Consider the following 115,343-nt stretch of genomic DNA (forward strand, 5'->3'; position numbering starts at 1 on the left):
ATTCATAGCATCTTCAATGTCTTGAATGATAAGGCTTAGTCCAGACATACGAATAAACGAAACTGCTATTTCTATACTGGTCGCGTTTTTCAGGGCATCGCGAATTTCATGTAGAAGGTAGTGCTTGTTTCTACCGCTAACCAAATAATTTTTAGCAGTCATTACACCTTCACCACTTCAACCGTAACCCACTTAACATCATCACGGTTTAAACCATCCTCACTCGGAACCGAGTTTAAATTGCGTGCTGTTAGGCCGTTGATTTGTGCTAATGCCGCCAGTTCCTCATAACTGACAGGGTGCATGGGTCTTGCTTCATCGTTTGGGCCGAACCGAAGGCTTATGTACATAACGCCATTTTCTGAAAGCAATGCGGCCAAACGTTTTAACGCGGGTGGCCTTTCATCTTTAGGCAAGTGCATCCATACCGCAGAAAGCAATATTAGGTCGAAAGTTTTTGGGGTTTGGGGTAGGGCGGTAAGTGCAGGTAGGCTGGCATTACACCATGTAACACTGTTATGCGAATGGGCTTTTGCTAGGTTGCGCAGTTCATCGGCGGGTTCTGCGGCTACTACCTTCCAGCCGTGTTTGGCTAACCAGTTGGCGTCACGGCCACTGCCTGCACCTACGTCTAGTGCAGCACCTGTTTTAGCTTGCTGTAAAAATGCTTTCCAATCGGTGTGAACACTTTCTGCACTAACCGAATTATATAAATCGAAATAGTGTTGTGCTTTTGCACTGTAATGCTTAATAGTGATGCTCAACGTAACGTTACCTCCCTGTTAACCGCCATACATTATCGCATACTGTTGTCTGCCGCCAACTTATATAAATATCGATATTATCGTGTCAATTTTGAAGGTATTCCTTCATGCGTTCTTCAAACTCAAGAATTTCATTTTTGTAGGGTGACTGCGTTAAAAACGCCTTTGCTTGTTGTGGATTTGTATCTTTCAAGCTTCCGTAAATAATGCTTGAGAGGCGCTGCTGTTGTGCTTCACTGTCAAGATAGTGCATATATTTAACAGCAAATTTGGGGTTCATATAGGCGATATTATTGATAAATTCACCAAATGTGTTTTGGTTATACACCGCGATGGGTTGCTTAGCGAACCATTGCATTGCCGCCTCAGGGTTCTCCCACCCCCAATTGCGTAAGTGGTTCACTACTTTTTTATTAATTTGTTCGGGCGCCGTGTTTTCCACAAGCCAGTTTCCACTTTTTTCTTTGTCATGGTTAGCCCAGGCTCGTACAAAGCTATCCTTTAGCTGGTCAGCGCGGTCGCCCGTATAACTTTCAACAAGCCACGCACCAGCTTCTTCGGGGTTTTTCTTGGCCCACTTATTAATAATACCTTCAGCAACAGCATTGTTGTCTATGGTTTCGGTGAGTGTAAGTAAGTCAACGAAATCTTGTTTCGAAGCCAGGTTTTCAGTAAGTCCCCATACGGACATTTCTACTTTGTACCCCAGCTCACTAAGCTCGCTTAACTTGTCGATAGCCAACGCCATATCTTGCTTCGCTAGGGCTGAAAATGTATCGGACAAACTGCCTTGTAGCATTTGTTGACGAATACCACCATTGCTTTGATGTGTGCCAGCTATACTTAAAAACTGATTGTAAGCCGCTAGCGGGTTTTGTTTACCTAAATTGGATAAACTTAACGCCACAAAAGAGTTTCTAAGCTCACTGCCCTCCATTTCACTCTTTGCATATTCAAGGGCTGCTGTCGGGTTTATTTCGGAATAACGCCTAAAAAGGAGAGACAATGTAGCGGTGTTTTCTTTGATGTTGGTACTGGTTAGTGTTTCAACTAAAGCCCGTAATTCCCCCTCTGATAAACTACCAACGAAGCCATATAAGCGCGCCAAACCCGAAAATGTTAGCGAAGCGGGGTCGTCACCGGTAATGGCTTTTAATTGTTGAGCAAGCGCTTTGATTGTAGGCGTTTTTTCGGTGAATTTGTTCTCTGATGCGTTGTTAAATGGCGTTTGTTCAGTGGTGTTGAAAAAGGATGCAGGTTGGTTGTTAATAGCTTCGACACCTTCAATCTCAACATCTTTAGCCTGTTCATCTGCAAGCGGCTTCTTTGAAGAATAGGAACTGGTAAAATAGCCTGCTGAAAACGCAAGTAAAATAGCGATACACCAACCGAGATTTTTCATTTAATTAAGCACCTTACCAAGTCCATTTTAGCGTTTTCACATTACCACCTTCTATTTCACAGCACAATTCAGGTGTTTTACTCAGCTATTTTGTTGCTTTCAGTACGTCCATATAGCGGGTGTTTTGCGTCTATCAACGTGAATGTAGCGTTTATTACCTTTTTGGTGCACACCAATGCCTACATAACCACGGTTTAAGAAAAACGTAAGTAGCTGTATTGCGTCTTCGCCGCTTACGCCAAAGTCGCATGCTGCTGTAGCGTGGGCACCAGGCGTTGCTTTTTTGCGTTCTATCGCATGCATTTTGCAGCGATAAGCGCTATTTACAGGCAGGGGTTTTTCACTTGCGGTGCGAAAGGCCTGTGCGTCATCCATAAGCTTACTGAACTGTTCACTAGGGGAAAACTTGCCGCAGCAGCTGCACGCCAGTTCTTTGTCGCTGAAGTTCGGCCATCGTGCTTTCCTTTCTTGTGCTGTCATGGCACTGGGGCTTTTTACGTGTTCGGCGTTATCCATAACTTTTCCTCACATAGTTGATTCACATAGTTAAACACTATAGCTGTTTAAATAACAGGCAGAAGCGTTGTGTTATCAAAAATAAATTATGTTAATGCGAATTGTTATTATTTGTGTTTAAATGTTTGGGTTTGTTGAACACACTTAATTACTTAAAGGCTTATTGTGAAATACTCTACGTTAATTCCTGTTTTGTTCGCGCTGTCACCTATTGCTGTTGCGGTATCGGCCCATGCGCAAACCTCTGAAACTTCAGCTAAACAAGTTAGAGAAAGCGAAGTTGAAAAAATTCGTATTGTTGGCGTTCGTCAAAACCGTGTAAGTCGCGGCGCAACGGGCTTAACCATGGAAATTAGCGAAACGCCCCAGTCTATTAGCATTGTTTCTGAAGACCTGATGCAGTCGTTTGGAGCGTTCAATATTAACGATGCGCTAAAGCTAGCGCCGGGTATTAATGTAGAGGAGTGGGAAACCAACCGTACTAACTATACTGCCCGTGGTTTTGAAATTAAGAACACCCAAATTGATGGGGTAGGCTTGCCGAATGATTGGGGCATTGTTACTGGTGCAGTAGAAGCTTACGGCTATGAAGAAATTGAAGTTATTCGTGGTGCCAACGGCCTGTTAACGGGTGTGGGTAACGCGTCGGGTACCATTAACTATGTGCGCAAGCGCCCCACCAATGAAGAGGGCGGTGAAATTGGCGCAAGCATTGGCTCGTACAACTTTAAGCGTGTACAGGGCGACTACTCAATGCTGCTTACCGAAGATGGCAGCTGGGCAGCGCGCGTGGTAGCCAGTGTTGAAGATAAAGAGTCGCACCTTGATGGCCTACAGAACGATCGCAGCTTTGTTTACGGTGTTATCGACGGCCAGTTAACCGATAACGCTACTGTAACCTTTGGGTTGTCGTACCAAGATGCCAATACCGACGGCAACACCTGGGGTGGGCTTGTGTTTAACTACACCGATGGTACCCAAGCCGAGTGGGACATTAGCGATACTACTTCCCAGGAATGGACGAAATGGGATACCGAAACTACCAACGCGTTTGTCGAGCTAGACTACGTGTTCGACAACGATTGGCAGCTGCTGCTTAGCTATAACTACCGCGATTTTGAAGATCAAAGCAAGCTGTTTTACGCCTATGGCACCATTGATAAAGACACAGGCTTAGGCCTTGTTGGCTGGCCGGGTCGTTACGACTCTGAGCGTGATTCACACCTTATTGAAGGCCGTGTATTTGGAGATTTCGAGCTATTTGGTCGCCATCATGAAGTGAATATTGGAGTAAGCCATGCTACCAGCGATGACGTGTCTTTTGTTCACGCATTTGATTATGCCACTACGCCAGCCTACGGCCCAACGCCTGCGTATCCGTATGCGCTAGATGCTATTGCTGAGCCTGATTGGCTTGCCGCCTCAGAGTATTCCAACATTGAACAAACCCTAACCCGTTACTTTGGCTCTGCCCGTTTTATTGTCACCGATGCTATGCATGTTATCGCTGGTTTTAACGCTATTGATTTTGAGCGTAAAGGGCAAAATGCAGGCGCGGTTATCGATAACTCAGAAAGCGAGGCTAGCCCCTACATTGGTGCTACTTACGCCGTAACCGACGATGTCAACGCGTATGTAAGTTATTCAGATGTGTACCAGCCGCAAGAACAGTACGACATTAACGGCCAGTACCTAGCCCCAACAAAGGGTAAAAACTTCGAGGCCGGCGTTAAAGCGCAGTGGTTCGACAACCGTTTATTAACGACATTTGCTTACTTCACCGCACAGCAAGACAACCTTGCCGCCTACGCTGGCACTAACCCAGAAACCCTGCAGTTCTACTATAAGGGCGTGTCGGTAGAGTCTGATGGTTTTGAAATTGAAATAGCCGGCCAGGTAACCGATGCACTGCGTGTTAATGCGTCTTATACCAAGCTTGATGTAGAAGACGAACAAGGCAATGATGCCAACTTATGGGCGCCGCGTGATGTCGCAACGTTCCAGCTTGCGTACACAGTGCCACAAGCGCCAGAAGTAGAGCTAGGCTTTGGCGGTCGCTGGCAGTCTGAGATAAGTAATGTGGATTACAACGTTGAACAAGGCGCGTATTTCTTAGGTAATGTGTATGCATCTAAAGCGTTTTCAGACAAGCTCACAATGCGGGTTAATGTGAATAATATTTTTGATAAGAAATACATTAATAGCCTTCATACCATTGGGTTTTATGGCGCCGGTATTAACGCGCAGCTAAGTGCGTCGTATACGTTTTAATAGTACTTTTTAACGGTACTTTTCTATGTAGATTAGAATGAACATGCAAGGCTGGTATATGAACTAACGCCCCACCTTGCTTAATTATTGACCCACTGTGTTTGCAATGTTACTACTGAATAACGTTTTGCATTGCGGGCATGGTGGGTTACGTGCACGTATTTCTACTTACACCAACAGGGAAGTGCACGTTATGTTTCACGCCACGTTTTATGCGCTCGCGCTATTTTCTTTTATGGTTAGCTTTCACGCAGTAGCGGCTGAACCACATTCCACAACACGTAAACCGGCTACAAATAAAAACGCCGACGCTTGTTACCCGTCAGATTCAGTGTTTTATAACGGTGTTATTTATACTGCAAACGATGCTCAGTGGCAGGCCGAAGCTGTTGCCGTGAACAACGGGCGAGTAGTGTTCGTTGGTAGCGCTGAACAGGCTGCGCCTTGGCTTTGTGGCACCAAAGCACGTATTGATTTGAAAGGCAGTACGCTTTTTCCCGGCTTTACAGATAGTCATCAGCATTTAGAAGGTATTGGAAAACGTACCCGAACATTAAGCTTGTTTGGCATTTCGTCGTTAAAAGACACCGTTGCCGCCATAAAAGCGTTTGCGGCCAATGTACCTGACGGTCAATGGGTGTTAGGCAGAGGGTGGATAGAACGCGAGTGGCAAGATGAACAACGGTTTTTAACCGCTGCCGATTTGGATACCTTTACACAAACTAAGCCGTTATTTATGCCCCGTGCCGACGGCGTTTCCGCCGTGGTAAATTCAAAAGCGCTGGCGCTTGCTGGTGTTACGAAAGATACTCCCGACCCTGAAGGTGGAAAATTTGAGCGTTACGAAGACGGTACGCCTACCGGTTATGTACTTGCCACCGCAATGGATTTTTTTCGCAATATTTTACCGCCAGAGTCCGACCAATATATAAAAGAAAACTTGCAGCGCGGTATGCAGGTGAATGTGTCGCAAGGATGGACAGCCACACATGATGCGGGCATGAAATGGCGAGAAGTACAGCAGCTTAAAGCGTTAGCAAACAGTGATGAAATGCTACATCGCGTATATATAGCAGTGCCAATAAACGAAGCAAATGCTTTGTTTAAAAACGGTGCGCAGAAGCTTGCTAACGAGCTGTTTTACTTAAACGGAATAAAGGTGTTTATCGACGGTACATTAGGCTCGCGTGGAGCGGCGTTACTTGCGCCATACAGTGATGCCGATCACAGTGGGTTTATGGATCGCACCACCAAAGAAGAGTTAATGCCCGTGTTAGCGCAAGCCTTAAAACAAGGCTTTCAAGTGATGACACACGTTATTGGTGACCGCGCGCTTTATTCAACCCTTAACTGGTATGAAGAAGCGTGGGCAGACCTGCCAGAACAACAGTGGCACAGTACTGATTTACGCTGGCGCCTAGAGCATGCACAAATTATCCCGCCAGATCAGCAAGCGCGGTTGGCGGCGTTGAACATTATTGCGTCAATGCAGCCTAGTCATGCCATTGGTGATTTAAATTTTGCGCCAAGTCGCTTGGGCCCAAGCCGTTTAGAATATGCATATCCTTGGAAACCGCTGGTGGAAAAAGGCGTAAAAGTAATAGGGGGCTCAGATGCGCCTGTTGAGATAGGCGACCCTCGCATTGAGTTCTACGCTGCTATCACGCGAAATAGGCTAAATGGCACGTCAGGTGAAGGTTGGCATTTAGAGTTTGCGTTACCAAGGGCCGACGCGCTTAAAATGTTCACCTTATGGCCTGCTTATGCGTCGTTTCAAGAGGCGCATTTGGGCTCTATTGAAGTAGGTAAATATGCTGACTTTTCGGTGTTCGATACCAACTTCATGACAGCGCCGCCCAAGGATATTTTATCGTCAAGCGTAGTAATGACGGTTGTTAACGGGCAAATAGTGTACGCGCAATAAGCTATCTACCGAAGGCCGAAATGGGCGCTCGCCCATTTCTTTACTTTTTCTTAACCTTTCTTAATTGATTAATGTTTTGGCGTTACCCATGCTTCAACGCTGCCCCTGTGCACGCACTTCTTTTTATATGCACTTCGTTTAATGTTGAGTTTTATCCTAAAGAATAATATTTTTATTACTTAAGTGGTGATATTCCTTTCGTTTGTACTATCTTTTTGAAAGAGATATTTCCATATGTCGTATTTTGCAACGTTGCTATCACCCTCTTTTCGATACGCACAGCTTATACCGACATCACGCCAATAATAAAAATCATAAAACATTTTAGACACAACAAGTCTCACAGGAGAAACACCTTGGATAATAGTAATTTCCCTAAAGGTAAAAAACTTAATCGAATAACCTCTGCAATAATTGCTAGTTCGCTTCCGCTTTTTGCCGCTATGACAGCGCCCACATTTGCGCAGGAAGCAGAAGAAAAAGCGGAAGATTTTGAGAACATAATTGTAACTGGTACGCGGATGAGCAATCGTTCTGCGGCCGACTCCCCTGTACCTGTTGACGTGATCACGGGTGAAGAATTCCGCCAAAACTCGTCGTCTGATGTACAAGACATGCTGCGTACAAATGTACCGTCGTTTGATGTAAATACGCAGCCCATTAGTGATGCGGCTACTATTGTGCGCCCAGCAAACATGCGCGGTCTGTCGCCAGACAACGTGTTGGTATTGGTAAACGGCAAGCGTCGCCATCGCGGCTCGATTATTTCCTTCTTAGGCGGGGGTATTTCAGACGGTGCACAGGGTGTAGATATATCAGCCATACCTTCACTTGCGCTAAAGCAAGTTGAAGTACTGCGCGACGGTGCGTCATCGCAATACGGATCAGACGCCATCGCTGGTGTGCTTAACTTCTTACTTCGCGATAACGACGAAGGGTTTGAGTTCCGTGCAAACTACGGTTCTACCTATGAAGGTGACGGCGACAACTACACCATTTCAGCAAACGCTGGTTTCTCACTTGGTGCAGACGGTTTTGTGAATATTACCGGTGAAATTCGTGACGTTGAAGGTACCGTGCGCTCTGTTGTACGTAATGACGTTCAAGGTATGGTAGACGCAGGGTATTTAACCCAGTCAGATTTCTCAACTATTAACACGTATACCAACGAAGTGCCGCAGTATTGGGGCCAGCCAGACGTAGAAGACGATTATAAGGTTTTCATTAACTCGGCTTACGAGCTAAACGACAAAGCAGAGCTTTACCTATTTGGTAACTACGGTAAGCGTACCGTAACAGGTGGTTTCTTCTACCGTAACCCGGTAACGGAAGGTAGCCAGCGCGGCGGTGTATACCGTGGCCCACTTGTTGATCCTCTTACAGGTTTAGCCGACCCAGACGGTGTGCACTCAGTACTTGTTGGTGACCTAGACGGTGTGGGCGTAGGTGGTAGCTGTATTGACGGTATTCCAATTGGCGGTGAAGGTAACGTATTCCCAGATCCAACGTTTTTGGCGCAAGTACAGGCCGACGATAACTGTTTCTCATTTATTGAAACTATCCCAACGGGCTTTGTACCTCGCTTCGGTGGTGATAACGAAGACATGGCGTTTACTGTAGGTGTGCGCGGCGACTTAGATGTGGGTAACGGCTTAGGTTACGACTTCAGTGCACAGCGTGGCTCAAACCGTACTGACTTCTTTATTAAAAACACCATTAACGCGTCATTAGGCCCAGATACGCCACGTGACTTTGTGCCTGGCGGCCAAGAGCAAACCGAAACACTGGTTAATCTTAATTTTGTATATGGTGTTGATGTTGGCCTAGCGTCTGACTTGAACGTTGCATTTGGCGCTGAGTACCGCAAAGAAGAATTCGACTTGTTTGCTGGTGATGAAGCGTCTTACGCGTTAGGTCCGTTGGCTAGCCAAGGCTTCTCGTCAAGTTCGAACGGGTTTGGCGGCTTCCCGCGCGACACTAGCGCGTCGCAAGACAGTACCGCGTTTTATATCGACCTAGAGGCAGACGTTACAGAGCAACTAACCCTGCAAGCTGCGGTACGTCGTGAAGACTTCAGTGAATTTGGCGACACTACCGACTTTAAAATTGCCGGTATATTCCACGTTACTGACGATTTCCGCTTACGCGGTGCCTATTCAACGGGTTTCCACGCGCCTACGGCGGGTCAGGCTAGTATCACTAACGTAACCACGCAAAACGTAAACGGTGTATTGATTGACCAAGGTACGCTGCCGCTGTCGTCAGCTGCGGGTCAACTAGCGGCCGACTTTATTGAAAGCCAAGGTAACGGTCGCCCCGACCTAGGTCCTGAGGAAGCGGTTAACTTCTCGTTTGGTGCTTCAATTGATATTGCAGACATGAGCTGGACTATCGATTTTTACAATATCGAAATGGAAGATCGCGTAGCGCTAGGTGCCAATGTAAACTTCCTAGATGCACTTAACTTTGCGGGTGGCGGCACAAACTACGCCACTGTGTCTGAGGCGCTTACCGAACTTGACGCATCAGGTATTATCGACCGTCAAAACTTTATTGGCTTAGACGACCTGTCGCAGTTCCGCTTCTTCTCGAACAGCTTCGACACCACTACACGCGGTATTGATATTGTAGGTAACTACAGCTTCGATTTGTGGGAAGGTAATTCACGCATAACGCTAGCGGCAAACTACAACGAAACTGAAGTAGACGATGTAGGTACGCTAAACCCTATTGGTGATGGTCGCGTTGCTGCTATTGAAGACTTGCTGCCTAACTTGCGCGGTAATATTTCATGGACACACACCCAAGGCGCATTGCGTACGCTTGTTCGTGCAAACTACTACGGTGGTTGGGACGATACCGGCAATGGCGTGAATGGCATTGATGCCGCTGTGCTTATTGATGTTGAAGCGAAATATTCGTACAGCGAAAACCTAGATCTGGTTATTGGTGTGAACAACCTGTTCGACGAGTACCCGGAAGAAAACCCAAGTGCGGGCAGTTTAGGTCAGCTTTACTCTGAAGCAAGTCCGTTCGGCTTTAACGGCGGTATGTGGTACGTGCAAGCGCGTTATACTTACTAAGCTTTAAAGCAATAAAAAATGCCGTTTCATTGAAACGGCATTTTTGTTTCTGGCCCTAAATTAGGCGTCCTATAAGTAGGTTTCTATCAAGCTTGCCTTGTTGTTAAATGCCTTTACCGAAACCTTATTGGTATTTTTTAAGTTCTAATCTAGACACCATACCCTTGTGTACCTCGTCTGGGCCGTCTGCAAGCCGAAGGGCACGCGCGCCCGCGGCAAAACGCGCTAGCGGGAAGTCGCTACACATGCCCGCACCACCATGAATTTGCAGGGCCATATCCACTACGCTTTGTAACATGTTTGGTACCACTACTTTTATCGCTGATATTTCGGTCATGGCATGCTTTACACCCAGGTTGTCTATTTTCCATGCGGCGTGCAAGGTAAGTAAGCGCGCTTGTTCGATGGCCATGCGGGCGTCGGCTACGCGTTCTAAATTGCCACCTAAGCGAATAATAGGTTTGCCAAATGCCACCCGCTCATGACCGCGTTTTAACGCAAGTTCAAGGGCTTTTTCGGCCATACCGATAGCGCGCATACAGTGGTGAATACGACCTGGGCCTAAGCGGCCTTGCGCAATAGCGAAACCTTTACCTAACCCCATAACAAGGTGGTCTTTACTTACCCTTACGTTATCAAAGTGCATTTCACCATGGCCATATGGTGCATCGTAGTCGCCGTATGCATCTAGCATACGTTTAATGGTAATTCCTGGTGTGTCTAGCGGTACTATCACCATACTGTGGCGGCTGTGTTTGTCATTTTCTGGGTTTGATAAACCCATGAATATTGTAAATGCAGCATTGGGGTGGCCTAAGCCGGTAGACCACCACTTCTTGCCGTTAATAACTACATCGTCACCGTCTTCAATGATGGTAGCAGCCATATTGGTGGCGTCAGATGACGCAACGTCTGGCTCGGTCATGCCAAATACCGAACGTATTTCACCTGCCAATAAAGGCTTTAGCCATTTCTCTTTTTGTGCGTCGCTGCCGAAATGATAAAGCACTTCCATGTTACCGGTGTCAGGCGCATTACAATTGAAAATTTCAGGGGCGAACAAGTATTTGCCCATGCGTTCTGCCATTGGGGCATATTCAAGCGTAGTAAGACCTTGGCCTAGCTCAGCATCGGGTAAGAATAAGTTGGCCAAACCTGCCTCACGTGCTTTTGCTTTAAGTGCTTCAGTGCCTGGATGTAGTTTCCAGTTTTTCCAGTCACCGTGGTTATTCTCTTTATGGTGAAAATCATAAACTTCATTTTCGATAGGGGCGATGTGCTCGGCAATGAAGTTATCTAGTTTTTCAAGCAGCGCTTTTGTTTTATCGTTATGTGAGAAATCCATAGGGTACCTTTTATTCTGTTAGGCTCTGAGTAATGGTGGCGCATGTAGCTACCTACAAACGCACAGCAACATACTTCAGTCGCACGGTTTTAATTCGATAACTCTATAATAGACAGCATTTTTAAATGAATGAAATGAAATATAATCCTTGATGTGTGTGAATTAAATTCATACCTTATGGTTGGTTAACGCACGATTAGTAGGTATCTATAAGTAGGTATTTAATAACAAGGCAATGGGCATGTTAGAACACCGTCAATTTGAAAAACTCGACTTGAACTTGCTAAAAGTGTTTGAGGCGCTTTGGCTGCACAGAAACATGACGCGAGTGGCCGAGAGTTTGAATATTACGCCGTCGGCGGTAAGCCATGCCATGCGACGGTTTCGCGATGTGCTTAACGACCCTTTATTTGTAAAAGAAAAGCAAGCTATGCTGCCAACAGCTGCGTGCGAACGCCTTGCGCCTTCAATTTTGCAGGCGTTGGCTGATATACGAAAAGCTTTAGGCGCGTTTAACGAGTTTAACCCATTGTACAGTCATCAGCGTTTTGTCATTGCTATGCAAGAGTCGCTAGAGCTTGGCGTATTGCCCACGCTATTATCAACGTTACAAAATAAAGCGCCCAATGTGGAAATTGTCAGTACACGCCTACACCGTGATACTATGTTGGCCGATTTGAGCAGCCGCAATTTACATCTTGTTATTGATATAGGCAGAGCAGTGGCTGCGCCAATAGCGCATTCACTATTGCGCCGTGACAACTACTGCGTGTTAATGAGCAAACACAATCCGTTGGCACAAGGTTTAGATAAAAAGAAGTATCTGGCCGCTAAACACATAACCGTGTCAAACAGGGTAAAGGGGGCGTCCGTTGAGGAGATTGCGCTTCAGCAGCTCGGCGTAAGCCGCCCATCTCATTGGCGTTGCCAAAACTATCGCGCTGCTGCCGATGTTGTGGCATGCAGCAACGCGCTGCTTACTTTGCCCGGCTCCGTTGCCGACGCGGTGGCCGATAATAATCTGATAAGCGCTAAGCTTCCTTATGGCTTGCCGGCGTTAGAAACACACCTATACTGGCACTCTCAGCATGAAGGCGAGCCAGGGCTAATATGGCTTAGGGACTTAATGTTACACTTGTTCGCTGAATCTGGTCATACCAGATAGTCTTTGGTACCATACTTATCAATAACCGTATCAAAACGTTCAGTTTAGGTAACACCAACGGCATGAAAATTCATACTTTGTCTGGCTATATACAGCATATCTACCTTGTTGAAGATACTTCGGGTATTTTACTTCTCGACGGCTGTAGCCGTGCCGATGTCGATGAAGTGTGCCGATACATTACGCAAACACTAGGGCGTCCGCTTAGCCATTTAAAACTGATCACTGTTACACATATGCATCCCGACCATGCGGGTGGGGCAATGCTGCTACGGCAAAGAAGTGGCGCACAGGTAGCATCTCACCCTAAGGCAAGCCAGTGGTATCGCGGTGTTATGGGGCGCATAGCGCACAGTATTGATATTCTGTTAACTTGGTATGTGGCAGGGCGTATAGGCAAGCCCAGAAAGCCGGTATGGTATAACCCTGTATTGGCCCCCGATATTTTATTGAAAGGTAAACAACGCCTGCCGGGCTTCGCCGACTGGCAGGTACTATACACGCCAGGTCATACCGATCATGATTTGTCTTTGGTGCACACGCCTACGCAACAGGCATACATTGCCGATGTGTTGGTGCAGGTTAAAGGTGAATTAGTACCGCCTTATCCACTCTGTCACCCTAACCAATACCGGCAAACGCTAAACATGCTGGCAAATTCACAAATTGATACATTCTTTTGTGCGCACGTACCGCCAACAAAAAAAGACGATATTGATTTTGCGCATGTTGTCGAAAACGCCCCCCGAAAGCCTAAGAATCACTGGCATTCCAGCAAAAACCGTATAAAGAAAAAGCTATTTGGCTTAACAAAAGAGCACTAAAAAATCTTCGCCGGAGGGCGGTTTTTTGGCGAGTGTTTTGCATTTACGCTTGTATTTGCGGTCTTAACATCCACATATTAATGTAAAGAATGTGTGGTTTAAGCGGCATTGTCGTTATGGCGTGTGTGTTAAACAGCGTCTAGCGTGACCTATCAACACAGCCATAATGCGCAAAACGTCAAACAATAAACAGGAGCTGCAGCCGCGATATGCAAAAAAACATCGCTTCGCTTTTTGATAAAACCCTTGCTATGGCGTCGCTAACTGGCGACAAGTTAGCCGACGTATTTAGCAAAGAAACCCATCGCTTTACTATTACCGGGTTAAGTAGAAGCGGCAAGTCGATGTTGTTCACCAGTTTAATTACTATGCTGAAAAGCCGTAGTGAAGAGGGCTACGCATGTTTACCGCTGCTGCGATATTTACCGCCGTCACAAGTGCTCGACATGCAGGTTCTGCCACTTGAGGGCTATAAGGTGTTTCCCCATATCGACAACCTTGCAGCACTAGAGGCAGGTTGCTGGCCTGATGCCACAGAAGAGGCCTATGGCTTTAAGCTTGTTGTGCGCTTAAAGCAAACGTCGTCGCTTAAACGTCATGTGCTACCTCATACCGATGTTGTGTTTGAATTTATCGATTATCCGGGTGAATGGATAACCGATATCCCTATGCTGGGAAAAACATACGCGCATTGGTCCGATTCGGCGTGGGCGCAGTTAAGTAGCGGCCCACAGCAATATTTTGCTGCTAGCTGGAAGGCGTTTGTCAATGGTTTTGATTTTGAACAAACCCCTACGCCTTCGCTAATTGAGCAGTTGGTAAGTGCTTACAGAAGCTATCTTGTTGAAGCGAAAGCCAACGGAATTTCGTTGCTTCAGCCGGGCAGCTTTTTGCTTGATTCAAGCGATTTTAATTGGCACGAATACGGTTTTACTCCGCTTCCATCAAGCATAACAAGCGATGTTTCACACCCTTGGTTTAGAGCATTTAATAAGCACTATGGCACGTTTCAAAGCAGATGGTTAACGCCGCTTAAGCAGTCTATCTTCAAAGAAACCGATAAGCAGATTATTTTGGTAGATTTATTCGAGGGGCTAAATCATAGTCGCCAGCATTTGTATCAGCTAAAAGAAACGTTAAGTCATTTAGCGGATACGTTTGTTTACGGGCAAAGCAGCTGGTTTTCAAGAAAAGTCCTGAAAAAAGAGCAGATTGGTAAAGTTGCGTTTGTTGCAACTAAATCTGATCTTATTCCGGTTAGTCAGCGAGACAACCTACTCAGTTTGCTGATGCAAATTACCGAAGGTGCGCGTGCAAGGTTTACCGATAAGCCAATTGAGTTTGAACATTTTTTGGTGTCGGCAATGCAGGTTACCGACGATGGCGCACACAGCGATGCAATTCGTTATAAAGACAATAGCGGTCGCTACGTTGAATCCACATTCGAGCCCATACCCAGTGCGCTGAAAGAAATGGAAGAGGGGGCGCACTTTCCGGTGCCGCAGGTGCGCGTACCTACCGATTACAAAGCGCGCATTTTAGCGGGTAAAGGCATAGACAGATTGCTCCAGTTTTTATTGGGCAAGGGAGAATAATATGAGTGAAAAGCCCTACAAATATGTTGCGGAGCCAGATGAAAAAGAGTTTCGTATGCCCGAATATATCCCTGAGCAATCTGAGAATACGTCTCAAGATAGTGATTCGAACAATGATACTCGACAGGACCAAAGCCCTAGCGCAACGGCACCTTCGGCTCAGCAACCCACCAAACCAAAGTATAAGGCAAAAGTTAAAACGCAAGCGTTAGATATAACCCAGCCAGAGACGCCGTTGCCTGCTCATGTTTCTGAGGATGCCTGGCATGTAGAAGCGAATAAAGACGGCCTGTCGTTAGGTGCTACAACGTTAGGGCTAGGGGTATTTTCACTTATTGGCTTTTTTGTGTTTGAAGCATACACCACGCTATCGGCTAATATCAGTGAACACCCTATAGGAACAAGTGTGCTTGGCACATTGCTAATTGGCTTCGTAAGCTGTTTAAGCTTTTTAAGTTTTCGCGAGTGGCGAGGGTACAAGCAAGTTAATACCGCCATGAACGACGCCGCTATTTTACGAGAGCTATTGGCAACAAAAGGTGCCGACACGGCGTTCGATACAGCAAACCGCATTGTGTTGCAACACGGCAAGCGCTTTTCTAAAGGGTCGTACGCTGCGCATTGCTTTGCGCGATATCAGCAGCAGTTACAAAGCGATATGAATGTAAAAGAGCGTTTGGGGCTGTACGAAGATACCGTACTTAAGCCCGTGCAACAGAAAGCACACAGCGTGTTAAGTAAAGAGTCGGTTACGGCGGGTAGTTTGGCATTTATCAGCCCAAATAACCTTATTCAAACGTTTGCCGTTGTGTGGATCAGCTTTCGAACCATTCGCCGTATGGCGCGGGTATATGGCCTAAGGCCAAGTACTGCGGGTAACTGGAAGTTACTTAAGGTATTGGCGCAGAATATTGCCGCTCAGGGCGTATTCGATTTGGCTACTGATGAAGTAGCCAATCAAATTGGTGGAAGCCTGTCTGCAAAATTTATGGAGAACTCTGCTGAGGCTATTGCGGCGGGGGCGCTGAATGCTCGCCTAGGCCGAGCCCTCATTAAATTGCTTAAATAAGGCGCTGTTATAGCGCCTTTTTAGTGGGTACTGACCCATCCTAAATAGCGTTGACACTTTTCAAACTTATTTTGGAGAGTGTAATGAAATCAAATAGCAGAAGAACTCAACGTGATTATTCCCTCGCTTTTAAATTGGCTGTTGTAGACCAAGTTGAAAAAGGCGAGTTCACCTACAGGCAGGCTCAAGATCACTACGGAATACAAGGTTGCTCAACTGTTTTAGTTTGGCTTCGTAAGCACGGTCGTTTAGATTGGACGGATGGAACACCGAAGTTTCTAACGCGAGGCCACGTCGTGGATAAACCCAAAGCAGAACTCACCCCCGAACAGCGAATTAAAGCGCTAGAGAAAGAGCTTGCTGATACAAAAATGAAAGCTGATTTCTTTGAAGCCGTTGTAAATGTCCTTGAAAGTGACTATGGAGTAAGCGTTGTAAAAAAGCGCAAAAGAAAGTCATCCAAGAAAAAGTGATAGGCGGAGTGTCCGTTGCCAAAGCCTGTCGTTACCTGAAGATTTCTCGTCAGGCTTACTACCAATACTGCGCTCGCTCACTCAAGCGCGAAGCGCTTGAAGGTCAAGTCATTCAGTTCGTCCGTCAGGAGCGAATGATGCAACCTCGCATCGGCACTCGGAAACTACAGTATCTGCTTGCGCTCGAAAAAATGGATATCGGGAGAGACCATCTCTTTAATTTACTGAGAGAAAAGCGGCTATTGGTGCCGACAAAGCGCGCGTATCACAAAACAACCAACAGCCATCATCGGTTCCGTCGTCACCCTAATCTCATTAAAGCGGGTTTCAAAGCAGAGAAGCCCAATCAGCTTTGGGTAGCGGATATCACGTACTTACCGACGCGAAGTGGAGAGAGTTATGTAAGTCTCATTACAGATGCTTATTCGCGGAAGATTGTGGGCTATCAGGTTGACGATAACATGCGAACGCAGTCAGTAAAGCAAGCATTTACTCGAGCGCTTAAACAAAAAAGTACAAAAGAAAAGCTCGTGCATCACTCAGACAGAGGTATACAGTATTGTTCAGAAGAGTATCAAAAACTCCATAGAAAACATGATGTACAGTGCTCGATGACAGATGGCTACGACTGCTATCAAAACGCCCTTGCAGAGCGAATAAACGGTATTCTTAAAAATGAATACTTACTCCATAAGCCACGAGATTTAGAAGAAGCGAGAAAGATGGTTGCAGAGTCAATAGCAATCTATAATGGTAGGCGGCCACATCAGGCCCTTAAATACAAAACGCCCGATGAAATACATCGGGCGTTTTAACCGAAATAAGTGTCAACCTATTTCAGGACTAGTCAGACCACCACGTTAGCGAAAATAAGCCCTGCCAGAAGCGACATAAAAATAAGAAACACCTCTTGGCCTAAGTGATCTGCTTTAACGAAGTCTTGGCCTGTCATAAATGAGTTAAGCCCAATATACGTTTTGGAGCCGGGTACCAATACAATTAAACCGTGCATAGCAACGATGGTAGCGGGTTGATTCGCAATGCGGGTAAACGCGTTTGCAAAAATACCTAAGGCAAATGCACCCACGAATGCGCCTAGGCCCGGGCTCATGTAGTCTGAACTCCATGCCGTTGCACTGTAGGCAATAAATGCCGCCGCTAGCGCCCAAGGTATGTGTTTTAAGCGCGTGCGAAAAATGGCAACCAAGGCAATACACAGTAAAAATACCGCTAGCCACGTAGCCCAATACGGCAACGATTCCGCTGGAGTATACACGTTTTCGCCAAAAGCACTAAAGCCAACCGAGACACCGAGAAACGCACCAAAATATAGCTTGAATAACTGCATAATGGCGTCCATTGTGCGCGCCGTACCCGACACCATATTGCGCGATGAAAGCTCTGCCAGACCCATGGTAAGGGCCAAACCTGGCACAAACACAATAACTGACGACAACACCACTAACGGTATATTTATACCGGGGTCGATGTAGCTTCCAATTGCACATGCGAGAATGCCACCCACAAAAGCCGTTACTGGCTCAAGCATCAAGTTTACACGCTTAGACTGCTGGGCCCATAAGGTCCATATATAGGCCACAATACCTAACGCCCCCGACCAGCCAATTTCGCTCCAGCTTGCGCCCATCAGCATCGCGAAAGCGCCGGTAGCCATGGCAAACGCTACGCCGGTGGTAAACTTTCCGTACGGGCTGCCCATTGCATCTATTTCATTGAGACGTTTATCGGCCTCTGTTAAAGACAGCTTTCCACTAAGCAACTCACTTGCTAGCTCGTCGGTGAGCGATAGCGCGTTCATGTCTAAATCACCGGGTAATAACCGCGCTGCATGATTGTATTCATCTTCGTGGCGGTCGCTCCAAATAACGAATGTCAGTGACGTAGGTGTGCTAATAAACGAGGCGTGTACGCCTAAATAAGTAGCCACTTCACCTAAATAGGCTTCTAACCTAAACGCAGGTGTACCGTACTTGTGCAGCATTTTTCCAAGCTTCACGATAAATTTTCGAATTTGAATAAATTCAGCGGTATCCAACGCAGGTTCCTCGGCTATAGATAAATTTAATATGGGATAAATCGGATAAAAAAGCCAGACGGTTAGTGAGTGGTCTGGCTAAAAATTGCGCGGATTGTACGGGGGTGAAATGGCGAAAGCAAAACAAATTTTCTTTTATTTTGCATTAGAAAAACTAGGGCGTTAATACAACGCGCTTGCACATAGGCAATCGAACGCTATTTAGTCTTTACTGTTATTCACAGGCCATATTTGGCACATTCTTAAACATCATCCAATCTTTCCATACGGGCTCTAAGCCTTGCGCTCGTATTGCGCGTACCACGGCCTCTACGGGGCGATTATCGTCAATATCAAACTGATTGAGCGCTTGCGTAGGTTCACTGTAACCGCCGGGCTGAGTTTGCGATGCTGCGCTCATAGACGTTACCCCAAGCGACATTGCACCGTCGCGAAAAGCGCTAGACTCGCGGGTTGACAAAGACAGCTCTGCATAAGGGTTAAAAATGCGATGCGCACAAATAAGCTGAAGTAAATCCCGTTCATTGGGCAGTTTGTTATTCATTAATGCATTACCCCCTGTTGTATTGCCCTCGCAACTGCGAAGACGAGGAAATGCAATAGACACCCGACTTTTCCAGTAATGCTGTTGAAGCAGTTTACCGTGCAGCGCCGTCATCGCGCTGTCAACGCGCCAGTCACCCAAACCGAGTAGCGCACCAATACCTATTTTATCAATACCCGCCTGTCCGAGGCGATCAGAGGCTTCAAGACGCCATAAAAAATCCTGTTTCTTGCCACGTGTGTGGAAGTTCGCATAATGCTTTGGACAATAGGTTTCCTGATACACCAGCACAGCATCTAAGCCCAAGGTTTTTAGCTTTGCATATTCGTTTTGTTTCAGTGGCTGTACTTCCATCATGAGGTAGCTGACCTTATCGCGAATGGCGGCAAGGGTTTTTTCAAAGTACGCCATACCCACTTTGCTTTCATGTTCGCCGGTTACCAGTAGCACTTGTGAAAACCCCATTGCGTTAATGGCGGCTATTTCACTTAAAACCTGCGGTGTGCTTAATGTGGTGCGCTTAATTTTGTTGCTCATGGTAAAGCCGCAGTAAGTACATTCGTTTGCGCATAAATTTGATAAATACAAAGGTACAAACAGCTGCATGGTGTTGCCAAAACGGTGGCGCGCAAGGGCAAACGCGCGCTGTGCCATATCTTCTAAGTAGGGCTTGGCCGCAGGAGAAATTAGCGCCATAAAATCATCGAGCGTTAGCACTGTACTCTTTAGGGCATGTTCTACGTCATGGGCGTTTTTACTGTTGATTGACAGCGACAAATGGGAGAGATCTTGCTGCAACAACGCGTTGGCTACTTTCATGTAGTAGACTCCAAAAATGCAGTCAGCGGGCTTGAAGCGTGAGCAGTACGATGTGTAGCGCCAAGCCCTGCTTCGAAGGCTTGACGGCCCGTTTCTACCGCACTGGCAAACGCCTGTGCCATGGCGACAGGATTTCGCGCCGTTGCAATGGCGGTATTTACTAATACTGCGTCTACACCAAGCTCCATGGCTGCCATTGCTTCACTGGGTTTACCAATGCCTGCATCTACAATAACCGGAATGCGCGCTTGCTCTACAATAATTTCTAAAAACGGTTTGGTCTGCAGCCCTTGGTTGCTGCCAATGGGGGCACCTAAGGGCATAACAGCAGCGCAGCCAACATCTTCCAAGCGTTTGCACAACACGGGGTCGGCGCCGCAATAGGGCAAAACCTTAAACCCTTTTTTTACCAGCATGCTGGCGGCTTTTAATGTTTCGATGGGGTCGGGTAATAAATAGCGTTGATCGGGATGAATTTCTAATTTAATCCAGTGACTCCCTATGGCCTCATAAGCCAATTCAGCGGCGAACACGGCCTCTTCAGCGGTTTTTGCACCAGAGGTGTTAGGGAGTAAGGTAACGCCAAGTGCTTTAAGCGCTTTTAATGTGCTGTCTTGCTGGCTTTCTGCTGCTACCCGCTTCATTGCCAAGGTGACGATCGCGCTTTGTGAGGCCTCTACTGCCTGGCGCATGGTGGCAACATTACTGAATTTGCCTGTGCCCGTCAGCAGACGAGAGGAAAAGGTTTGGTCGGCTAAAGTGAGCATATTATCCCCCTGCTACTAATGTAAAAACATCTAGGCTGTCGTTGTCTTTTAAATAGGTTGTAGCCCATTCTTGCTTGCTGATAATGGTGTTATTGCAGGCAATGGCGGTTCCTTCGCTACCTAACTGATTAAGCGCAACAAGTTCAGCAATTGATATGGGCGATATAGCGTTAATGGCTTGGTTATTAACGTGTAGTCGAATTTGTGTCATTGGCATACCTCGCAGTTGGCAGAGGGGGGAAGAAAAAATGATTGCATTTTGCCCTGAGCGGCATCGGCATGAATGTAGTGTCCCCACTTAATGTTCGCGTGAGCTTTTTTCGCTAAGTACAGTAAAACTTGTGTGGCCTGATGACATGCCGCCATGCCCACAACAGGCCCCAAAATACCTTGGCTTACACAGTTTTCATTCACTTGAATATGACTGACTAAGCAGTGGTAACAGCCGCTTTCATTGAGCGCGTTGTTAATATTTATCGCTTGCCAGGTAAGGCCACTGGCCGACGCAATAAACAGTGGAACCTTAGCACTAACGCACGCCTTGTTAATCGCTTTGCGCACCGTGACATTGTCAGTGCAGTCTAAAACGCAGGTGGCATTTTGAATAATGGTATGTAAGTTCTTACTATCAGCAAATCGACTTTTAAGTTCGATGCTTGCATAGGGGTTCACTTTTTGTAATTCGCTTTTTAGCGCATTAGTTTTTAGTTCGCCTAAATGCATTTCGTTGTAGCTTGTTTGCCGCTGAAGATTGCTTACATCAACAGTGTCACCGTCTACCAGGGTAAGCTTTCCTTCACAGGGAGGCGCTGTTGCACGGGCTTTGCACTGAGCGGCCACACCTGCGCCTATAAGATATCGGGCCGCAACACTGCCAAGCCCGCCCAGCCCGATAATAACCACGTGTGCGTTAGCGATGTTACGCTGGCCTTCCTCGTCTATGTCATCGAGTAATAATTGTCGGCTATACCGCTTTATCTCTTGATGCGTTAGCAAGGTGTGCCTCCTGCCTCACTATTAAAGCCGGCTTCACTAGCCAGTTCGTGATATGCCGCAATGGGGTCGCCAGCACGAGTGATTGCAGTTACAACTGCAATACTGTCTACCCCAGTGTTCGCCACTGCTTTTATGCGTTGCTGATTGATACCACCAATAGCGACAGTGGGAATATTCCCGCACAATGCTACGTATTTGGCTAATCGTTCAACGCCTTGTGGTTGTGACGGCATGTCTTTCGTTGTCGTGGGAAATATATGCCCTAATGCAATGTACGAGGGGTTCAGGCGCTTAATGCGCTGTATTTCAGCAAAACCATGTGTAGACACGCCTAGTCGAAGGCCGGCATTTTGAATGGCGTTAAGGTCGGCACTGTAAATATCTTCTTGGCCCAGATGTACGCCAAATGCACCAAGCTCTATTGCAAGGGCCCAGTGGTCGTTGATAAAAAGCTGGCAGTCTGTGTTTTCAGTCAGCAGCACAGCCTGTCGAATTTGTTCACGAATTTCAGACTCTGACCCATGCTTTACCCGTAGCTGAATTATCTTCACCCCGGTTGGAATAAGCTTGGCAAGCCAATCTATACTGTCTACTACCGGATAAATGCCAAGCTTTGTATGCACAAGTGGCGCGAATGCGTTTTGGTTTTCATTTGCTTTGTGATGGCACAGCGTGCTGGCGCACTCACAGTTTTCACGCTCAAAAGAAACGCTTGGAAAAAGGTTAGCGTTACTGGGAAAGCCGTTAATTCTAGCAAAAGCAACGGGGTTATTATGCATTGATGAACGCGTTTGCCCTTGCAGCGTTTTATGGCGTACTTCACTAACATAAGCATTAGCCAGTGTTAGTGCGTCTTCTATATCGTAGCCATTAACAACAAACGCCGTGATAGCGCTTGCCAGCATGCAGCCTGTACCACGGAGTTTGCCGGTATTCACGCGCGGCTGCATAAAATTTAACGTGTGCGAGGCGCTGATAAAGGTATCGCAAACGTTTTGCTGCCAGCGGGCGTGACCGCCTTTGATGTATAGCGCATGGGCTCCTTTATCCATAAGGTGTCCGGCAGCTGTAAATAGCGTGTTATGGTCGCTAACCTGTGTTGCTGTAAGCCATTGTAGTTCTTGTATGTTTGGTGTAACTAAATCAACGGTACGTAACAACGCCTCAATCGCCCCGTCGCTCAAATCGCTGAGCTTTCCCCCCGACGATGTCCTTAACACTGGGTCCCATACAACAAAGGGTTTAGGCGTAGGCAGTGATTGTATTCGTGCGCATAGCAATAGGGCCTGTTCATCGTTGGCAATGGCGCCTATTTTGATAGCTTGTGCTGGCGTGCTTTGGGCGAGTACTTGCCATTGTTGATTAAGTGCCGATGCACTGGCGCTTTCTTTTGAAAGCATGAGTGTATTTGATTGCACGGTAAGCTGCGTGGTTAAAATACAGGCATGTACGCCTAAATCGGCAAACGTAATGGCGTCGCGGGTCACGCCCGCGCCACCACTAGAATCTACACCACCTATACACCATACAACCGGCTGCTGTGAGGCGGTGAATTGCTCAACCTGCTCTGTCATGGCATTCCAACCTTGCTATCAGCAGCGTGGTACAGTTCAGCGCCCGTTTTATTGAAGGCCGATGCCATTTCTTGCATACCCTTATCTTTCTCGGTTTGTTTGGCAACGTCGCGAACCTCTTGAGAAATTTTCATGCTGCAGAATTTCGGGCCGCACATAGAGCAAAAGTGGGCCACTTTGCCAGACGCCTGCGGCAAGGTTTCATCGTGATAAGCCCTGGCAGTATGAGGGTCGAGCGCTAAGTTAAACTGGTCTTCCCATCTAAATTCAAAGCGTGCCTTCGACATGGCGTTGTCGCGAATTTGAGCGCCGGGATGGCCTTTTGCTAAGTCGGCTGCGTGAGCCGCAATTTTGTAAGTAATTAAGCCTTGTTTAACGTCTTCTTTATTCGGCAGGCCTAAATGCTCTTTTGGCGTTACGTAGCACAGCATGGCACAGCCATACCAGCCAATCATTGCTGCACCAATGCCTGAAGTGAAATGATCATAACCCGGTGCAATGTCAGTGGTAAGTGGCCCAAGGGTATAAAACGGCGCTTCGTGGCAGTGTTTAAGCTGCTCTTCCATGTTTGCTTTTATCATGTGCATTGGCACATGACCTGGGCCTTCAATCATTACTTGAACATCGTATTCCCATGCAATTTTGGTTAGCTCACCAAGAGTGCGTAACTCGGAGAACTGCGCATCGTCGTTAGCATCAGCTACGCTGCCCGGGCGCAGGCCGTCACCTAATGACAGCGCCACATCGTACTTTGCGCAAATCTCACAAATATCGTGAAAGTGTTCGTACAAAAAGCTTTGCTGGTGGTGACTTAAGCACCACTTTGCCATTATCGAGCCTCCGCGAGACACAATACCAGTAACCCGCTTCGCGGTAAGGTGTACGTATTCCAATAGCACGCCAGCGTGAATAGTGAAGTAGTCTACCCCCTGCTCGGCTTGCTCAATTAGGGTGTCTTTAAACATCTCCCACGTTAAATCTTCCGCCACGCCATTCACTTTTTCCAGTGCCTGATAAATGGGTACGGTGCCAAGAGGAACCGGGCTGTTGCGCAGCAGCCATTCACGGGTTTCGTGAATGTTTCTGCCGGTAGATAAATCCATAATTGTGTCGGCGCCCCAGCGCGTTGACCACACAAGCTTTTCTACCTCCTCCTCAATAGACGAGGTTACCGCCGAATTACCGATATTGGCGTTAATCTTCACCAAGAAATTGCGGCCAATAATCATGGGTTCTAACTCGGGATGATTGATATTACACGGAATAATGGCACGTCCAGCGGCGACTTCTTGGCGAACAAATTCAGGCGTGATGGTGTCTGGTAGGTTAGCGCCAAAGTGCTCCCCTTTGTGCTGCTGGGTTAGTTCTGCCTCTTTAATGGCCTGTCGACCCATATTTTCTCTAATGGCAATGTATTCCATTTCTGGGGTAACAATGCCCTGTCTTGCATAGTGAAGCTGGGTAACGTTTTTACCCGCTTTGGCTTTTAGTGGTTTGCGGCTGCGAATAAAGCGGAAATCTTCGGTAAAAATGTCGTTTTCACGCTCTTTGGCAAAGCTCGATGACACGCCTGCTAGTTCTACAGTATCGCTGCGCTCCTCAATCCATTTTTGGCGAAGCGGTGCTAAACCTTTGTGTACATCAATGTTTTCCTGCGGATCGCCATAGGGCCCAGAGGTATCGTACACTGGAATAGGCGGGTTTGGCTCTAGAATGGGGTTTTCTTCGGTGCCACCGACTAAGCTGTCGTGCTGGTGTATAAGGCGCATAGCCACACGAATATCGTCTCGGCTACCACACTCATAATGGCGTGTTGAATTGGGGTAAGCTTCGCCCGCTAGTTCATTAATGAATTGCTGCGCTTGTTGGCGTTGTTCGCGTCTGTTAGACATAGCATTTTACCTTGTAGATTTAGGTTCAAAAAATGCTTGTCAGGAGTGAAGGAGAATACAACGTGTAAGTGTAGACGGCGATAAACCCGTTACTTTAGCGATATTGTTCGTAAAGGGCTGTGGTGAGAACGGCCTTAACAACGTGAATGCTTATCTAGCATTATTCGTACGTTGCCTACCTGTGGTGTCTAATAGCACCTCAAGACATTATGGCAATCACCAACAGTAAAACAATTTCGCTTCACAACGCCAAACGACCGCTTAACGTTGTGCACACTGCATTTTCTTGTTCCCTTCGCAGGTATTAGCCTGATCAGGTTCTACGGATCCCACTTTCGCGGTCTCAGCTTACTGGATTACCAGTTAAGCACTCCGACAAGTTGTTACTTTGATTCGTGTTAATTACACAACACAAATCAACAATTCCTTTTTACTATATCGTCAATGCCGAAAAGATTACAAGTGCTGAAGAGTAGGGAAATGCTAAAAGTCGCACTATGGGCGAAGCAAAATCATATGTAATAAATCGCACATATCTTTAACGTCACCTTCGAAGTCGGTTGTTAGTGACATGGCAGTAATCGAATAGCCTTCTACAAAGGGTATGAATAACGCTACAGCTTTTGAGGCGTTGTCTGGTGTTGCAGCTACAGGGCTGAAAATAGCATTAAGCACCTGTGCAGATGATTGGTAATAGGCTTTTAAATACTGTTCAATGGCAGCATTTCTAGTGGAAATTGCCCAATATTCGCGAAATATACGACACATTTCTGACAGTTCAAGTCCGTGGCATAAAAACGCTTTTACTAAGGATGTCAGGTCTTCATGTAGGGTAGCTTCAGACGTAAGTTTGGGCATTTCGCGCATTTCAGACAGGCACGATTGAAAGTAACGGTCGGCAAGAGCAACAAGCAAGTTATCTTTGTTTTTGAAGTAATACTGCACGTTGCTTAATGTCATATTTGCACCAGCAGCAACTTGCCTCATGGTTACACCATAGTCACCCTCATTTTTTAGCAAAGTTAATGCGACGTCTAATATTTTCTCTGATTTTTCGCTCTTTTTCATGCTGCCTTTGCTTATCAATTTTTTCTTCACTTAGAGTAATTTACCTAAAGCGCGGTGATTTTTCCAAAATAACGGCTTGATATTTTAGGTCGGATGACCTAATGTTTCAAGGGTTAGGTCGCATGACCTAATTTGTGGTGTTGTAGCCGAGTTTATGAGGATGTGTGATGATTAAAGCGTTAAGAACCCCCGATGACAGATTTAAAAATCTCGTTGATTACCCTTTTGAGCCCAACTATGTAGATGATCTTGAAGGGTATGAAGGCTTGCGTGGCCACTATATTGATGAAGGTAGCAAAGGCGCAGAGAATGTATTTCTTTGTCTTCATGGTGAGCCCGCTTGGAGTTATTTATACAGAAAAATGATTCCAGAGTTTGTTAAAGCGGGTGGTCGTGTCGTTGCGCCCGATTTATTAGGTTTTGGTAAATCAGATAAACCTATCGGTGAAGATACTTACACCTTCGAGTTTCACCGCAATTATTTAATACAGCTTATTGAACGCCTAGACCTTAAAAACATTACATTGGTATGCCAAGACTGGGGTGGTTTACTTGGGCTTACATTGCCTATGGATATGCAGCGCCGGTTTAAACGTTTAATCATTATGAATACGGGACTGTTGGTGGAGCCTGTTATTGCGCCAGCGTTTATTGAATGGCATGACGATATTGTAAAAGCTAATCCGCTGTCGCTGTCGCACTTCTTTAAGCAATATGCACCTACTATCAATGAAGACGAAGCTAACGCTTACGCTGCACCATTCCCTGACAGCAGTTACTTATCAGGGGTATTGAAGTTTCCCAAAATTGTCGCAAACCCCGATCAAGTGTGTATTGAAACTTCTACTAGAGCCTTCTCTTTTTGGAAGAATGATTGGGATGGGGAAACCTTCATGGCTATTGGTATGAAAGATAAAATGTTGGGGCCAGATGTTATGCATTTCATGCAGGGTGTTATTAGAGGGTGCCCAGAGCCAATGGAAGTGCCAGAGGCCGGACATTTCGTTCAAGAGTTCGGAGATACAGTTGCATCTGCCGCACTAAAACAGTTTGGTCTTATTTAAGAGGGCGTTATGAAGATTTTACACTTGGTATTCCACCCCAACTTAGCAACATCCAGAGTGAATAATACTTGGCAAAAGCAAATTATTGCATCTGGAAAAGTGAGCACGAGCCGCGATATGTACAACGAGTATCCCGACTTTCAAATTGACAAAGACAAGGAGCAAAAGCTGCTTTTAGAGCACGATCGTATTGTTATTCAATTCCCTATTTATTGGTGGTCGATGACACCGTTACTTAAAAAGTGGCTGGATGATGTGCTTGAATATCAATTTGCTTATGGCAGCAAAGGTGACAAGCTGAAAGGTAAAGATCTCATGCTTATTTGTTCTGCCGGCGGGCAGGCGAAGAATTATAGCGGGTTTGACATGTTTGCCACCGTACCGGAAATACTAAAACCCTTCCAACTTACGGCAAACTTAGCACAGATGAACTACGCACAGCCGCTGTACATGTTTAACGCAGATGCATGCAGTGACGATGAAGTAGAGAGATACGGTAAATCTTGGGTTCGCGTTATTGATGATGAAAAACGTGGAAACGGGTTGAGTTTCGCCAATGCAAAAATTCGTGACGAGCTAGACGAGGTATATGAGCAGCTAGGCATGGCTTAGCGATTTTATCTTCAAAACAAAAAAGCCACCAGCAGTTGAGACGTCAACTACTGGGGGCTTTTCAGTTTATTCGCCACCGTGGTTAGCTTGGCGACACCAAGTGGCTAAACTGCGAGGTGCTGACCTTCCTTGTAAAGCTGAAGCGCGGTAGCAGTGTCATGCTTGCGTTCGCTAATTGCAGCTAGCAGTAATAAGTCCTCTTTGCGCGGCTTCATCTTAGTGGCTTTAAGTAGGGCTTTTTCTGCTAGCATATCGTCACCCGAATTAAACGCCACCTGGCCAAGTGTGGAATACAGTGAAACGTTCTCGTCATCTTGTTTTATCCAGCTTTCAAGCAGGCGTAATGACGGCGACGCATCAGGAATATTCAACTGCGAGAAAAGCGGGAACAGGGTGCTATTTAGCCCGCGCTTTTGCCATTCAACTAATAAGCTTTGAGCATCGGCATGCATGCCCTGGTCAAGCAACTGCTGAACGTATGCAGCGCGGTAAGCATCGTCGTGACGAAGCTTACGAGGTAGGGTGTCCCAATACGATTTAAGCTCGACTGCACCTTGCTTACTGGCAATTTCTGCAAACTTACCTTTGGCAATTCGCTGGCTCCACATCGTATAATCAGCTTTGGGCAATGATTTACGCCAGCCTGATAAATTCTCCTCAAGCACTTGCCATTTACCTAGCTTGGCAAGAATTTGTGCTTTTAACTGCACAACTTGCTTGTTCTCGCGCTCTTGCTCGTCAAGCTCGTTAAGTTTTTCTAGCGCCGCATCGTATTTATCTTCAGCAATGTCAATGCGCGCGTGCATGACGGTTGCGGCTACTTTTGCTTTTGGAAAGTCAGTTGCCTGAACAAGGAAGTAGCGGGCTTTGGCTAAATCGCCGTTGGCAAATGCAATTTGCGCAGACGCCAAATAGTTAACGCCTTCAAAATCGCCGTTAGTTGTTTTTCCCAACGCTTTTTGTGCTGCATCGAAATCACCTGCGGCCATGGCATGCAGGCCATCGTAAAATGCGCGCTTGCGCTTGCGCTCACCAAAGGTACCAAACCACTTATGTGAGCCTGTCACCAGGCTTAGCGCCCACAGTACAAGTCGCGACAGTACATACCAGGCGATAACGGCACCAATCACTAAAATACAAAAGCTGATCACTGTCATTTCAATGGCAGTATTACCAAGTGAAATCAGTACATAGCCTTTGTCGCCAAGCAACATGGGCCCAACAATTAACGCAATAACAAATGCGGCTAATACCGCAAGGGCAATAGCTAACCATTTCATAATGCGCTTGCTCCTTGTCCGAACACTTGCTTAACGCGGCTGTCTAATAAGCGCTCTAGAGGTTTCTGCGAAACCAATTCACTAGGAATGGGGCGAGATACATCTGTCTCAAGTAAGTTTTGTAAGGCATTCACGAAGCCTGATACTTGGCTTGCATCGATATCAAATTTTTCTATTAGCAAGGTTTGTGCGTATTGTAGTGATTGATTGTACAACCCCGCGTCGCCTTGCAAAGCCGCAGTTTGTGCGTGCATTAACTGTAGGCGAAGCTGTTCTTTAACAAGAAATTGCGCCTCCAACGTCATTACTGGCTCTATAGGACCTTCAAGACTTTTCACCGTTAAAAAGTCGTCGACCAGAGAGCGCCACACTTTTCCGAGATTCTCTTGCCAGTCGTCGGTCGATTCAGATAATGCGTTGTCTTGTGCGTTTACATCCACTGGCTTTTCAAACGTATCAAGGGGAAGCTTATCGATTTGTGCAATCATGCCGGTAAGGGCGAGTGCAACAGAACTTTGCGATACTTGGTTCAGCTGCTGAAGCGTTTGAATATCTTCAGCAAGGCTTGCGCGTACGGGCAATACAGACGGGTCTGCAAGTGATTTTAAACGCTTGTCGGCGTTAACTAAAAGTAAGATTGCCGTTCTTACGTCGTATTCCAACCATAGTTTTCTTCCCGCCATACGTACCAGGTAATCGGCCTCAGCAATAAGCCAATCTGCTGGTCGGCGGCCTTCCATATTCTTAATTTGCTCTAGTGTGGATTCTGACTGAAGCGTTAACATTTCGTTCTGTGCTTTTAACTCAGCAACCATGCTTTCGAGCTTTTCGTTTGTTTCAGTAACGCGTTCAAGCGACGTACTTATTTCTGCACGCTCACGCTCAATAGTGTTGATTTGGCTGATTGCACTCTCTTGCGCCGCTGCTGCAGATTTACTTGCGCTCTGCTGCTGCATGTAATACCAGTAACCTGCGCCACCCATTCCTAAAATAAGAACAAACAATACAAAAACCACAAACCACAGCAAGCCATTTCCAGATGCTTTTTTCTGTTGGGTTTTGTTTGAAGATTCAGAAGGTGATGCAGTTGCGTCTTGTTCAGCTTTCACGCTTACGAGTTCCTCTTTTTGTGGGGTGTTATCATTGTTATTGGCCATTCATGACTCCCAGTTGTCCTTTACCCAGGCAATAAGCGCCTGATCGGTGGCTCGCTGACAAACAGATACGCGAGTAACCCCTAATGTTTTGAGTGTTGTAGCAATACGTTCACTTACTGTAAGCCATGGCTGCGATAATAGGGCATTTCCATAGTGTGATAACAGCTGTGTTGCCATTGCTTCGCTTGTGGCGATAATGCCGCTAACGTCGCGCAATTTCCACCGTTTTGTGCAAATTGGGTCAGTAAGTTGCTCCCTTTTATATACGCAAAAGCTATTTACTAACATTCCCTTTTTGTCTAAGCCTTTGGCTATGGCGTCTCGCCCACCTTCGCCCTTAATAATAATCGCGTGATGGCAATTTGCCTCATTGAGTTGATGCATTGCCAATATACCCTCAGAAGTATGTTGCCGAGGCGTTGAGATAGAAAGCGACGACATGTGGCCTAATGCTGCGCGAAGCGCCGTCGCTGTTGCGTCACCCACAGCAATTAACACGGGCATTTTGTTCAGCTTGCTTTGTAGTTTGCTGAACGCTTTGATAACAGGCGCCGTAGCGTATACGCTGGTAACGATAATCGCACTCGCGAGTTGGCTGGATGAAAGATGGGTTGTTAAAAACGCTGTTGCTGCTTCACTTTGTAACTCAATATCAACGATATCTGACGTTGCTACGCCCACGGCATCAATGTTTGCTTGCTCAAAAGCGTGAGCACTTGTTGCTAACTTGGGCAGTGGTCGTGTGAAAAGCAGCATGCGATAGCTTAGTTATACAACGCTTTTAAAATGTCGCCAGCACCTTGTTGAAGTAGATTTTCAGCTACCTCTATGCCAATTTCTGTTGCATTGTCGCGCGATGCGGTAGCAGAAGCGAAAAGTAACGTCGAACCGTCCGGTTTGCCAACCATGCCGGTAAGGGTAAGTACATTGTTATCAAGCGTTGCAAAGCTTCCAATGGGTACCTGACACCCTCCCTCAAGGCGCTCATTCATGGCGCGCTCTGCCATTACGCGACAGTGGGTATCTGCATGGTTTAATGCTTGAAGCAGCTGAATTAATTCTGCATCGTCATTTCGACACTCAATACCTACCGCCCCTTGTCCTACTGCAGGTAACGATATGTCTGCAGGCAATGGCATACGGATGCGTGTTTCCATGTTCAAACGGATAAGGCCCGCAGAGGCCAAAATAATAGCGTCGTATTCTCCCGCATCTAATTTAGCTAACCGCGTATTTACATTTCCGCGTAAGTCTTTTATCACTAAATCGGGACGATATTTGCGAATTTGACATTGGCGTCGCAGGCTTGATGTTCCGACAACTGCACCGTGAGGCAGTGCGTCTAATGTGTCGAATTTATTAGAAACAAACGCATCAAAAGGGTTCTCGCGCTCACAAATGGCGTGAAGACCAAAGCCTTCAGGAAATTCCACGGGCACATCCTTCATGGAATGCACTGCAATGTCAGCGCGGCCCTCTAGCATGGCAATTTCCAGTTCTTTGATAAATAACCCTTTGCCACCAATTTTAGCCAAGGGTGTGTCTAGAATCTTGTCACCTTGCGTACTCATTGGCACTAACTCTACAACCATAGAAGGATAGTGTTCCAATAATTTTGCCTTCACATACTCTGCTTGCCATAGCGCCAACGCGCTTTTTCTCGTGGCAATTCTAACGGTGCGTGTTGTGTTAAGGTGGCTCATGATTAATCCAAACAAAATAAGTGTTAACAGTGTAAGCTGGTTAAAAACTCAGCCTTAAAGACCTTGATAGTATACGCATTTTCTAGACTAATGTATGAAATTCGAGGGAGTTTTCTGTGTGGAGATAACCTTGAAAGGCGTCTATGCTATTGTGGTCATCTATTCGGGGGAAAGCTGTAGTATGGACAACTCGTCGGTACGTAATTTGTTACGCAGTGCTCAACAAGACGAAGCTGAAGCAAAGAGAAGGCGTCTTACGCTCTATTTCATCTCTTATGTGGGCGGCACCATTATGGCCTTCATGGCATGGCTTAATTTTGGCGGTGGAGACACTTTATTGGTGAGCGTACTAGCGACATCTGCCGCTGTTATTTATGGCAACGTCGCGCTGTCGCACAAGTTTCCTGACAGTGATGTATTTTACTATGCCGCAGGTTTTATCGTTTTATTCACGATTAACGGCCTGGTTTATACGGGGGGTTTTAACAACACGGGGTTGTACTTTATTTTTCCCCTGTTGTTTATTCAAATAATTGTCGTCCGTTTTAAACCCGCCATGTTTTATGTTTCGCTCACCTTGGGTATTGCCATTTTTATGCTTTACAACCAAGAAAGAATACCGGCGCAGTACCCCCAAGAGCATATTTCACGCTTTTTAATATCCACGTTCTGTTTTGTTTGTGTTGCGTTTATCGGCGAGAATTTTTGGCACCAAAGCCGCAAAGAAATGCTTAAAGAAAACCTAGAGCGTATGCGACAAGCCAACACTGACCCACTAACAAAACTGCCAAATAGACGTTTTCTCGAGGCCGTGTTTTTTGAAAAAGCCATGCAAGATCCCGCTGCTTATTTTCCACTTAGTGCGGTGGTTGTTGATATTGACCATTTTAAAAAAATCAATGATACCTATGGGCATGATATAGGCGACAGCGTGCTTATCCATATCACTACAGTGATGAAAGAAGCCGTGCGAAGTTCAGACGTTGTAGCAAGAACCGGTGGCGAAGAGTTTTTGGTGCTATTCCCACATGCAACGCTAAGCCAGGCGGTTAAGCTGGCTGAAAAAATGAGGCAGCACATAGAAAGCAAACCCTTTATTGAGGGTGATATAAACCACCCATTAACGGCAAGTTTTGGTGTGGCAACCGCACTCACCGACAATAACCTTCACGCGTGTTTGAAGTTAGCAGACGACAACTTATATAAGGCGAAAAACAGCGGTAGAAATAAAGTTGTCGAATCGTAATAGCGTTAGCTGAGTACTTTTTGTAACCAAGCGCTGATATCGGTTAACTCTTGCATACACACATTATGCTGCATCTGGTAGGTTTGCCATGTGGCGTTGAAGTTATTGTCTGTCAATGTTTTGTATGCCGCGCTACCCATAGCAACAGGGACAACATCATCTAATTCACCGTGCGCCATCATAACCGGGGTATTTCGGTTTGCCTCTACCGCTTCATCTGCTAGTAACGCGGGTTCGCACATATACGTTGATAACGCCAAAATACCCGCTAACTTGTGTTTGAAACGCGGTGCAAGATGCAATGACACTACGCCACCTTGTGAAAATCCCGCTAATACTATTTTGTTCGCAGGTATACCTTGTTCTATTTGTGCGTTAATTAATTGCTCTATTTTAATGGCAGACGCTTTTACACCCGCAAGATCGGCACGGCGGTCAAAGGCCATTGATTTGATGTCGTACCATGCGCGCATGCGCATACCATTGTTAATGGTAACGGGAATTTCTGGGGCGTGAGGAAAGATAAATTTTACCGCCATAGACTCTGGCAGTTTAAGTTCTGGCACAATTGGCGCAAAGCCATGGCCTGAATCACCGAGCCCGTGAAGCCAAATTACGCAGGCTTTTGGAGCAGACGAAGGGTTAATTTCTACGCACGGCAGAAGTTGCTGAGTCATTCTTTTTTTCCTTCAAAGAGCTTAATACAATCGCCACTACGGCATAACGCTGTTGTATGCTATCATTGCTACTTGAAATAACCACATCTTGAATAGAATTTTAATACCCCATGGCTTCATTACTTGGCAATCTGTTTATCCTCGCTGCTCCTTCTGGTGCAGGAAAATCAAGCCTTATCAAGGCATTAATGGAAAAGTATGACGGTAACGCTGCAATGCCTATGCAGGTGTCTGTATCACATACTACGCGTTCACCAAGACCGGGTGAAGTTGATGGTGTGCATTACCATTTTGTGAGTCGCGAGCAGTTTGAAGCGCTTATCGAACAGGGGGTGTTTTTTGAGTACGCCGAGGTGTTTGGTAATTATTACGGTACGTCACGCGTGACTATCGAACAAACCCTTCATCAGGGTATCGATGTATTCTTAGATATCGACTGGCAGGGCGCTCGCCAAGTAAAGGCGCTTATGCCAGATACATGCGGTATTTTTATTCTACCGCCTTCTCTTGAAGTGCTTGAACAGCGTCTCAACAGTAGAGGTCAAGATAGCGAAGAGGTGATTGCGGCTCGCATGGCAGAAGCAGTGGGTGAGATGTCTCACTTTAATGAGTTCGACTACGTCATTGTTAATGACGATTTTGCTACTGCGCTTGACGAACTTGTTGCGATAGTAACGTCGCAACGACTGAGAACCAGTAAACAGCAAATGCGCCATCAACCGTTATTGGACGAATTGCTCGGCAGCGCGTAAGCTAAATATAGAGTGAAACACGTTTACAACTTACCACGTGTTAATGAAGCGATCAAAACGATCGCGCTGCTTTAATTTCACACAAAACGCTAGGATCGCGAGTTACAACCATGTATACTACGCGGCCGTTTTTTGAATAACTTGCTCAACCTAATTGTCGGAGAAATACATGGCTCGCGTAACTGTAGAAGATGCCGTAGATAAAATTGGTAACCGCTTTGATTTAGTGCTTGTTGCTGCACGTCGTGCACGTCAAATTGCCACTGAAGGCAAAGATCCTATGGTTGACGTGCAAAATGATAAGCCAACGGTAACCGCACTGCGCGAAATTGAAGAAGGTTTAGTGACCGCTGCTACGCTTGAACAAGCAGAGCTTCAAGCGCAAGAACAGCAAGAACACGCTGAATTCGCGTCAGTAGCTAATATTCTATCTGACCAATAAAACCTATTTTTAGCGGTTTTATTCGTAATTGTGCGCCAGTGCTTTGAAAAAAGCACTGGCGCTTTACTTTTGGTCTATTGGCATATTGCACATTTAAACGTATTCTTAAGGTGTCTCGAGTTATTAAGGTTAACGCTTCACTGTGTATTTGTTTGAAGGTTTAAAGCAGAAAGTAGTAGAGTACTTACCAGCCGATCGCGTTCAGCTGGTGCAGGATTCTTTTGTGCTGGCGCAGGAAGCACATGATGGGCAAATGCGCTCAAGTGGCGATCCTTACATTACACACCCGGTTGCCGTAGCCGGTATTCTCGCCGATATGCACCTTGATCATGAAACGATCATGGCTGCATTACTTCACGACGTCATTGAAGATACGCATTACAGCAAAGAAGATCTTGCCGAAGCTTTTGGCGATACCGTTGCTGAACTTGTTGAAGGTGTTAGCAAACTCGATAAACTGGCATTTAGCACAAAGCAAGAAGCGCAAGCGGAAAACTTCCGAAAAATGATGATGGCCATGGTGCAGGACATCAGGGTTATTCTGATTAAGCTTGCTGACCGCACCCACAACATGCGTACGCTTGGTTCCTTGCGCCCCGATAAACGCCGTCGTATCGCCCTCGAAACCCTCGAAATATATTCTCCTATTGCACATCGTTTAGGTATCCACGATATAAAAAACGAATTAGAAGACTTAGGTTTTCAGGCAATGTATCCCATGCGTCATCGCGCGCTGAAGTCTGCGGTTCGTCAGGCGCGAGGCAACCGAAAAGAAATCATTGAGAACATTCGAGAAGAGCTAGAAACCCGATTGGGTGCCTATGAAATTGAATCGAGTGTGCTGGGCCGCGAAAAACACCTGTATTCCATATACCGAAAAATGAAGAACAAAGAACTGATGTTCAACGAGGTGATGGATATTTATGCGTTTAGAATTGTGGTGCAGTCAGTTGATAACTGCTATCGCGCACTTGGTGCAATGCATGGCCTGTATAAACCTATCGAAAATCGCTTTAAAGACTACATTGCCATCCCAAGAACAAATGGCTATCAATCTCTTCATACTTCGTTGATAGGGCCACACGGTATTCCCGTTGAAATTCAAATTCGTACCCAAGAGATGGACCAAATGGCCGACAAAGGGGTGGCGGCGCATTGGTTGTACAAAGAACCCGGTGATAACGGCACCACTGCGCAACTTCGTGCCCGCAAATGGATGCAGAGCCTGCTTGAGCTTCAGCAGTCGGCCAGTTCGTCCTTTGAGTTCATTGAATCGGTGAAAACCGATTTGTTTCCAGAAGAAATTTATGTATTTACGCCAGATGGCCGCATTATTGAGTTGCCTATGGGAGCGACCGCGGTTGATTTTGCCTACGCGGTACATTCTGACGTCGGAAATACTTGTGTAGGTGTTCGCGTAGAGCGCAGAAACTACAGCCTGAGCAAGCCACTTGAAAATGGCCAAACCGTTGAGATTATTACCTCGCCGAAAGCTAAGCCGAATGCAAACTGGCTAAACTTTGTGGTAAGCGCGCGAGCACGCACGCGTATTCGCCAGTATTTGCGCAAACAGCACTCTCAAGAAGCTGTGAACATGGGTAACCGTCTTTTGCGTCACGCGCTTGGTGCGGTAAAACTTGACGACATATCGCAAGACGATATTGACCGCGTTGTTGCCGAGACTAAGCATAATAGTTTTGACGACCTACTTGTAGATATTGGCTTAGGCAACGAACTAAGTGCCATTGTCGCGCGTCGCCTGCTTGGAGAAAGCACGACTGATTTATCGGACAAAAAAGGCAACGTTGCTATTCGTGGTACCGAAGGATTATTGGTGCACTATTCTCGTTGCTGTCACCCTATACCCGGTGATGAGATAGTGGCAGTATTAAGCCCTGGGCGCGGGATGACGATTCACCAGACCGGCTGTAATAATATTCGCAAGCTTTCTCGTGAAGAACCACAGCGTGTACTGCCTATGCAGTGGGATGATGAACCGCAAGGAGAGTTCAAGGCTTCTCTTCGTATTGAGCTTGTGAACCATCAGGGAACGCTGGCAACATTAACAAACACAATTTCAGGATGTGATTCGAACGTCATCGGTCTGCAAACCGAAGAAAAAGAGAGTAACATCTACTTTATTGACCTAGAACTTACCACGCATAACCGCGTGCATCTGGCCAGAGTAATGAAGAAAATTCGTACCATGCCGGAAGTTCAAAAAGTGTCTCGTCATAGTCAATCTCGACACTAATTTACATTTTTAGGAATTCTTATGTCTAAGTCTATTATTCAGACCGATAAGGCACCTGCAGCTATTGGAACTTACAGCCAAGCAGCGAAAGCGGGTACCACGGTATACCTATCGGGCCAAATCCCTCTTGTACCTGAAACGATGGAAATGGTTTCAGAAGATTTCGAAGCGCAAGCAGTACAGGTTTTTGAGAACATAAAAGCGGTTTGTGCAGCAGCCGGTGGCACAACCAACGATTTAGTGAAAGTGAACATTTTTCTCATCGACCTTGGCCATTTCGCGAAAGTGAATGAAATTATGAGTCGTTACTTCACGCAGCCTTATCCAGCGCGTGCAGCAGTTCAGGTGTCAGCGTTGCCTAAAGGCGCACAAATTGAAATCGACGGCATAATGGAACTGCCGGAGTAAGTCATGCAACCTGAGCGATATCAGCGCATTCGAGACGTGCTGGAAAAAAGGCAGACCGACTTAACGGTATGCTTAGAAAATGTGCACAAACCACATAATGTGTCGGCGATCGTGCGAACATGCGATGCAGTTGGCATTCATCGCGTGCACACCGTGTGGGAGAAAAAATACCAGTTTCGCCGAGGCACGGCTGTGGGAAGTCAGCAATGGGTACGACAGACAAACCATGACACTATTGGCGAAGCAATGGCTGCGTTGAAAGGTCAGGGCATGCAGGTGCTGGTAACGCACTTGTCTGACACGGCGGTCGACTTTCGGGACATCGATTACACCAAGCCTACCGCCGTATTGTTTGGGCAGGAAAAATATGGTGCAACAGATGAAGCCAAGGCGATGGCTGATCACGATATAGTAATTCCTATGATGGGAATGGTGCAGTCGCTGAATGTGTCTGTAGCTGCTGCGCTTGTGCTGTATGAGGCACAACGCCAGCGTACCATTGCGGGCATGTATAATACCCAACAGTTGCCAGAACAAGAGTGTCAGGCGCTGGCGTTTCAAAATGGCTACCCACGTTTATTTAAGCTTTGTCAGCGCAAGGGACTGGCGCTTCCACCTATTAATTCACATGGCGAAATAGCGGCAGACGATGATTGGTGGCAAGCCATGCAAATTACGCAAGCCGAGGCAAACGCCTTAGAGAGCAACTAGCTTACGCCAAATGCGAGATTTTGCTTTGGGCTAGACTAAAAAACTGGCCTAAAGCGTACTCGCCAACCACGTCACAATCCTTTACACTTCTTTTCTACATGTTAGGGCTAACAACGCTCGATTTATCATATGTTTAAAAGAAGGATGTAGCTTAATGCAAGCACTCGCCACTACACCGATCACTGCGCTTAAAGGCGTAGGCGCAAAGGTGGCAGAAAAGCTTAATAAAATAGGCTTATTTACCCTTCAAGATATTCTTTTTCATCTTCCCCATCGTTACGAAGATAGAACCCGTATTTATAGCGTAGCCGAATGCCGCCCGTTTACACATGTAAGCGTACAAGGTGAAGTAATGAGCGCTGACATTCAATACGGCAAAAAGCGCATGTTAGTGGTGAAACTTAGCGATGGTACAGGAACCATCACCCTTCGCTTTTTTCATTTTGGCGCTGTGCAGCGTTCGATAATGACGCCGGGGAATACGGTACGCTGCTTTGGCGAGGTGCGCACCGGCAAATGGGGGATCGAGATGATGCACCCCGAATTTAAACTTGTTGATGAAGATGCACCGATAACCGAAGAATCGCTAACACCGGTCTACCCTACCACTGATGGCGTAAAGCAGTTAACGCTTAGAAATTTGACCGAACAAGCTTTGCAACTGCTCGATAAAGGCGCGCTGGCTGATCTGCTGCCAGACGGTATTTATGATGATCAGATTAGCCTTAATGAAGCGCTGCATATGGTGCACAGACCGCCGCCAGATGTAGATGTGCATGAAATGGAAGAAGGACTTCACCCGGCACAATACCGTTTAATTCTTGAAGAACTGCTGTCGCACCATTTAAGTGTATTAAAAGTGCGTAAACTGTCAGATGCACAGCCCGGTATACCCATAGGTGTGAACAAAGCGCTCATCGATAAAATGCTGGCACAGCTGCCTTTCTCTCCCACGGGAGCACAAGCCCGTGTTGTGCAAGATATCCAAAAAGATATGCAGCACGCGCGCCCTATGATGCGTTTGGTACAAGGGGATGTGGGGTCAGGTAAAACCCTTGTTGCAGCGCTTGCGGCACTGTCAGCCATAGGAGCAGGTTATCAAGTAGCGCTAATGGCACCCACAGAGCTTTTGGCCGAACAGCATGCGAATAACTTTCGAGGCTGGTTAGAACCTTTGGGTATTGAAGTAGGCTGGCTTGCTGGAAAGCTTAAAGGCAAAGCCCGTAATGAAGTTTTAGCGCGCTTAGAAGCTGGTGATATTCAAATGTTGGTAGGTACCCACGCTATCTTTCAAGAAAGTGTGACTTATCAACAGTTAGCTTTAGTTATTGTTGATGAGCAACACCGATTTGGTGTACACCAGCGCCTTGCGTTGAGAGATAAAGGCGAACAGCAAGGGCGCTATCCTCATCAGCTTATTATGACCGCTACACCTATTCCGCGCACACTGGCGATGACGGCATACGCAGATTTAGATACCTCTGTCATTGATGAGCTTCCGCCTGGTCGAACGCCTGTTCAAACTGTTGTGTTGCCCGATACTCGTCGTGCCGATGTAATCGCGCGCGTGCGTCAAGCCTGCAAAGAAAATGGCCGCCAAGCTTACTGGGTGTGTACGCTTATCGATGAGTCGGAAGTGCTTGAATGCCAAGCCGCGGAAGATGCTGCGGTAACATTGCGTACTGCGTTACCTGACTTGCAAGTGGGCCTGGTGCACGGACGATTAAAACCAGCAGAAAAAGCGCAAGTAATGGCAGATTTTAAAGACGGACACCTTGATTTGTTAGTCGCTACTACTGTTATAGAAGTAGGCGTTGACGTACCTAATGCCAGTATAATGATTATAGAAAACCCAGAGCGTTTGGGACTCGCGCAACTGCATCAACTTCGCGGTCGGGTAGGGCGAGGTGCTGTTGAAAGTCAGTGTGTGCTGATGTACCAAAGCCCGCTATCTAAAACCGCAACACAGCGTCTTGGCGTATTACGCGAGTCGAATGACGGCTTTTACATTGCGCAGCGTGACTTGGAAATTCGCGGTCCAGGAGAATTTATGGGCACTAAACAGACCGGCATGGCCGAGCTTAAAATAGCCGATTTAGTAAGAGACGCAGCACTCATACCTAAAGTGCAGGAAATCGCGTATACCCTGTGGGAAAATTACCCTTCCCATGCGCAGGCAATTATTAATCGCTGGATAGGCCATAAGGAGCAATATGGTCATGCTTAGTTGTTTACCCGTCGTTGTGAAAAATCCTAGTGATACCGCAGATAGTGCGCTGGCCAGCAGTATTAGCGATAAGTGGGCATTTCCAATCATTGATGAAGATAACATTCCCGGTGAGGGCTTTTATCTGCAAATTGAACATAATGTTCTTGGCCTTGCTGATGCTGGTGACAAAAAAGTGTTGCCGATAGAGGTTGATTTTGCATCACCGGCGAGTCTGTACCGGAAGCAACATGGTGGCGGGCGCAAAGAGCCGATTGTTAAAGCCATTGGTATTAAAGGCAACACACAATGGCACGTAGTAGACGCTACGCCAGGGCTAGGGAGAGATGCATTTGTATTGGTAAGCGTTGGATGCAAGGTAACCTTAATTGAACGTTCGCCTATTGTGGCGGCACTTTTGGAGGATGGCATTCGCAGATTAGCGCATACATACCCTGAACTTGCAGCAAGAATGACACTTCAACATGGAAATAGTGCCGAGGTAATGCAATACTTTGACGGTGGAAGCGTGGATGCTATTTATTTAGATCCTATGTTCCCACACAAAAAGAAGTCAGCCTTGGTGAAAAAGGAAATGCGGCTGTTTCAGCAACTGCTTGGGCACGACCCAGACGCAGATGCGCTGTTACCGCCAGCACTGAAGCTAGCCACGCACCGGGTAGTGGTGAAACGCCCTAATAGTGCAGACGTGCTGGCCGGAGTAAAGGCATCAATGGCTATAGAAAGTAAAAAACATAGATTTGATGTGTATTTGTGTCAACAAAACCTAGGAGAGTAGCATGATACAAGTTGGTGGCACCTTACCTGAGGTAGATTTTAGCCTGTTAGTAGACGGTGAAATGACTAACCCGGGAACCAATGAACTTTTTTCGGATAAACGCGTTGTGTTGTTTGCAGTACCAGGTGCGTTCACGCCAACCTGTTCTCAAGCTCATTTACCAGGCTATGTAGCGCTGGCAGACAAAATTAAGGCAAAAGGTATTGATAGCATTATATGCCTTAGCGTTAATGACGCATTTGTAATGGACGCGTGGGGCAAAGCTAATAATGCTGAAAACATTATTATGCTAGCAGATGGTAACGGTTTCTTTACTAAGCAAATTGGCTTAGATATGGGTACCGGCAATTTCGGTGGCATGCGTTCGTTGCGTTACTCAATGTTGATTGAAGATGGCGAAGTAAAAAAACTGAATCTTGAAGATCCGGGTCGCTTTGACGTGAGTGATGCACAAACCATGTTAGACAGCTTGTAAATCAGCGGCGTAGTTGTCTTTAAAAGCTCGCATTTTTGCGAGTTTTTTTGTGCCTAAAAAAAGCCCATATACTTTGCGTTTGATTTCATTAAAATGACATAAAACTATGATCTGGAACCTCATTAAAACCGTTAAATATCAGACTTTTTGAGATTATAACAACGCTAATTCGACGGGAAAAACAGGTGCCATAAGAAAGCTATTCAAAAAGGCGTATGGCAGGCAGACTCGGTTAGTTACCTTTACTTGCTTAATGATAATAAGTATCATTTTCGCGAAAAGATAAGCTTTTAGGACTAAATATGACAGCAACACTAAAAAAACTAAGCGCAATGATGTTAGCTTCAAGCGTTACCTTTGCATTATTTTCGGGTAATGTTTTTGCAAACGGTGCTATTGGCGATCATGTAAACAATCTTCACGCACATATTGGCGAATATACTGAAGAAGTTGAATGGTTAGAACATAAGTTTGGTGGTGTTGTTGATGCCTACAAAGCGAAAGACGAGTCGCTAGACACCGATGCGTTAATCGAGTTCTGGGAAGAAGTTGAATTTCATTCAGCAATAGAAACGCAGTTTGTGCCGATTTACGCATCAATCTGGCAAGGTATTTACGGCGTTAAAATGGCTATTGACGAAGGAAAGCCGTTAAAACACGTACGCGAAGAACAAGAGAAGCTGAATCATGCCTTGTGGCAAGCGTTAGGCGCAGTTAAACTTGCCGCCCAATATCAAAAGAAAGGCTTAGTGGATAAGGTACAAACCACAGAGAAAGAACCTACTACAGGGCCTGAAGTTATTGATGACATTAAAACGCGACTTGACCGCGTTGTTGCAAAATATGCAGAACAATTGCATGAGGTGGCAACAACACTGGTTCATGATACTTACCTTCAACGTTTTGAAGGCGTGGAAGGCGACTTAATTGCAAAAGATGCGGATCTTGTTGAAGCACTAGAAAAAGACTTTAACGTAACGCTTCCACAAGCCATCGCCAAAGACAAAGGGGTAGATGCGGTTCGCAATGTTGTTGAGTCGATGCATACTAAACTCGACCGCGCACGTACTTTGTTAGTTGAGGCACAAAAGAGTCGTCAAGACGTTTTTTAAAGGAAGCTTATGCAGCGTAGAACATTTTTACAAGGTTTAGCCGCCGCCGGCGCTTTAGGCAGTCTGCCGTTTGGCTTCGCCAGCGCAATGACTCAGAGCACCAGTGTGTCGGTTGAAACGTTGCCTAAATTACAAGGTGATCTCACCTTATACTTGGGGCGTGGTGAAGGCGGCCTGTACGAAAATGTTTTAAAAGCCATTGAAAAGCGCAACCCCAAACTGAATTTGAAGGTTCGACGCGGCGGCTCGGCAGCACTGGCAAATACCATTGTTGCCGAAACAAAAGCGGGGGTTAAACGCGCTGATTTGTTTTGGGCCGTAGATACGGGCTCTATTGGTGTGGTTACTGATGCAGGCGCTGCTAAAGCATTGCCTGATGATTTGCGCTCGCAGCTTCGCGAAGATTTTCAGTACCCTAGCTGGTCTCCGGTAACAGGTCGCGTTCGTACACTGCCTTACAACACCGAGCGCGTTAAGCCCGAACAAATTCCAGAAAGCGTAATGGCGTTAGCCGACAGCGATTTGAAAATTGGCTGGGCGCCGGCTTATTCGTCGTTCCAGTCTTTTGTTACCGCTATGCGTGTTTTGGAAGGCGACAAAGCGACCAAAGCGTGGCTTAAAGGCATTAATAAGCACGCAAAAAAGTATGCTGGCGAACTCGGTGTAGTGATGGGCGTTGAACGTGGCGAAGTAGATATTGGCTTTGCTAATCACTACTACACGCTTCGCCTTAAATCGGGTAAACCTAACGCCAATGTGGCCCTTGCTTACAGCAAAGGCGATGCGGGCTGTCTAGTAAATGCGTCGGGCATTGTAGCTTTGAGCGACGGTGACTTACCGGTTAATTTTATTCGATACCTTCTTTCGCATGAAGTGCAGTCTTATCTTGCACGCGAAGCATACGAAATTCCGTTGGTTCAAGGGGTTGAGCCACCGCAAGGCTTAGCGGATTTAAGTACGCTTTCGCCACCTGAAATGGACCTTCGTAAACTGGCTGATTTACGCCCAACACTTAACCTGATGAGGGAAGTTGGCGTACTGTGACAAACTGGCCAAAGTCGTATCCACTGGCACTACTTATTGCGCTGATGGCTTTATTGCCCGTCGGCGTTTTGTTTTCTTTAGCTCAAGATAGTGCGCAGCTTTTCGATACCCATAACCTTCGCGTTTTAGGTAACACAATTTCGCTTGTTGTACTAACTATCATTGGCTCGGTGCTTATTGGTGTACCGCTTGCCTTTTTAACCGCCTATGTGCAAATGCCGTTTAAGCGGTTCTGGCTTATTTTGCTTGCTGCGCCATTGGCATTACCCAGCTACATTGGTGCGTTCGCCATGTATTTTTCATTTGGTACTGGCGGAGAAATAGAGAACGTTTTAGGTATTAGCACGCCGCCAATTAGCGGTTTGTGGGGCTCGGCTCTGGTGATGAGCCTGTACACTTACCCCTTTGTCATGATGACAACCCGTTCAAGCCTGTTGAGTTTAGATGCAAGCTTGGTTAACGCGGCGCGTACGTTAGGTCTGTCGTTAGGTGCTAGCTTATGGCGTGTGGTACTACCGCGCGTTGTAAATAGCGTTGCTGCGGGGGCACTCCTTGCTGCACTTTACGCGTTATCTGATTTTGGTACGCCTGCAATAATGGGCTTCGACACCTTTACCCGCGTTATCTTTGTTGAATATAACGCCTTTGGTTTAAGCCAGGCGGCCATGCTAAGCCTTCAGCTTATGGTGATTGTTGGGCTCATTCTATTTATAGAAAGCCGTATCGGTGGCGCACAAGAGCGCCCAGGAAAGCACTTATCGTTATTTCCCGCACGCTGGCAGCGCAACCTCATGTTACTTGCGACCATGCCCGTGGTCTTCATGGCCATTGTACTTCCCCTTGCTATTTTTACGCTGTGGTTAGTACGGGAAGGAACTGGCGGCTTTGAATTAAGCTATGCATGGAATTCAGCCCATGCGTCATTTATTGCCGCGATTGTGGCCGTGCTACTTGCCATTCCCGTTGCTCACGCGGCTATTGCGGGTAAAGCTGGGCGATTTATGGAGCGCATTACCTATTTCGGCTTTGGTGTACCAGGTATTGTTATGGGAACGGCACTGGTTTACGTGGGGCTTAAGTACTTGCCTGCGCTGTATCAAACCTTAAGTTTATTGGTTATGGCCTATGTACTGCGTTTTATTCCTCTTGCGGTAGGCAGCGTCAGAAGTACCGCTGAGAATATAGATTCGGGGCTAGTTAAAGCGGCTCGCGTACTTGGCGCTAGCCCAAGAGAGGCCTTTATACGAGTTACGCTGCCCTTAACCCTTCGTGGTATGATTGCAGGGGCTGCATTAGTATTTTTGGAAGCCATGCGGGAGTTGCCCGCTACATTAATGTTAGGGCCTACAGGTTTTGAAACCTTAGCCACTTACATGTGGCGTGTATATGAGGCGGGTTACTTTGGACGTGCTGCCGTACCTGGGCTTCTGCTAGTTTTATTGTCTGGCGTGGGCTTGGTTCTCATGCTGTCGGGCGAGAGAAAAGCCCAGTTTACTGTTACCGAGGATGATCGTTCGTAATGCTTAGTGTTAGTAATTTGTCAGTGAATTATGGGTCTACCCGCGTTGTCGACAAGTTAAATCTTGAGCTGGGACAAGACGAAATTCTCATGTTGGTGGGGCCAACTGGCTGCGGTAAAACGACTATTTTGCAAGCATTGGCTGGGCTTATTCCTATTTCAGAAGGGTCTATGAGCCTGGGTAATTGGAAAAGTACAGCAAACAAACACGTGCCGCCTGAAAAGCGTAACGTGGGCATGGTGTTCCAAGATTTTGCACTATTTCCACACCTTACCGTTCAACAAAACGTGTGCTTTCGATTAAAAGACACTAAGCTTGCCGATCATTGGCTAAATTTATTAGGGTTAGATAACTTCCGCGATGCAAAACCTGCACGTCTTTCTGGCGGTCAGAAGCAGCGCGTTGCGCTAGCGCGAACTCTTGCGCACGAACCTTCTTTCGTACTGCTAGACGAGCCCCTTTCAAACCTAGATGCTGCGCTAAAAGACAGCTTGCGTTGGGAAATTCGCGATGCCTTAAAAAAAGCAGGTGTGCCTGCTATTTGGGTAACCCACGATCAGGAAGAAGCATTAAGTGTTGGTGATAGAGTGGGCATATTAAATAAAGGTGTGCTAGAGCAATTAGACACCCCTGAAGCCTGTTACTCGTCGCCGGCAAGCCGGTTTGTGGCGCGTTTTATGGGCGAGGCGAGCTTTTTAAGTGCCACCTTTGACGGTAGCGCAGCAAATACAGACAACACTGTGGTTACTGAAATTGGAAACGTACCCGGCACACCGCTTCAAGGTGCTAATGGCAACGTAGACTTGCTCGTACGCCCTGACGATTTAAGCTTAGATGCGACACTTAGCGAAACGAACTGTACGGTAGAGTGGGTACGCTACGAAGGCGAGAGTCGACTGTACGCCGTTCTGCTTGATAGCGGTGATGAACTGAAAGTGCGTGTCAGTCATGAAAACGCTATTAAGCCAAATACTCGTGCGTTTGTTCAGTTAATTACTACGCATCCTTTGGCAGTGTTCCCTAGAGGTTAATTGTGTTTAAACGCGACGTTATAGTAATTGGTGCAGGTGCAGCAGGGCTGTTCTGCGCGGCACAGGCAGGCGCGCGCGGGCGCAGCGTTGAAGTGCTCGATCATGCCAAAAAAGTCGGCCGCAAGATCCTTATGTCAGGGGGCGGGCGCTGCAATTTCACCAATATGTACGCGGGCCCTGAAAATTTTCTTTCACAAAACCCTCACTTTTGTAAGTCGGCACTAAGCCGTTATACCCAATGGGACTTCATTGGCTTGGTCGCCGAGCATGGTATTGCCTATCACGAAAAAACCTTGGGCCAATTGTTTTGTGATGACAGCGCCAAAGATATCGTCGACTTATTACTTAACGAGTGTAAAAAAGCAGGCGTTACCATTACTACTCGCTGTGAAATTACAAGCGTGGAAAAAGTTGAAGGTGGGTACTTACTAACTACCTCGAACGGCGAATATAGCTGTGAGTCTTTAGTTATCGCAACCGGTGGCTTAAGCATGCCAAAGCTGGGGGCGACGCCATTTGGCTATAAAATTGCCGAGCAATTTGGCCTTAACGTGTTACCCACACGCGCAGCGCTTGTTCCCTTTACCTTACACGATAAAGACAAAGACACACTGGCAGAGCTTAGCGGTATAGCCGTGGATGTATACGCTAGTTGTAACGACACCACGTTTAAAGAAGCGATGCTCTTCACTCACCGTGGTTTGAGCGGCCCGGCTATGCTGCAAATTTCAAGTTATTGGGAGGCGGGTGACAGTTTAAGCATTAACACGCTGCCCAATGACGACGCCACGGCGCTTTTGCAAACAGCGCGCACTGAAACTCCCGATGCCTTACTTGCTACAAGTTTAAACAAGGTATTTCCAAAGCGTATGGTGCAAAGCTTTATCGAATATCATAACTGGCGCAATGTTCCGGTAAAACAGCTTTCCCACGGCGAATGCGATGCTATTGCTGACACCCTAGAAAATTGGCAAATAAAGCCAAACGGCACTGAAGGCTATCGCACCGCCGAGGTTACCATAGGCGGTGTAGATACCAATGACCTATCATCAAAAACCATGATGGCGAAAAACGTCGAAGGCCTTTACTTTATAGGCGAAGTGGTCGACGTTACTGGTTGGCTCGGTGGCTTTAACTTCCAATGGGCGTGGAGCAGCGGCTGGGCAGCTGGGCAGGTGGTGTAGTCAGCCTCACTTGAACAATGCTTACAAGCGCTGCAATCCCCATTAACAAGGTAAATCATTTACTATAACAACGTTGATAAGCTGCTTAGTAGCTAAACAGCATGTAGGCCCAATACCCTTTTCCTTGTTCCTTTGAGTCGGCGTAAACCGTTGGTGTTTTCAGTTCGCTTAGCCCAGCAACTGCGCCATTAACCAGTTCCATGTAGATAAACACCGCAGCTGACTGATCGCTACCTTCAAGGGTTAATTCACAGCGCCCTTGGATACACACAACGTTTAAAACACGGGTGTGTGGGTCAAGTGTACTGTTTTGAACATGTGCTATTATCGCTTGTTCTTTTTGAAAACGAGTGGCCAAATCTTCTTCGATTGGACGGTCTGCTATCGGGCTGTTCAAAAAGGTGTTGTCTTTGCTGACTTGCTGAAGCATAAACTGCGCGCTGTCTTCACCTAACTTTTCAATCATGCTGCGCTCTAATTCTGACTTATGTCCAGTAATCCACTGGTCAAGCTCTATTTGCGCAGTGGGAAACGACGTTGTTTCATCATTATTTATGTCAGTGTCAGTTACCTTGGCCGTTGTTGACAATAGAGATTCGTCGTTAGCAGCTTTATCTGAGTCGTTCGAAGAAGTCTTATCGCTATCTGTAGAGGGGGTTAGTGAAGGGTTGCTTGTAACTTGTTGTACTGCGGTATTTTGATTTTTTTCATTAACAGCAGTGCCGTTTTTTACTACAACGTCCGCTTGTTGTTGTGAAGGCTCTGCGTTTGCTTTTTCAGAGGAAAGTACGTTAGCCGTTATAAAGCCAGCTATAAATCCAATTGCTATACCTAAAACGATATGTCCGTATTTCATATGTCTTCCTTGATAATTGTTATGTATTTACCCTATCAGGCTTACTGAATCTTTAAAATAGCGAATAAGGGATCAGGTTTATATGTTGTTCGTTTCGATATTTATATTTTAAAACGACATACCAATTGCTAATCCAGCAACAACCGCACTTTTATGATTGCGGTGATAGTCATAATGAAGTTGAGGTGAAATGGTGAAACCAGACATTTCGAATTCGTATAAAAGCCCAACTCTGCCTACTTCCATTTTATGGTTGCCGTGAAATTCAACGCCCGGGCCAACTTGAACGATGAAGCTGTTGGTAACGTGAAGGTCGGCGACTATTAGATAGGTATAGGCATCCATGTCTTCAAACGCATATTCGGCAACGAAACCTACGCCTAAAAAGTCGTTTACTCTGTATTCATAGTCAACACCTACCGTAAATGCATTGCCACATTCTTTGGTATAGGTAGTGCCAATAAGTGCCGACAGATGATGAGGCGTTTCTTGCCAGTGGTGGTGAGCGTCTTCCTTTGACAATGCGTTAGCAGCAAATGGAAGAATAATGATGAAAGCAACAAGCTTTACGACAATGTTATGGCTATTCATATTTGAACTCGCTCTTGCAACAAAGTGACAACCAAAAGCGATAATGCAGATCACGCTTTCGCACTTTTTAAAGGTAGAGTAAAAGCCAAAAAGCTGCGTATTGAGAACCTATGTACTTTAGTTTAAGCACGACGAATAGCCGCAGTAGTGAAATGAAAAGCAAACCCTTAATGGTAGAAACGTGAACCATGCATGGTTGGTATTAGAGGCCACAGTTTTAAAGGATTGTCGCTTGTGCTGTGGATATTTTTCGTTTTAAAAACTGTTTTATTCGTTTTTTCTTCTAGACTAATTATATGCAAATAAATATACCCATGTATTGGTTTGCATAACAATGCTAGCGCGTATTGTTGAGTTTCCTTTGCTGTAAATCGACTGTTTTTGCATAGAAGCATGCTGCGCATATCTATCGACAATACACCTTAGTGCCCGAGTTAGATGGACTTTTTTGCTACATGGAGTTAGCAGTTGTACCAGTAGGAAGGCAAATCTATGGCATGCAAAGTAATTCGTCGTTTGTTTCGTTTTTTGATGTGGTTTGTAGTTGTTGCAGCGAGCTTTCACTCGTTGGCTAAATGCGACATAGAACCAAGGCAACTCAATACATCTGCGCAACCTTACCTTTTAGAACAAGGGCTGCAACGAATACGTTTGACCTGCGAAAATGTAGCGCCTCAAGTATTCTATTTTAGCCGTAACTATATCTCTTATAATCAGCTTTTCGATAAGAAAATGCAGCGTGTCTCCACATTACCTGGCGCGTACGAATTGTATCTCTTACCGGAGGGAAATAGTGTCTTTTACTTAGATGTTAATTCTCAAATTGCTCAGCCTTTTTTACCTAGTATAAAAAGCTTAAGTGAGTATCAACGCACGGCAATTACTCACACGTTTACCCTGAGTTTATTTATCGGTTTCTGTTTAGCGCTCACCCTTTACGTGGGTATTTTAGGCAACAGCATGCGAAACTACGGATTCTATTCCTATAGCTTTTATGTGCTAAGTGCGGCCATTTTTTTCTTGTTACAAGAAGGGCTACTTTATATAGCGCTTCCTTATTCAACGCTTTTTAGCAACTTCAAGCTGCACCTAATGTTTGCGGGAATAACTGTTTTTGCTGCAGTGCGCTTTTTAGACCAGTTACTTGATTTCAAAGCGTTATTAAAAAAGTGGCAACGACAGATGTTATTAGGGCTAGCCTTTTCCGCTTTATTTGTTGCACTTGTGCAGCTCATATTACCCATTGAGCAAGGCCTAAGATTGAACACGTTATTGAGCATTATCACATTAATTACTATGGCAGGTACCATCTCCGGCTGCGTATACGCATGCATTAAGAAAGTCCACTGTTCTTTGCTCGTTATGCTAGGTATTGCAACTATGGCATTTACTATGTTGTTTCGCTTAGTGTTTGAAGAGCTATCGCCCTTTATGTTTCGTTATGGATTAGTAGTAGGTATTACGATTGAAGCATTTATTTTCGCTATAGCGACATCTAGAAAAGTGAAAAAGCTAGACCAAGACAGGCTAGCAGCGTTCAAGCGTGCTTCCATTGATCCGCTTTGCAAAGTACTTAATCGCAGTGGCTGGGAAAGTTTAGCGAGTAATTTAGTGCGTAATTTTAAATGTGAAGGGGGCTATCTCACCGTATTATTTATCGATGTTGATGATTTTAAGGAAATCAACGATCAGTACGGTCACAGTGCGGGGGACAAAATTTTACAGATCATCGCTAAAGTATTGGTAAATCAGTGCCGAGACGAAGATGCCGTAGGGCGAATAGGGGGAGATGAATTTGTGATAATGAGCCATTGCTACAGTAAAGGTCAATCGGAAAGACTTGTTGAGCGCGTTGCTGCGAGTTTAGCAGCAAGGGATATTCGAACAGAAAACTTTGTTATCCCGGTAACGGCTAGTGTGGGGGCGAATATTACGCAAGAAAGAAGTACAAATTTAGACGCTTTGCTCAATCAAGCTGATGCAGAAATGTATAGTGTTAAAGCACGACGCAAAGCTAGCAGCACTGTTTTAACGTAGCTGAAGTTTCGCTACGCGGCGTACGGCTTTTGTCAGGTCCTCTAGCGCTGCTGATTCAAGCGTTGTCCAATGCCAGAAAAGTGGTACACCCAACGTTTTTTCTGGAAAAAGTGGAACAAGATCACCTTCTTGTACTTCTTGCACAACTTGCAATGTAGGTAACAAAGCCCAAGCGACACCATCTAACGCCATTTTTACAAAGCCATGAGACGACGGATACCAATGACATGTAGTGAACGTAGGCGCAATTTTCAAGCATTCCCTTTGATAGTCAGTAAGCAACGTAACATCGTGTTCATCATAAAGTAAGCCTGGTGTGAACATCACACTTTCTGGCGATACTTCTTTGTGAAGGTATCGCGCAATAAAACGTGGTGACGCGTATAATTGATAGCGCATGGTGCCGAGCCTTACTGACTGGCCGCCGGTAACGGGGGTGCCTGTTTGACTAATACATGCCATAACTCGGCCCTGCTGAAGAATGTCTCTGGTTTGTGTCTGGTCAGCATTAACGATGTGCACGGGGTTGGCCCGTTTATCGCTAAACACGGCCAAAACTTGCGAAAACCAAGTGGCGAGCACATCGTTATTCACGGCTACGCTGATAGGAGCTGCCGAAGCTTCTAAGCCACTTTTAATATTAAGGGCTTCTTCTAGTACGCTAACTTTTTGAATATGCGCCAGCAGTTCTTTTCCAAGTGGGGTTGCTCGAAGAGGCTTCGTTCGCACCATAACGGGCCCGCCCACGCTTTGTTCAAGTCGCTTAATTTTTTGCGAAACCGCAGACTGGGTGAGGTTTAGTGCCTGTGCACCTTTTTCGAAACCGCCATAGCGTAATACTTCATGAAAGCATCTAAGCGCGTCGTAATCTAACATTTTTGAAGCCTGTGAAATGAACGTTAAAATTATTAATTTTGCTTATTTAATACAAGTATCATTAATTTAATTAAGTATGGCAAGGTGTATAAAATAGCGGCAGTTCGAAATTTTGCTTGGATACTCATACCCGGTGTTAAGCGGCAAAGGGCAGTTATAAAAACCAGGCAAAAAGCACGCACGCTATTTATTTAATTATTTATTCTAAGAGGCATTTATCATGTTGGCGGCAGCAACTAGTGGTTTCGTGATGGGCGGTACCCTTATCATCGCAGTAGGGGCGCAAAACAGCTTTCTAATCGAGCAGTCGATGAAACGACAGTGGACCTCTCTATTTGTTTTGCTGTTTATTTTAAGCGATGCCATTTCTATTAGCTTAGGGGCTATGGGATTCGGCTTGTTGTTGCAAGAGTATCCAATGCTAGTCACCGTTACTAAGTGGGCTGGCGTAGCCTTTTTGTTGTGGATAGCGTTTAACAAAATAAAGTCTTCTTTAGCTAACGATGCGCTTGTTCTAGAGATGGCAAAAAAGCAACTGTCTTTCAAAAAGGCTTTGCTTATTGCGCTGGCGGTAACCTGGTTAAATCCTCATTTCTATTTAGATACTTTGTTACTTATGGGGAACTTGGCGAGCCAGTGGCAGGAAAATAAATGGTGGTTCGTTGGTGGTGCGATTGGCGCATCTGTTGTGTGGTTCATAGGTTTAAGTACCCTTACGGCGCGTTTTGCTCATCATATGCAGCGCCCTAAGTTTTGGCGCTGGTTCAACCGTTTAAACGCTGCGGTACTAGGAATGGTGAGCATTCAGTTGGCAAGCCTTTAGTGACAAACGCTGAATTGCAACATGCTAAGATGCATTGAATATCATCTTAAAACCTTGCAGGTATACTTTACCGATAAGCCAAAACAAGTAACGTTAAGGATGTACAAGTGAGCTGGATTTATTTAATTGTTGCGGGCTTACTAGAGATTGGTTGGCCCGTGGGACTTAAACTGTCGCAAGAAGTGGAAACTCGCGTTATGGGAATTCTACTTGCAATAGGATTTATGGCTGCCAGCGGTTTTTGCCTTTGGATGGCACAAAAACAAATACCCATAGGTACAGCGTACGCTGTATGGACAGGAATAGGTGCCGCGGGCACGTTTTTAGTGGGCGTTATGTTTTACGGCGACCCATCGTCGTTAGCTCGTTATTTTGGCGTTGCGCTTATTGTGGCAGGCGTAGTGGTTCTTAAATTAGCTCACTAGCAATAGGGAAAGGCTTTGATTTAGAGGGCGCTAAATTTTATTACGGCTTTACACCTTAACGAAGTCAAAGCATTAAAAAGCCCGTTAGTGAATCACTAGCGGGCTTTCGCTTATATTTTTTCAAGTTGAGCTTACTGGTAACCTAGCTGGCTTCTTAGCTCGGCCATGAAGGTTTCAATGCGTTCAGCATTTTTGCCTAAGTCACTTTTACCTACTCGCGACTTACTGCGAATATCAACAAGCGTATCGTCACTTTTGGCCGTTAGGCGAATGACCACATCGTCCTTAAAACCGAACCATGTTGTTGTATCTGTGGCTTCTAGCGTGTTGGGCAGTGCGCCTTCGCTTACTCGTTCCCAGCCTAGTGCTTCTATGGCTTTCTCAGCGGCCATATAGACCTGATTTATAGGTTGAGGAAGCAGCTGCGTTTTAATTTCAGGATACGCGTCAAGCTGTTGTTTCGTTACGTCCCCGCCTTCATAGACAATAGAATTCGGTGCGGCTTCTCTAAGCGGTGCAATGGCAACAAATTCAGGTGGGTTTGTTACGTCGGTAGTAATATCGTGAATTGGCGGAACGGCGCTAGCTTTGCTCATCATGCTAACGGGCATGCCAACGGCTACTAAAGCAAGAACGGCGCATACAAATGTACTACCCCAACTCACGTTCTTACGATTCACTAATACCTGTAAAATTATCAGTATTAACGCAGCACCACCAACGTATACGCCAAAACGAAGTGACGTAAATGCGGTACCTAAACTGACGCCGGCATATTGATAAAGTGGCCCAGGTAGTACCACCATCAGAAAACCAACAATACTGGTAAGGGCAATGAGTGCTTTCAAAGGAGCTCCAAGGTTATTCTTTTTAATTTGACCAACCTACTTTAACAGTGAAAGCGGTAATTTGGTTTACTTTCGTCAAGAAAAATTCAACTAGGCCCGCGCGTAACATATTTGTACACTCTTAGTACCATCTTTTATTGGCATTAAATTAAAGGTAACAGGTTTTGTATAAACAGCCGAACGCCAGCCATACGTACGTAATGCAAGCTGAACTTCTTGTTGATATTTTATCAACACACAAACGCCAGTTTATCAATGGTATCAGTGAATATGCGCTTATTGAGATATTGAAAAAGCCTCCCTATCAGGTTTTCGATGAAGATGCTTTGCGAGACCCGCTGATGCTTTTTAAAACGCACTTTATTCTGTTTCATGCACTGTATCAGTTGAGGCAGTGTTGGATAGAACAGAACGAAGGCGTGTTAGACATACATGCTCTTAGTATAAAGCTGAACCTGTTTAGTGATAGTTGTTTAACGCAAAGCAATGAAGAGGCAAGTGTGACGGCTTTAGACAATCCTGATCCACTTGCTGAGTATTACCTCGATTGGGGTAATTTTGAAGAAGCTGATCGTGATACAGTCGATACGCTGTTAAACGCCTTCTGGCAAAAAATGTTGAGAGCAGACTCTGGCAGTCATGGGCAAGATGAAATTAAAAAAGCGCATGATGTACTTGGTTTATCTCAAAACGAGCCTGTCACGCTTGTATCGCTAAAGCGTGTTTACAAACGCACGCTGCAATCAGCGCATCCAGACAAAGGCGGAACACAGCAAGAAGCACAGGCGGTCATCCATGCCTACCAAGTCCTTACCCACTTTTATTCGTTTAAGTAGAACGTGCCTGGCTTTATAACTTCGCATTATCCGCACAATGCATACAAAAGCGGTAACTGACCGATAACATCGGTAACTTCAGCTTCATTGGCTTTTCTTGTTAGTGATTAATGCGCACAATATGACCTATAAGAGCGTAGGCGCGTACAAATACATGCTTAACTATGCCAAGTCATTTCCGGCAGTTTACCGCAAAAGCGGTGGTAAGTTGCTCGGCGCATCGAAAGCAATAAGCTTTAAATAAATTACAGTTTGGTTATACAGAGCAAAGGCCGTGCTCTGTAGATATACGTTATTGGGAAATAGAAAATTTATGAGTCGCATCTTTTATGTCGCTGCTGCATTACTTGTTGTTACAGGTGTTGTTGGCTGTTCAAAAGAGAATGAGCAAACGCAGTCGGGGGGGCAGCAAAGCATGCCGGCCCCGTCGGTATCTGTGATAACGCTAAAACAGCAACCTGTTGTTCACGAAATGATTTTACCAGGTCGTGTTAGTGCGTCTCGGCAGTCACAAGTGAGGCCTCAAGTTGATGGTGTGATTACAGAACGACTGTTCGAAGAGGGAGCGCAGGTAGAAAAAGGGCAGCAGCTTTACCAAATCGACGAAGACCGTTACCTGGCACAGTTGAACAGCGCAAAAGCTGATTTGAAAAGCGTGCATGCAAACTTGAAAACACTGGAGGCGAAAGCACGTAGATATGATGATCTCATTGCAAAAAATGCCGTCAGTAGGCAGGAATACGACGATGTAATTGCGCAAAAAGAGCAGGCTGAAGCAGCCATCAGCGTTGCAGAGGCGGCGGTCGATGTTGCCAAAGTCAATATGGAGTATACCAAGGTGTATGCGCCTATAAGCGGCCGTATTAGTCGCTCATACGTTACCGAAGGTACATTGGTGACCACTAACCAAGCGCAACAACTGGCAACAATTACGCAACTAGACCCTGTGTTTATTGATATGCAAGAGTCTGGGGCCTCGATTATTACGCTGCGTCAGTCTATGCGTAAACAAGGGTCTATGGATGTTGAATTGACGGTAGACGAGGTAACGGGTAAGCGTTATGAACAAGTGGGAAGCGTTAAATTTTCTGAGGTGACGGTAGATGAAACGACCGGCTCAGTAACATTAAGGGCTGAAATGCCAAATCCAGAGGGCGTGTTGCTACCAGGGTTATTTGTTAAAGGTCATGTCATTACAGGGCGCGAAAATGCTTTACTGGTTCCTCAGCGTGCTACAACTCGCCAGCCCGACGGTTCGCTGTCTGTGTATGTCGTAAATAATAACGGTGAAGTAGAGGGGCGCACCATCGAGGTGGGCAAGACTTATCGCGATCAGTACGTTGTGCTTAACGGCGTGACAGAGGGTGAAAAAGTGATTGTAACTGGGTATCAAAAAGTGAAACCCGGTGCCAAAGTAAATGCCTCTGAGTGGCAGCCTTCGTCACGTGGTTCTCGATAGCATACAAGGGGTATAACGTATTATGGCACGTTTTTTCATAGACAGGCCCGTGTTTGCATGGGTGCTGGCAATAATTACTATGATGGCTGGTGTACTTGCCATCACTTCACTACCGATTGAACAATACCCTAAAGTGGCGCCTCCGTCGGTGACCATTTCTGCCACTTACCCTGGTGCATCTGCGGAAACCGTAGAAAATTCGGTTACCCAAGTTATTGAACAAAGTTTAACGGGGATTGATAACTTACGGTATTTTTCTGCCAGTAGCTCAAATAGCAGCATGTCTATTACGCTGACGTTTGAACCCGGCGCAGATCCTGACATTGCTCAGGTTCAAACACAAAATAAAGTGCAGGGAGCGCTACCTTTGCTGCCAACGCAAGTACAGCAGCAAGGTGTCACTGTAACCAAAGCTAACAGTGCTTTTGCTCTGGCCGTGGGGTTTTATTCTGAAGACAATTCAATGTCGCAGTATGATTTAAGCGACCTGTTAGTATCGCAGTTTCAAGATCCTATTTCTCGGGTTAATGGTGTAGGTAACGTGCGCGTATTCGGCGCGCAGCGTTCTATGCGAATCTGGTTAGATCCAGATAAACTATATAGTTATAACCTTACACCAAACGACGTACAGGGCGCGGTGCAAGTTCAAAACACCGATGTTTCAGCAGGTCAGTTAGGTGGCCTTCCTGCTATTGAGAACCAACAAATTAATGCAACAATCCAAGCGCAAAGTCGTCTGCAAACGGTAGAGGATTTTGAAAACATTGTTCTTCGTGTAAACACCGATGGCTCCCAAGTGCGAGTGCGTGATGTGGCGAGGGTAGAGCTTGGTGCACAAAGCTATGATGTTATTGTTAGGTATGATCGTAATCCTGCATCGGGAATGGCGATAAGTCTTGCCTCGGGTGCCAATGCGCTCGACACCATTAAAGCAGTAAAAGCGCGGGTAGAGGAACTTCGAGCTAACTTGCCCGATACAGTTAAAGTTGTGTATCCGGTGGATAGTTCGCCTTTTATCGAATTGTCTATTGAATCGGTGGTACACACTCTGATTGAGGCAGTCGTGCTTGTATTTTTAGTTATGCTGCTGTTTTTGCAGAACTGGCGCGCCACACTCATTCCTACCATTGCCGTTCCGGTTGTACTGCTTGGCACCTTTTCTGTGCTTTTGGCGTTTGGCTTTAGCATTAATGTATTGACCATGTTCGCGATGGTGTTAGCAATAGGTTTATTAGTCGATGATGCCATTGTGGTTGTCGAAAACGTAGAGCGCATCATGGAGGAAGAAGGCTTATCACCTGCCGAGGCCACCAAAAAATCTATGTCGCAGATCACCGGCGCATTGGTGGGTATTGCTGCGGTATTGTCTACCGTCTTTATTCCAATGGCGTTTTTCAGCGGCTCAGCAGGTGCCATTTATCGACAGTTTTCCGTCACCATCGTATCTGCAATGGCGTTTTCAGTGCTCGTTGCCATTGTGTTGTCTCCTTCACTTTGCGCAACGCTGCTCAAAAAGCACCCAGAAGGTCACGATAAGAACAAGGGATTCTTTGGTTGGTTTAACCGTACCTTTAATAAGGGGCGCGACCGCTATCAGAAAACCACTACCCATATGGCGAAACGGGTAAAGCGCTATTTTGTAGTATACGGCCTACTGGTAGGCGGTATGGCCTTTATATTCAGCCAGCTACCTGGCGCGTTTTTACCTGATGAAGACCAGGGGCGCATGATGGTGCTAGTCAGTACGCCTCCTGGTGCAACGGCAGGCCGTACTTTAGAATCTATCAAGCAAGTAGAAGACTATATACTGAACGAAGAGCAAGAAGCCGTTAATGGTATGTTTGCCGTAGTGGGCTTTAGCTTTGCTGGGCAAGCGCAAAATGCGGGTATGGCATTTTTGAATTTTAACGATTGGAGTGTTCGCGATGAGAGCAATTCCGCCTTTGCGGTAATGGGGCGGGCTTTTGGCGCATTCAGTCAAATCCAAGACGCATCTGCGTTCCCAATTGTTCCACCTCCGATCATGGAGCTAGGTAATGCCACTGGTTTTGATATGCAGCTGGTGGATAGAGGCGGCAACGGCCACGAAGCGTTGATGAATGCGCGGAATCAATTGCTTGGCATGGCGGCACAGAATCCGAAGCTAGCGGGTGTTCGCCCTAATGGTCTTAGCGATGTTCCACAGTTTAAAATCAATATAGACAGCGAGAAGGCCTCTGCGCTTGGGCTCAACTTGAGCGAAATAAACAGTGCGCTGCAAATTGCGTGGGGCTCGAGCTACGTAAACGACTTTATCGACAAAGGGCGGATAAAGCGAGTTTACATGCAGGCCGATTTACCGCACCGCATGACGCCAGAAGATTTGGACAAATGGTTTGTGCGCAACAGCGACGGCGAAATGGTGGCATTTAATACTTTTTCGACTACCGAATGGGTATACGGTTCTCCAAAGCTAGAGCGCTTCAACGGTATTTCATCGGTCAATATTCAAGGTAGTGCGGCCGAGGGAGTGTCATCGGGCGAAGCAATGGCTGAAATGCAAAAACTGGTAGAGCAGTTGCCGCCAGGGTTTGCCATTGAATGGTCGGGACTATCTTTTGAAGAGCAAGAGGCGGGATCGCAGGCACCTATGCTTTACGCAATTTCGATACTTGTTGTCTTTTTGTGTTTGGCCGCCCTTTATGAAAGTTGGTCGGTGCCGTTTGCCGTTATGCTAGTAGTACCTTTGGGTATTCTGGGGTCGGTAACCGCGGCCTTCATTTTCAACCTTCCTAACGACGTCTATTTGCAAGTTGCATTTTTAACAACGGTTGGTTTAGCAGCAAAGAACGCCATTCTTATTGTTGAATTTGCAAAAGAGCAATATGAAAACGGCGAAGATCTAATGGTGGCTGTATCAAACGCGGCGTCACAACGTTTCCGTCCCATACTTATGACGTCAATGGCGTTCATTTTAGGCGTAACACCACTGGCGCTGGCAAGCGGCGCTGGTGCAGCAAGTCAAAACGCAATTGGTATTGCGGTAATGGGAGGCATGTTTGCGGCAACGTTCTTGGCTATTTTCTTTGTGCCGATGTTTTACGTTATGGTTGAAAAGCTCTTTCACAAGGAACGCAAGTAGCTACGCGCATTTGAAATACCAATTTATAGCGCGTTTCCAAAAGCGCAGCGATCATCTAGGGCTTTGTGGTTGGTAATATTAAGACCATTCGCCTATATGTTTTGCTGCGTTTTATAGGGAAAAATCTTTTATTTATGGCATGATTATCTTAAAGCGTGCTGTTCTTTTTTGTACTAATTTGGTTCTAGAACAGCTCGCTCTGGTTGCTACGCTTAAGGAGCAAAAAAGATATGACTTCCACGTTACCGCAAGCGCCAAACTGGCAATCGTTGATCAAGTCGGGATGTCGCGTATTTGTTGGCGGCAATGCCTCTGTTCCGTACGCATTAGTTCAGCACCTTATTGAACACAGCGAAGGTTTGAGTGATATCGAGTTAGTGCATATGCTAGCGCTTGGCGATACGCGATGGGTAAAAGAAGAATACAAAAACCTTTTTAAAGCGAATACGTTTTTTATTGGTGGCGAAACCATGCGTAAGGCAGTGGACGAGGGAAGAGCAGATTACACTCCGGTATTCTTATCGGAAATCTCTAGCTTGTTCAGCGACGGTACGCTATCGCTTGATGCCGCACTGGTGAACGTAAGCCCTCCCGACAAATTCGGCTATTGTTCACTAGGTGCCGCTGTTGATATTGCAATGTCAGCTATTCGGCAAGCTAAAAAGGTGATTGCACAGATTAACCCCAGCGTGCCAAGAACGGCAGGGCATTCGTATATTCATATTAGTGAAATAACCGCATGTATTGAGGCAAATGAACCGTTAGTTGAAGTATTGCCCCCGCCAATGGACTCGGTTGCCGAACGAATAGGGCAGTACGTTTCAATGCTGGTGGATGATGGCGCAACACTTCAATTTGGCATTGGGAAAATTCCTAGCGCTACGCTTAAATATTTGTGCAATCACAAAGATCTCGGCATTCATAGCGAAATGCTTACTGATAGCATAATTGCGCTTTTAGAATCGGGTGCTGTTACCAACAAAAAGAAAACTTTTCACCCCGGAAAAGTGGTCACGAGTTTTGCGATAGGTTCACGCAAACTCTATGACTTAATTGATAATAATCCTCACATTGAATTCTATCCAAGTAGCTACGTTAACAAGCCTACCAATATTGCGAAAAACGATAACATGGTGGCTATCAACAGTGCGTTAGAAGTAGATTTGACAGGGCAGGTGGTTGCCGACTCCTTGGGGTATGATTTTTATAGTGGGATCGGTGGGCAAGTTGACTTCGTAACCGGCGCCTCAATAAGCAAAGGCGGTAAAGCAATCATTGCACTACCGTCTACAGCCAAAGGTGAATCGGTATCGCGCATTACACCAAGGATCAGTGAGGGCGCAGGGGTTGTTACATCCAGAGGAAATGTACAGTATGTCGTTACCGAATATGGTATTGCATCGCTAAAAGGTAAGAGTATTCGAGAGCGCGCGTTAGAGTTGATTCGGGTGGCACACCCGAAGTTTAGGGCATCGCTACTTCAGGAAGTAAGGCAGCATTATTGGGTGCCTCATTATCAAGAGAAATACCCCACCGACATACCTGAGCTAGGCGCAATTCAGCTTAAAAAGCTTCTTATTCAAGGCGAAACTTTTTACATGCGCCCGCTCAACCCTGCCGATGAGCGAAGACTGCAAGAATTCTTCTATTCACACACAAAAGAAACACTCAGGCTTCGTTACAATTATGACCCCAAACAGATGTCGCGGGAAAAGTCGTGTAATTTAGTGTCAGTCGACCAAAGTACCGATGCTGCGCTTTGCATTGTAAGACAGGAAGGATCGAGGATTACCATACACGCTGTGGGGCGTTTTTATTATAACCCGTCTGATAATACCTGCGAGGCAGCGTTCGTGACGCGAGAAACTCAACAAGGTAAAGGCATGGCAAGTCGGCTCTTGAATGAACTTATTGAAGTTGCAAAAGGACGTAAGATAAGCAAGATGATGGCGTATGTGCGCGGCGACAATAAGCCTATGATTGCCATATTTGAACAGGCGCATTTCAAAAGAAAGTTCACTGGAGATCCAAGCGACGTTGAGCTTGTGCTTGATGTGGCATCACTACTATGACACTGAGAATTTACCGTGGAAAACATGGAACCAAACACGATATAGGCAGTGAGCACCCAGAATCGCCAGATAGGCTTTTTGCTATTGATGACCAGCTTTTAGCTTCTGGGCTGGATATGGTGTGTGAGCATGTAGATGCTAAGCCCATTGCACAAGCTTATCTCTCCTTGGCTCATGATCCCTATTATGTCAAAAGCGTTTTTGAAAGTGCCGCCCAAGTAGACTACAGCGATAATGAAAAAACGCTTTATGCCGAGCAAAAAAACGCTACGGTATGGCTAGACGAAGATACGGGGCTTATGCGTCATAGTTTAACTGCTGCGTTAGAGTCTGCTGGCGCCGGATGTGAAGCTGTCGATTGGGTATTAGAAGGCAGTGACCGCCAGGCATTTTGTGCAACTCGGCCGCCCGGGCATCACGCGACTTATGATAGTGCCATGGGCTTTTGTATTTTTAATAACATTGTTATAGCTGCACGTTACGCACTGCAAAATTATCATCTAAAACGCGTGGCAATTGTAGACTTCGATGTCCACCATGGTAATGGAACAGAGCAAATTGTAGCGGGTGATCAGCGCATCATGCTGTGTTCGAGCTTTCAACATCCATTCTATCCGCATTCTGGCTCTCCTGTTTTAGCGAGCAATATTTTATCGGTTCCGCTTGAAGCTGGCACCACAGGTGAGGTTTTCAGACATAAGGTGCAGTACTGGTTTGATGCACTGCGAAACTTCCAACCTGAGTTAATTTTGATATCAGCGGGTTTTGATGCCCATGCACAAGACCCCATGGCGCACTTGCGCTTAGTTGAAGACGATTATTTTTGGTTAAGCCAGCAGCTGAAACAGGTGGCCAATGTGTGCTGTAACGGAAGAATTGTTAGTATGCTAGAGGGGGGGTACGACTTAAGTGCGCTGGGGCGCAGTGCTGTTGCCCACTTAAAAGGGCTAGGCAGCACCTAGCGTAGTTGTTACTTTAGTCAATTATTTAAGCAGCATATAAACGCCAGCGGCCAGCATGCCTATGTTTTCAGATAGTGAAATAAAACCAAGCGGTAACGACGAGTTCCCGCCTACGCACGCACATTTCAGCTCTCTTTTTTCAATATAGACCGCTTTTATTACAGAAACTGCACCTATACCTCCAATCGTCATTGAAACGGGGGATACACAGTAAGCAGGCAGCGACGCTAGCATTCCCAAACCGGCAAACGCTTCTGCAAAAGGGTAAATATAAGCGTATCTTACTTGCTTCATTGCCAGTAAGTCGTACGTTATGAATTGATTTGAGAAAGCAACAATATCTTGAAGTTTTTGTAATGCAAGCAGCACCATTGTTACACCGACAAAGCTCATTACGACATTTTCAATACTAAACACTAAGGCGCCGCGAAACATAAGTGCAGTCACCATTAGCATTGAAAGCGCGAAAGTAACGATAATGGGCGTGTAGCGCGAGCCAAACTCGCTCTCTTGTTTCATACCAAAAAAATCGCGAAGCGCGTCGTACCCGCCAACTCGCTTTTCCGCTATAAACGTTTGTGGTGTGGTCTCAACATTGTACTTCTGTTTGAATGCATCGGTGTCTGAACGGTTGGTTAGATGCCTGTCGTCAACTTTAAAGCCCTTTCTTTCAAGCAAATCTTTCGACTTCAATCCGAATGGGCATATATGTTCCGAAGTAACCATTCGATAAAGGGTGGCTTGCTTTTGCATAAAACACTCCTGTAATTATTTCAGACAAAATCAGCGCTCTTGGTAAATGTTAACCAACCTGACTTTGCAAGGGCTCGATAGGAGTGGTGTTACATTTTTCATGCCACCTTAGGTACAAAAACACCCAGTAGCATCGGCGTTTACGACGGCACCGTTATATGGACTTTGCTGCGTGTAACTTACGATTGTGTCAACCAAGTTTTTACCTGTAAAGCACCCATATCCTGTTGCATAAGGCCCGATATAACGAAGTTGAAAAGCATCATCTAACACAATGAGGGCAGGCGTTGAAGGTATAAAGTTTTTAAGAGAAGGCTGCGTTTCTATGGTGGTAGAAATAAGTTTGTATGACGGGTTAAGGCGGCTAAGTAACTGCCGTTGATGAGGTTCAGTTAAACGTTCACAGTAACAATCTTGCGTACTGCCAATGTGCACAATGCTGCCAGCCTGAATATCCATTTTTCTTAATTGCTCGACAACATCATGATCAAAGCTTGCCGCTGTAGAGTGATGTAATAAAACCGCGTTAGGGTCGAATTCTGAAAGCTGCTTTTGTCCGTAAACAAGAAGCGCAGCGAGTATACTCGCTGCCCATAATGCCAAAAAAGCCCATGCCATATGACCGCGCATACTAACGCTGTCGAGTTAAAGCTTGAATTGATCTATTGCGCCACGCATTTTTTTCGAAATCTGGGTAAGCACTTGAACTTCGGACGCTAACGATTCAGCTGTTGCGAGTTCTTGAGAGGTAAACTCGCTGATCCTCGCAGTGCTTTGTGCAATAGATGACGATGCTGTTTCTTGCTCAACGGCAGACGTCGCGATTTCAGTCATACTCTCACTTGCTTCACGAATTTGCTGCATAATTTCAGACATCGCAGACGTTGCATTTTCACTTGATAAAACGGCTTCATCAACAAGTTTAATGCACGTCTGCATTTGGTCAACAGAGCTTGCTGTTTGCGCCACAAGTTGTTCAGTTATGCTCGTAATTTGGTCAGCACTTTCTTTTGAGCGTATCGCCAACGTTCGCACCTCGTCAGCAACAACCGCAAAACCTCTTCCGTGTTCCCCCGCTCTAGCTGACTCAATAGCGGCGTTAAGTGCTAACAAATTTGTTTGTTCGGCTACAGCCGTAATAGAGCGCATTGCCTCAGAAATATGAGAACACTGTTCGTTTAACGCTGAGTTTGTCTTTGCGGCGTCGTTAAGCGTAGTGCGCAGCGAGTCAATGGTTTTGCTTGTGTTAGAAATAGAGTCTCGTGTGCTCTGCGATGAGCCTTCGGCTGCTGAGGCCTTATCGCTGGCCAGCGTGGTCTGTTCTGTCGAAATCTGCATTGTTTGCGCAATTTCTTCAGATGAAGCAGATACCATGGCAATCTCTTGATCAGTATTACGGCTTATCTCGAACATATTATTGGCAGCTAATTCCATTTTTCCGCATCCGCGCACAACGTCTTCCGTTAAGCTAGAAGCAAGTTCAACTAATGCTTTTACTTGGTCTATTAAATCAGCGAAAGGTCTTACCGTTTTGTGTCTTCTGTCTATTTCTATGCTCAGGTCAAGCTTACCATCGCTTTGCTGCATATTTTCTATCGTCATTCGCAAAACTGCTGCGCCAGCACCTTCAGCATGGGCTTGTTTTGCAATGTACATAAGTACGCCACCTTCCGACAATGCGAACGCAGCGTGCATGAGCAAGATAGGGAAGGTAACGTGTCCTTCTTCGAAGATAAACAGCGGTGCGCCACCAGATTGGAGCAAGAAAAAACTGATATGGTGGACAGCTACTACTGCTGTTCCGGTGGCCACCACTTTCCAGTCGCGAAATACGGATAAAAATGCCAGCAAAACAAATATTTCAAAATGTACTTCGATCAAGCCAAATGATTGATGGATATGGAGTGCTGTGAGAAGCTGTACGCCTATAGCCATAGCATGACGGCTTATAGCAGAGTACGGGTTTTGAACGCTTAGCACCAACGGTACTGCCGCAATGGGAAGACCGAGGACAATTGCTGGTAATATATTGCCCGTGTACAGACCGATTGCAACAGCAATGACTAACTGAACCGCAATAACAACGCGAAAAATCTTATGACCATCTAAAAGCCAAGGATACTGCATTCCAATCTCCAACGGGGGTTTGGGTAAAGTGTAGGTTAAAAAATAGCGCTATGCTACCTTGACCATATAGTACGTTTCATGTCGCGTTCAGACCATTTAACTTTGGTATAAAACGTCATTAAGAAAACTTATTTTTGTTTATATTACAGTATGATAGTGAGGGGCTAATATGCCATCAGTCGCGTTTTTATCTACAGATAATTTGGAAGGTTTTTTTGTCTATGACGAGTTGCTAATTCCTTTTTTTAACGATAAAGGTTGGGAAGTTTCTACTGTGTCATGGCGCAATGCGAACGTAGATTGGGGAAAGTTCGACTATGTTATTGTGAGAAGTACTTGGGATTATCAACAAAACGCGGCAGCTTTTCTGCAATGCTTAGCACGCATAGAGCGCTCTACAGCAACATTGCTGAACGACTTATCACTGATAAAGTGGAATATTGAGAAGTATTATTTAAAAGACCTTGCCGCTGCAGGTGTACCAGTAATAGATACCGTCTGGAGTGAAGCGTACGATAACAGTGTTATAGTTAAGGCGTTTAAACAGTTAGGTAGTGATAAGCTGGTGATAAAGCCGGTGCTTAGTGCTAACGCAGATGATACTTTTACGCTGGATGCAGATAACTGGCAAGAAGCTGAAACTAAACTTAAGAAAATCTTCAATCAGCGACCGCACATGCTCCAACCATTTATGCAAAGTATTGTTGATGAGGGTGAGTTTTCGCTATTTTATTTCGCCGGAGCGTTTAGCCACGCTATTAAGAAGGTTCCCCAAAAAGGCGATTTTCGCGTGCAAGAAGAGCATGGTGGCAGTCTACATATTGTTGATGTGCCGACTGCGCTAAAACTCGTGGCGGAAAAAGCAATGCAAGTCATGCCGTGTGAAGCACTTTACGCTCGAGTAGATCTTGTTCGCATGCAAAAACACTGGGCTGTAATGGAGTTAGAACTGATTGAACCTTCCCTATATTTTAACCTCGACAACGATTCTCCATTACGCTTTGTTCAAGCGGTGATGAACTATCACGACCAGCGCTCTTTTTGCTAGCGTGACTGGTATGACAGGCCATTTGTTCCGCTTCATTCGTTTAGATGACTAAGTCACATTCGGCACGTTTTTAATAGAAAGGGGCGCCGTCATTGCCAACGTGCGCCCACATTGCCTAGCGCTACTAAGCCCTACTTTGAAAACGAACGCTCTTTGACGACCCGCTCAACGCGCTTCCGTTCTACCTTAGAACGTTCAGCTCGCTGGCGCTCGGGCGCTTTAACTCGCTGGCGCTCGATAGTAGATTTATCGGCGCGTTGCTGCGAGTAACGCTTAACCTGTTTTTCAGGGCGGGTTGACCGTATCTGCGGTTTATCCATACGGTCATGTCGCGCTGCCTGTTGAGGTTTTGTCTTTTCCACTTTCGCTTGTACACGCTTTCTGTCGTCTGTTGTGCGCGCAACACTTCGATTCTGCGAAGAAATACTCAATTGTGCGCGTTTGTTCTGTTTGAGGGTTTTAAGCGCTTGCTCCCGATCAGGCCGTTGAATGTTAGCTTTTTCTCGCGCTTTTTCTTTTCGGTTGACGTCGTTATACCGGCTTGCCACCTGTGTTGACGTGTGTTTTGACGGTGTATTTCCACGAGAGGTTTTTAATGTTGTAGTCCGATATTTCTCGTTGTTTCTTATAACCGCTGTGCGCGCATAGCGCGATGGAGCGCTACTGACAACTTTTTGTGAGTAACGCGCCCTTCTATGGTCAATGCGATGTTCCCAGCGACGATACTCTTTACTTACAACTCTTTTTCTTGGGCTACCATAATAATAATTGCGTACACGCTCCCGGTGAATGACAACATGTCGGTTTGTCCAGTGCACTCCGCCAAAATAAAATGACGCAGATAGGCGAATTCGCGGTGCCCAATATACATTGTGATGATGATGATAACTTATTCTGTGCCGCCAAAAGATAGGCGTAATAGTGTGCCACCAATGGCCATATACAATGTAGGGGTCGTAGTAAGGTATATACAAAACTTCTCGTTGGCGAGGCTCTATGTAAATAATGTTGCGGTCTTGCTGAAATGATCTTTCCACTTCTACATAGTCATTGGTAACTAGGTTACCCGTATTGTGCGCATGTTGTCGTAACACTTGCACACGCTCGAGCACGCGCTCTTGGCTTATCAGAACATTATCACCAAGCCGCTGTAGCCAATCTAAATCTTCGGCCATGGTTTGAATAAGATCGGTGAAAGGAGTAAGTGCTTTAACGCTAGGATCCCACGTCACCGTCTCTAGCACATTTTCCACTTGCTCTGGCGTTAGATGTTGATTGCTCTGACGCCACCTATCAGCAGCTACAACGTCTAGAGGGTATGTGGCAGCGATAAGAATATGCGTCAATAAGGTATCTGGGTATAGTGCAATGGGCGCGAGCATACTGTCTAGTTCGGCATCAGAGTAATATTGCTCTTGAACAGAAATGCCAACATTGTCTATGGCGTTCGATTGAGAAAACGCCGGTAATGAGACGGCCGATGAAAGCGCGACTATGGCAGTTAAGGCTATGTTTTTCATACATTCTCCTTACATTGCTTTGCCTTTTTAACAAGATAATTAGGCGCAATGTGGTAAGTCTGTATTTGTTATAACCGGTTGTTCATTAACTGAAGCTGAATAAAAACGCCCGCTGAAAAGCGGGCGATTTGAAAGCGATATTTTATTTTTATTGTCTTTACTTGAAAACGTGAGGGTCAAACGCATGACCAAGCTTTTCTGTTTTCGTTTTTAAATAGTGTTTGTTGTCTTTTGTGATACCGTGGTCAATAGGTTTTCTTGCAACAACGTCAATACCCAATGCCTTTAAAGCCGCCAGCTTTTTGGGGTTATTTGTCATCAACTCTACGTGCTTAACATTTAACGTATCTAGCATTAACTTACAAATATCATAGCTGCGTAGATCGGCGTCAAAACCGAGATGTTCATTAGCTTCTACGGTGTCCATGCCGCTATCTTGAAGGTTGTAGGCTCGTATCTTGTTTAGCAAGCCTATGCCTCTTCCTTCTTGACGAAGGTATAACAACACACCGTGACCATTATCGACAATATTTTGCATGGCCTTTTCTAGCTGGAAGCCACAGTCGCAGCGGGTACTAAAAAGCGAGTCTCCAGTGAGACATTCAGAGTGAATACGAATAGGTACAACATCGTTGTCTTGCCAGCTTCCATAGGAAAGCGCTACGTGCTCTTGACCACTGGCTTCTACAAAACCATGAATTTTGAAATCACCAAGACGCGTTGGCAATTTCGCTGTGCTGATATATTCGTATTTTGGCTGTTTGCTGCTCATGTTACTTCTACGCTTTGTACAGTATGCAGTAAGTGGGGATGACTTTACGTTTTGCAAGCCACTCAATGCTTATTTACCTAATGGCTATCCTAGTATCCTTTATCGCGAATGGACCAGAAAAATGAGGTTCTCTCATTATTATACGCGGTATAGGCGCGTTTAGGGTGATAGAAATATCACTCTTTTTTATTTACCTTGACCCATCCTAAATAGCGTTGACACTTTTCAAACTTATTTTGGAGAGTGTAATGAAATCAAATAGCAGAAGAACTCAACGTGATTATTCCCTCGCTTTTAAATTGGCTGTTGTAGACCAAGTTGAAAAAGGCGAGTTCACCTACAGGCAGGCTCAAGATCACTACGGAATACAAGGTTGCTCAACTGTTTTAGTTTGGCTTCGTAAGCACGGTCGTTTAGATTGGACGGATGGAACACCGAAGTTTCTAACGCGAGGCCACGTCGTGGATAAACCCAAAGCAGAACTCACCCCCGAACAGCGAATTAAAGCGCTAGAGAAAGAGCTTGCTGATACAAAAATGAAAGCTGATTTCTTTGAAGCCGTTGTAAATGTCCTTGAAAGTGACTATGGAGTAAGCGTTGTAAAAAAGCGCAAAAGAAAGTCATCCAAGAAAAAGTGATAGGCGGAGTGTCCGTTGCCAAAGCCTGTCGTTACCTGAAGATTTCTCGTCAGGCTTACTACCAATACTGCGCTCGCTCACTCAAGCGCGAAGCGCTTGAAGGTCAAGTCATTCAGTTCGTCCGTCAGGAGCGAATGATGCAACCTCGCATCGGCACTCGGAAACTACAGTATCTGCTTGCGCTCGAAAAAATGGATATCGGGAGAGACCATCTCTTTAATTTACTGAGAGAAAAGCGGCTATTGGTGCCGACAAAGCGCGCGTATCACAAAACAACCAACAGCCATCATCGGTTCCGTCGTCACCCTAATCTCATTAAAGCGGGTTTCAAAGCAGAGAAGCCCAATCAGCTTTGGGTAGCGGATATCACGTACTTACCGACGCGAAGTGGAGAGAGTTATGTAAGTCTCATTACAGATGCTTATTCGCGGAAGATTGTGGGCTATCAGGTTGACGATAACATGCGAACGCAGTCAGTAAAGCAAGCATTTACTCGAGCGCTTAAACAAAAAAGTACAAAAGAAAAGCTCGTGCATCACTCAGACAGAGGTATACAGTATTGTTCAGAAGAGTATCAAAAACTCCATAGAAAACATGATGTACAGTGCTCGATGACAGATGGCTACGACTGCTATCAAAACGCCCTTGCAGAGCGAATAAACGGTATTCTTAAAAATGAATACTTACTCCATAAGCCACGAGATTTAGAAGAAGCGAGAAAGATGGTTGCAGAGTCAATAGCAATCTATAATGGTAGGCGGCCACATCAGGCCCTTAAATACAAAACGCCCGATGAAATACATCGGGCGTTTTAACCGAAATAAGTGTCAACCTATTTCAGGACTAGTCACCTAACGAAAAAAAATGATAAATGTGCTGATTACAATGGTTTGAACTCTGCCAATGGAGCCGGTTTAGCAACGCCATATCCCTGTGCGAAGTCGATGCCCATTTTGCCGAGTTGCGCCATAATAGCGTCGTTTTCGACGAATTCACCGACTGTTTGCATGCCCATCGCTTTGGCCACGTCATTAATAGACGCCACCATCGCGGTATCAACACTGTCATTTAACATGTCTTTAATAAACATACCGTCAATTTTGACTTGGCTAACTGGCAGACTTTTTAAATAGTTGTACGAAGAGAATCCGCTGCCAAAGTCATCTAATGAAAAAGTACAGCCTAGTCGGTTGAATTTGCGCATAAATGCTAGCGTGTGTTCAAGTTTAATTATGGCGACTGATTCAATGACCTCGAAGCAAATCTTTTCGTAGGGAATAGCATAAGTTTCGAAGGCGTTTAGTACAAATAACGTAAAGTCCCTGTCGGCTAACGAGTGACAATTCAAATTAATGCTGCAGCGTTTGAGTTCTGCTAAATGTTCGGGGTTTTCTGATAACCATTTAAACGTATTGGTTACTACCCACTTATCCACGCTCACGTTCATCTCAAAACGTTCTGCGGTTGGCAAGAAGTTGGCAGGCTCTACAATAGTGCCATCTGACTCTCGCAACCTGAGCAGTACCTCGTAATAATGGCCGTCGCTACTTTTCGTTAGTGGACGTAAAGATTGGTAATACAGTTCGAAGCGTTCTTCTTCTAACGCGCTGTTGATAGAGGAAACCCAATCAAGCTCGCGTTGATAACGCTGCATACCTTCATCTAGTTTATTGTATCTGTGAACTTGATTTCGGCCTTGCTCTTTAGCGAAATAGCACGCCGCATCAGCCATGCTAAGATATTGCCCGGCGCTTACGGTATTGTCATCGCAAACAACCATGCCAATACTGACCCCAAGGTTGAAGATACGGTTATCCCACATAAAGCGATAACTCTGCACTGAATTAAGGATTTTTACTGCATTGATATATACCGCATCGCAATCAGTGTCTGTGTAAATAACGCCAAACTCGTCGCCGCCGAGCCTTGCGAGCAGCGTGTTTTCCGTTAATGTGTTTTCAATTAGTCTAGCAATATCTTTAATTAAGACGTCGCCTGCCTTATGGCCGCAAGTGTCATTAACGATCTTGAATCGGTCGAGGTCTAGAAACAAAAGGCATACCGGTTCTGCGCCAGCCTTCGTAATTTCCTCTTTAAAGTTGGTTTCAAATTCTCTTCTATTGTAAACGCCCGTTAAAGGGTCGTGAGTGGCAAGATAGTGTAAGCTTAAGTCAGATTGTTTTTTTTCTGTTATGTCGATTATTGAACCGTATAAATATTTTCCCGCGTCATTATTTCTAATTTGGCATGATAACGAAAACCAAAATTCGGTCCCGTCTTTTCTTTTCCCTTTGATCTCTCTACCTGTCACATGCGAATTTTGAGAAATCTCACCTAGCAAGACTTGCCTATCTTCGGTTGATGCATAAAAAACCTTTGTGCTAGCGCATTCGCTTAGCATTTCCTCTTCATCGCTGTAGCCAAAAAGTTTGCACATGGCAGGATTAACGGAGAGTAGTTCCCCATCCCATGTAGACGTGTAATGTCCTTCAGCGGAATTCCTGAATAAGTCATAAAAATGATTTAAATTTTCAATTGTTTCAGCTTGATTATTGAGTTTGCGTAAGTTGAGACTTTGCTCTCGCATAACGACAGCAAACCCAAAACAAAGAAAGCCCAGGGTCAAGAAGATGAGCATCAAAATAGCGTTGTCGACGGTATATATCAGGTCGCCGTATAGGTTTTGTATTACCAGAGCGTAAAAGGCGAAAAAGCACAACCAGGCTGAACAGTAGGTTGTACTGACTTGTGTGCTATCTGCGTCTTTGAATGTAATGGCAAGAACCACATTAAATAAACCCATTACTGCCATCGCAATGACCAACGTCAGCGTCACAATAAATGCATTTGTAGAAAGACAATAAATTAATACTGCAGCAGGGGCTAAGTAATTAATAATGCGGATAAAAGCGGGGACACGCAAAAAAAGGTGATGGGTAACCTTGGCGATACAAAACAGCAGCAAGCAAAGAAGTACTGCGTAAAATTGCTCGCTAGTGTTGGTTAGGCTTGGCCACAGCGCTAAACCTCCCTGGGTTAAAAAGAGCAGAGAAAGCAACACCAGCGAAGACATAGTGAGCCAAAATCGTGTCGGAATTCGTTGATGCACATATGAAAACAGGAAGTAACTCGCTATGAGAAAAAGTACACCAAGTACCCCGCCTAAAAGCGTGAGCATATTTGTGTCGTGCTGGATTAAAGCCTCTTTATGCCACAGGGTTATGGGAAAATAGGTCAATCCTTGGTCTTTCACTGCAATTAATAATCGTGCTTTTTGATAAGGCTGAAGCGTAAAAGCTAGCCGAATATTAGGCAGAGGTTGTCGAAGGGAATAATCACCCTTTCCCGCTTGGTATCGGTACGACTTAATAATGCGCTGGCTGTCATCTAGCAGATAAATTTGTAGGTCATCAATATTAAGACGATCAATATTGATCAAAAGTGGGATAGGACTATAGCCCGTGTGCGCTAAATTAGTTGAATACCAAACACGCTTGTTTTCGGCAGTAATACTGTTGTTGCCAAATGTGTTGTTGATGACGTCAAAGTAGGTAGCACTGGAGGGAGCGAGAGTGACGGCGGCATGTTCGCCAATAATGGTATACTCGAAAGACTCATCAACCGCTAAAGTATTTTTTGAAAAGGCATAGCTAACCAAAACGGCCCAGCTGAGTAGCGCAGTCATCAAATACTGTAATAGCCGTTTTATTTGCACTGATTGTATCCTTTTAGCGCACAGTGAATTTTGTATCACTTTATACCAGTCCGCATAGATAATCACCTACTCAGCGAGAGTTAAAATTTTCGCAATAGCGGCGTGTTAGCACGGGTATAGTCGTTCTGCATCAAGGTCACATTACAAAGCGTGTGGATATTTCAAGCGCGCCCTTTCGGGCTGGTTTGGCATTTATCAATGCAGATTGATGTTGATAATCATACTAGACGATATTCTTTACAAAAAACATGGTAGCTTTGTCTATTGTCCCATCTTGTAAAACACTGAAAACCTTTACTTTTGAACAAAGTAGTTAAACAAATGCCGAGGACTTTGCTGTGCACCGATGGGCTCAAGCCATATTGCATCGCATAACCATTCTATACATAAAATGCATTGAATCGAGGGCGCAGTAGAGATACTGGTCAGCGTTGCTTGGTATCGGTCAGCGCCCCAGTCAGCTTGAGACAATGAAAAATCGAATGCTGCGGCAAAGTGGGCTGCCCACTGCTGTGTTTTTAACGGGGTTTGTGGTAGCGGTAAGCATACTTCTACGCTTTGTTCGCCAAGAAATAGGTGATGCTTTAATTGCTCTTTCGATAACGGTGACATAGGGGTTCCGGTCAATTATAGATACATAGAAACAGTTTGAATTTGTAATTGCGCTACGTTTTAGTAAACCTGCATAGTGCAAAATATGTATAAAGACTGTTATTGAATAAACAATCCGTGCAATGGTGACATACAATGTGGTTGTCGGAAATATTCAGTCGCAAGCTCAAACAATAAAAATAATGGTTAAAAGGGTTAGGAAGGATAGGGTATGTTAACACTTCATCATTTAAATAATTCGCGCTCTCAGCGGATCCTATGGCTACTTGAAGAGCTGGGAGTTGAATATAAGATTGAATTCTACCAGAGAGATAGCGTAACTAATCTTGCCCCAGCGTCTTTACGTGCGTTACACCCTCTTGGACGTTCTCCCGTGCTGTCAACGCCAGATGGTGTTATTGCCGAGTCTGGAGCAATTATTGAATACTTGGTTAAGTATCATGCAACACGCAGTTTTACCGCACCTGAAAGTGGTGAAGCACTTCAACAATATTGGTTTTGGCTTCATTTTGCGGAAGGCTCGTTGGTGCCCCCATTAGTGGCAAATCTGGTGCTAGAAAAAGCACGTCAAAAGGGTTCAAAGCCTTTTTTCATTAAACCTATCACTGACAAATTAGTTGATGGGATCATTAACGCCTATTATGGTCCTAACTTGGCGCAAAGTTTACGCTATACAGAAGCCTATTTGTCTGAGCACACATGGTTTGCCGGTGATGCGCCGACAGGGGCAGATGTGCAAATGATCTTCCCGCTTGAGTCGTTAGTGGCAAGTGGGCGAGCAGGAGATTTTCCTGCAATTCAAAGCTATGTTAAGCGAATTCACGCCCGTGACGCCTACAAAGCTGCATTGGAAAAAGGCGGTGAGTACGCCTACGCATAACAGCATAGTCACTCAAAGCGGCAGTCTCCGGCTGGTGAAATTCTACTGCACTAGCAAACCGCAACGGCTAGCATGCTCTAGTCTTCGCGCGTGATGTAATCGTTGATTAACTGCATAAAGGCCTCACCATAGCGTTCCAGCTTGGTTTGGCCTACACCACTTACATCCAATAACGTGGTGCGGGTAGTTGGAAGCTTACACGCCATGTCTACCAAAGTGGCGTCACTAAAGACTACATACGGTGGCACTTCATTTTCTTCTGCCAACACTTTACGTAAATGCTTAAGCCGTGTGAACAACGTCCTGTCGTAGTTTGCTGGCGCTTGTTTAGCCTTTTTCTTATCGGGCTTAAATTCGAGCCGCGGCACGGCCAGTTGCACTGCTACCTCGCCTTTAAGCACAGGTCTAGCAGCCTCGGTTAACCTCAGTGCAGCATGTGCAGTTATATCAACGCGCACAAGACCTTTGTGAATAAGTTGATTAATAATGTTATGCCAGTAGCTATCTGATTTATCTTTACCTATACCATACGTTGTAAGCTTATGATGACCGACTTCCTGAAGACGCCTTAGTTGCTTGCCTCGCAACACATCAATTACATACTGGCTTGAGGCTTGTTGCGACAGGCGAAGTACACACGACAGCACTTTTTGTGCAATCACTAAACCGTCAATCATCTTCGGAGGGTCTAGACATATATCGCAATTGCCACAAGCGCTGTCGCTGAACTGCGAAAAATAGTTAAGCAACACTTGTCGGCGACAGGTTTGTGCTTCTGAAAAGGCTTCCATAGCTGCAAATTTTTGCAGCTCTATCTGGTTGCGTTCGGCGATTTCACCCTGTTCTATCCATTGTTTCACACGTGCCGCGTCTTTTTCATCAAATAGCAATAATGCTTCTGATTCCAGGCCGTCTCGCCCGGCTCGGCCGGTTTCCTGATAATAGCTTTCAACACTGCGTGGCACATCGTGATGTACCACATAGCGCACGTTCGATTTGTTGATCCCCATTCCAAAAGCAACGGTGGCCACCACAATATCGATTTTGTCGTTAAGGAACTGGCGCTGTACCAGCTCTCGCTCGTCATTATCCATACCTGCGTGATAGGCTGCGCAGCGAAAACCCTGCCTAAAGAGTTTGGCATGAAGGTCGTCAACTTTCGCGCGACTGTTACAATAGATAATGCCGCTCCCTTCTTGCTGTTTTACATAAGCGACAACCTGCTCGAAAGCTTTGTACTTATTCATTACGCGGTAGCGGATGTTGGGTCTATCGAAGCTGCCTTTATAAACCAAAGGGTTGTTGAGGTTTAGCTGTGTCAGAATGTCTACTTGAGTTGCTGCATCTGCTGTGGCCGTTAGACCTATGACTGGAACGCTTGGGAACCGCGCTTTTATTCGGCCTAAGGCGCGATAGTCCTGCCTAAAATCATGTCCCCAATGGGAAACACAGTGTGCTTCATCAATGGCAAAAAGGGCAATGTCAGCGTGCGCTAGCGACTGCTGAAAAGAGTACTGCATTAAACGCTCGGGCGACACGTATAGTAAGTCGAGGGTTCCGGCTTGTAGCGCGTCATTTATGCGTGCTTGTTCATCGCCTTCTAAGGTTGAATTAAGATAAGCTGCTTTTACGCCAAGTGCCTTAAGCTGTTCGACTTGGTCTTGCATTAGGGAGATGAGCGGTGATACGACGATAGCGGTACCCGGTCTCACTAAGGCTGGAATTTGATAGCATAGCGATTTACCACCACCTGTAGGCAGCAAAACAAGCGCGTCTTTTCCTTCACATACTTGGTGAATGACTTCGCCTTGACCGTTGCGAAAAGCGTCGTAACCAAATACGTCTTTTAAAATCGTTTCTGGCGTTTTCACACGATGTGGCTCATGTGCTAATTGTGATGGAGCGATTGCAGTTGTCATGGCGCAGGATTTTACGCGTTTTTAGCGATGTCTTCACGGGGCAATTTTAAAAACTAGACTAAAATTCAGTGATAATACTCACCCACATAGATAATTACGTACTCAGCGAGACTTAAATTACTAGTAATAGCACCGTGTTGCAGTAGGTATCATTTGAAATACTAAAGTACTGCGCGCTAGCAAGGTAAAAATGGCGTCATCAGTAGTTTTAATTTACATACATTGGTTTGATGAATTTCCTTCTACATTACGTTTGGTAGTAGGGTAATTAACATTGTAAGAGTGAATGGATAACAGCATGCCTACTGATAAAAAGATAACGGCAAATACAGAATTAGATCACCGCGCTATGATAGACCATGTTATTGCACTTTTTCGTGATAATATGCCGTTTAACAAGTTGTTAGGCTTGGAATTTGTAACGCAAGGTACTGGTTTAGACACTCAGATTTCTTTGCATCTTAATTGGCAACCCACACTCACCGGTAACCCGATGCAAAAAATTCTACACGGCGGTGTGACAGCGACTATGCTAGACACCATCGGTGGGTTAGTTTCAATTATAGAAACCATCAAACAAACATCGGTTGAGCACCTTGTAGATCTTCAAGTGAAACTGCCTACCATGGGCACGGTTGATATGCGAGTAGACTATCTAAGGCCGGGAAGAGGTGAGCATTTTATTGCAACGGCGGTAATTATACGCAAAGGCAGTAAACTCGTGGTTTGTAGAATGGAGTTGCATAATGAAAAAGGCGACCATATCGCCTTTGGTACAGGTACGTATATGCTGGGGTAGTCGCCGCTTTATAGGGTGTGCGTCACCCGGTAATGCATGTTGTCGCGCTGTGCGTGGGAAGTGAGCGGTATTTACGGGAGGTGTAGCATGGCAGAGCCATTACCAGATTTAATTGAAGAAATTGTTACTGAGAGCATGGGTGACGACCCGGCAACCTTGCTCGCAACGTTAGCGGGACAAGACGAGGTATACATCGCATCGCTGCTAGAATCTTTGCCGGTGGAAAAACGTCTGGCGGTGTGGGAGGGTATTCCTCGCGATCGTAAACTCGATGTGCTGGTCGAAATGCGTAGCGACCCTCGCGAAATACTCATAGACAATACGCCCCACAATGAGTGGGCGTCTATTTTTGCCGACATTGATGCTGAAGACTTACTAGAACTTCTTGATTCATTGCCGAAACGTTTAGTCGATATGGCGTATGAATCTCTTGATTCCAAAGAACGAAAATACTTCCGAGAAGCGACTCAATTCCCAGATAATCAAATAGGACACTGGGTGAATCACGAGCAGTTAGTCCTGCCATCGAACGCAAAAGTACGCGAAGGTTTACGCTTGCTAAGGCGCGATATACCTCAGCACTGTGACAGCATTTTTTTGGTGAATCGCTCCGGTCAATTTTCTGCGCTAGTTAAAATTAGCCATCTTTTTACAGCGCAAGATCACGTGTCGCTTTTTGACTTATCGGAAGAAAATGTTACTACCATTCAAGGTGCCGATGACACTATGAACGCGTCGCTGGTTGTTCAGCGGTCAGGATTAGCGTCGTTGCCTGTGGTAGACGAGAACAACAAATTGCTTGGACGTTTAGATGTGACATCGGCCAGTGAGTTAGTCAACGAATTTTATGAACGTCAAGTGATGGCTTCGGCGGGTATGGATGAGGACGAAGACTTATTTTCACCTGTGGCAAAAAGCGCGAAAAACCGGGCTTTGTGGCTTGGAATTAATCTGCTCACAGCATTTTTGGCATCGTGGTTTATCGGGTTATTTGAAGGTACGCTTCAGCAAGTCGTTGCACTTGCCGTACTGATGCCGGTAGTGGCGAGTATGGGGGGCATTGCGGGAAGCCAAACGCTTACGCTTATTGTGCGCGGCCTGGCTTTGGGGCAGGTCACGCCCGCTAACTTACGTGTGCTTATGGTAAAAGAGCTAAAAGTGGGCGGTGTTAATGGCGTTATTTGGGCCTTGGTAATAGGCGTAGTTGCCTATTTTTGGTTCACCGACGCCATGTTGGGTCTAGTGATCTGTTTAGCCATATTGTTCAACATTGTAGCCGCCGCGCTCGCAGGGGTTTTCGTGCCTGTAATTTTAGACAAGCTAAAGATCGATCCTGCATTATCAGGGTCAGTAATTTTGACGACTGTTACCGATATCGTTGGTTTTGTGGCGTTTTTAGGCTTGGGCACATTGTTTCTTCTATAACATTGTTCCTGCTCACCGTGATAACGCATGTAAACGCCCCGCGCAATCACAACGTTCAGTGGGGCGTTTCGTTTAATTATGCCGCTTGTTACACGCCCTTTGCCGCATTGGAAAGCGTTAAGGGTTGTGTATTACCAGAACCTGATAAACAATACGCGCCTTCTTACCTCTGAATCTCATTGGAGTCAGTCTTGTCTAAGCAAGCCAGTGCCGCTCAAGTCGGCGTTATTTGTGCCATAGCCGCCTACAGCATGTGGGGTGTTGCGCCTGTTTATTTTAAACAGTTGATGGTCTTGCCGGCGGCTGAAATCCTAATGCACCGAGTTATTTGGTCGGTCGTGCTTTTAATTGGATTTATTGCCGCACTAAAGCAATGGCCAAAGGTGGGCGCAGCTTTGCGCAATAAGCGTGTCATGCAGATTTTGTTTGTTGCCGGCTTGTTACTTGGGGCTAACTGGCTTTTGTTCATTTGGGCTATTAATAACGACCATATTCTGGATGCGAGCCTTGGCTATTACATTAACCCGCTTATCAACGTATTCTTGGGTAGACTTTTTTTAGGCGAAAGATTACGCAACTTACAGCGAGTGGCTGTTGGGCTTGCGGTTATTGGCGTAGCCATTCTTATCGTCTCTTACGGCCACGTTCCGTGGATTGCCTTAGTACTTGCCGGCAGCTTCAGCGTTTATGGCCTATTGCGCAAGCAGGTGGCGGTAGACTCGCTACCAGGCCTTTTCATTGAGACCCTGATGCTCTCGCCACTCGCTGTTGCTTATTGGATATTTTTTGGCTCTGAATACAGCAACTTATTTAACAACGATGCCACACTGAACATGCTTATTTTGGCGGCAGGCATTGTAACTACTGCGCCGCTGCTTTGTTTTACCGCTGCGGCAAGGCGCATAATGTATTCAACATTGGGCTTTTTTCAGTACATTGGCCCAACGCTCATGTTTATTTTGGCAATTTATTTATATGGCGAGCCGCTAGAAGAGTCTCGTCTAGTCACGTTCGGCTTTGTATGGCTTGCGCTGTTCTTGTTCAGTTACGACTCACTAGCTAATTATCGCCATCAGCGTAAGTTAAAAAGCGTGGAAGCTGGGTAGTTTGTATGTGCTCACTAACCAAATTGCTAGTTAGTGTTGGGGTAAGCAATAACCTTCTTAGCAAATGCGTAAAATCAAAAAATGCAGTGTATTTTCAGCTTTGCAGCTTACTCACGGTGATCGTCGGTAGGCGGTTCACATTTAACTTGGTTTCGCCCATTGTTTTTCGCAGCGTATAGCTGTTTGTCAGCAAGGCTTAATAATTTATCTACGCGCTGAGTATGAGCACCGCTTATCCCAATACTACAGGTGACTTTAATATCAGTATTAGTAAGTTGAATAACTTCAGCTTCCACCACTTTTCTGAAATCGTCTAAACGTTTAGATGCCTCATCGAGCGGTGTCGTTGGCATATAAATACAAAATTCTTCACCGCCAAATCGAGAGATAATTTCGTCTGGAAAGTAAAACTCTATAAGTGCAGCCATTGCTTTTAACACGATATCGCCAGCATCATGGCCATGGGTATCATTTATTGATTTGAAAAAGTCTAAATCGATAAGCGCCAGGGCGTGATCTTTAGATAAATTCTGGTGTTGTACCGTGACCATATAGAAAAAGTGGCGCCTATTCGGTAACCCTGTTAAATAGTCTGTGTTAGCTACACGACGAATCTCTTCAACGCTCTCAATGTACTCAACGTTTTGCATGACGCGACATAAAAATTCTTCGTGGCAGTAGGGCACCCTTAAAAAATCGTTAGCACCACTTTTGATAAAATGCGCTGACATTAACATGCCTTTACCGCCCGCTATTCCCATGATGGCCAACTGTTCTTTAGAGAAAGCTTTTCTTAAACTGGCAACAAAATGCGTTCCCGTCATATCGGGAAGCGTGTTATCGGTAATGACGAGACGTACGTTGTTATGTTCAGATAAGCACTGCATGGCGTCTGTGGCCGTTAAACACTCGAGCGCAATAAAGTTATGGCGCTGGAGTAGAGAAACGGTTCTTGAACGTAAAACGCGATTCGTGCTAACCACGACAACGCCAGTAGACTTGTTTTTCTCTAACCGGCTGATAAGGCGATTGAGGTAGTCGTAATTTTGTGAATTTTCTTTGGGAATGTAGTCAACAACGTCCCGCTCGAGGACCTTGTCGCGAACGTCATTATCAAGGTTTTCGGTAGTCGCAATAGTAGGAATGAATGATTTGACCGCAAAATCGATACCTTCACCATGTGGGGCATCGGGCAAGTTGTAGGCAATAATGGCGCACAGAAACGTTTCTGGTATGTTTTGCGAAAACCTTACTTTACCTTCTGTAAGCGACGTTGCGCCTACAGGTGTAAGGCCCGCACGGCGAACTAATTTTGCTATAAGTTCAAGGTTGCCTTCACCGTTCTCGATGATCAGCACATGTTGCTGCATACGTTCCAACTTTGGTTTAGGCTACCCTGCCAAAAAATTCTTACGCTTTCTCCAACTTAGCGTACGCGAGTACCAGCCACTTACTGCCGAATTCATCAAAGTTTACTTGAACTCTGCCGTGCTCTCCACTGCCTTCATAATTGAGCACTATACCTTCGCCGAATTTTCTGTGTACAACGCGCTCACCTAGGCTAAACCCGGTTTCTTCGAAACTTGCATGTGATGTTGCTTGGCTAAATCGGTTGTGTACTGGACGTGAAATTGTTGATTTAAGCCTAACTTCCTCTACGCAATCTGATGGCATCTCGCGAATAAATCGAGACGCCGTATGATACTTATCTTGGCCGTATAAGCGACGACTTTCTGCATAAGTGATATATAACTTTTGCATAGCACGTGTCATACCGACATAACAAAGACGACGTTCCTCTTCCATTCGACCAGGTTCGTCGTTTGTCATTTGGCTTGGGAACATACCTTCTTCAACACCGGCCATAAACACTAAGGGAAACTCTAACCCCTTTGCCGTGTGGATAGTCATCATTTGTACAGCGTCTTGATCGGTATCAGCTTGAGTTTCGCCCGCCTCCAATGAAGCATGCGCTAAGAATGCCGCTAAGGGCGTCATTTCTTCTGCTTCATCTGGCACAATAAACGTTTTACATGCACTTACAAGTTCTTCTAGGTTTTCCAGTCGAGCTTGCGCTTTTTCGCCTCGCTCGGCTTGGTACATGGCGTACAAACCTGACTGGCGTATCGCTTTGTCTGCTTGTTGATCAAGCGATACGTCAAGCGTTGCTTGCTCTAGTTCCGTAATGAGCAGCACAAAACTTTGCATTGCATTAAATGCACGGCCTTTAAAGCTCCCTTCATTAATTAATAACTGGCTGGCTTGCCACATAGAACAATTATGTTTACGCGCGGCTTCACGCACTTGCGAAAGCGTTTTCTCACCAATGCCACGGCTTGGCGTGTTTACCACACGTTCGAAAGCTGCGTCATCGTGTGGGTGGCTTATCATACGCATGTAGCCAAGGGCATCTTTGATTTCTTGACGTTCGAAGAAGCGCAAACCACCGTAAATGCGATACGCTAGGCCTTCGTGTAGCAATGCCTCTTCAAGCACGCGAGACTGGGCATTGTTACGGTACAAAATAGCCGTATCGCTTAATGCATTGCCTTGATTCAGCCAGTCTTTGATCTTCGATACGATAAAGCGTGCCTCATCGAGTTCGTTAAACCCAGCGTAAACTGAAATCAATTCACCCTGCGCATCTTCAGTCCATAACTCTTTACCTAAACGGCCTGAATTATTATCAATTACCGTATTTGCGGCTTTCAGTATGTTGCCTGTCGACCGGTAATTTTGTTCAAGACGAATGGTGGCCGGATTGTGAAAGTCTTTCAGAAAGTGCTGAATATTATCGACATTCGCACCACGCCAGCCGTAAATTGACTGGTCGTCGTCGCCTACAATCATAATATTGTTGTTGTCGCCGCTGCATAGCATTCTAAGCCACGCATACTGAATGTTGTTGGTATCTTGAAATTCGTCAACGAGTACGGCGCGAAATCGACGTTGATAATGTGCTAGCACCTCAGGGTTCTTGGCCCACAATTCGTGTGCGCGAAGCAGCAGTTCGGCAAAGTCTACTAGTCCTGAACGGTCACAAGCGTCTTGATAAGCAGCGTAGACTTCGCGCATTGTCTTTTGGATATGGTCGCCATGTGTTTCAATGTGCTGAGGACGAAGGCCTTCGTCCTTATTGCCGTTGATGTACCACTGAATTTGACGCGGGGCCCAGTGCTTCTCATCTAAGTTCATCGCTTTAAGAATGCGGCGAATGAGTCGATACTGATCGTCCGAGTCGATAATTTGAAAATTTTCAGGCAAGTTGGCTTCTGCATGATGTGCCCGCAACAAGCGATGCGCGAGTCCATGGAAGGTACCAATCCACATATTGTGTAGGCTTTTGCCCATTAATGATTCAATACGGCCACGCATTTCTTTAGCCGCCTTGTTGGTAAAGGTTACCGCTAAAATAGAAAAGGGCGCAATGTTTTCAACATCCATCAACCATGCTATACGGTGCACAAGCACGCGGGTTTTGCCGCTACCAGCACCTGCTAATACGAGCGCATTTGAGAGTGGCGCTGCTACCGCTTCACGTTGTTTATCGTTCAGCTCGTCTAGCAGTCGAGATACATCCATAGTGTGGCACCTATCTGTTGAAAATCTTCATATCTAAATCAAAATTTAAGACGCTGCATTATGCCATCTGACTGTGAATTTATACAGTCCAGTTTTCAAGGCAAACATCGCCAGTTTTTTTGAGCGTAGAATAACTAATAACGAATTATTTAGATAAACTGATCGATTTATACGCTTGGCTGGTATCACAACGGTACTGCATCTCTTCAAACTCGGGTACACTTTTGCACTCGTTATTAAAACGTTTCACCAAGCTTTAGCACGTTTTTTACGGCGCGCATTGCGCTTTTGCACAACCGAAATACAGGAATATGCCCATGAACGCACATTCGGCCCCTATCGACTTCTGGTCGAAGCTAAAACAGGAAGCGCAAGTCGTTGCTGAGAGTGAGCCGCTTTTGTCGAGTTATGTGCACGCCAGTGTGCTTGCGCATCATAACTTTGAGTCGTCACTAAGCTTTATTCTTTCTAATAAAATGGCCGACGACGTCATGCCTGCATTAGCTATTCGTGAAGTCTTTGATGAAGCTTACTTGCTAGAGCCGGGTATTAGTGAAGCCGCCATAGCGGATATTTTAGCCATTGAAGCGCGAGATGCTGCGGTTAGTGACTATTTAACGCCACTTCTTCATTTTAAGGGCTTCCACGCGGTACAAGTGCACCGTATGGCCCATTATCTTTGGTTACATGGTCGACACCAGCTGGCATTGTTCTTACAAAGTAGAAATTCAGCGAGCTTCGGTGTGGATATTCATCCGGCAGCACGAATTGGTAAAGGGGTAATGTTTGACCATGCCACTGGTATTGTGGTGGGTGAAACAGCTGTAGTTGAAGATAACGTGTCTATTTTACAAAGTGTCACGCTTGGTGGGACGGGGAATGAGTCGGGTGATCGTCACCCCAAAATACGCCAAGGCGTATTAATTGGTGCAGGCGCCAAAATCTTAGGGAATATTGAAATTGGCGAAGGCTCAAAAGTCGGAGCGGGCAGTGTTGTGCTGAATAGCGTGCCGGCGCATGTCACTGTGGTGGGCGTGCCTGCGAAAGTAGTAGGGAGACCAGTTTGTCAAAGTCCATGCGAGTCCATGCGACAAAACGTGTTCGAAGATAACTCATACCAATCTGAATAGATATTTGCCCACAGCTACGCAATACGATTTTCTATGCAAAACGGTATGAGTGAGCTCACTGGCTTAAAGGAAGTGGGTTAATTCATCGAGGCTGTCCAATGCAACGTGAGGCAGAACGCTTACTGGCTCGCTGGTCAGTTTCACTGGCCTATTGCAAGCAAACCATGCGGCTTGAAAGCCAGCGTTTATAGCCCCTTGAACATCTTTAATGATGTTATCACCCACGTGTAATATATGCTTAGGTGGGGTTTGTAAACGCGTTGCTGCTTCATCAAACATATTTCGCGCCGGCTTCATAGGACGCGCCATGCTGGCGTGAAGCACGGTTTCGAAATAGTCATCAATACCAATTTTCTGTGTGTCTACATTGCCATTTGTGATACCGATAAGGGGTACGTGTTGGCTTATCGTCTTAAGTGTTGCATGTACTTCATCAGACAATGCAAAGTCACTTCTTGCATCATAAAAACACGTAAAACAGGCTTCTACCGCGTTATTGATTTCCTCATCGTGACTCCGTTCTGTAGTCAGCTTCTCAGGATGCGTATTAGAAAGGGCTGCAGTAAGAACGACGCGACGAAGCTGGCCCATATCAGATGCCAATCGCTTGTCCTTTTTAATAGCTGCCCGTTTTAACATGAGCCAATCGCTTGCCGACATCGCTGCAACGGCTTTATGGTGTTGTGCAATATGGGCTTGAAGCGCTTGCTCTGCGCGCTGAATTATAGGTTCGTTATTGTAAAGCGTATCATCAAGGTCAAAGGTCATCGCCTCGACGTTGTTGATCGACCTGAAAAACTGCATGGAAAAGCCTTCAATTCCGGTTATTTTTTGTGTGCGCGCGGATGCGCTGCATCGTAAACATTGGCGAGATGCTGGAAGTCCAGATGGGTATAAACTTGTGTTGTTGACAAGTTTGCGTGACCCAGAAGTTCTTGAACCGCACGCAAGTCACCACTGGATTCTAATACGTGAGTTGCGAAAGAATGGCGCAGTTTGTGCGGGCTTACTTTTTGCGACAGTGATTGGTCTTGCGCCATTTTGTCTAAACGATTCGCAACTTGTCTGTTCGATATTCTGGTTTTGCGTTTACTCACAAAAACTGCGCTTTCGTACGGCGATGCATAGGCCGGGCGCACTTTTAACCACGCGTTTAGTGCCCGTTGTGCGTGCCGGCCTAAGGGTAATACTCGCTGTTTACTTCCTTTACCCATTACTTTTACTGTGCCGTCTTTTAAACAGTCGGCTAAGTTAAGACCAGTCAGTTCACTTAAGCGCAGCCCGCAGCCATAAAGCAGCTCGAACATAGCAATGTCACGCAACTGAATGCCTTCATCGTCATCACTACTTCGAGGGGAGTTATTAAGCAACTGCTGCATTTCATCGACGCTTAGCTGCTTGGGGAGCGGCTTGCTTTGTTTCGGTGCTTGAATTCCCTCAACGGGATTGCTAAACAACTGTTTATTGTCGATGAGGTACTGGCAAAAAGTACGCAATGCTGACAAACGTAATGCGATGCTTCGAGCGCTGTGGCCAGACATCTTCGCATCTGCCATCACTCTTTTTATATCGCTAGGCGTTAGGCCTGACCATTCAAAAAGGCCAAGTAATTTCGCAACTTCGGTCAACTGGCGTTGGTAATTTTTGATGGTGTGTGGTGATAAGCCTCGTTCTACCTGCAGGTGGAGCAAAAATTTTTCCAACCAATGCTGGCAATGTTCACTGATAGGCGTATCGAAAGACACGCCGTTAATATCCCATCATATCAGGTAGGATGATGTTAAGTACTTGCTGAAGCTGCTGCAACAAAAGCGTGTCCATGTCAGGTGTAAAGTGGCTAGCATCGCTACTGCTAATGCCCAAAATACCTAGCTCGCGTTTATCGCCAAGTAACATGAGCGCAACCGACTCTGCGCTGTTTTCACCGAACAGTAACTGACGCTCATGCTGTGACAAGCGACCAAAGAAGAAGTGAGTGTTTTTAAATCGTTTTTCGGTAAACAGACGCTGTTGCAGTTCAGGAATAGCATGAGGGCCTTTAAAGCTTTTTATTACCGCTGATGATAGTGCAAGGCGTTCCTGCAATACGTCTTCTAGAGTGAACTGTACTTCGGCAACGCTTTCACAACGGAGTAATTGCACGTTCAAATCTGTGTATACGCGATAAATCTTTTCGTTCTGCTTGGCGACTGAAACGAGCTGGCTTAGCTTAAGGTTGAGTTGTCTTACCTTTTTACGCAGCTGTTCACCTTGGATTTCTACCAGTGAAACGCTGCCTTTCTGCTCATGGGGCAGCTTAACTTTTTCTAGTATGTCTGCATGCTGTTCAAAAAATTCAGGATGTTGGATCAAGTATTCGTATACATCCTGTGCAGCAAGTTTTTGCTCTGACGAGAATGGTTCAGCTAGTTGCGTAGCGCTTGATGGGCCTGATACATCGCTCATAATACTATTTGTCCATCGTATACATGTTCCGCAGGTCCTGTCATTTTCAGCACATTATCCGGGCCTGGCCAGCGAATACGCAGGCTACCACCAGGCAAATCAACGCGAACGTCTTTACCCAATTTTCCTTGCATTTGGCCAACAGCAACCGCCGCACATGCGCCACTACCACAAGCGAGTGTTTCACCTGAACCGCGTTCGAAGACGCGCAACTTAATGTGAGATTCGCTAATTACCTGCATAAATCCAACATTTACGCCTTCCGGAAAACGCTCGTGCTTTTCAACCAACGGACCAATTTCAGCGACGTTGGCAGTATCAACGTCTTCAACTTCCATTACGCAGTGAGGGTTGCCCATTGATGCTGCGCCAATAAACAAAGTGCTTTCACCAACGCGCAGAATATAGGTATTTTCCTGTTTGTTAGCCTTTAAGGGAATTTTCGCAGGCTCGAATTCGGGCTTACCCATGTTGACGGTAACCTGACCATCTTTTTCAAGGTAAAGCACCATCTTGCCGGCCTTCGTGCTAACCACTATTTTGTTGCGGCCAATCAATCCTTTTTGCTTTACAAAGCGTGCGAAGCAGCGCGCACCGTTACCGCATTGTTCAACTTCTGAGCCATCAGCATTGAAAATACGATAGTGGAAGTCTTGCTCAGGATCGTAAGGCGGTTCCACCATCAACAGCTGATCGAAGCCAATACCGAAATTTCGGTTAGCGAGTTGTTGAATTTTTTCTTTAGAGAAAAAGACGTTCTGAGTAACGTTATCAATAACCATGAAATCGTTACCCAACCCGTGCATTTTAGAAAATTGAACCTGCATTAAACGCGCATCTATCTTGTTAGTTTGTCTCTAGTTTACGGAAGTTTATACTCACCTTTCCAGAGATCTTTTTGTTTTTCTCTTTCGCGAACCACAATTGCTTTGTCTCCATCTACCATAATCTCGGCTGGGCGACAGCGGCTATTGTAGTTTGACGCCATAACAAACCCATATGCACCAGCGCTGCGAACGGCAAGTAAGTCGGTGGGCTCAATGGCTAATTCGCGATCTTTTCCTATGAAATCACCGGTTTCGCAGACGGGGCCTACAACGTCATAGGAGTGCGGTGTCGCTGTACTTTCTTCTTTTACTGGGATGATTTTTTGCCATGCTGAATAAAGCGCAGGGCGCAGCAAGTCATTCATCGCCGCATCAACAATAGCGAAGCTTTTTTCTTCACCTTCTTTGATGAACTCAACCTCGGTAACTAGAATTCCTGCGTTTGCTGCAATGGCTCGACCAGGTTCCAAAATAAGTTTTAGATTTTCACGGCCTACCATTTTTTCGGCCATAGCTTGTGCGTACGCTTTTGGATGCGGAGGTTGCTCATCGTTGTAGGTTACGCCAAGGCCACCACCAACATCTAGATGTTCAATAATGATACCGCGTTCGGCAAGCTCGTCTATAAGCAAAAGTAAACGCTCAAGGGCGTCGACAAACGGCCCAATATCTGTAAGTTGAGATCCGATATGACAATCCATACCAACAACGTTGAGGTTAGGAAGCGACGCTGCCAGCTCATAGGTGGCAAGAGCACGCTCTCGAGCGATCCCGAATTTGTTTGCTTTCAAGCCTGTTGAAATGTAAGGGTGCGTTTTGGCATCCACGTCAGGGTTAATGCGCAGTGAAATAGGCGCTTTTACTCCCATCTCGCCAGCAACTTGGTTAATGCGGTGAAGTTCAGGCTCTGATTCAACGTTGAAACACATGATGCCCTTTTCTAGCGCATAACGGATTTCATCGTGCTTTTTACCAACGCCTGAAAAGACCACTTTGCTAGCGTCGCCACCGGCCTCGATTACACGAGCAAGTTCACCCGCAGAAACGATATCAAAGCCTGAGCCTAATTTAGCCAAAACACTTAAAACCCCGATGTTTGAGTTCGCTTTTACTGCGTAACAAACAAGGTGGGGATGTTCGCCAATGGCATCATTAAAAGCGTGCCAATGACGCTCTAGTGTAGCGCGAGAATAAATATATACGGGTGTTCCGTACTGGGCCGCAATATCAGACACTGCGACTTGTTCAGCATGCAGTTGACCTTGGCTGTAGGCGAAATAATCCACTAGTTCAGCTCTCCAGAAGTAGTAACAGGGGATGTCTTGTTGGCGCTTGACGAAGCATCGGTTTCTGTATTTTCAGAAGACGCTGGTACAGTAGATGAGTTTTGCATAGGCGCTTCAGGAATGTAGAGCGCCCCTTTGTACCCACAACCACTTAATGCTGTGAGTGTTAGCAAGAAAACAACTGACTTTTTACGCACGAAAAATCCCACAAAGAATACGACAAATGCCGCTATCATCGCATTGCGGTGTTAAATTGCAAGAGTCAAAAGTCGTTCTTGAGTTTTATTGCCGTATTCCACGTTTTTCCAAAGTGTCTCGCAAAGGCTTTGTGTGTCTGAAAAATCACCTTTTTTCAACCAGTCTATGAGTACATCAGGGTTATCTGGGAATACAATAGCTTCATTGTCGGGCGCTTCAAGCCACTCTTCCACGATATCGGTGTCGAGTTGGAACAATGTTTGACAGAGGTCGAGTTTATTAAGGGTTAATACATTTGAGAGTTGCTCAAATTGTCCGTGAAGCGGTTTGATTAATAGCTTTTTACCTAGCTGTAAGGCTTCACTAGACAATTCAAACCCGCCGTTGGCAATCACGCCACTACAATGCTGGAGTGCCTTTTGAAAGTGTTTCTTTGACGTTGGGTTCCAATGCACATGTTCTTCAACCCTTGCTTCACTGACTTCTGGATGAAAGCACTGAAATTCCTGATCGCTCAACGGCTCCAGCATTTGTTGAATATCACCTATATCTTCGAAGGGGAGGTATACAAGCACATGGCCTTTCTTCGGGCTAAGCGCTGGTTTGTCTGCTACGAAGGGAGGAATAATAGGTTGATTGAAATGATACCAGTGCACACCAAGTTGTACTTGTGTAGGTGCAAATATCTTCATCAATAGCGTATCGAATATAGTGTGGCCGCTTTTAGGTACATTGTAAGAAAACGCTGCCTGGTGACTGATCGATATGGAAGGCACGCCTTGACGCTTTGCTGCCCATGCGGTAACAGGTTCAAAATCGTTAACTAGCATGTCATACCCGCTGACATCTAATGCTCTGACATCTTTTAGCAGCTGCCGGACATTGGCTTGTTTTACGGTGGCAAGCTTGTCAATTCGTCCGTTTTTAGTAATGAAGCTTAGGCCAGTAAATGTGCGGTATTTACCGAAAACATCCATGTCGAAGTATTTATCTGGTGCTCGACCACTGAATACAAAGTCAACTTCGATATCGTCGCGCTCGCTAAGGGCTGCCGCCATAATTCGTGCTCGCGCAATGTGCCCATTACCGGTGCCTTGGACGCCATACAATAGTTTCATACTACCCCAAAATTGAAATGCTTAATGACGCAATAGTCATGCCTAGAAGTGTGCCTGCCACCACGTCTGAAGGGTAATGAACACCTAGCAATACTCGCGATAGACCAATCAGAGCTGCCCAAATATAAGCAACCACGGCAAACGGTGGATAAAAGTGCGCGATAATACAAGCCATTAGCCACGCCGCCGCTGTGTGTCCAGAGGGTAGGGAAAATTTATCAGATGGTGTGACGTGCGCGGTTAAGTTCATCAAGAAATCACATGGACGGGGGCGCTTAAATAGTTTTTTGAGCAAAACGTAAATGGGGAGTTCTAACGCATATGCCATCAGTGCGGTATACAGAAATAGTTCACCATGCTCTGGCTCAAACGCCCAAAGCAGCATGCCGATAAAGAAATACAGGTAGCCATCGCCGGTTTTAGACAGCCAAATAATACTGCGACAGTCTCTTTTTTGCGTCAGCTTGTATAGTCGATAGAAAAGATCTGTATCGTATTTGGTCAAGGATTTCATCAGCATGTCCTCTTCCTTTATCGGTTATTTAATGCACAGCGTAAAGTTTGTCTGTGACTAGTGGGTGACGGAAAAAAGAAACTTTTTTGACATCTCATGCCGTTTTATCTTTGTTGAGTGGCGCATCAAAAAAAATGGGTAACGCTGCGTGAGGAAGGCTATGGGAAAGCAAAATACGTGCTCACCTTTAAGAAAAAAGCATGAATTTATGCAATTGTTAGAAATGCCAATTATTTTAATGAAACACGTTAAATCAACCGTTTGCATCATCAGATTTAATGCTATGCTAGGGTTATGAGCTCGATGCTTAAACGCTTCCCAATTTTAGTAAGGCAAAATAATGGAATACAACACATCTGAATTATGCGATTTGTTTGCTGATAGCGTAGACGTAGTAGATCCAATTTTCGCAAGCTTTGGTGGCCGTTATTCTTTCGGTGGTGAAATCACCACAATCAAGTGCTTTGAAGACAGAGGGCTTATCGACCGTGTTCTTGCACAGCCTGGCGCAGGTAAGGTGCTGTTAATTGACGGTGGCGGTTCAAGTCGTCGTGCCTTATTCGATGCATCGTCTGCGCAAGTCGCCATTGATAACGATTGGGAAGGCGTTGTGATTTACGGCAGTGTGCGTGAAGTTGATAGTCTTGCTGAGTTAGATATTGGCGTTTTGGCTGTTGCGGCAATTCCTGTTAATGCTGAGTGCGAAAGTATTGGCGAGGTAGATGTACCCGTTAACTTTGGTGGCGTGACGTTTTTACCTGAAGACCACCTTTATGCGGATAGCACGGGCGTTATTCTATCTCCTGAACCGCTGGACTTAGATTAAAGCGCACAGGCAAGTAGGCGCTAGCTGCTTACGAAGCGAAGAAATAAAAACGGAGGCTTTTTGCCTCCGTTTTTATTTCTATTCATGCTTATAACGACTCAGCACTGGCAAACCGCATATGAAGCTACTGGTTCGCTTCGTCAAACACTTGGTTTAAATACATCGCGATGCGAATTCCTGCCATCTGTAAACGCTTTTTAGCAGTAGGCAGGTGGTTGTATAAGTAGTCATAACTCATGTTATTCGCGTCTTGCGGATAAATGGTATCGCGAATAGCGGTGCTTTCTTCAATCCACACAATAGGGTCGGTGGTGGCCCAGCTGCGAATATCTTTAGCTGTGATGGTTTTTGTAAGCCATTCGGTCCATTCAGAATACGATAAGTCGCGCTGCTCTAACATTTGCGAATCCCATACGCGATGTAGGTTAGAGTCTTGCCAGAAGAATCGTACTTTAACATCGTTACCACCACGATCAGTACCATTACCGGCGTGAAGTGGCTGATGCAAGTCGCCAATAATATGCACAATGAATTGAAGGGCTAGGCGCTTCTCATCAATGCTGGCTGAATCGCTTTTTAAGGTTTCAGTGAATTGCTTTAATGCGGTAACTGCATCACCTTGCTTGGGTGCACCAACCTCTTCGTAAGTCTTGCCCTTCGGTACAGACACATAGTGCCAAGGGCTCGCTGTTTTTTGCCAAAATTCACTGGGGTTAGAACGCATTTCATCAGCATGAGTCGAGGCTTCTGCCAACGAGCCATGTGGCAGCAAATCCATCAGTGCTGCTTGTGAAAGGGGGCTAAGATACTGCTCGGCGATAGCGCCTGTTACTCTATGGCCTGTTTGTCCCCAGCCGAAGGCGGGTGATGTAATACACAACGTAAATAGTGTGCTCAGCGCAATAGCGCAAGTCCTGTTTGCAAACGCGAACATGGTTAATCCTCAGAATGTTTGGAAGACTGATAGCCCCATCTTGCGACAAGAGACTGCTCAATACCTAGGTGGTCTAGTATGCGCGCCACCACAAAATCAACTAAGTCATCGATAGTTTTTGGGTTGTGATAAAAACCTGGCGCAGCAGGCATAATAGTAGCACCCATTTGGGAAAGCTTGAGCATATTTTCTAAATGAATAGAAGAAAGCGGCATTTCACGAGGTACTAAAATAAGTTGGCCTCGCTCTTTTAGTACAACGTCAGCTGCCCTTTCGATAAGGTTATCGCTTGCGCCTATACTAATGGCTGAAAGCGTACCTGTAGAGCACGGGCAAACCACCATTTTCGCGGGAGCGGCTGAACCAGACGCTACCGGTGAAAACCACTCTTCTTTTCCAAATACCTTTATTTGATCCGGTTTAGCGCTGCAGTGTTCGGTAAAAAACGCGGCGGCGTCTTCGGGGCGCCCCGGTATTTTTACGTTTTCTTCTGTTGCAAATACGACCTTTGCAGCTGATGAAATAAGTACGTACACTTGGTAATCTGCATTCACCAAAGACTTCAAGAGTGTTAGCGCGTAAGGTGCGCCCGATGCACCTGTGATAGCAAGTGTGACTTGCTTGTCATGTTTCATGATATAGCCTCTGTGGATAACAAGCGTTCTTTGCTTGTCTATCGGGTGTTTCTTCGTTTTATTTGGTTTTGTTACCGTTTATGCTTCATATTCAGTGCATCGAGTATACGGCCATGAATGCCTTCAAAGCTGCCGTTACTCATAATTAGAATATGATCGCCCGGTTGTGCTACGTTGCAAACGCCTTGAACGATCTCCTCAACGTTTTGGAAGCAGTGTGTTGGTGTTTGACTTTGCGTTACCGAATCGACTAACGACCAGTCCATGCCTTCAGGTTCATAAAGATAAACTTCATCGGCTTTCTGCCATGAGTTTGCAAGCGTATCTTTGTGTACACCCATTTTCATCGTATTTGAGCGCGGCTCTAGCACAGCCAAAATACGGGCATTACCTACTTTTTTGCGCAGCCCATCAATTGTAGTCGCAATTGCAGTTGGGTGGTGTGCAAAGTCGTCATAAACGGTGATATTGTTTACTTCACCCTTTACTTCCATGCGACGCTTAACATTCTTAAAAAATGATAAGGCTTCTATGGCATCAGGTAAGGTAACACCTGCATGGTGGGAGGCAGCTATGGCCATCAAAGCATTGTCCACATTGTGTTGACCAACCAGAGCCCAGGTTACCGTTCCAGCTATAACACCGTTATGCAATACATTGAATTCACTACCGTCTTTCTTTAACAGTTCTGCATGCCACTCTTTGCCCAACGATTGACGCGAAGACCAGCAACCTTTTTTGAGCATAACTTCAATGGCAGGGGTGCTGTTTGGCGTAAGAATAAGCCCGTTTTCCGGTACCATGCGAACCAAGTGGTGAAACTGGGTTTGTATAGCTTCGAGGTCAGCAAAAATATCTGCATGATCGAACTCCAGGTTGTTAATAACCAATGTTTTTGGGCGGTAATGAATGAACTTAGAGCGCTTATCAAAAAATGCGCTGTCGTATTCGTCAGCTTCAATAACAAAAAAGGGGCTTTCACCTACGCGCGCCGAAACGCCAAAATTTTCTGGTACGCCACCAATTAAATAACCAGGGTTTAAACCAACGTGTTCTAAAATCCACGCCACCATACTGCTGGTGGTGGTTTTACCGTGGGTGCCTGAAAGTCCAATAACCCAACGATCTTTTAGTAAGTTATCAAGAAGCCATTGCGGGCCGCTTGTATACGGTAAATTGCGGTTTAGCACGTACTCTACCGCAGGGTTGCCACGCGACATCGCGTTACCAATTACCACCATATCTGGCGCTGGATCAAACTGGCTTTCGCAATAACCTTCGGTCAACTCGATACCTAATGCTTCAAGCTGGGTGCTCATGGGCGGATAAACGTTTTTATCTGAGCCTGTTACTTTGTGGCCAAGTGATTTAGCAATAGCGGCGATGCCGCCCATAAAACTTCCACAAATGCCTAAAATGTGTACATGCATAGTGCATTCTCAATGAATTGTCATGTTATCGGGATACTGTATCAGAACCCTATGGCCTATAGATAATTCATTTTTTATCAAAGCAGATCTGCTTTTAGCGCCTATTTGCTGTACCCATTTACGAGTTTGTCGTCTGCAAACTGGTATGGTGTGTGTTTGACTTTGTGTAAGTGTGTTCCACTTAACAAAAATCACGGTTACAATCTAATCACAGGTGTAAAACCTGTATGTGCTTCAGATAAACGCCGGTAAGGACAGCTGAGCGACTGCAAGCACAACACCCTACACATAAAAAAAGGCTTACATTCAATGAAACGTTTAAATTCCCAACTGCAACAAGACGGTGCTCCGCTTGAGTTAATACTACTCATTCGTACACTGCTAGCTGGCTGTAAAGAAATCTCTTTCCGCGTGAGTCAAGGCGCACTTGCTGGCGTGCTCGGTTCAACCCTTTCAGAAAACGTACAGGGCGAAACACAGAAAAAGCTCGACGTTATCTCTAACCACATTTTAAAAGACACGCTAAGGGAATCTGGCTATGTCAAAGCCATTTCGTCTGAAGAAGAAGATGACGTTGTGCCGTGCAATCCAGACGGTAATTACTTAGTAAGCTTCGACCCGCTTGATGGGTCTTCAAACACTGAAATCAATAGCCTGATCGGCACAATTTTCTCAATTACCCATGCACCGCAGTGGATGAAACCAGACGATCCCTCTGCTTTCTTGCAGCCTGGTACACAGATGGTTGCAGCAGGTTATGTACTTTATGGTCCATCTACGATGCTTGCGCTAACCACAGGTCGCGGTACGCACATTTATACCCTTGATAAAACCCACGGTGGATTCCTGCTTACGCACCCGAATATTCAAGTGCCTGAGCAAACCTCTGAATTCTCGATAAATGCATCGAACCAGCGTCATTGGGAACCTGCTATGCAGGCATATGTTGCCGATCTTTTAGCGGGTAAAGAAGGTCCTCGTGGCAAAGATTTTAATATGCGTTGGGTTGCCGCAATGGTGGGTGATATTCATCGTTTGCTTTGTCGCGGTGGCATCTTTATGTATCCATTCGATAACAGGGACCCGTCTAAGCCGGGTAAATTACGCTTACTTTACGAAGCCAACCCGATGGCGTTCTTAATGGAGCAAGCAGGTGGAAAAGCGGAAACTGGCACGGGCCGAATTCTCGAAGTGATGCCTACAGAAATTCATCAGCGCGTACCATGCATCATTGGTTCTAAAGACGAAGTTGATGCGTGTTTGAGCTACAACGACAGCGCGAAATAGTATAAAAAGCAGCAAAATTTAACGAAAAATAAAGAGATTAGTACGACAAGGGTCGTAAAGCGTTTTTATTTTGCTGCTGTCACCGTATACTTAACCCAAAATTTCTTATACATCATTGAAAGGACCAAAGAATGAGCTTAAGTGCTATTTCTGCTGGTAAAAACGTACCAGACGAAGTAAATGTGATCATCGAAATTCCAGCACACGCTGACCCGGTGAAGTACGAAGTAGACAAAGACACAGGTGCACTATTTGTTGACCGTTTCATGGCAACTTGCATGCACTACCCAACTAACTACGGTTACGTGAACAACACCTTGTCTGAAGACGGTGACCCAGTTGACGTTCTAGTAATGACTCCGTTCCCACTACTTGCGGGTTCTGTTATTAAGTGTCGTCCAGTTGGTGTACTAAACATGACTGACGAGTCTGGTAAAGACGCAAAAGTACTCGCGGTACCAGTAGACAAGCTTTCTACTATTTATCGTGACGTTAAAGAGATTGCTGACGTACCTCCTCTTCTTCTTAAGCAAATTGAGCACTTCTTCGAGCACTATAAAGATCTTGAAGAAGGTAAGTGGGTTAAGATTGACGGTTGGGCAGACGCTGCAGCTGCAAAAGAAGAAATTACCGCAAGCATCGCGCGTTTCGAAGCAGAATAATTCACGCTGCTTTACATTGATGATACAAAGGGCTGGTGTAATACCGGCCCTTTTTATATGTGGTCTTAAAGTGCAGATTAAAAACGAAAAGCAAGAGCCGATACAAAAAAGCGAACAAAATACTCAACGATAGAGAGCAGTATGATCCACCTTAAATTATTCGTTACCTCATTATTTTCAGTGCTTACTATGATGGTAACTTTCAGCACTTTTGCAGATGAAGCGCCTGTCAAAGCTCCTGTAGAGGTATATTGGGAAGACCTGGTGCCGGAAGGTTTCAATGAACTTGTAACACCGTCGGTTCAACACAATGGGGAAATGAGTCAGCTTCAGCCTGACGCACCAGTGGTCGATACCTTTGATGGTAAACGAGTGAAAATACCGGGCTTTGTTGTGCCGCTAGAAGGCACGGCCGAACTAACGACAGAGTTCTTATTGGTTCCGTATTTTGGCGCCTGCATTCACGTGCCACCACCGCCGTCTAATCAAATTGTGTACGTAAAGTTTGAAGAAGGTGTGCGCATAGACAATATTTACGACGCGATTTGGGTAACCGGCGAACTGTCGACCGACGGTTGGAAAGGCGACATTGCGTCTGTAGGGTACCGCTTGAAAGGCGAAGCCGTAGAAGGGTTTTAAGCATAAAACATTTAAAAAGGATATCAGGTGTTTACAGGATTATCAGCGTTTCCCATTACTCCATTCAAACAAGAAGCTATTGATTACAAAGCATTTAAAGGGCTTGTTGATAATTTGGCTTCGGCGAATGTAGATTCAATTTGCGCGATAGGCTCAACTGGGCTGTACCCTTATCTAACGCGAGAGGAAAAGTACAACGTAGCAAAGCTCGCCGTCGACCACGCAAATGGCATTCCTGTTATGGCAGGCGTTGGGGCGCTGAGAACCTATGACGTGCTAAAAAACGTTGAAGCTGTGCAGCAAGCAGGTGTTAATGCTGTGCTGTTAGCACCAGTTTCCTATCAAGTGCTTAACGAAGAAGAAGTGTATGGCCTATATGAGGCAGTGAGTCACGAGGTATCTGTGCCTATCTGCGTTTACGAAAATCCTCGTGTGACTAATTTTACCTTCAGCGATGACTTGTATTGCCGCATAGGAAAATTACCGAATATCGGAGCGATTAAAATACCAGGAACTCCATTTGCCAAAAGCGCTAGCAAGGATATCTCCCCCTCTGGAGCAAGCAATAGCGAAGGCGCTCGTCGATTAGAATCATTGCGAGAGATAGTGCCTGCACACATTGCTATAGGCGTGAGTGGTGATAGTTTTGGCGCAGCAGGAATGAGTGAAGGTTGTGACCTTTGGCTTTCTGTTATAGGGGGGATATTCCCGCGAACTGTAATGCGCATAATCGACGCCGCTCAGTCTGGTAATGCTGTTGATGCACAGGCTCAGTCACAAGCGTTAAGCGGAATATGGAGCATGTTTGCGCGTAATGGCGGCGGCTTGCGTGTGGTTGCAGCCGCGGCAGAAATTTTGGGCTACTGTGAAACGCCTAGCTTACCTGCACCGTTCTTACCTATCGACAAAAATGAGTACAGCGAGCTAGAGCACATCATCACGAAGTTATCGTTAAGCTAGCCCTGCGTATAAATCTGCTCAGCGCGGTTAAACAGAAGCCACGACGTTAGAATGTACTTGTCGTTACTTTTTGGAATTTGGCCGCGATGCGTGTGAGTAAAATAAGCGGGCGCAATTACCATTCTGCCTGCTTTGGGCTTAACCGCACGGTTTTGATAATAAAACTCCGTCTCGCCGCCTTCTTCCACATCGTTTAAGTAGTACATAAACAGCAATACGCGGTGCAGTGCATCGTTATGTTGAAGCTGTGGATAGACTTCTGAATGCCAGTACGGGTAGCCACCGTTACCTGCGGTGTATCGTTGCGCATTAACATCGCCAACGCGGAACAGGTAATTTACCAAATTAGTCAGATTTGGTTTACCTACTTCGTCAAAATTCTCTCCGGTTACTTTTACCGGCTCACCGGTTTTAGGGTGGCGTACGGTTAAGCCAATGGGCCCAACAAGCGCAAAATAGTACTTTTCAATGTAGGAGACCAGCTGCTGCCCAGTGTACTGCATCACTTGCTGAAATAAATCTTTAAATTCTGGGTTGCGGCTTATCGACACATCCATGCTGCGTTTTTTATCAAGGTCGACGCCGCCGCCAGTGCGGCCTTGACTCAAGTTAGGACTGCCCTCAAAACGTTCCATGAGTTGTTTGCATAGCTCTGGTGGTAACACATCATCAATAACTTCAATTAAATCGCTCATGGATACCTCGTGCTGCGCTTTATTACTTAGTTGGTATTTCTTTAAAGTGTGACTGTAGCTCTGACTTCACATCATCGGGAATTGGTGCAGAACGCTGTGTTTTATAGTCAAAATGCACCATGGTGGTCACGCCAGTTGAACATAGCTTATCGTCTTGCCATAACTCTTGAAACACATCGAATGCACTATTTCCCAGCCTGCTAATGTAGGTTTTTACTGTAACCGGTTTTCCATAAAAAATTTGAGCTAAAAAATCGACCTTATAACTGGCTAAAATTAGCGGCCAATTTTGTAAGTCTAGCTCAGGAGTAAACATTCTGAAAATAGGCTCTCTGGCTGCTTCAAACCAAGCGACTAATGCCGTGTTACTAACATGTTGTAAGGCATCTGTTTCACAAAAACGCACTTCAAAAGAAGTGATAAGTGGTGCTGTATTGCTCATGATTATTGTAGGCGTTGTTATAAGTTTAATTCCTACTCTAGCATTATGGGCTGGGGTTTTCAGTAGCCCTTATAAAAGTGATAGTGTTTAAGGTAAACCGTTGTGTTTTGATTAGCTTACAGGGGTGTGCCATTAGGTTCTTTTGCATTACAATCCGCTTCTAACTTTTTGAGCGAACATACTATGACTGCGATTGGGATTGACTACGGTACATCAAATTCTGAGGTTGTGTATTTTGATGGAACGGCCCATCAGCACATCAAACTCGACCCGTTAGATAAGAAGGGCAATAAAATCCGTTCTTCGGTGTTTATCTATTTTGAGGATGAACTACCGCCGCCTCCTGATGCCATGGTTGAGGCGAAAGTGGCGCAGTTACAGCGTGTTATCAGTGAGCAAATCGATAAGGCGAAGGACGGCTATTATTCGGCAAAAGATCCGAAAGAACAGGCGATGTACAGTGACCGTATCGACTCGCTGCGCGGTGATTTGCACAACAAGCCTGCTTTGCAGCGCAAAGCTATTGCACAGTTGATGCACGCCATGTCACTAGACGAAATCCCTTTGCTGCGCTTAGTAGAGCACGGCAAGTTTGCGTTTGGTGAAGAAGGGTTTAGACGCTTTCTCAAAATGCCGGACAAAGGCCGACTTATCTATTCACCTAAAAACTTCCTAGGCGCATCGCTAGACGGCGACCAAAAACAAGCGTTCATCGGAATTATTGCTAAGCAACTGGCATACTTTAAACAGTGTGCAGAGCAGCAGCTAGGCAAAGCTGTTAATAATGCGGTTATTGGCCGACCCGTTAAATTTCATGGTACACGCGGCGAAGAGGGTAACGCGCAGGCCATTCAAATAATGACTGAAGCGGCGACTAAAGCTGGGTTCTCAGGGATTAATTTCCTAGATGAGCCTATTGCAGCGGCGTATAAAATTGAGCAAACCTTACCAAGGGACACGACAACGTTGATTGTAGATATTGGTGGGGGAACCACGGATATTTGCTGTATTAAGCTTTCGCCAGAGCGCTCCAACCAGCTTGATCGAAAAGACGATGTGCTGTCGGTAACAGGCAGACGTCTAGGCGGCATGGATTGTGATAAAAGCTTGGTGCTTAAAGCTATTGCCCCTGAAATGGGAATGGGCCTTAAGATGATGAACGGGCTTCCTGTTCCGCCTACCTATTTTTCTGATATGTGCGCGGTTGATAATATTCCAGCTCTTACTCGCTTTTTCTCTGACGATTACGGGTTAGATATTTCGCAAACTATGTCTGTGATCAAGGAGCCTGCCCAGCTAGAACGCTTGCTTATTGTTCAGGAGAATAAGCTGTCTGCCCGTGTGGTGAACTCGGCTCGCCTAGCCAAAGAACTACTATCGAGTAAGCAAAATATTACCTTGCCGCTGCACTATATCGAAGATGATTTCGACGTGGAGATTTCGCAAGATTCACTTAAAAAAGCGTTAAAACCGTGGCTTGATAAAGTGAAAGCGCTAGTAGTGGAATGCTTAGAAAACAGCATTGAAAAACCAGAAGTGGTGATGATCACAGGCGGTATGAGTTTATCGCCGATTGTGGTAGATGCGCTGTATGAAAATCTGCTAACCGGTTTACCACGATTGGAAAACGACGCCTTCAATTCAGTGTGCGAAGGGCTAGCTATCCAAGCGGCGAAACACGCCTAATCTCACTGAATAAAAATACTAAGCCTTAGCGTAGTAGCGCCTACTACGCTAAGGCTTTATCGTTCAATGCTTTAGGATATTGTGTTCTTTTAAATAGAGCGCGATAGCCTCTGGCGACTCGAAAGCTTTTAACAGCATTTCTTGTGCGCGTGCTTTCACATCATTGTCTTCTGATGATGAAAGTAGGTGATACCATGTTTTCACTAAAGCTAGAGGTGGCGTTTGAGTCATTGGGTTTCGCTCCTGCAATTCTTACTGCAAAATTCACTTAAATCATCGTAACGTATGATTCGCCAATACAAGCTATAAGCAGCGTGGAAAAACGTGTAAAAAAGCGTTAAAGCGCACTTTTTACATGTTGCTGTGTAAATTACACAACAACATAATAAAAATAAGTGCGCTTTTCGCTAGCGGGTTTACTTCGTGCTCGCTTAAGCTTGTGTGAGCATGGGCTTAAGGAATCGACCTGTATGTGAAACTTCTTGCTGTGCCACATGCTCAGGTGTTCCCTCTGCAATAATCTGGCCACCTCCGGAACCACCCTCTGGACCAAGGTCAACAATCCAGTCTGCGGTTTTAATCACATCTAGGTTATGCTCAATAACCACAACGGTATTACCGTGGTCGCGTAGCCGATGAAGTACAGCGAGCAGCTGCTTAATATCGTGGAAATGTAACCCTGTAGTAGGCTCATCTAATATATAAAGGGTTTGCCCAGTGTCTCTTTTTGATAACTCTTTTGCCAATTTAACGCGCTGTGCTTCACCGCCAGACAGCGTGGTAGCTGCTTGACCCAGTCGAATATACGACAAGCCCACGTCCATTAAGGTCTGCAGCTTTCTTGATATGGCTGGAATGGCATCGAAGAACTGTCGCGCATCTTCCACAGTCATCTCTAACACTTCGTGAATGTTCTTATCTTTGTACTTTATCTCAAGGGTTTCACGGTTATAGCGTTTTCCCTGACACACGTCACAAGGCACATACACATCCGGCAAGAAGTGCATCTCCACTTTTATGACCCCGTCACCCTGACATGCCTCGCAGCGACCGCCTTTTACGTTAAAGCTGAAACGGCCAGGTTTATAACCCCGCGAACGCGACTCTTGCGTGCCCGCGAACATTTCACGAATTGGAGTGAAAATACCAGCGTAAGTCGCCGGGTTAGAACGCGGGGTTCTGCCGATAGGGCTTTGGTCAATATCAACTACTTTGTCGAGCTGATCTAATCCGGTCATTGATTTATGAGCGGCTGGCTCAGACGTAGTTGCTTTATTTAACTCACGCTGTGCAATTTTATAAAATGTATCGTTGATAAGCGTCGATTTACCCGAGCCCGATACACCGGTTACACAGGTCATAACACCGGTAGGTATACGTAAATCAACAGATTTTAAGTTGTTGCCAGTAGCGCCCAAAAGCTCTAGCCACTTATCGTCTTTTACCGGTGTGCGTGTTGCAGGGACATCAATCTTCTCTCTGCCAGATAAGTACTTTCCGGTAAGTGAGTGTTCACTGTTCTTAATGTCTTCCAGCGATCCTTCGGCGATAATTTCACCACCATGCACACCCGCACCCGGGCCGATATCTACAATGTAATCGGCTTCTCGAATAGCATCTTCATCGTGCTCTACAACTAACACGGTGTTACCTAAGTCGCGCAAGTGCGTAAGCGTGCCAAGTAAGCGCTCATTATCTCGTTGATGCAGACCGATAGAAGGTTCATCTAGTACGTACATAACACCCACTAGACCTGCGCCAATTTGACTAGCCAGACGAATACGCTGTGCCTCACCGCCTGATAGGGTATCGGCGCTACGCGACATAGAAAGGTAGTTGAGACCTACGTTCACTAAGAAGCGTAAGCGATCCATGATTTCTTTTAAAATCTTTTCAGCTATCTGAGCACGCTGACCTTCAAGATTGAGTGACTCAAAGAAGCCAAACGCGTCGGCAATCGACATGTCAGCAATGGCTGGCAGGTTCGTGTCTTGTATAAACACGTTGCGCGCTTCAATACGTAATCGCGTGCCGTTACAGCTACTGCAGTGCTGCTGGCTCAAATATTTTGCTAGCTCTTCGCGCACTGAGTTTGATTCGGTCTCGCGGTAGCGACGCTCCATATTCGGAATAATACCTTCAAATGGGTGCTTGCGCTCCATCACATCGCCGCGCTCGTTTATATACTTAAACGACAGCGATTTGCCTTTAGAACCATAAAGCACAATGTCTTGATGCTTTTTATCTAGCTCTTCAAATGGCACGGTTAGGCTGAATTGATAGTGGTCTGCCACCGCTTGAAGCATTTGAAAATAGTAATAGCTGCGCTTGTCCCAGCCGCGAATAGCGCCCCCGGAAAGACTTAATTCGGTATTACTTACAACTCGGGCAGGATCGAAGAATTGTCTTGTGCCTAACCCATCACAGGTAGGGCAGGCGCCTGCTGGATTGTTAAATGAAAATAGACGCGGCTCTAGTTCACTAATGCTGTAACCACAGTGTGGGCATGCGAAATTAGCGGAAAATACAATTTCTTCTGCGTCTTTATCGTCCATATCAGCCACAACTGCGTTGCCGCCAGCAAGGCTCAGCGCCGTCTCGAATGATTCAGCTAAACGCAGCGCCATGTCGTCGCGTACTTTAAAGCGGTCTACCACTACTTCAATGGTGTGCTTCTTGTGCAAGTCGAGAGGCGGTGGATCGGATAGGTCACACACTTCGCCGTCAATACGCGCTCGAATAAAACCTTGTGCAGACAGATTCTGCAACGTTTTAACGTGCTCGCCTTTACGTTCTTTCACTATAGGCGCTAGCAGCATTAACTTACTGCCCTCTGGCATCGCTAAGACTTTGTCGACCATTTGGCTGACGGTTTGCGCGTCTAGCGGCACATCGTGATCAGGACAGCGTGGCGTGCCCACACGCGCGAACATCAAACGCAGGTAGTCGTAAATCTCTGTGATGGTGCCCACCGTTGAACGGGGGTTATGCGATGTTGATTTTTGTTCAATGGATATTGCAGGCGAAAGACCCTCAATATGATCAACATCTGGTTTTTCCATCATAGAAAGGAATTGGCGCGCGTAAGCAGATAAAGACTCAACGTAGCGACGCTGGCCTTCTGCGTAAAGCGTGTCAAAAGCAAGAGACGATTTACCCGAGCCCGAAAGGCCGGTAATCACCACCAGTTTGTCTCGTGGCAGTGTTAAATCGATGTTTTTCAAGTTGTGGGTGCGAGCACCGCGAATTTCGATTTTATCCATTGAAGCCTAAATGAGAGAAAAAGAATCAGTATGCCATAGGTGTCAAGTAAAGTGATATGACATTCAAGTTATACTGTGAGTGGGGTAAGCAGATCACCTTGAGGCATAAGCTTACGATGACAATTCATTGAGCTGTGTTGTGAAATGGTGATTTTATCCCCATTTTTAAACCCTTGTGAAGGTGAAAGAAGTAAATGGGGCCTTTATGTGGGAGAAACGCCACTAATATTAATCGAATTTAAGGGAAGTGGGCGAAAGTGCAAATTATGCTACACTTCGCGACCTTATTCTTCTTGCAGCAGAAACAGCGGTCTCTGCGCGCTTTTTTGTTTTTTTGATTTTACTTATTGAGGGAAAGAGACGCTTTGAACGCTTTGGAATTACGCGCCGCGCTTGCACTCGCCTCCGTTTACGTATTACGCATGATGGGGCTGTTCATGGTTATGCCTGTACTGGCTGTGGCCGCGATGGACTACCCTGACTATTCGCCGCTATTGGTAGGGCTTGCCGTGGGTGGTTATGGCCTCACTCAAGCTGCGCTGCAAATTCCTATGGGTATGATGTCTGACAAATGGGGGCGCAAGCCTGTCATTTTGCTAGGGCTTGCCGTTTTTGCCTTAGGTAGCTTTGTCGCGGCAACTGCCGACAGTATGGTTATGATGATTGTAGGGCGTATTCTACAAGGCGCAGGGGCTATTGCAGGTGCGATAATGGCACTTGCTACCGATGTCAGCCGCGAAAGTCAGCGTGCCAAAGTATTAGCTATTATAGGAATAGCCATTGGCTTCTCATTCTATTTAGCCGTTATTTTAGGGCCTCTCATTGCTAACAGCTACGGGCTTGCTGGTGTGTTTGGTATTACTGGTATTCTGGCCATGCTTTGCATGCCACTGGTTAAATGGGTAGTGCCAAACGGTGTGCAGCTGAGCAGTGGCGATACACTGCCACAAAAAGATCAGCTTAAACGTTTGGTTTTCTCTTCACAGCTATGGCGCTTAAATGTCAGTGTGATGATTTTACACATGTTAATTACACTGTTGTTTGTTCAACTTCCCGTTACGTTACTGAACTTTGATATGACGCTAGACAGTCATTGGACGGTCTACTTACCCGTTTTAGGGGCGTCAATTGTAGGTCTAATTATAATGATGGGAGCAGCAAGAGGCCGTACGCCTAAATCGCTTCTTGTTACCGGCGTTCTATTAATGGGCGGTGCGTTTTTGGCGCTCAGCTTAGAAGATCATAGCTGGTGGTGGGTTACCGCAGCAGTGGTACTTTTCTTTACCGGCTTTAATTATTTGGAAGCGAATTTCCCTGCATTGGTGTCGAGCATTGCGCCTGCGGGACAAAAGGGAACGGCCATGGGCCTTTACGCTAGTTTTCAATTTTTTGGTGCGTTCTTGGGCGGTATAGTTTCAGGCTTAGCCACCGATATTTGGACGCAAGAAGTGGCCTACGCAGTGGGGGCTCTTAGTACTGTATTTTGGCTCTTCGTAGTTATCGGAATAAAAGAAGTCTCTCGCGTTAAACGAGTGATGATGCAATACAGCTTCGACACAGAAAATGTCCCTTCACTAGAGACTGCACTTTTACAGGTTCCCGGTGTGTTGGAGGTGACATTAAATAGTAAAGCCGGCGCGGTATACTTGAAAGTAAATAGCGATTTTGACGCGATAAAAGCGCGCGATGTGCTAGCCGCTTAATGGGTGATACATGTCCTTAACGAAGGACTCAATGCAGCCGAGCACACACAACATGCTTACTCATTTCCAATTGTTTTGTGGTTGAGGCTAAGCGCTTCGCCACATTCATGAAGTAGCGACGCTTTTATGCGTTTTGTTGCATCATCAAAGGCTGCTTTCATGGCTGCTTTTGCCACATTTTCATCGCTTTCGATATTGACGTTAACATTTACACTTCTTCCTTTGAAGCTTGCGGCAGGGAAGAATTTGTCTGCGTAATGCGGCCTGTACATTGTGTCTAATACAACCGTTGCAATCATGTTGCTACCTATACTTTTTACAAAAGCCCGCTCTAATACCACTTTGATACTGTTATTTGACGATATATTGTGACTGATGTTCGTTTCTTCTAAGCTCATTTCTAGTAAATTATAAAGCGTATCTGCAGATACTTTTTCATTACCGACTAATAGATCTTTTGGGGTACGCACATCTATTAGCTCGACAAGACTCACTGGACAGGCTTTCGCCTTAGCAACAGAAGCTTCATGCGCTTTTTTCTGATCTTCAGGTATAAGGTGTGTGTCGAATTCTTGTGTAGATTCACATGCTACCAGCATTAAGACTGTAAATACGATCACACAAATAGCGCTAAGGCGAGAAGGAGTTGACAGGCTCATTTTTATATCCCTTTTTTGATTGATTCAACGTTCCCTACGACAAGTATATGTTCTGCAACTACGCATCACTACTTATCAACTGTTTCAAACTGTTACAGCGCGATCTTAAATCGCAAAACCTCTCCTTTTTTTCAGAAAAAATTCATAACTTTCTCAAGAATTGTGCAATGCCTACGGTCAGTATCGAGATACTTCAGACCAAAAAGGAAAGTAATTCGTTATGAAAAAAATAACCCTATTATTCGCGTTAATCTTCCCCACATTATCTTTTGCAAATACAGACAAGCCGCTTCCGAGTGCAAGTGAATGGAAGGCTTACATAGAAAACATGCAGCCTTCAAAATATGAAAAAATACGGGATGTTCATATAGAGTTTATCGCTGTTGACGGGCAGGATTATCATGCGTTTAAACATCTCATTATGGAAGTAGGGAGTAAGTATGCGGCTCAAGCTGGCGCTGAGTATCCCAGCTTTTATGAGTTAACGTTCGGTGAGTATGACTTCATGTTGATTTGGCCGGATGACAAAAAATACTCTCGGCTTGACTGGGAAACGACACAAACGGATATCGATATGATTAAACTAATGGAAAAAGAGTTAGGTTACGAACAAACAGTTAGATATATGCGGCTGTACAATCGCATTACTAAATCTAAAAACAGATATCACGGACGACAACTCACTACTGGTAGTGATGGTAAAATGGACTAGGGAGCTCTTTTTCGCAAGCCTGTGCTTGGGGGGCGTGATCTTGCAGGTCAGCATACCTGTAAGTCGCACAACAAGCGCCACGCGATAAGCGTGACGCTTACCTTTTCACTTTTTAAATCACAACAATAAAAGGGAATACTTGGCAATAGACAACATAACGCTATTTGTCTTCCTCATGTACCTGCTAAAAAAGACGAAAAGTGAGATTGTGAGTGTTTACTGGCATACAGAGAACAATTTTAGACGCCTTTCAGATAAGTTATCTTGCAAACTGTCCCAGCTTGTTTAGCATGTAACCAGTTAATTCTGTTACACGGATTGTTTTCTATGATGAGTAAAAAGCATATTGCGTTATATATGTGTGCGCTCTTAGCGCTCGCGGCTTGTGCCATTAATGTTTCTCCAACTGCTTTTTTTTATCAAGACGCCGAGCAAAAGCCTCTCGATACGACAAAGCTTCACGCGGCTATTCAGAAAGACGAAATGTCAGCAGGGATTACTCAGGTAGAGCTAACAAATCAACAAGGCATTGTGTTAAGAGGTGTTGCGGTATCGTATGCTAACCCAATAGTGAATATCGTATTTTTCGCTGACAATCGTATGTCTGTTAGTGAAAATAACAGCGTTATCCATCGTTTAGGTCAGCTACCTGCTAACGTTCTATGGTTAGACTATCAGGGAGTTGGAGCGAGTGAAAAAGCGAGCAAGTTGAGTATTAACGCAATTAAACAAGACGCACTTACTCAATTTGATTATGTAAAAAACGCCTTTGATCCCTCTTTACCTACCGTCGTTCATGGCAGAGGCATTGGTAGCTACTTCGCTAGCTACGTTGCGGCAAATCGTCAAATAGATGCACTTGTTCTCGACGGTGCTTTTAATAATATTTCCGACCTCATTGCTAATATGGTGCCGGGTTTCTCTAACTCTTTTACCAGTATGAAACTGCATGACGATGTCCATAGTATGCAGATAGCACCGATACTGCGACATTACGAAGGCCCTTTGTGGCTGGTAGTAGGCGAGCAGGACAAAATCACCCCTTACTCAATAAGTCAGCAGCTATTGAAAGATGCCGCAAGCAGCAAGAAGTATATTTCTGTTATTCCTAAAGCGACACATAACGCAACGCTTAAATCCGATTACGCCATTACAGAATACAAGCAGTTTTTAGCAAGGTTTACGCAGTGATAGGTGGACTCCTGGTTGTGGATAAGTAGTGGAAAACCCTGTTGGTAAATCTGTTAATACCCTTATCGAACAACTGATCGAGATCATGTGAAGTGTTATTGTTCGGATCACGAATCAGCAATAAACTCAAGCGCTGTAGCGTTAAAATTAATGATCTGTTTGCATTTTGATCTTAACAATTTGATGGATCGTGCAATTTTTCAAATTGGGGATAAAACAATAGCAGTGATGATCAGCGCTAGTATTTTGTCAACAAAAATCACGGCCCGAAATGTACTTTTTCACAACCGCTTGTTTTTTAATTTCAAACTCGAATAATGGAATCGCGTTTGACTACGGTTGGCGTGTATTTAAACGTTAGACCGTCTTCTGGCTTACTGCCAGAGGCATATTTTAGCGCTAACTCAGCGGCTTTTGCTGCCATCATCTCAACAGGGTAACGCAACGTAGTCAATTTTGGTCGACAATACTTTGCAAGAAGCACGTCATCATAGCCCATGACAGACACTTGATCAGGAACCGCAATACCGTGGTCTTGTAGCATTGTCATAGCACCTGATGCCATAGCATCGTTATAAGCAAGTACAGCGGTGAATTGAGCGCCCGTTGCTAGCAGGTTCTGCATTGCTAATTCGCCACCTTCTTGGTCGGGGGTAGCAAATTCAATCATGCTCTCAGGCAGCGTTAATTGTGCAGATTCGATGGCGTTGCGAATACCTTCTAGTCTGTGGTTAGGGTCGTCTATACGGTATTGGCTGCTGATAACAGCAATACTTTTATGACCCTGGTTAATCGCATACTCTGCCATTAAGCGCCCGCCCGTAATGTTATCCAACCACACGCAACGATTAGCTATTTCTGGAATGTAGCGATTAATAAGAACAAAGCCCGGCACCTGGTTGGCGAAATCGATAAGCGTATCGTCATCTAACGCTTTGCTGTGTACCACCATTGCTTCCACACGGTGTTCCAACAGGGTTTCAATTGCTCTAAGTTCTGTTTCCTTCTCGATCGAGCCGGCACTTAAAAGTATTTGGACGTTGTTTTTACGCGTTATTGACTCAACGCCATGGGCTAACATAGCAAAAAACGGATCGTGTAGTTCAGCAATAACAACACCGAGAGAGGCGCTCCGTTTTGTTACTAATGCGCGTGCGTTAGCATTCGGGCGATAGCCCATTTCAGCCATGATTTTTTTTACACGTTTGCGGGTGTCATCTCCGACTTTTGGTCCGTTATTTATAACACGCGAAACAGTAGCCAGTGACACTCCTGCAGCTTGGGCTATATCTTTTATTGTTGCCATTTTTTAATACTTTTTTGCTAGAAATAAAGCGTCAGATAGGTGCTGTTCTTTATTTTATAGGGTCAAACTTTTCATCAAGGTTCGATAGCCTACATTATTTTTACAAAAATAGGTAAATTTCCGTGCTGTTTTAACTTCGTGGGGTGTCATCTATTATTGGCGTGGTAATACCATTGGCCAACTTTGTGCAAACCGCTATTAAATGTGATGGAAAACGTATAACCTCACCGACATGCGATAAAAATTTAAATCTTATTTCTTGGTCAATATGCGCCAATTAAGATTAGAAAAACAAGATGCTTTAAACCAAAGGTAAAAAAATTGTTATGAAAATAGAAGTCTCAGAATTTGGTGCACTTCAAGGAGAGGCGGTTAAGGCTTTTACACTCATTAACGATCAGGACATGCAGGTAACGCTGCTTAATTTGGGCGGTATTATAAAAGATATAAAGGTTCGGGATCGGTCAGGCGAGTTCAAGCATTGTGTGCAAAGTTTCGATTCTCTCGAACAATATATTGAAGACAAAACGTACCGTGGTGCTATTGTCGGACGTTATGCAAACCGCATTGGTCAGGCAACGTTTACGCTCGATGGCAAACAGTATTTCTTAGATAAGAATGGTGGCGATCATTGCTTACACGGTGGTAATACTGGGTTCCATAAGAGAGTATGGGATGCAGCCCATAGTGTCAATGCGCAACAATGTAGCTTAACGTTACAATTGACCAGCCCCGATGGAGAGGGGGGATTTCCAGGGAATGTAGACATAACAGCATGCTATACACTAGATAATAACAATGTTCTCTCATTATCTATTTGTGCCTCTACGGACAAATCCACGCCGTTGAGTTTTACCCAACATGCATATTTTACATTGAGCAATGAGAGTACGGTTGGTTCGACCTATGTCAAAATTGATGCGGACCACGTTACTCAAGCAGACAGTACGCTACTGCCCACGGGTCGTTTAACCAGCGTAACTAACACGCCTTTCGACTACCGAACACTTACAAAAATTGCGTCTCGCGTTAATTCATCATTACCCTGCGAGCTTTTTGAAATGGTGGGCGGCTACGATCATAATTACGTACTAACAGCACTAAAAAATAATCAACCCAATGCTCTTGTTTATGCAGAAGACACCGGAATAGAGATGGCGTTGAGTACAAATCTTCCTGGGTTACAATTCTACACAGGTAGTCTTCAAACAAGTGAGCAGATTGGTGCGTTATGCCTTGAACCACAGCATTTTCCCGATGCACCAAACAGACCTGAATTTCCTAGCTGTATTGTTGAACCCGGTAAGCCAATGACGGCGCTTTTTCGATATGCATTTAGCGTTGACTAGATCGAAGAAGAAAACAGATTGTTATATATTTAACAATTTATTTTCTTTGTTACTTCATTGATAAAGCGTGTGACTTCATATACTATTGATAGGGTAAACGTTTAACCCTTGCCAGGATAAGTCTGGTAGCAGGTAATTTTAGAGAGAGTGATTATGGGAACGCCATTCGACCCAACGAACGATCCACATCGCCGGTTTAATCCGTTACTCGGTGAGTGGGTATTAGTATCGCCTCACCGAGCCAAACGACCTTGGCAAGGCGCGTCTGAAGAGCCGAATAACGAGCAAAAACCGTCTTATGATCCAACTTGCTATCTATGCGCCGGTAATACTCGTGTTAACGGAGAAGTTAATCCAGACTATTCGGGTACATTTGTTTTCGAGAACGATTTCGCTGCACTCAAAAAGGATACTGAGCATACTAGTCACTATGAAGGACTTTTTCAGTACGAAACTGAGCAAGGTTGTAGCCGGGTTATATGCTTCTCTCCAGACCATAGCAAAACATTACCGGAACTAAGTGACGAACAGCGTTTAGACGTTGTTAATACTTGGAAAACCCAGACGGCAGAACTAGGTAAAGAATATCGCTGGGTTCAAGTGTTCGAGAACAAAGGCTCAATGATGGGCTGTTCAAACCCACACCCGCATGGTCAGGTATGGGCGCAGCAGCATTTGCCTACAGATCCAGCGAAAAAGCTCGTCCAACTAACGCAGTATTTTGAGCAAAACGGAACCCCAATGCTGCTGAACTATGCCGAGCAAGAGGTGGCGAAACAAGAACGGGTGGTGTGCCAAAACGATGAATGGGTTGTAGTTGTGCCTTATTGGGCTGCTTGGCCTTTTGAGACGTTATTGCTGCCGCGTTTTGACGTTCAGTCTATGCACCAGCTAACCGATGCACAGTCTTTATCACTTGCAAAAATCATTGGTGAAATTACCGCAAAATACGACAATATGTTCGAGACTTCGTTTCCTTATTCAATGGGATGGCATAGTGCGCCGTTTGATAGCGAAGCGCATCCAGAGTGGACGCTACATGCGCATTTCTTCCCGCCACTATTGCGTTCAGCCAGCGTGCGCAAGTTCATGGTTGGATACGAAATGATGGCCGAAGCACAGCGAGATTTGACCCCCGAACAAGCGGCAGACAGATTAAAAGCACTGTCGACGGTGCATTACAAGACGCGAGAGAATACGAATGGATAACCAAGTACTTTCCTCTACATTTGAAGCGCATTATGGCAACGAGCCAACGCTGATAGCGCACGCTCCTGGCCGAGTGAATATTATTGGTGAGCATACAGACTATAACGAAGGCTTTGTATTTCCTGCAGCAATTAATTTTGGAACCTGGGTTGCCGCAACCAAGCGCGACGATAACGACATTGTGGTTACTGCAATGGACTATGAAAATCAGCAAAACCAGTTTTCGTTGTCAGACATTAACTATGACGAAGAACAAGGCTGGGCAAATTATGTTCGCGGCGTAGTAAAAGTACTTAAAGATGCCATCCCTGCCGTTGGCGGTGCTAATTTACTGGTTACTGGCAATGTGCCGCAAGGCGCGGGTTTAAGCTCTTCAGCGTCTTTCGAAGTAGCAATATTGAAAGCGCTTAGTACGTTGTATGCGTTGCCCCTAGATGGGGTGCAGGCTGCGCTGCTTGGGCAGAAGGCCGAAAATACTTTTGTGGGTTGTTCATGCGGTATTATGGATCAGCTAATTTCGGCTATGGGCAATGAAGGTATGGCAATGCTGCTCGATTGCCAGTCATTGGCTATTGAGCATTCACCGCTGCCAGACTCGCATCAAATTGTTATCATCAATTCGAATGTAAAGCGAGGGTTGGTGGACAGTGAATATAATTTGCGTCGTCAGCAGTGTGAGCAAGGTGCATCGCTACTGGGTGTTTCATCGTTGCGCGAAGCAACCATAGAGATGTTAGAAGAAGCCAAAGCACACATGCCTGAAGTGGTTTATCGCCGAGCAAAGCATATCATTACTGAAAATGCGCGTACTTTAGCAGCAAGTCAGGCGCTAAAGTCTGGCGATATTGAAACGGTAAGTGACGCTATGGCGCAGTCTCACGTTTCTATGCGTGATGACTTTGAAATTACCGTACCTCCTATAGATTACCTGGTTGAGATTATTGGAGAGGTGCTCGGTAAATCAGGCGGAGTGCGAATGACCGGCGGTGGTTTTGGTGGCTGCGTGGTAGCGCTTGTTCCCACTGATAAAGTTGATGCTGTAAAGCAAGTAGTCGCAGACAAGTATTTTGATGAAACGGGCTATACCGCTGACATTTACGTATGCACTGCTACTCAAGGTGCATTTGCATAACTACACACATTGATCACGAACACAAACCTCTCCCTTTTCTAAACAATCCTATTTTTTAGAATTGTTTGTGTCCCTTAAGCCGCACCAATTGGTTGCGGCTTTTTTTTATGTGCTATTTATGTTCGTGCCGTTTAAAACAAAGCGAAAGTTCAGAAGACGCCGACAATAAATTTTGTTAAGTTCTAGAACGTGTTGCAATTAGTGATGTAAACGTGAGGCGAAAAATTTCAATTTTTACTCATAAAATACGATATACTAATCGGCTAAAATTCGATGAACTTTCGCGCTTGCTGATGACTTTTTAAAGAAGAGTAATGTGGCAAGCCAATAAAAAATGTAACAGGAGACATCAATGGCAACGAAAGGCGTTAATAAGGTTATTCTTGTTGGAAACCTTGGCAATGATCCGGAAGTTAGATACATGCCTAACGGAAACGCCGTTGCGAACTTAAGCCTTGCAACTAGCGAAAGCTGGAAAGACCAACAGGGTCAGGTTCAAGAGCGCACTGAGTGGCACCGACTAACAATGTATCGTCGCTTAGCAGAAATTGCCGGAGAGTACCTGAAAAAGGGCTCGCAGATTTACGTTGAAGGTAAACTGCAAACGCGTAAGTGGCAAGATCAGCAAGGTCAGGACAGATACACCACGGAAATCATTGTAGACCAAATGCAAATGCTAGGTGGTCGCGGTGGTGAAGGCGGCGGTAACGGTGGTTATCAGCGCCCGCAAAATAACCAAGGTGGTTACAACCAAGCACCGGCGCAAGGCGGCTATAACCAAGCGCCACAGCAGGGCGGTGGTCAGCAAGGTGGATACAACCAAAACCAAGGTGGTGGTTATAATCAGGCATCTCAAGGTGGTGGTAATCAAGGTCAACCGAAGAACCCGCCAATGGCTGAGCCAGATTTTGATTTTGACGACGATATTCCGTTCTGATCAGAGAATAAGTATTTGATACGTGTTACAAGAGCCTGTTTTAACAGGCTCTTTTTTTTTCGTTAAAGGAAGATTTTTGTTGGAAAGATAGAAGGCTTACTAAAAGCGCTGTAGTACAAAATTTTATAATGAATTACAAGCAGGATTGAATTGATATTACTCATCGTTTACGAATAAAACACACTATACCTCTGTTGTAAAAACTCAAGATTGTGCATCAATACTATTGTTTTCACAGACACTAAAATCCAACTGCTCTATGTCTACAGGAGGCATGCTTTGCATTTGAAAATAGCCCCAGATTGCGAGCCCTAAGAACAAAACTGGGACAGCCAAAATACAACCTGATTTGATCCTTGCTCGGCTACCTCGCAGTATTTTGGTCTTTTTGTATACTTTCGCACCTGGTGGTGGAAATTGACTATGCATGAGCCCTTGGTAACCAATGGGGGCAAAAATACTAAAAAATAACAGGCCGACGATAAGCGGTAAACCAACAAAGACCGAGAGCCTAACAACCATAATGCCGGAATAATCAAACA

Annotated in this window: 102 protein-coding genes and 1 riboswitch (2 of these 103 only partly in view); of the genes, 52 read left to right on the forward strand and 50 right to left on the reverse strand. The window is 45.5% G+C overall.

Features of this window, described 5'->3' with window-relative positions:
* The 4 genes from BK026_RS15245 to BK026_RS15260 form a co-directional block, all read right to left on the reverse strand.
* Nucleotides 1-162, reverse strand: the start of a protein-coding gene (locus BK026_RS15245; protein ID WP_071816609.1) for a DUF3427 domain-containing protein. 3,132 nt of this gene lie to the left of the window's left edge; 162 of the gene's 3,294 nt are visible here — the first part of the coding sequence; the start codon lies at nt 160-162; the stop codon falls past the left edge of the window.
* A complete protein-coding gene (locus BK026_RS15250) occupies nt 162-764 on the reverse strand; it encodes a bifunctional 2-polyprenyl-6-hydroxyphenol methylase/3-demethylubiquinol 3-O-methyltransferase UbiG (protein ID WP_071816610.1) in 603 nt (200 codons plus the stop codon). The genes BK026_RS15245 and BK026_RS15250 overlap by 1 nt, the downstream gene beginning before the upstream one ends.
* Before the next feature lie 85 nt (nt 765-849).
* Nucleotides 850-2,166, reverse strand: coding sequence for a hypothetical protein (locus tag BK026_RS15255; protein ID WP_071816611.1), 1,317 nt, complete (start codon nt 2,164-2,166; stop codon nt 850-852).
* 99 nt (nt 2,167-2,265) lie between these two features.
* Nucleotides 2,266-2,682, reverse strand: a complete 417-nt coding sequence (locus BK026_RS15260) for a D-Ala-D-Ala carboxypeptidase family metallohydrolase (protein ID WP_083575100.1) — start codon at nt 2,680-2,682, stop codon at nt 2,266-2,268.
* Nucleotides 2,683-2,847: 165 nt separating this feature from the next.
* On the opposite strand from BK026_RS15260, the gene BK026_RS15265 reads away from it, so the two are divergent.
* From BK026_RS15265 to BK026_RS15275, 3 genes are all read left to right on the forward strand, one after another.
* Nucleotides 2,848-4,953, forward strand: coding sequence for a TonB-dependent siderophore receptor (locus BK026_RS15265; protein ID WP_071816612.1), 2,106 nt, complete (start codon nt 2,848-2,850; stop codon nt 4,951-4,953).
* Nucleotides 4,954-5,059: 106 nt separating this feature from the next.
* A complete protein-coding gene (locus tag BK026_RS15270; protein ID WP_256253842.1) occupies nt 5,060-6,877 on the forward strand; it encodes an amidohydrolase in 1,818 nt (605 codons plus the stop codon).
* Between the two features lie 356 nt (nt 6,878-7,233).
* Complete coding sequence (locus BK026_RS15275) at nt 7,234-9,960, forward strand: TonB-dependent siderophore receptor (protein ID WP_256253843.1); 2,727 nt, start codon at nt 7,234-7,236, stop codon at nt 9,958-9,960.
* 124 nt (nt 9,961-10,084) lie between these two features.
* On the opposite strand, the gene BK026_RS15280 is transcribed toward BK026_RS15275, so the two are convergent.
* The gene (locus BK026_RS15280) at nt 10,085-11,305 is read right to left on the reverse strand and encodes an acyl-CoA dehydrogenase family protein (RefSeq protein WP_071816614.1); all 1,221 of its coding nucleotides are present in this window, start codon (nt 11,303-11,305) and stop codon (nt 10,085-10,087) included.
* 241 nt (nt 11,306-11,546) lie between these two features.
* Here BK026_RS15280 and BK026_RS15285 point away from each other — a divergent pair, with 241 nt between their 5' ends.
* From BK026_RS15285 to BK026_RS15310, 5 genes are all read left to right on the forward strand, one after another.
* The gene (locus BK026_RS15285; protein WP_071816616.1) at nt 11,547-12,470 is read left to right on the forward strand and encodes a LysR family transcriptional regulator; all 924 of its coding nucleotides are present in this window, start codon (nt 11,547-11,549) and stop codon (nt 12,468-12,470) included.
* Between the two features lie 62 nt (nt 12,471-12,532).
* Nucleotides 12,533-13,294, forward strand: a complete 762-nt coding sequence (locus BK026_RS15290) for an MBL fold metallo-hydrolase (protein WP_071816617.1) — start codon at nt 12,533-12,535, stop codon at nt 13,292-13,294.
* 209 nt (nt 13,295-13,503) lie between these two features.
* Nucleotides 13,504-14,889, forward strand: a complete 1,386-nt coding sequence (locus BK026_RS15295) for a YcjX family protein (protein ID WP_071816619.1) — start codon at nt 13,504-13,506, stop codon at nt 14,887-14,889.
* 1 nt (nt 14,890) lies between these two features.
* Entirely contained in the window at nt 14,891-15,958 is a 1,068-nt protein-coding gene (locus BK026_RS15300) for a YcjF family protein (RefSeq protein ID WP_071816622.1), read from the forward strand.
* An 83-nt stretch (nt 15,959-16,041) separates the two neighbouring features.
* A protein-coding gene (locus BK026_RS15310) for an IS3 family transposase (protein WP_143142110.1) occupies nt 16,042-17,246 on the forward strand; the annotation gives its coding sequence in 2 pieces (ribosomal slippage) (nt 16,042-16,414 and nt 16,414-17,246; 1,206 coding nt in all).
* A 32-nt stretch (nt 17,247-17,278) separates the two neighbouring features.
* On the opposite strand, the gene BK026_RS15315 is transcribed toward BK026_RS15310, so the two are convergent.
* From BK026_RS15315 to BK026_RS15350, 8 genes are all read right to left on the reverse strand, one after another.
* Nucleotides 17,279-18,487, reverse strand: coding sequence for a threonine/serine exporter ThrE family protein (locus BK026_RS15315; protein ID WP_071816623.1), 1,209 nt, complete (start codon nt 18,485-18,487; stop codon nt 17,279-17,281).
* 214 nt (nt 18,488-18,701) lie between these two features.
* On the reverse strand, nt 18,702-19,850 hold the full coding sequence (gene thiH, locus BK026_RS15320) for a 2-iminoacetate synthase ThiH (RefSeq protein WP_071816624.1): 1,149 nt from the start codon (nt 19,848-19,850) through the stop codon (nt 18,702-18,704).
* A complete protein-coding gene (locus BK026_RS15325; RefSeq protein ID WP_071816625.1) occupies nt 19,847-20,617 on the reverse strand; it encodes a thiazole synthase in 771 nt (256 codons plus the stop codon). Before BK026_RS15325 ends, thiH begins: the two co-directional genes overlap by 4 nt.
* Before the next feature lies 1 nt (nt 20,618).
* On the reverse strand, nt 20,619-20,828 hold the full coding sequence (thiS, locus tag BK026_RS15330; protein WP_071816626.1) for a sulfur carrier protein ThiS: 210 nt from the start codon (nt 20,826-20,828) through the stop codon (nt 20,619-20,621).
* Nucleotides 20,825-21,613 carry a HesA/MoeB/ThiF family protein gene (locus BK026_RS15335; protein WP_071816627.1) on the reverse strand — a complete coding sequence of 263 codons (789 nt, stop codon included), beginning with the start codon at nt 21,611-21,613 and terminating at the stop codon, nt 20,825-20,827. Before BK026_RS15335 ends, thiS begins: the two co-directional genes overlap by 4 nt.
* The gene (gene thiE / locus BK026_RS15340) at nt 21,607-23,187 is read right to left on the reverse strand and encodes a thiamine phosphate synthase (protein ID WP_071816628.1); all 1,581 of its coding nucleotides are present in this window, start codon (nt 23,185-23,187) and stop codon (nt 21,607-21,609) included. Before thiE ends, BK026_RS15335 begins: the two co-directional genes overlap by 7 nt.
* Nucleotides 23,184-25,079, reverse strand: coding sequence for a phosphomethylpyrimidine synthase ThiC (gene thiC / locus BK026_RS15345; protein WP_071816629.1), 1,896 nt, complete (start codon nt 25,077-25,079; stop codon nt 23,184-23,186). The genes thiE and thiC overlap by 4 nt, the downstream gene beginning before the upstream one ends.
* A gap of 273 nt (nt 25,080-25,352) precedes the next feature.
* A riboswitch (TPP riboswitch) is annotated at nt 25,353-25,464 on the reverse strand.
* Between the two features lie 110 nt (nt 25,465-25,574).
* Nucleotides 25,575-26,147 carry a TetR/AcrR family transcriptional regulator gene (locus BK026_RS15350; protein ID WP_071816630.1) on the reverse strand — a complete coding sequence of 191 codons (573 nt, stop codon included), beginning with the start codon at nt 26,145-26,147 and terminating at the stop codon, nt 25,575-25,577.
* Between the two features lie 167 nt (nt 26,148-26,314).
* On the opposite strand from BK026_RS15350, the gene BK026_RS15355 reads away from it, so the two are divergent.
* Both BK026_RS15355 and BK026_RS15360 read left to right on the forward strand, forming a co-directional pair.
* Nucleotides 26,315-27,211 (forward strand): haloalkane dehalogenase, encoded by an 897-nt coding sequence (locus BK026_RS15355; protein ID WP_071816631.1) that lies wholly within the window; start codon nt 26,315-26,317, stop codon nt 27,209-27,211.
* Nucleotides 27,212-27,220: 9 nt separating this feature from the next.
* A complete protein-coding gene (locus tag BK026_RS15360; RefSeq protein WP_071816632.1) occupies nt 27,221-27,823 on the forward strand; it encodes an NAD(P)H-dependent oxidoreductase in 603 nt (200 codons plus the stop codon).
* Nucleotides 27,824-27,927: 104 nt separating this feature from the next.
* Here the strand turns inward: BK026_RS15360 and BK026_RS15365 are convergent, their stop codons facing one another.
* Genes BK026_RS15365 through hemC form a run of 4 tightly spaced genes read right to left on the reverse strand, consistent with a single transcriptional unit; the run spans nt 27,928 to nt 31,963 of the window.
* Complete coding sequence (locus tag BK026_RS15365) at nt 27,928-29,103, reverse strand: heme biosynthesis HemY N-terminal domain-containing protein (protein WP_071816633.1); 1,176 nt, start codon at nt 29,101-29,103, stop codon at nt 27,928-27,930.
* Entirely contained in the window at nt 29,100-30,260 is a 1,161-nt protein-coding gene (locus tag BK026_RS15370; RefSeq protein ID WP_071816634.1) for a uroporphyrinogen-III C-methyltransferase, read from the reverse strand. Before BK026_RS15370 ends, BK026_RS15365 begins: the two co-directional genes overlap by 4 nt.
* Nucleotides 30,261-31,016: a uroporphyrinogen-III synthase gene (locus tag BK026_RS15375; protein WP_071816635.1), complete on the reverse strand. Its 756-nt coding sequence runs from the start codon at nt 31,014-31,016 to the stop codon at nt 30,261-30,263.
* An 8-nt stretch (nt 31,017-31,024) separates the two neighbouring features.
* Entirely contained in the window at nt 31,025-31,963 is a 939-nt protein-coding gene (gene hemC, locus BK026_RS15380) for a hydroxymethylbilane synthase (protein WP_071816636.1), read from the reverse strand.
* Between the two features lie 118 nt (nt 31,964-32,081).
* On the opposite strand from hemC, the gene BK026_RS15385 reads away from it, so the two are divergent.
* On the forward strand, nt 32,082-33,209 hold the full coding sequence (locus tag BK026_RS15385) for a GGDEF domain-containing protein (RefSeq protein WP_256253846.1): 1,128 nt from the start codon (nt 32,082-32,084) through the stop codon (nt 33,207-33,209).
* Nucleotides 33,210-33,214: 5 nt separating this feature from the next.
* On the opposite strand, the gene BK026_RS15390 is transcribed toward BK026_RS15385, so the two are convergent.
* Nucleotides 33,215-33,886, reverse strand: coding sequence for an alpha/beta hydrolase (locus BK026_RS15390; RefSeq protein ID WP_071816638.1), 672 nt, complete (start codon nt 33,884-33,886; stop codon nt 33,215-33,217).
* Between the two features lie 110 nt (nt 33,887-33,996).
* On the opposite strand from BK026_RS15390, the gene gmk reads away from it, so the two are divergent.
* From gmk to BK026_RS15455, 13 genes are all read left to right on the forward strand, one after another.
* On the forward strand, nt 33,997-34,638 hold the full coding sequence (gmk, locus tag BK026_RS15395; protein ID WP_071816639.1) for a guanylate kinase: 642 nt from the start codon (nt 33,997-33,999) through the stop codon (nt 34,636-34,638).
* A gap of 169 nt (nt 34,639-34,807) precedes the next feature.
* Nucleotides 34,808-35,080 (forward strand): DNA-directed RNA polymerase subunit omega, encoded by a 273-nt coding sequence (gene rpoZ, locus BK026_RS15400; RefSeq protein ID WP_014947805.1) that lies wholly within the window; start codon nt 34,808-34,810, stop codon nt 35,078-35,080.
* Between the two features lie 142 nt (nt 35,081-35,222).
* Nucleotides 35,223-37,334 carry a bifunctional GTP diphosphokinase/guanosine-3',5'-bis pyrophosphate 3'-pyrophosphohydrolase gene (spoT, locus tag BK026_RS15405; protein WP_071816640.1) on the forward strand — a complete coding sequence of 704 codons (2,112 nt, stop codon included), beginning with the start codon at nt 35,223-35,225 and terminating at the stop codon, nt 37,332-37,334.
* Between the two features lie 21 nt (nt 37,335-37,355).
* Nucleotides 37,356-37,742, forward strand: coding sequence for a RidA family protein (locus BK026_RS15410; protein WP_071816641.1), 387 nt, complete (start codon nt 37,356-37,358; stop codon nt 37,740-37,742).
* Between the two features lie 3 nt (nt 37,743-37,745).
* On the forward strand, nt 37,746-38,453 hold the full coding sequence (trmH, locus tag BK026_RS15415) for a tRNA (guanosine(18)-2'-O)-methyltransferase TrmH (RefSeq protein WP_071816642.1): 708 nt from the start codon (nt 37,746-37,748) through the stop codon (nt 38,451-38,453).
* A 154-nt stretch (nt 38,454-38,607) separates the two neighbouring features.
* Nucleotides 38,608-40,680 (forward strand): ATP-dependent DNA helicase RecG, encoded by a 2,073-nt coding sequence (gene recG / locus BK026_RS15420; RefSeq protein WP_071816643.1) that lies wholly within the window; start codon nt 38,608-38,610, stop codon nt 40,678-40,680.
* Entirely contained in the window at nt 40,673-41,458 is a 786-nt protein-coding gene (locus BK026_RS15425) for a class I SAM-dependent methyltransferase (RefSeq protein ID WP_071816644.1), read from the forward strand. The genes recG and BK026_RS15425 overlap by 8 nt, the downstream gene beginning before the upstream one ends.
* 1 nt (nt 41,459) lies before the next feature.
* Complete coding sequence (locus tag BK026_RS15430) at nt 41,460-41,933, forward strand: peroxiredoxin (RefSeq protein WP_071816645.1); 474 nt, start codon at nt 41,460-41,462, stop codon at nt 41,931-41,933.
* Between the two features lie 302 nt (nt 41,934-42,235).
* Complete coding sequence (locus tag BK026_RS15435) at nt 42,236-43,045, forward strand: hypothetical protein (RefSeq protein WP_071816646.1); 810 nt, start codon at nt 42,236-42,238, stop codon at nt 43,043-43,045.
* 9 nt (nt 43,046-43,054) lie between these two features.
* Nucleotides 43,055-44,089 (forward strand): extracellular solute-binding protein, encoded by a 1,035-nt coding sequence (locus BK026_RS15440; RefSeq protein ID WP_071816647.1) that lies wholly within the window; start codon nt 43,055-43,057, stop codon nt 44,087-44,089.
* A complete protein-coding gene (locus tag BK026_RS15445; protein ID WP_083575101.1) occupies nt 44,086-45,609 on the forward strand; it encodes an iron ABC transporter permease in 1,524 nt (507 codons plus the stop codon). The genes BK026_RS15440 and BK026_RS15445 overlap by 4 nt, the downstream gene beginning before the upstream one ends.
* Complete coding sequence (locus BK026_RS15450) at nt 45,609-46,640, forward strand: ABC transporter ATP-binding protein (RefSeq protein ID WP_071816648.1); 1,032 nt, start codon at nt 45,609-45,611, stop codon at nt 46,638-46,640. The genes BK026_RS15445 and BK026_RS15450 overlap by 1 nt, the downstream gene beginning before the upstream one ends.
* 2 nt (nt 46,641-46,642) lie before the next feature.
* The gene (locus tag BK026_RS15455) at nt 46,643-47,824 is read left to right on the forward strand and encodes an NAD(P)/FAD-dependent oxidoreductase (RefSeq protein WP_071816649.1); all 1,182 of its coding nucleotides are present in this window, start codon (nt 46,643-46,645) and stop codon (nt 47,822-47,824) included.
* Nucleotides 47,825-47,909: 85 nt separating this feature from the next.
* Here the strand turns inward: BK026_RS15455 and BK026_RS15460 are convergent, their stop codons facing one another.
* Both BK026_RS15460 and BK026_RS15465 read right to left on the reverse strand, forming a co-directional pair.
* Nucleotides 47,910-48,680, reverse strand: coding sequence for a hypothetical protein (locus BK026_RS15460; RefSeq protein WP_071816650.1), 771 nt, complete (start codon nt 48,678-48,680; stop codon nt 47,910-47,912).
* A gap of 108 nt (nt 48,681-48,788) precedes the next feature.
* A complete protein-coding gene (locus tag BK026_RS15465; protein ID WP_256253849.1) occupies nt 48,789-49,271 on the reverse strand; it encodes a hypothetical protein in 483 nt (160 codons plus the stop codon).
* Between the two features lie 492 nt (nt 49,272-49,763).
* On the opposite strand from BK026_RS15465, the gene BK026_RS15470 reads away from it, so the two are divergent.
* A complete protein-coding gene (locus tag BK026_RS15470) occupies nt 49,764-51,308 on the forward strand; it encodes a diguanylate cyclase (protein WP_071816651.1) in 1,545 nt (514 codons plus the stop codon).
* Here the strand turns inward: BK026_RS15470 and BK026_RS15475 are convergent.
* On the reverse strand, nt 51,300-52,184 hold the full coding sequence (locus BK026_RS15475; protein WP_071816652.1) for an ArgP/LysG family DNA-binding transcriptional regulator: 885 nt from the start codon (nt 52,182-52,184) through the stop codon (nt 51,300-51,302). The genes BK026_RS15470 and BK026_RS15475 overlap by 9 nt on opposite strands.
* A 220-nt stretch (nt 52,185-52,404) precedes the next feature.
* Between BK026_RS15475 and BK026_RS15480 the strand changes: the two genes are divergently transcribed.
* Both BK026_RS15480 and BK026_RS15485 read left to right on the forward strand, forming a co-directional pair.
* Entirely contained in the window at nt 52,405-53,007 is a 603-nt protein-coding gene (locus BK026_RS15480; protein ID WP_071816653.1) for a LysE/ArgO family amino acid transporter, read from the forward strand.
* A gap of 107 nt (nt 53,008-53,114) precedes the next feature.
* Nucleotides 53,115-53,432: a multidrug efflux SMR transporter gene (locus tag BK026_RS15485; protein WP_071816654.1), complete on the forward strand. Its 318-nt coding sequence runs from the start codon at nt 53,115-53,117 to the stop codon at nt 53,430-53,432.
* A 131-nt stretch (nt 53,433-53,563) separates the two neighbouring features.
* Here BK026_RS15485 and BK026_RS15490 read toward each other — a convergent pair whose 3' ends face one another.
* On the reverse strand, nt 53,564-54,280 hold the full coding sequence (locus BK026_RS15490; RefSeq protein ID WP_071816655.1) for a DUF1499 domain-containing protein: 717 nt from the start codon (nt 54,278-54,280) through the stop codon (nt 53,564-53,566).
* A gap of 164 nt (nt 54,281-54,444) precedes the next feature.
* On the opposite strand from BK026_RS15490, the gene BK026_RS15495 reads away from it, so the two are divergent.
* From BK026_RS15495 to BK026_RS15515, 5 genes are all read left to right on the forward strand, one after another.
* Nucleotides 54,445-55,116 carry a DNA-J related domain-containing protein gene (locus BK026_RS15495; protein WP_256253851.1) on the forward strand — a complete coding sequence of 224 codons (672 nt, stop codon included), beginning with the start codon at nt 54,445-54,447 and terminating at the stop codon, nt 55,114-55,116.
* Nucleotides 55,117-55,429: 313 nt separating this feature from the next.
* Nucleotides 55,430-56,575: an efflux RND transporter periplasmic adaptor subunit gene (locus BK026_RS15500; protein WP_071816656.1), complete on the forward strand. Its 1,146-nt coding sequence runs from the start codon at nt 55,430-55,432 to the stop codon at nt 56,573-56,575.
* Nucleotides 56,576-56,597: 22 nt separating this feature from the next.
* Complete coding sequence (locus tag BK026_RS15505) at nt 56,598-59,696, forward strand: efflux RND transporter permease subunit (RefSeq protein ID WP_071816657.1); 3,099 nt, start codon at nt 56,598-56,600, stop codon at nt 59,694-59,696.
* Nucleotides 59,697-59,926: 230 nt separating this feature from the next.
* Nucleotides 59,927-61,768, forward strand: a complete 1,842-nt coding sequence (locus BK026_RS15510) for a bifunctional acetyl-CoA hydrolase/transferase family protein/GNAT family N-acetyltransferase (protein ID WP_071816658.1) — start codon at nt 59,927-59,929, stop codon at nt 61,766-61,768.
* Nucleotides 61,765-62,730: a histone deacetylase family protein gene (locus tag BK026_RS15515; protein ID WP_071816659.1), complete on the forward strand. Its 966-nt coding sequence runs from the start codon at nt 61,765-61,767 to the stop codon at nt 62,728-62,730. The genes BK026_RS15510 and BK026_RS15515 overlap by 4 nt, the downstream gene beginning before the upstream one ends.
* A 21-nt stretch (nt 62,731-62,751) precedes the next feature.
* Here BK026_RS15515 and BK026_RS15520 read toward each other — a convergent pair whose 3' ends face one another.
* The 3 genes from BK026_RS15520 to BK026_RS15530 all read right to left on the reverse strand — a co-directional run bounded on the left by BK026_RS15520 (nt 62,752) and on the right by BK026_RS15530 (nt 65,610).
* Nucleotides 62,752-63,483 carry a MauE/DoxX family redox-associated membrane protein gene (locus BK026_RS15520; RefSeq protein WP_071816660.1) on the reverse strand — a complete coding sequence of 244 codons (732 nt, stop codon included), beginning with the start codon at nt 63,481-63,483 and terminating at the stop codon, nt 62,752-62,754.
* Nucleotides 63,484-63,591: 108 nt separating this feature from the next.
* Complete coding sequence (locus tag BK026_RS15525) at nt 63,592-64,101, reverse strand: DUF6436 domain-containing protein (RefSeq protein WP_256253853.1); 510 nt, start codon at nt 64,099-64,101, stop codon at nt 63,592-63,594.
* A gap of 27 nt (nt 64,102-64,128) precedes the next feature.
* Nucleotides 64,129-65,610 (reverse strand): methyl-accepting chemotaxis protein, encoded by a 1,482-nt coding sequence (locus BK026_RS15530; protein WP_071816662.1) that lies wholly within the window; start codon nt 65,608-65,610, stop codon nt 64,129-64,131.
* A gap of 169 nt (nt 65,611-65,779) precedes the next feature.
* On the opposite strand from BK026_RS15530, the gene BK026_RS15535 reads away from it, so the two are divergent.
* Nucleotides 65,780-66,658, forward strand: coding sequence for a RimK family alpha-L-glutamate ligase (locus tag BK026_RS15535; RefSeq protein ID WP_071816663.1), 879 nt, complete (start codon nt 65,780-65,782; stop codon nt 66,656-66,658).
* A 131-nt stretch (nt 66,659-66,789) separates the two neighbouring features.
* Here BK026_RS15535 and BK026_RS15540 read toward each other — a convergent pair whose 3' ends face one another.
* The gene (locus tag BK026_RS15540) at nt 66,790-68,178 is read right to left on the reverse strand and encodes a DUF3300 domain-containing protein (RefSeq protein WP_071816664.1); all 1,389 of its coding nucleotides are present in this window, start codon (nt 68,176-68,178) and stop codon (nt 66,790-66,792) included.
* 157 nt (nt 68,179-68,335) lie between these two features.
* Nucleotides 68,336-68,950 (reverse strand): GTP cyclohydrolase II, encoded by a 615-nt coding sequence (ribA, locus tag BK026_RS15545; protein WP_071816665.1) that lies wholly within the window; start codon nt 68,948-68,950, stop codon nt 68,336-68,338.
* Nucleotides 68,951-69,198: 248 nt separating this feature from the next.
* On the opposite strand from ribA, the gene BK026_RS15555 reads away from it, so the two are divergent.
* A protein-coding gene (locus BK026_RS15555; protein WP_143142110.1) for an IS3 family transposase occupies nt 69,199-70,403 on the forward strand; the annotation gives its coding sequence in 2 pieces (ribosomal slippage) (nt 69,199-69,571 and nt 69,571-70,403; 1,206 coding nt in all).
* Between the two features lie 65 nt (nt 70,404-70,468).
* Here the strand turns inward: BK026_RS15555 and BK026_RS15560 are convergent.
* Complete coding sequence (locus BK026_RS15560) at nt 70,469-73,303, reverse strand: EAL domain-containing protein (RefSeq protein WP_071816666.1); 2,835 nt, start codon at nt 73,301-73,303, stop codon at nt 70,469-70,471.
* 294 nt (nt 73,304-73,597) lie between these two features.
* Nucleotides 73,598-73,915 (reverse strand): hypothetical protein, encoded by a 318-nt coding sequence (locus BK026_RS15565; protein WP_071816667.1) that lies wholly within the window; start codon nt 73,913-73,915, stop codon nt 73,598-73,600.
* 211 nt (nt 73,916-74,126) lie between these two features.
* Between BK026_RS15565 and BK026_RS15570 the strand changes: the two genes are divergently transcribed.
* The gene (locus tag BK026_RS15570) at nt 74,127-74,795 is read left to right on the forward strand and encodes a glutathione S-transferase (protein ID WP_071816668.1); all 669 of its coding nucleotides are present in this window, start codon (nt 74,127-74,129) and stop codon (nt 74,793-74,795) included.
* 77 nt (nt 74,796-74,872) lie between these two features.
* On the opposite strand, the gene recQ is transcribed toward BK026_RS15570, so the two are convergent.
* On the reverse strand, nt 74,873-76,714 hold the full coding sequence (gene recQ / locus BK026_RS15575) for a DNA helicase RecQ (protein WP_071816669.1): 1,842 nt from the start codon (nt 76,712-76,714) through the stop codon (nt 74,873-74,875).
* A 298-nt stretch (nt 76,715-77,012) separates the two neighbouring features.
* On the opposite strand from recQ, the gene BK026_RS15580 reads away from it, so the two are divergent.
* The 3 genes from BK026_RS15580 to rarD all read left to right on the forward strand — a co-directional run bounded on the left by BK026_RS15580 (nt 77,013) and on the right by rarD (nt 80,044).
* Nucleotides 77,013-77,513, forward strand: a complete 501-nt coding sequence (locus BK026_RS15580; RefSeq protein WP_071817709.1) for a thioesterase family protein — start codon at nt 77,013-77,015, stop codon at nt 77,511-77,513.
* 87 nt (nt 77,514-77,600) lie between these two features.
* Nucleotides 77,601-78,938 (forward strand): magnesium transporter, encoded by a 1,338-nt coding sequence (locus BK026_RS15585; RefSeq protein WP_071816670.1) that lies wholly within the window; start codon nt 77,601-77,603, stop codon nt 78,936-78,938.
* 191 nt (nt 78,939-79,129) lie between these two features.
* Nucleotides 79,130-80,044 (forward strand): EamA family transporter RarD, encoded by a 915-nt coding sequence (rarD, locus tag BK026_RS15590; RefSeq protein WP_071817710.1) that lies wholly within the window; start codon nt 79,130-79,132, stop codon nt 80,042-80,044.
* Between the two features lie 107 nt (nt 80,045-80,151).
* Here rarD and BK026_RS15595 read toward each other — a convergent pair whose 3' ends face one another.
* On the reverse strand, nt 80,152-81,414 hold the full coding sequence (locus tag BK026_RS15595; protein WP_071816671.1) for a diguanylate cyclase: 1,263 nt from the start codon (nt 81,412-81,414) through the stop codon (nt 80,152-80,154).
* A gap of 40 nt (nt 81,415-81,454) precedes the next feature.
* Nucleotides 81,455-83,626 carry a DNA helicase II gene (gene uvrD, locus BK026_RS15600; protein WP_071816672.1) on the reverse strand — a complete coding sequence of 724 codons (2,172 nt, stop codon included), beginning with the start codon at nt 83,624-83,626 and terminating at the stop codon, nt 81,455-81,457.
* A 317-nt stretch (nt 83,627-83,943) separates the two neighbouring features.
* Between uvrD and cysE the strand changes: the two genes are divergently transcribed.
* Nucleotides 83,944-84,756: a serine O-acetyltransferase gene (gene cysE / locus BK026_RS15605; RefSeq protein WP_071816673.1), complete on the forward strand. Its 813-nt coding sequence runs from the start codon at nt 83,944-83,946 to the stop codon at nt 84,754-84,756.
* A gap of 63 nt (nt 84,757-84,819) precedes the next feature.
* On the opposite strand, the gene BK026_RS15610 is transcribed toward cysE, so the two are convergent.
* From BK026_RS15610 to BK026_RS15645, 8 genes are read right to left on the reverse strand one after another with little or no spacing between them, the layout of a single operon-like run.
* Nucleotides 84,820-85,560: an HAD-IA family hydrolase gene (locus tag BK026_RS15610; RefSeq protein ID WP_071816674.1), complete on the reverse strand. Its 741-nt coding sequence runs from the start codon at nt 85,558-85,560 to the stop codon at nt 84,820-84,822.
* A gap of 20 nt (nt 85,561-85,580) precedes the next feature.
* Nucleotides 85,581-86,501 (reverse strand): tyrosine recombinase XerC, encoded by a 921-nt coding sequence (xerC, locus tag BK026_RS15615; RefSeq protein WP_071816675.1) that lies wholly within the window; start codon nt 86,499-86,501, stop codon nt 85,581-85,583.
* A gap of 4 nt (nt 86,502-86,505) precedes the next feature.
* Nucleotides 86,506-87,201, reverse strand: coding sequence for a DUF484 family protein (locus tag BK026_RS15620; protein WP_071816676.1), 696 nt, complete (start codon nt 87,199-87,201; stop codon nt 86,506-86,508).
* Nucleotides 87,198-88,028, reverse strand: a complete 831-nt coding sequence (gene dapF, locus BK026_RS15625) for a diaminopimelate epimerase (RefSeq protein WP_071816677.1) — start codon at nt 88,026-88,028, stop codon at nt 87,198-87,200. Before dapF ends, BK026_RS15620 begins: the two co-directional genes overlap by 4 nt.
* 35 nt (nt 88,029-88,063) lie before the next feature.
* A complete protein-coding gene (lysA, locus tag BK026_RS15630) occupies nt 88,064-89,314 on the reverse strand; it encodes a diaminopimelate decarboxylase (RefSeq protein ID WP_071816678.1) in 1,251 nt (416 codons plus the stop codon).
* Nucleotides 89,314-89,511, reverse strand: coding sequence for a lipoprotein (locus tag BK026_RS15635; RefSeq protein ID WP_256253856.1), 198 nt, complete (start codon nt 89,509-89,511; stop codon nt 89,314-89,316). Before BK026_RS15635 ends, lysA begins: the two co-directional genes overlap by 1 nt.
* A gap of 51 nt (nt 89,512-89,562) precedes the next feature.
* Nucleotides 89,563-90,630, reverse strand: a complete 1,068-nt coding sequence (locus BK026_RS15640) for an MJ1255/VC2487 family glycosyltransferase (protein WP_071816680.1) — start codon at nt 90,628-90,630, stop codon at nt 89,563-89,565.
* A gap of 1 nt (nt 90,631) precedes the next feature.
* Nucleotides 90,632-91,144: a phosphatase PAP2 family protein gene (locus BK026_RS15645; protein WP_071817711.1), complete on the reverse strand. Its 513-nt coding sequence runs from the start codon at nt 91,142-91,144 to the stop codon at nt 90,632-90,634.
* A gap of 340 nt (nt 91,145-91,484) precedes the next feature.
* Between BK026_RS15645 and rraA the strand changes: the two genes are divergently transcribed.
* Nucleotides 91,485-91,970 (forward strand): ribonuclease E activity regulator RraA, encoded by a 486-nt coding sequence (gene rraA / locus BK026_RS15650; RefSeq protein ID WP_014947855.1) that lies wholly within the window; start codon nt 91,485-91,487, stop codon nt 91,968-91,970.
* Nucleotides 91,971-92,094: 124 nt separating this feature from the next.
* Here the strand turns inward: rraA and BK026_RS15655 are convergent, their stop codons facing one another.
* The 3 genes from BK026_RS15655 to mpl all read right to left on the reverse strand — a co-directional run bounded on the left by BK026_RS15655 (nt 92,095) and on the right by mpl (nt 94,969).
* Nucleotides 92,095-92,904 carry a S1/P1 nuclease gene (locus tag BK026_RS15655; RefSeq protein WP_071816681.1) on the reverse strand — a complete coding sequence of 270 codons (810 nt, stop codon included), beginning with the start codon at nt 92,902-92,904 and terminating at the stop codon, nt 92,095-92,097.
* A gap of 2 nt (nt 92,905-92,906) precedes the next feature.
* A complete protein-coding gene (locus BK026_RS15660) occupies nt 92,907-93,539 on the reverse strand; it encodes a flavin prenyltransferase UbiX (RefSeq protein WP_071816682.1) in 633 nt (210 codons plus the stop codon).
* A 71-nt stretch (nt 93,540-93,610) separates the two neighbouring features.
* Nucleotides 93,611-94,969 (reverse strand): UDP-N-acetylmuramate:L-alanyl-gamma-D-glutamyl-meso-diaminopimelate ligase, encoded by a 1,359-nt coding sequence (mpl, locus tag BK026_RS15665; RefSeq protein WP_071816683.1) that lies wholly within the window; start codon nt 94,967-94,969, stop codon nt 93,611-93,613.
* A gap of 309 nt (nt 94,970-95,278) precedes the next feature.
* On the opposite strand from mpl, the gene BK026_RS15670 reads away from it, so the two are divergent.
* From BK026_RS15670 to BK026_RS15685, 4 genes are all read left to right on the forward strand, one after another.
* Nucleotides 95,279-96,256: a class 1 fructose-bisphosphatase gene (locus BK026_RS15670; RefSeq protein ID WP_071816684.1), complete on the forward strand. Its 978-nt coding sequence runs from the start codon at nt 95,279-95,281 to the stop codon at nt 96,254-96,256.
* A 131-nt stretch (nt 96,257-96,387) separates the two neighbouring features.
* Nucleotides 96,388-96,918 (forward strand): inorganic diphosphatase, encoded by a 531-nt coding sequence (gene ppa / locus BK026_RS15675; protein WP_014947861.1) that lies wholly within the window; start codon nt 96,388-96,390, stop codon nt 96,916-96,918.
* Between the two features lie 141 nt (nt 96,919-97,059).
* Nucleotides 97,060-97,557, forward strand: a complete 498-nt coding sequence (locus tag BK026_RS15680; RefSeq protein WP_071816685.1) for a DUF3299 domain-containing protein — start codon at nt 97,060-97,062, stop codon at nt 97,555-97,557.
* A gap of 27 nt (nt 97,558-97,584) precedes the next feature.
* Entirely contained in the window at nt 97,585-98,517 is a 933-nt protein-coding gene (locus BK026_RS15685) for a dihydrodipicolinate synthase family protein (RefSeq protein WP_071816686.1), read from the forward strand.
* On the opposite strand, the gene BK026_RS15690 is transcribed toward BK026_RS15685, so the two are convergent.
* Together BK026_RS15690 and BK026_RS15695 are read right to left on the reverse strand one after the other, a co-directional pair.
* The gene (locus BK026_RS15690; protein ID WP_071816687.1) at nt 98,514-99,212 is read right to left on the reverse strand and encodes a 2OG-Fe(II) oxygenase; all 699 of its coding nucleotides are present in this window, start codon (nt 99,210-99,212) and stop codon (nt 98,514-98,516) included. The two genes, BK026_RS15685 and BK026_RS15690, sit on opposite strands and share 4 nt — an antisense overlap.
* A gap of 22 nt (nt 99,213-99,234) precedes the next feature.
* Nucleotides 99,235-99,654, reverse strand: a complete 420-nt coding sequence (locus BK026_RS15695) for a thioesterase family protein (protein ID WP_071816688.1) — start codon at nt 99,652-99,654, stop codon at nt 99,235-99,237.
* Between the two features lie 183 nt (nt 99,655-99,837).
* On the opposite strand from BK026_RS15695, the gene BK026_RS15700 reads away from it, so the two are divergent.
* Nucleotides 99,838-101,340 carry an Hsp70 family protein gene (locus tag BK026_RS15700; protein ID WP_071817712.1) on the forward strand — a complete coding sequence of 501 codons (1,503 nt, stop codon included), beginning with the start codon at nt 99,838-99,840 and terminating at the stop codon, nt 101,338-101,340.
* A 63-nt stretch (nt 101,341-101,403) separates the two neighbouring features.
* Here BK026_RS15700 and BK026_RS19705 read toward each other — a convergent pair whose 3' ends face one another.
* The gene (locus BK026_RS19705) at nt 101,404-101,571 is read right to left on the reverse strand and encodes a hypothetical protein (RefSeq protein WP_177247920.1); all 168 of its coding nucleotides are present in this window, start codon (nt 101,569-101,571) and stop codon (nt 101,404-101,406) included.
* A 200-nt stretch (nt 101,572-101,771) separates the two neighbouring features.
* Entirely contained in the window at nt 101,772-104,603 is a 2,832-nt protein-coding gene (uvrA, locus tag BK026_RS15705) for an excinuclease ABC subunit UvrA (RefSeq protein ID WP_071816689.1), read from the reverse strand.
* Nucleotides 104,604-104,968: 365 nt separating this feature from the next.
* On the opposite strand from uvrA, the gene BK026_RS15710 reads away from it, so the two are divergent.
* Nucleotides 104,969-106,306 carry an MFS transporter gene (locus tag BK026_RS15710; RefSeq protein ID WP_071816690.1) on the forward strand — a complete coding sequence of 446 codons (1,338 nt, stop codon included), beginning with the start codon at nt 104,969-104,971 and terminating at the stop codon, nt 106,304-106,306.
* A 56-nt stretch (nt 106,307-106,362) separates the two neighbouring features.
* Here the strand turns inward: BK026_RS15710 and BK026_RS15715 are convergent, their stop codons facing one another.
* Entirely contained in the window at nt 106,363-106,965 is a 603-nt protein-coding gene (locus BK026_RS15715; RefSeq protein ID WP_071816691.1) for a hypothetical protein, read from the reverse strand.
* Between the two features lie 220 nt (nt 106,966-107,185).
* Between BK026_RS15715 and BK026_RS15720 the strand changes: the two genes are divergently transcribed.
* Both BK026_RS15720 and BK026_RS15725 read left to right on the forward strand, forming a co-directional pair.
* Complete coding sequence (locus BK026_RS15720) at nt 107,186-107,677, forward strand: hypothetical protein (RefSeq protein WP_071816692.1); 492 nt, start codon at nt 107,186-107,188, stop codon at nt 107,675-107,677.
* A gap of 327 nt (nt 107,678-108,004) precedes the next feature.
* Complete coding sequence (locus BK026_RS15725) at nt 108,005-108,868, forward strand: S9 family peptidase (protein ID WP_071816693.1); 864 nt, start codon at nt 108,005-108,007, stop codon at nt 108,866-108,868.
* Nucleotides 108,869-109,172: 304 nt separating this feature from the next.
* Here BK026_RS15725 and BK026_RS15730 read toward each other — a convergent pair whose 3' ends face one another.
* Nucleotides 109,173-110,174, reverse strand: coding sequence for a LacI family DNA-binding transcriptional regulator (locus BK026_RS15730; RefSeq protein WP_071816694.1), 1,002 nt, complete (start codon nt 110,172-110,174; stop codon nt 109,173-109,175).
* Between the two features lie 326 nt (nt 110,175-110,500).
* Between BK026_RS15730 and BK026_RS15735 the strand changes: the two genes are divergently transcribed.
* The 4 genes from BK026_RS15735 to BK026_RS15750 all read left to right on the forward strand — a co-directional run bounded on the left by BK026_RS15735 (nt 110,501) and on the right by BK026_RS15750 (nt 114,801).
* Nucleotides 110,501-111,523, forward strand: a complete 1,023-nt coding sequence (locus BK026_RS15735; RefSeq protein WP_071816695.1) for an aldose epimerase family protein — start codon at nt 110,501-110,503, stop codon at nt 111,521-111,523.
* A 153-nt stretch (nt 111,524-111,676) separates the two neighbouring features.
* The gene (locus tag BK026_RS15740; RefSeq protein WP_071816696.1) at nt 111,677-112,732 is read left to right on the forward strand and encodes a UDP-glucose--hexose-1-phosphate uridylyltransferase; all 1,056 of its coding nucleotides are present in this window, start codon (nt 111,677-111,679) and stop codon (nt 112,730-112,732) included.
* Nucleotides 112,725-113,864 carry a galactokinase gene (gene galK, locus BK026_RS15745; RefSeq protein ID WP_071816697.1) on the forward strand — a complete coding sequence of 380 codons (1,140 nt, stop codon included), beginning with the start codon at nt 112,725-112,727 and terminating at the stop codon, nt 113,862-113,864. The genes BK026_RS15740 and galK overlap by 8 nt, the downstream gene beginning before the upstream one ends.
* Nucleotides 113,865-114,216: 352 nt before the next feature.
* The gene (locus BK026_RS15750) at nt 114,217-114,801 is read left to right on the forward strand and encodes a single-stranded DNA-binding protein (protein WP_071816698.1); all 585 of its coding nucleotides are present in this window, start codon (nt 114,217-114,219) and stop codon (nt 114,799-114,801) included.
* A 204-nt stretch (nt 114,802-115,005) separates the two neighbouring features.
* Here the strand turns inward: BK026_RS15750 and BK026_RS15755 are convergent, their stop codons facing one another.
* A protein-coding gene (locus BK026_RS15755) for a hypothetical protein (protein WP_071816699.1) crosses the window boundary here: on the reverse strand, nt 115,006-115,343 show its 3' portion. Its footprint extends 148 nt past the window's final position; the window shows 338 of its 486 coding nt (coding positions 149-486); its start codon lies beyond the right edge, outside the window — the gene reads right to left on this strand; its stop codon occupies nt 115,006-115,008.

Source organism: Alteromonas sp. V450 (genome assembly GCF_001885075.1).
In the GTDB taxonomy this organism is placed as follows: domain Bacteria; phylum Pseudomonadota; class Gammaproteobacteria; order Enterobacterales; family Alteromonadaceae; genus Alteromonas.

Excerpts from the sequence above, each read along its gene's own strand:
- mpl (WP_071816683.1), bottom strand. The coding sequence starts at position 94,969 with ATGCATGTACACATTTTAGGCATTTGTGGAAGTTTTATGGGCGGCATC.
- BK026_RS15270 (WP_256253842.1), top strand. The coding sequence starts at position 5,060 with ATGTTACTACTGAATAACGTTTTGCATTGCGGGCATGGTGGGTTACGT.
- BK026_RS15680 (WP_071816685.1), top strand. The coding sequence starts at position 97,060 with ATGATCCACCTTAAATTATTCGTTACCTCATTATTTTCAGTGCTTACT.
- BK026_RS15610 (WP_071816674.1), bottom strand. The coding sequence starts at position 85,560 with ATGCAGTTTTTCAGGTCGATCAACAACGTCGAGGCGATGACCTTTGAC.
- gmk (WP_071816639.1), top strand. The coding sequence starts at position 33,997 with ATGGCTTCATTACTTGGCAATCTGTTTATCCTCGCTGCTCCTTCTGGT.
- BK026_RS15450 (WP_071816648.1), top strand. The coding sequence starts at position 45,609 with ATGCTTAGTGTTAGTAATTTGTCAGTGAATTATGGGTCTACCCGCGTT.
- recQ (WP_071816669.1), bottom strand. The coding sequence starts at position 76,714 with ATGACAACTGCAATCGCTCCATCACAATTAGCACATGAGCCACATCGT.
- BK026_RS15480 (WP_071816653.1), top strand. The coding sequence starts at position 52,405 with ATGTTGGCGGCAGCAACTAGTGGTTTCGTGATGGGCGGTACCCTTATC.
- BK026_RS15750 (WP_071816698.1), top strand. The coding sequence starts at position 114,217 with ATGGCAACGAAAGGCGTTAATAAGGTTATTCTTGTTGGAAACCTTGGC.
- BK026_RS15720 (WP_071816692.1), top strand. The coding sequence starts at position 107,186 with ATGAAAAAAATAACCCTATTATTCGCGTTAATCTTCCCCACATTATCT.
- BK026_RS15530 (WP_071816662.1), bottom strand. The coding sequence starts at position 65,610 with ATGCAGTATCCTTGGCTTTTAGATGGTCATAAGATTTTTCGCGTTGTT.
- BK026_RS15255 (WP_071816611.1), bottom strand. The coding sequence starts at position 2,166 with ATGAAAAATCTCGGTTGGTGTATCGCTATTTTACTTGCGTTTTCAGCA.
- BK026_RS15505 (WP_071816657.1), top strand. The coding sequence starts at position 56,598 with ATGGCACGTTTTTTCATAGACAGGCCCGTGTTTGCATGGGTGCTGGCA.
- BK026_RS15535 (WP_071816663.1), top strand. The coding sequence starts at position 65,780 with ATGCCATCAGTCGCGTTTTTATCTACAGATAATTTGGAAGGTTTTTTT.
- recG (WP_071816643.1), top strand. The coding sequence starts at position 38,608 with ATGCAAGCACTCGCCACTACACCGATCACTGCGCTTAAAGGCGTAGGC.
- BK026_RS15585 (WP_071816670.1), top strand. The coding sequence starts at position 77,601 with ATGGCAGAGCCATTACCAGATTTAATTGAAGAAATTGTTACTGAGAGC.
- BK026_RS15285 (WP_071816616.1), top strand. The coding sequence starts at position 11,547 with ATGTTAGAACACCGTCAATTTGAAAAACTCGACTTGAACTTGCTAAAA.
- thiH (WP_071816624.1), bottom strand. The coding sequence starts at position 19,850 with ATGAAAGTAGCCAACGCGTTGTTGCAGCAAGATCTCTCCCATTTGTCG.
- BK026_RS15510 (WP_071816658.1), top strand. The coding sequence starts at position 59,927 with ATGACTTCCACGTTACCGCAAGCGCCAAACTGGCAATCGTTGATCAAG.
- BK026_RS15725 (WP_071816693.1), top strand. The coding sequence starts at position 108,005 with ATGATGAGTAAAAAGCATATTGCGTTATATATGTGTGCGCTCTTAGCG.
- BK026_RS15540 (WP_071816664.1), bottom strand. The coding sequence starts at position 68,178 with ATGAAAAACATAGCCTTAACTGCCATAGTCGCGCTTTCATCGGCCGTC.
- hemC (WP_071816636.1), bottom strand. The coding sequence starts at position 31,963 with ATGAGCCACCTTAACACAACACGCACCGTTAGAATTGCCACGAGAAAA.
- BK026_RS15295 (WP_071816619.1), top strand. The coding sequence starts at position 13,504 with ATGCAAAAAAACATCGCTTCGCTTTTTGATAAAACCCTTGCTATGGCG.
- BK026_RS15740 (WP_071816696.1), top strand. The coding sequence starts at position 111,677 with ATGGGAACGCCATTCGACCCAACGAACGATCCACATCGCCGGTTTAAT.
- BK026_RS15655 (WP_071816681.1), bottom strand. The coding sequence starts at position 92,904 with ATGTTCGCGTTTGCAAACAGGACTTGCGCTATTGCGCTGAGCACACTA.
- thiS (WP_071816626.1), bottom strand. The coding sequence starts at position 20,828 with ATGACACAAATTCGACTACACGTTAATAACCAAGCCATTAACGCTATA.
- BK026_RS15620 (WP_071816676.1), bottom strand. The coding sequence starts at position 87,201 with ATGAGCGATGTATCAGGCCCATCAAGCGCTACGCAACTAGCTGAACCA.
- BK026_RS15570 (WP_071816668.1), top strand. The coding sequence starts at position 74,127 with ATGTTAACACTTCATCATTTAAATAATTCGCGCTCTCAGCGGATCCTA.
- galK (WP_071816697.1), top strand. The coding sequence starts at position 112,725 with ATGGATAACCAAGTACTTTCCTCTACATTTGAAGCGCATTATGGCAAC.
- BK026_RS15730 (WP_071816694.1), bottom strand. The coding sequence starts at position 110,174 with ATGGCAACAATAAAAGATATAGCCCAAGCTGCAGGAGTGTCACTGGCT.
- BK026_RS15280 (WP_071816614.1), bottom strand. The coding sequence starts at position 11,305 with ATGGATTTCTCACATAACGATAAAACAAAAGCGCTGCTTGAAAAACTA.
- BK026_RS15670 (WP_071816684.1), top strand. The coding sequence starts at position 95,279 with ATGAAACGTTTAAATTCCCAACTGCAACAAGACGGTGCTCCGCTTGAG.
- BK026_RS15735 (WP_071816695.1), top strand. The coding sequence starts at position 110,501 with ATGAAAATAGAAGTCTCAGAATTTGGTGCACTTCAAGGAGAGGCGGTT.
- BK026_RS19705 (WP_177247920.1), bottom strand. The coding sequence starts at position 101,571 with ATGACTCAAACGCCACCTCTAGCTTTAGTGAAAACATGGTATCACCTA.
- BK026_RS15475 (WP_071816652.1), bottom strand. The coding sequence starts at position 52,184 with ATGTTAGATTACGACGCGCTTAGATGCTTTCATGAAGTATTACGCTAT.
- BK026_RS15500 (WP_071816656.1), top strand. The coding sequence starts at position 55,430 with ATGAGTCGCATCTTTTATGTCGCTGCTGCATTACTTGTTGTTACAGGT.
- BK026_RS15660 (WP_071816682.1), bottom strand. The coding sequence starts at position 93,539 with ATGAAACATGACAAGCAAGTCACACTTGCTATCACAGGTGCATCGGGC.
- BK026_RS15580 (WP_071817709.1), top strand. The coding sequence starts at position 77,013 with ATGCCTACTGATAAAAAGATAACGGCAAATACAGAATTAGATCACCGC.
- BK026_RS15470 (WP_071816651.1), top strand. The coding sequence starts at position 49,764 with ATGGCATGCAAAGTAATTCGTCGTTTGTTTCGTTTTTTGATGTGGTTT.
- trmH (WP_071816642.1), top strand. The coding sequence starts at position 37,746 with ATGCAACCTGAGCGATATCAGCGCATTCGAGACGTGCTGGAAAAAAGG.
- BK026_RS15390 (WP_071816638.1), bottom strand. The coding sequence starts at position 33,886 with ATGACTCAGCAACTTCTGCCGTGCGTAGAAATTAACCCTTCGTCTGCT.
- BK026_RS15425 (WP_071816644.1), top strand. The coding sequence starts at position 40,673 with ATGCTTAGTTGTTTACCCGTCGTTGTGAAAAATCCTAGTGATACCGCA.
- BK026_RS15360 (WP_071816632.1), top strand. The coding sequence starts at position 27,221 with ATGAAGATTTTACACTTGGTATTCCACCCCAACTTAGCAACATCCAGA.
- BK026_RS15325 (WP_071816625.1), bottom strand. The coding sequence starts at position 20,617 with ATGCTCACTTTAGCCGACCAAACCTTTTCCTCTCGTCTGCTGACGGGC.
- BK026_RS15565 (WP_071816667.1), bottom strand. The coding sequence starts at position 73,915 with ATGTCACCGTTATCGAAAGAGCAATTAAAGCATCACCTATTTCTTGGC.
- rraA (WP_014947855.1), top strand. The coding sequence starts at position 91,485 with ATGGAATACAACACATCTGAATTATGCGATTTGTTTGCTGATAGCGTA.
- BK026_RS15520 (WP_071816660.1), bottom strand. The coding sequence starts at position 63,483 with ATGCAAAAGCAAGCCACCCTTTATCGAATGGTTACTTCGGAACATATA.
- BK026_RS15695 (WP_071816688.1), bottom strand. The coding sequence starts at position 99,654 with ATGAGCAATACAGCACCACTTATCACTTCTTTTGAAGTGCGTTTTTGT.
- BK026_RS15640 (WP_071816680.1), bottom strand. The coding sequence starts at position 90,630 with ATGAAACTATTGTATGGCGTCCAAGGCACCGGTAATGGGCACATTGCG.
- BK026_RS15435 (WP_071816646.1), top strand. The coding sequence starts at position 42,236 with ATGACAGCAACACTAAAAAAACTAAGCGCAATGATGTTAGCTTCAAGC.
- BK026_RS15595 (WP_071816671.1), bottom strand. The coding sequence starts at position 81,414 with ATGCAGCAACATGTGCTGATCATCGAGAACGGTGAAGGCAACCTTGAA.
- BK026_RS15355 (WP_071816631.1), top strand. The coding sequence starts at position 26,315 with ATGATTAAAGCGTTAAGAACCCCCGATGACAGATTTAAAAATCTCGTT.
- BK026_RS15375 (WP_071816635.1), bottom strand. The coding sequence starts at position 31,016 with ATGCTGCTTTTCACACGACCACTGCCCAAGTTAGCAACAAGTGCTCAC.
- ribA (WP_071816665.1), bottom strand. The coding sequence starts at position 68,950 with ATGAGCAGCAAACAGCCAAAATACGAATATATCAGCACAGCGAAATTG.
- BK026_RS15300 (WP_071816622.1), top strand. The coding sequence starts at position 14,891 with ATGAGTGAAAAGCCCTACAAATATGTTGCGGAGCCAGATGAAAAAGAG.
- BK026_RS15440 (WP_071816647.1), top strand. The coding sequence starts at position 43,055 with ATGCAGCGTAGAACATTTTTACAAGGTTTAGCCGCCGCCGGCGCTTTA.
- BK026_RS15460 (WP_071816650.1), bottom strand. The coding sequence starts at position 48,680 with ATGAAATACGGACATATCGTTTTAGGTATAGCAATTGGATTTATAGCT.
- ppa (WP_014947861.1), top strand. The coding sequence starts at position 96,388 with ATGAGCTTAAGTGCTATTTCTGCTGGTAAAAACGTACCAGACGAAGTA.
- thiE (WP_071816628.1), bottom strand. The coding sequence starts at position 23,187 with ATGACAGAGCAGGTTGAGCAATTCACCGCCTCACAGCAGCCGGTTGTA.
- cysE (WP_071816673.1), top strand. The coding sequence starts at position 83,944 with ATGAACGCACATTCGGCCCCTATCGACTTCTGGTCGAAGCTAAAACAG.
- BK026_RS15645 (WP_071817711.1), bottom strand. The coding sequence starts at position 91,144 with ATGAAATCCTTGACCAAATACGATACAGATCTTTTCTATCGACTATAC.
- BK026_RS15260 (WP_083575100.1), bottom strand. The coding sequence starts at position 2,682 with ATGGATAACGCCGAACACGTAAAAAGCCCCAGTGCCATGACAGCACAA.
- rpoZ (WP_014947805.1), top strand. The coding sequence starts at position 34,808 with ATGGCTCGCGTAACTGTAGAAGATGCCGTAGATAAAATTGGTAACCGC.
- BK026_RS15515 (WP_071816659.1), top strand. The coding sequence starts at position 61,765 with ATGACACTGAGAATTTACCGTGGAAAACATGGAACCAAACACGATATA.
- dapF (WP_071816677.1), bottom strand. The coding sequence starts at position 88,028 with ATGCAGGTTCAATTTTCTAAAATGCACGGGTTGGGTAACGATTTCATG.
- BK026_RS15715 (WP_071816691.1), bottom strand. The coding sequence starts at position 106,965 with ATGAGCCTGTCAACTCCTTCTCGCCTTAGCGCTATTTGTGTGATCGTA.
- BK026_RS15290 (WP_071816617.1), top strand. The coding sequence starts at position 12,533 with ATGAAAATTCATACTTTGTCTGGCTATATACAGCATATCTACCTTGTT.
- thiC (WP_071816629.1), bottom strand. The coding sequence starts at position 25,079 with ATGTCTAACAGACGCGAACAACGCCAACAAGCGCAGCAATTCATTAAT.
- BK026_RS15410 (WP_071816641.1), top strand. The coding sequence starts at position 37,356 with ATGTCTAAGTCTATTATTCAGACCGATAAGGCACCTGCAGCTATTGGA.
- BK026_RS15350 (WP_071816630.1), bottom strand. The coding sequence starts at position 26,147 with ATGAAAAAGAGCGAAAAATCAGAGAAAATATTAGACGTCGCATTAACT.
- BK026_RS15430 (WP_071816645.1), top strand. The coding sequence starts at position 41,460 with ATGATACAAGTTGGTGGCACCTTACCTGAGGTAGATTTTAGCCTGTTA.
- BK026_RS15700 (WP_071817712.1), top strand. The coding sequence starts at position 99,838 with ATGACTGCGATTGGGATTGACTACGGTACATCAAATTCTGAGGTTGTG.
- uvrA (WP_071816689.1), bottom strand. The coding sequence starts at position 104,603 with ATGGATAAAATCGAAATTCGCGGTGCTCGCACCCACAACTTGAAAAAC.
- BK026_RS15365 (WP_071816633.1), bottom strand. The coding sequence starts at position 29,103 with ATGAAATGGTTAGCTATTGCCCTTGCGGTATTAGCCGCATTTGTTATT.
- BK026_RS15690 (WP_071816687.1), bottom strand. The coding sequence starts at position 99,212 with ATGAGCGATTTAATTGAAGTTATTGATGATGTGTTACCACCAGAGCTA.
- BK026_RS15465 (WP_256253849.1), bottom strand. The coding sequence starts at position 49,271 with ATGAATAGCCATAACATTGTCGTAAAGCTTGTTGCTTTCATCATTATT.
- uvrD (WP_071816672.1), bottom strand. The coding sequence starts at position 83,626 with ATGGATGTATCTCGACTGCTAGACGAGCTGAACGATAAACAACGTGAA.
- BK026_RS15370 (WP_071816634.1), bottom strand. The coding sequence starts at position 30,260 with ATGGCCAATAACAATGATAACACCCCACAAAAAGAGGAACTCGTAAGC.
- BK026_RS15525 (WP_256253853.1), bottom strand. The coding sequence starts at position 64,101 with ATGGCATGGGCTTTTTTGGCATTATGGGCAGCGAGTATACTCGCTGCG.